Here is a 102,510-nt window from a genome sequence, read left to right on the forward strand (position 1 = left end):
GCCGGCCCGGCGGCGCGCCGGAAGGCGCCTCGGCGCCGCCGCGGCAAGCCGCGCAGCCGCCGGCCGCATCGCCGGCGGAGCCGGGCGCGGCGCGCGCGCCAGCGGCGGCGTCCGCGAGCGCGGGCGAGGCCGAGCGCGGGGCTGCCGCGCAGGCGCGGCCGGAGGCGCCGGCGGCGAGCGCGCCGGGCAAGGGCGGCGATCATTGGATCGCGCGCCTGTTCAAGGCGGTCGGCCTCGACAACGAGCACCAGCTGTCGCGGGCGATCGAGAAGGCCGAGCCGAAAGCGCCGCACGCCGCCGCGGGCATCGATCTCGCGTCGCTGCTGGCGGCGGACGATCCGGAGCGGGCCGGTGCGTCGCCGGCGGACGTCAAGAGCCATCCGGCAGCCGACAGCTTGAAGAGCGTGCTGCTGCAGCTGAGCGCCTCGGACGCCGTGCCGGAGCCGCTCCGCGAGCAGGCGCAGCAGGCGCTGCAGCACGTGACGGGACAGCAGCTGCTGCTGTCCCCGGACCGGACGGCGATGCTGACGCACGTCACGATGTTTTTGCCGGTCCGTCACGAGGGCGGCGAAGAGACGGCGGCCGTTCACGTGCAGGCGCGCAAAGGCAAGCGGGGCGAAATCGACGCGCAAAACTGCCGGCTGCTGTTCGATCTGAATATGCGGACGTTGGGTATGACGCTGGTCGACGTCCAAGTGTTCGACCGGCAGGTGTTTTTGCAGGTGCATAACGACAGGCCGTACGTAGGCCCGCTGCTGGAACGGTACCGCGAAGAAATCGAGGAAGGGCTCCGCGTCAACGGCTACCAGTTCGTGTCGCTCAAATGCGCGCCGTTCCCGGCACGTACCGATGCGGAAGGCGGGGCGGCCCACGAAGCGGGAGAAGGGGCGCTCCCGGCTCGACAAGCGTCGGCTTACCGCGTAAAGCCGTACAAAGGGGTGGACGTACGCATATGAGCGGCAAGTCCAACGGACCCGGCCCCAAGAAAGGCGACTCTCCGACCGTCAAAAAAGCGGTAGCCTTGCGCTACATGCCGGAGAGCTATGCGTCGCCGGTCGTCGTCGCCAAAGGAAAGGGCCATGTGGCGGAAACGATTATGCAAAAAGCGAAGGAAGCCGGCGTACCGATGCAGGAAGATCCGTCGCTTGTCGAAGTGCTGTCCAAGCTCGACCTGAATCAGGAAATTCCGCCGGAGCTGTACCAGCTCGTGGCGGAAATATTGAGCTTCGTCTACCGGACCGATTCGAGAGCGAGAGCGGGAAAGGACGGAGGCGGATGACGGACGGCAAACCTAACGGAGACCGGCGCCGTGCGCTCGGCTCGAAGGGAGAGACGATCGCCGCGGACCATTTGGCCGCGGAGGGATACCGGATCGTCGACCGGAACTGGCGGTGCCCGGCCGGCGAAATCGACCTCGTCGCCGAGAAGGACGGGGTGACCGTATTCGTCGAGGTACGCTCCAGAAGAGAGACCGGCACGTTCGGTACGCCGGAGGAATCGGTCGACGCCCGCAAGCAGCGGCGAATCCGGGAAGTCGCGCAAATGTATTTGTACCGCCATAAAGCGTTCGACCGCCGGACGCGATTCGACGTCGTGGCCGTCACGTTCGCGGCGGACGGGTCGTTCGGCAGGCTCAACCATATTCAACAAGCGTTTTGATCCGGGAGAAGTCCGGATCCCATCGAGCCCGGGCTTTTGCGGGCAGCACGGAACAGGCCGTCGGGGACATGCGCCCCAACGGCCTGTTCGGCGTGCGTTCGATCAGCTTTCGTGCGGAATCGAGCATTTGTTGCGGATGAAATGAATTTGGTTTTCCACCCGGTTCAACCGCTCCCGGTCGTCCGAAGACGCGTTCGCCAGCCCGCGGAGCTGTTCCGCCTCCTGCAGCAGCCGGTGCAAGTCGTCTCCCGCGTTCGCGCAGTTATAGTCGCTTTCCAATTGTTCCAGCATCGTCGTCCTCCGTCGTCCTGCAAAATAGTTTGGCGATTGCGTTCGTTATTGTGCGCAAGTACGCGGCGGAGTAAACGTCAAGGGGACGGCGGGGCGGGGCGGCGGAACAGCGCGGTCCACAGAAACGATACGCCGAACCGGTCCGCCGGCTGCTCGACCGGCTTCATCATGCGCATTTCGACGACCTCGAACCGGTTGAAAATCGCCCGAAGCTTCGCATCGTGAAAGCCGAGTCCGCCTCGCAGGCTGTTTTGCCGATAGACGTCCCAGTCCGAAAGCTCGGACGTATACCCGATTCCGCCGGCGAAGCAGGTTAAGCCGAAATGACCGCCGGGCTTGAGCACGCGATCGAGCAGGTCCAAGTACGTTTCCCTGCGATGCGGCGGGACGTGATGGAAGCAGCCGCTGTCGTAGACGATATCGTAGGCGTGGGGAGGGAAGTCGAGCTCGAACGCATTGCCGTGCCGAAAGCGGATGTCCGCCTTCCGCTCGGCGGCTCGATCCCGGGCCCAATCCAGTCCTTTTTGCGACAAGTCGACCGCGTCGACCTCGCATCCGGCTCCGGCCAAATATAAGGCGTTGCGGCCGGGGCCGCAGCCGAGATCGAGCGCCCGACCTGGCCGAAGGCGGCCTTCCTCGAAATGCCGCACCATGTTTTCGTCGGGGGCGTTGACGAAAAACGGGACGTCTTTTTCCCGGTCCTCGTAAAAACGGTCCCACCAGGGCGCTTCCTCGCGCAAAAAGCTGTCCAGCATTCGCAGCACATCTTCGCGCGAGACGATCGATTCCTTTTCTTCAAACGTCTCCTTTTCCATGCTTCCATCACCTCGACATTATAATGAAGAAAAAAATAATTTCTTCATTATAGTGTATTCGAAAAAGGGAGAGCGATTCCTGTACCGTCGGCCGATCAAAGTTGCGAATCGGGGGGATGCGAACGGCGCGGCGGCACCCGTCGCCCTCTCACCCAAACGCTTTCGAGAGCCCCGGGAACAGGTGCACTTCGAACGGGACGACTCCGGAAGTACAATCGGACGTCGACGCGCTGCTGCCGCCGAAACGACCGATTTCGGACGTCAAAACGGGGGCCGTTGTCCGATGCGGTCATCAACGTTATTTATCGGGATGCGCGTTCCGGTCCAAGCAGCGGTACTGCAGCGCCTCGGCGACATGCGGCGTCCCGATGCGGTCGCATTCGTCGAGGTCGGCGATCGTCCGGGCGATTTTCAGCACGCGGTCGTGGGCGCGAACGCTCAAGCCGAGCGCCTCGAACGAGCCCGCCAGCAGTTTCTCGCCTTCCGGCTGCAGCCGGCAATGCTCCCGAAGCATCCGGCCGGTCAGCTCGCCGTTGAAGCGGATGCCGCTGCCGGCGTACCGCTCGCTTTGCCGCCGCAGGGCGCGGGCTACCGTTTCCCTAAGCTCGGCGGACGATACGTTGACGCCCGTCCGCTTCATCGCATCGTACTCGATGCGCGGCACTTCGACGTGCATGTCGATCCGATCGAGCAGCGGGCCGGACATTTTCGACCGATACTGGCGCACCTTCACGGAGCTGCACGTACACGAAGCGTTTGAGGACGAGAACCCCCAATATCCGCACGGGCACGGATTCATCGTAGCCGCCAGCATGAAGTGGCTCGGGAACGTGAACACGGCTCTCGCTCTTCCGATCGTCACCCGCCGGTCTTCGATCGGCTGGCGGAGCACCTCGAGCACGCTGCGGGGAAATTCGGGCATCTCGTCGAGAAACAGTACGCCGCGATGGGCCAGGCTGACCTCACCCGGCTTCGGCACGCTTCCGGCCCCGACGAGACCGCCGGTGGAGATCGTATGGTGCGGGTTGCGGAACGGCCTTTCCCGGATCAACATCGCCCGGTTCCGGATTTGCCCGGCGGCGCTGTACACCTTCGTCACTTCAAGCGATTCTTCGTCCGACAAAGGCGGCAGTATCGAGGGGAGGCGGCGGACGAGCATCGTTTTGCCGGAGCCGGGCGGGCCGACGAATAGGAAGTTGTGCATGCCCGCGGCGGCGATCGTCAAAGCGCGCTTCGCCTGATGCTGGCCGCATACGTCGACAAAATCCTCAACCGTCGCGGCGACGCCGTCCGACAAAAACGGCGCATGTTGTAAACCGCATGAAATATTTATGTCATTAAATAAAGAGGCGCCGTTTTGCTCCAGCAGCCGCTTGACGTTGTCGATGCCGACGATGCGCATCCCTTCGATGAGCGACGCTTCTTCGACGTTTTCGGCGGGCAGGACGACGTCCGTCACGCCGGCCCGCTTCGCCGCATCGACCATCGACAATACGCCGTGAACCGGCCGCAGACTTCCGTCCAGCGACAATTCGCCGATCAGGAGGCACCGTCCGAGCTTCTCCGGCGAAAGCTGGCCGCTTGCGGTCAAGATGCCGACGGCGATCGCGAGATCGAACGAGGCGCCTTCCTTGCGAATATCGGCGGGGGCCAGATTGACCGTGATCCGTTCCATCGGAAAGACGGCTCCGCAGTTTTTGATCGCGGCGCGGACGCGCTCCGTCGATTCGCGCACGGACGAATCCGGCAGGCCGACGATTTGGAAGTAGGGGAGACCGTTGCTGATGTCGATTTCGACGTCGACGATCGTACCGTCGATCCCTTGCAGGCAAGCTCCGAAACATTGGATATACATAACCAAAAACACCTCTTCCTCGGATTGGATCGTGCCGCCTTCGGCGCGATTACGTATCGAATCGGCCGCGGCGGCGCTCGCGAGAAAACAGGTGCTTCCTTGATTTCCGTATTCGCTTGTCGTTCCTTATCATTGACATACTTCGATACGATCCGTCCGAAATCCTTCCGGACAATTTCGATTCATGAAAAAGGATCGGAATGGAGATAATGGAAACCGAGGTGACCAACGATGCAGGAAAAACCTTATTTTTGCCCGAATTGCCGTTCAAACCGGACGAAATTTCGGGTGCTGTTCACGACGAGCCAATCGTTCGTGAAGGAGCCGGTTACGGGATCGATTCACGATATGAACGAGCCGGTCATGATCGAGGAGAGCGAGCCGACGATCGGCTGTCTCGTCTGCGGCTTTACGGGCAACGAGATGCGGTTCGTCAAGCAGGCGGAGCGCGAGCCCCGTCCGATGACTCCGACGAATCCGGCCTACCGGTGACGCGCCGGCCGGGCGGTTCGTACGCGTTGCAATAGCGCAGCCTTTCCGACGCGAAGGATGCGCTATTTCCATGTTTAACCGGATCCGAAATGGGGCTCCGGCACCGATTCCGTCCTTACTTGTCCAAATCAAAAAAACAAGCAATGTTCACAAAAAATTTAGGAAACTGTCGAAAAAACGTGATACAATAAGTAAGGCATTTTTTGGGGTCAACCCCGGACGGGCTATGCGCGATCCGTTCGGGACGGGCGCAAGCCTTAGATCGTTTGTGAGACATTCAAGACAGTTTGATAGGAGGATTCGAGAATGAATATCCACGAGTATCAAGGGAAAGAAGTCCTGAGACAATACGGCGTCAGCGTCCCTCAGGGCAAAGTGGCGTTTTCCGTCGACGAAGCGGTCGAAGCGGCCAAATCGCTCGGTACGCCGGTCGTCGTCGTCAAAGCTCAAATCCACGCAGGCGGCCGCGGCAAAGCGGGCGGCGTCAAGGTTGCGAAAAATCTCGACGAAGTCCGTACATATGCGGAGCAAATTCTCGGGAAAGTGCTCGTGACGCATCAAACCGGACCGGAAGGCAAAGAAGTTAAGCGATTGCTCATCGAGCAAGGCTGCGATATCAAGAAAGAATATTACATCGGCGTCGTCGTCGACCGCGGCACGGGACGCGTCGTCATGATGGCTTCGGAGGAAGGCGGCACGGAAATCGAGGAAGTGGCCGCGCATACGCCGGAGAAAATTTTCAAAGAAGTGATCGACCCGGCGGTAGGGCTGCAGCCGTTCCAAGCGCGCAAGCTCGCTTACGCGATCAACATCCCGGGACCGCTCGTGAACAAAGCGGTTCAATTCATGACGGCTCTCTATACCGCGTTCGTGGATAAGGACTGCTCGATCGCCGAGATCAACCCGCTCGTCGTCACCGGCGACGGCAACGTCATGGCGCTTGACGCCAAATTGAACTTCGATTCCAACGCGCTGTTCCGCCATCCGGACATTTTGGAGCTTCGCGACCTGGACGAAGAAGACGAGAAGGAAATCCAAGCGTCCAAATTCGACTTGAGCTACATCGCGCTCGACGGCAACATCGGCTGTATGGTTAACGGTGCGGGTCTCGCGATGTCGACGATGGACATTATCAAATATTACGGCGGCGAGCCGGCCAACTTCCTTGATGTAGGCGGCGGCGCGACGACCGAGAAAGTAACGGAAGCGTTCAAAATCATTTTGTCCGACCCGAAAGTTAAAGGCATTTTCGTCAACATTTTCGGCGGCATCATGAAGTGCGACGTCATCGCCGACGGCGTCATCGAAGCGGCGAAGCAGCTCGGTCTCGACCGTCCGCTCGTCGTGCGCCTCGAAGGAACGAACGTAGAGCTCGGCAAGAAGAAGCTGAACGAGTCCGGCCTTAATATCGTGGCCGCCGATTCGATGGCCGACGGTGCGCAAAAAATCGTTTCGCTGGTGAAGTAATTTCGAGAGGAGATGAACTACGATGAGCATTTTGATCGATAAAAATACGAAAGTCATCACGCAAAATATGACCGGCAAAACCGGCATGTTCCATACGAAGGGCGGATTGGAGTACGGTACGCAAATGGTCGCGGGAGCGACGCCGGGCAAAGGCGGCACGAACGTCGACTTCTCGCTCGAGAACGGAACGACCGTCACGCTGCCGGTGTTTAACACCGTACTGGAAGCGAAACATGCGACCGGGGCGAACGCCTCCGTCATCTACGTTCCGCCTGCCGGAGCGGCCGACGCGATCATGGAAGCGGTCGACGCCGATCTCGATCTCGTCATTTGCATCACGGAAGGCATCCCGGTTCTCGATATGGTGAAGGTCAGCAAATATATGGAAGGCCGCAGAACGCGTCTGATCGGCCCGAACTGCCCGGGCGTCATTACGCCGGGACAATGCAAAATCGGCATCATGCCGGGCTATATCCACCTGCCGGGCCATGTCGGCGTCGTATCCCGCAGCGGCACGCTGACGTACGAAGCGGTTCATCAGCTGACGACCCGCGGCATCGGCCAATCGACGGCGGTCGGCATCGGCGGCGACCCGGTCAAAGGCTCCGAGTTCATCGACATTTTGAAGCTGTTTAACGAGGATCCGGATACGTACGCGGTCATCATGATCGGCGAAATCGGCGGAACGGCCGAAGAAGAAGCGGCCGAGTGGATCAAGGCGAACATGACGAAGCCGGTCGTCGGCTTCATCGGCGGCCAAACGGCGCCTCCGGGAAAACGGATGGGCCATGCCGGCGCCATCATCTCCGGCGGCAAAGGGACGGCGGCGGAGAAAGTCGCGACGCTCGAAGCTTGCGGCGTCAAAGTCGCCCCGACGCCTTCCGAGATGGGCTCCACGCTCGTCAAGGTGCTCGAGGAAAAAGGCTTGCTCGAGAAGTGCATCGTCAAGAAATAATCGGATAGTGGACGAAGGTAAGCAACCTTCCGCATCCCGGCAACGGGTACGGAAGGTTTTTTCTTTTTCGCTTCATTAACAGGTCTGGACTTCAACTTTTTTGAAAAAGGGAAAGGGGCGCTTTACTTGATCAACGATCGTCATGTATTATTTGGATTGCACGAGTTGGGAGGAATCGGCTGGAAAACGATTCGCCGTCTGGAATCGGCTTTGTCCGGGGCATGGTCCGAGCTGCTTGCGGCGGAGAAGGGAGACCTGCTCGCGTTCGGGCTGAAGCCGGCCATGGCGGACACGATTAAAGACAAGCTGACGCCGGAGCTGATTGCCCGGCGTCTGGAGGAGTACCGGCGCGGCCGCATCTCGTTCATGACCGCGCTCGATGCGGATTATCCGGCGCTGCTGCGTGAAATCGCCCAGCCGCCGTGGGTGCTTTATCTTCGCGGCGACCGCACGCTGCTGGAGCGGTCTTGCATCGCCGTCGTCGGCACCCGTTCGCCTACCGCGTACGGGAGGAAAGCGGCGTACGAGCTGGCGCGGGATTTGTCGGCTTGCGGCGTCTGCGTCGTCAGCGGGCTCGCCCGCGGCATCGACGCTTGCGCGCACCGGGGCGCCTTGACGGAATACGGATCGACGGCCGCCGTGCTCGGCTGCGGTCTCGATACGATTTACCCTTCTGAAAACGCTTCCTTGTATGCGGAAATTGCCGAAAAAGGGGTTTTGGTGACGGAATATCCGCTCGGCACCCGGCTGCACGCGGGACTTTTTCCCCAGCGGAACCGGATCATCGCCGGGCTTTGCTTGGGCACGCTCGTCGTGGAGGCGGCGGAGCGGAGCGGCTCGCTTATTACGGCCGATCAGGCGCTGGAGCAGTCGCGCGACGTCTTCGCCGTACCGGGACCGATCACGTCGGCGAAAAGCGCGGGCACTCTCGAGCTGATCCGACAAGGCGCCAAAATGGTCGCCAGCGCGGAACATATTTTGGAGGAGTATAACGGACTGGCGCAATTGGGTCATACTAGGAAGGAAGCCGCTTCCGGACCGGACCCGTCCTTGTCCGCGGACGAGCGGAAATTGCTCGGCTTGATGTCCGCCGCGCCGGTGACGACCGACGAGCTGGTGGAGCTTTCCGGATTTGAGTTTGGACATTTGCATTCAGTTCTGTTAAATTTAACTTTGAAAAAAAAGATTGTACCATTACCGGGATCGTCGTACGCGTCGCTGTAACAGCAAAGGCGCTTGCGACGTAAGTATACGTATAAGCGAAGTCAGACAGGAAGTTGGAGAGGGGAGGAAGGCGAGCCTATGGCGGATTCGTTGGTTATTGTGGAATCGCCCGCAAAAGCGAAGACGATCGGCAAATATTTGGGAAGCAAGTTTATCGTAAAAGCGTCCATGGGTCATATCCGGGACCTTCCCAAAAGCCAGATCGGCGTCGAGATCGAAAAACAGTTCGAACCGAAATATATTACGATCCGCGGCAAAGGGTCCGTGCTGAAAGAGCTGAAGGATGCGAGCCGCAAAGTGAAAAACATTTATCTCGCGGCCGACCCCGACCGCGAAGGCGAAGCGATCGCCTGGCACTTGGCGCATTATCTAGAGCTGAACGAAGGGGAGCCGTGCCGCGTCGTTTTCAACGAAATTACGAAGCAGGCGGTGAAAGACGCGTTCAAGCAGCCGAGGCCGATCGATATGGACCTCGTCAACGCGCAGCAGGCGCGCCGCATCTTGGACCGTCTCGTCGGCTACAAAATCAGCCCGCTGCTATGGAAAAAAGTGAAGAAGGGGCTGTCGGCCGGCCGCGTGCAATCGGTTGCCGTCAAGCTCATCATCGACCGGGAAAACGAGATCAAGGCGTTCATTCCGGAGGAATATTGGTCGATTACCGCAGCGCTGTCCGTTAACGGCACCGAGTTCGAGGCGAAGTTTTACGGCGCGGACGGCGAGAAGAAGGAGCTTAACCGCGAAGCGGACGTTCAGGACATTTTGAAGCGGATCGAGAAAGCGGAATTCGTCGTCGGCGAAGTGAAGGAGAAGGAGCGGCAGCGCAATCCGGCTCCGCCGTTCATTACGAGCTCGCTTCAACAGGAAGCGGCGCGCAAGCTGAACTTCCGCGCGGCCAAAACGATGCAGGTGGCGCAGCAGCTGTACGAGGGGATCGACCTCGGCAAGGAAGGAACGGTCGGCCTCATTACGTACATGCGTACCGACTCGACCCGCATATCGCCCGTCGCCCAGGAAGAGGCGAAAGCTTTTATCGAGACGACGTACGGGCCCGAGTATTACCCGGAAACGCCGCGCGTTTATTTGAAGAAAAACGCGAACGCCCAGGACGCACACGAAGCGATTCGTCCGACGTCGATCGCGAAGACGCCGGAAGAAGTGAAAAGCTTTTTGAGCCGCGACCAGTACCGGCTTTATAAACTCGTCTGGGAACGGTTCGTCGCGAGCCAGATGGCGTCCGCCGTCCTGGACACGATGACCGTCGACATTCACGCGGGAGACGTCATCTTCCGCGCCGTCGGCTCGAAGGTCAAGTTCGCCGGCTTCATGAAGGTGTACGTCGAAGGGAACGACGACGGCACGGCCTCCGACGGCGACGACAAATTTTTGCCGCCGCTCAAGGTCGGCGACAAGCTGGGGCGGAACGGGATCGAGCCGAAGCAGCATTTCACGCAGCCGCCCCCCCGCTATTCGGAAGCCCGGCTCGTCCGCGCGCTCGAGGAGATGGGGATCGGACGTCCGAGCACGTACGCCCCGACGCTGGAGACGGTGCAGAAGCGCGGCTACGTCGCGATGGAAGAGAAGAAATTCGTGCCGACCGAGCTCGGCGAGCTCGTCATTCAGCTGATGGCCGAGTTTTTCCCGGAAATTTTGAACGTCGAATTTACGGCGCACATGGAGGAAGAGCTCGACTTCGTCGAAGAAGGCAAGGTCGATTGGGTGAAGGTGCTGGACGAATTTTATTCGACGTTCGAGAAGCGGCTCGAAGTGGCCGAGGAAGAAATGAAGGAAGTCGAAATCCAGGACGAAGTGACCGACGTGCTGTGCGAGAAGTGCGGCCGGAATATGGTGATCAAGATGGGCCGGTTCGGCAAGTTTCTGGCATGCTCCGGGTTCCCGGACTGCCGCAACGCGAAGCCGATCGTCAAGGAGGTCGGCGTCACATGTCCGAAATGCAAGCAGGGCAACGTCGTCGAGCGTCGGAGCAAAAAAGGCCGCATCTTCTACGGCTGCGACCAATACCCGGGCTGCGACTACGTTTCCTGGGATAAGCCGTCCGACAAGCCCTGCCCGAATTGCAGCAACGTTCTCGTCGAGAAATATGCCAAGTCCGGCTCCCATTTGCATTGTACGGAGTGCGGTTATAAAGAAGACATGCAGCAGGCGGATGCCGACGGCGACGCCGACGATTGAAGCCCGCTCCGGGCGGCCGGGCGGCGGTTGGAACCGAGCGGCCGCCTAAGGTGCGGAACGCAAGAAGCTGGAGGTTGGACCATTGACTAACGCAAGCAAAGTGACCGTCATCGGCGCCGGCTTGGCCGGCAGCGAGGCGGCATGGCAAATCGCCAAGCAGGGCGTGCCGGTCGTGCTGTACGAAATGCGTCCGGTGCGCAAAACGCCCGCTCATATTACAGATCAATTCGCCGAGCTCGTCTGCAGCAACTCGCTTCGCGCCAACGGACTGACGAACGCCGTAGGCGTCTTAAAGGAAGAAATGCGCCGGATGGATTCGCTGATCATGCGCTGCGCGGACAAGCATGCCGTGCCGGCGGGCGGAGCGCTCGCCGTCGACCGGGACGGCTTCTCCGGCGAAGTGACGTCGTCGCTTCGCAACCATCCGCTCATCGAAGTGCGCAACGAGGAGCTGACCGAGCTGCCGGACGGCATTACGGTCGTCGCCACGGGGCCGCTTACGTCGCCCGCGCTCTCGGAGCTGCTCAAGCGGCTGACGGGTGAAGATTATTTGTATTTCTACGACGCGGCCGCGCCGATCGTGGAGAAAGATTCGATCGACATGAGCAAAGTGTATTTGGCTTCCCGGTACGACAAGGGGGAAGCCGCTTACTTGAATTGCCCGATGACCGAGGAGGAGTTCGACGTTTTTCACGAGGCGCTCGTGTCGGCGGAGACGGCACCGGTCAAGGAGTTCGAGAAAGAGATTTACTTCGAAGGCTGCATGCCGATCGAGGTGATGGCGAGACGCGGCCGCCAAACCGTCTTGTTCGGGCCGATGAAGCCGGTCGGCCTCGTCAATCCGCATACGGGCAAGCTGCCGTTCGCGGTCGTTCAGCTTCGCCAGGACAATGCGGCGGGCACGCTGTTCAATCTGGTCGGCTTCCAGACCCATCTGAAGTGGGGGGAGCAAAAGCGCGTATTCTCGCTCATACCCGGGCTGGAGAATGCCGAGTTCGTCCGTTACGGCGTTATGCATCGCAATACGTTCATCTGCTCGCCGAAGCTGCTGAAGCCGACTTACCAGTTCAAGCAGCGCGACGATTTGTTCTTCGCCGGCCAGATGACGGGTGTCGAAGGCTACGTCGAATCGGCCGCTTCCGGCCTGATCGCCGGTTTGAACGCCGGACGGATGGCGCTCGGCCAGCCTTGCGTCGTCCTTCCGCCGGAATCGACGCTCGGCAGTATGGCCCATTACATCACGTCGGCCGATCCGAATCATTTTCAGCCGATGAACGCCAATTTCGGCTTGCTCCCGCCGCTCGGACAAAAAATTCGCGACAAGAAGCGTAAAAACGAGCTGCTGGCCGAACGCGCGCTTGAAACAATTCAGAATTTTTCATATAATGTACACAATTTCGCTTGTCAATGATCGGCTTTTTATGGTACGATGAACATGTTTTGTAATAAGCATCATTCTTATATGAAACTTTATTTCAACAACAAGCAGCCGAATACAAGAAACAGCAGCAAATCCGCCGATTGATGCTGTTTCTTGCATTTTGCGGACACTTGACGTGCATAATGCGCGGACAAACGATATACATAGAACGATGGAGCGATTTCGGATTACGCAAGGAGGGATTGGACGATGGGCGATTTTCACGCTACGACGATATTCGCGATCCGGCACGAAGGCAAAGGGGCGATCGCCGGCGACGGGCAAGTGACGTTCGGCAACAGCATGGTCATGAAGTCGCAAGCGAAAAAAGTGCGGCGCCTGTATCGGGGCAAGGTGGTGGCCGGATTCGCCGGCTCCGTCGCCGATGCGGTGACGCTGTTCGAGAAGTTCGAGGCGAAGCTCGAGGAGCATCAGGGCAATTTGCTCCGCGCGGCCGTCGAGCTGGCGAAGGACTGGCGGTCCGACCGCGTGCTCCGGCGCCTCGAGGCGATGATGATCGTCATGGATGCGCAAAGCTTGCTGCTCATATCCGGCAACGGCGAAATTATCGAGCCGGACGACGGCATTCTCGCCATCGGCTCGGGAGGCAGCTTCGCGCTGGCGGCCGGACGCGCCCTGAAACGGTTCGCGCCGCAGCTGACGGCGAGCGAGATCGCGAAAGCGTCGCTCGAAACCGCGGCCGATATATGCGTATTCACGAACCGGAATATCATTGTGGAAGAAATATAACGCATGAAACCGGGAGGGACTTCCATGGACAACCGCGCTCTGACGCCCAGACAAATCGTCGCGGAGCTCGATAAATATATCGTCGGCCAGAAGCAGGCGAAAAAATCGGTCGCCATCGCGCTGCGCAATCGGTATCGCCGCAGCCAGCTTCCCGAATCGATCCGGGACGAGATCGTCCCGAAAAACATTTTGATGATCGGTCCGACCGGCGTCGGCAAAACGGAAATTGCGCGCCGGCTGGCGAAGCTCGTCAATGCGCCGTTCGTCAAGGTCGAAGCGACGAAATTTACGGAGGTCGGCTACGTCGGCCGCGACGTCGAATCGATGGTCCGCGATCTCGTCGAGACGTCCATCCGGATGGTCAAGTCGGAGAAGACGGAGAAGCTGAAAGACCGCGCCGAGCAGCTGGCGAACGAACGGATCGTCGCCCTGCTCGTCCCCTCGCCGGCGGCGGCCAAATCGCAACGCAACCCGCTCGAGATGCTGTTCGGCGGACAACAGCAGCCGCCCGCGGACAAGGAGGAAACCGATCAGGGCATTCTCCAGCGGCGCCAGGAAGCGAAAGAGAAGCTCGCCCGCGGCGAGCTGGAGGATCGGGTCATCGAGATCGAAATCGAGGATACGGCCCCTTCGATGCTCGACATGTTCGCCGGCCAAGGCAACGAGCAGATGGGGATGAACATGCAGGAGATGTTCGGCAGCTTGATGCCGAAGCGGACGAAGAAGCGCAAGCTGCCGGTCAAGGAAGCGCGGCAGGTGCTCATTCAGGAGGAAGCGCAAAAGCTGATCGATATGGACGAGGTCGTTCAAGAGTCGATCAAGCGGGCGGAGCAGTCGGGCATCATTTTCATCGACGAAATCGACAAAATCGCCAGCTCCGGACGTGGAGGAGGCCCCGACGTCTCCCGGGAGGGCGTGCAGCGGGACATCCTGCCGATCGTGGAAGGGTCGACGATCATGACGAAGTACGGGCCGGTCAAGACGGACTACGTCCTGTTCATCGCGGCCGGCGCGTTCCATATCGCCAAGCCGTCGGACCTCATTCCCGAGCTGCAGGGACGGTTCCCGATCCGCGTCGAGCTGACGAACCTGACCGAGGACGATTTCGTGCTCATCTTGAAAGAACCGCAAAATGCGCTGACGAAGCAGTATACGGCGCTGCTCGAAACGGAAGGGATCCGGGTCGACTTCTCGGACGCCTCGATCCGCGAGCTGGCGAAAATCGCCGCCGAGGTGAACCAGCATACCGACAATATCGGTGCGCGCAGGCTGCATACGATATTGGAGAAGCTGCTGGAGGATTTGTCGTTTGAAGCGCCGGACATTACGCTCGATCGTATCGAGATTACGCCGGAATACGTACGGGAGAAGGTGGCGGGCATCGCGCAAAATCGCGATCTGAGCCAATACATTTTGTAGGCGTCGATACTCCCCGGGAGGATGAATCATGAGTTTATTGAGCAAGACAAGAAGTTTGAACCGATTGCTGCAAAAAGCGGCCGGCAACGCCGTCAGCTTCATGGAAATGTCCGAGGTGCTGCGCGACCTGATCGCGGCGGACATTTTCGTCATCAGCCGCAAAGGCAAAATATTGGGGTACGCCACCGTCGGTCCGTTCCAAACGGATACGCTTCGCGAGATGATCGCGGAAAACCGGCGGCTGCCGGAGGAGTACAACAACATCTTGAAGCGGATCGAGGAGACGACGTCGAACGGCGAGCCCGACAGCCCGTATCACCGGTTTACGGAAAGCATTCACGCGTTTTTCGGTCAAGACCGGGTGACGATCATCCCGATCATCGGCGGTGGAGACCGGCTCGGCACGGTCGTATTGGCACGCGGCGGCAACGCCTTCATCGACGACGACCTGATCATGGCGGAATACGGCTCGACCATTATCGGCATGGAAATTTTGCGCGAGCACGCCGAGGAAATCGAGCTCGACGCCCGCAGCAAGGCGGTCGTGCAGGTGGCCGTCAACTCGTTGTCCTACAGCGAAATGGAGGCCGTCGACCATATTATCGACGAGCTGAAGGAGAAGGAAGGTCTTCTCGTCGCGAGCAAAATCGCGGATCGCGTAGGCATAACCCGGTCGGTGATCGTCAACGCGCTGCGCAAGCTGGAAAGCGCGGGCGTTATCGAGACGAGATCGCTCGGCATGAAAGGAACGTACATCAAAATATTGAACGACCAGCTCGTGCAAAGCGTGGCGAACGCCAGAGCGTAACGAGCGGCGGTATGACCGAAGCCCTGTCTTTGAAAAAGATAGGGCTTTTTACTTATTGTAAACTTTGTTGTATACATTCAAGATATAGATGGTTTGTATGCATAGGAAATAGATGCCATGTATACAACAGGAATAGACATTTGCCAATATATTTTTTTGGTGAATAAGTCGAAAAAAGAAGGAATACAGTCGGGTGTGAAGAATACATTACTTAACTTTTTACGCGAAAGTGGGTATTTGGAATGGCTTTTTGGGACACCCGAAGCCTTGGGCTAATGGAAAGGACGTTGGACGCCGCCACATTTCGACAAAAAGTGATCGCGAACAACGTCGCCAACGTAGACACGCCTTACTTCAAACGGTCGGACGTCCTGTTCGAGGAATTGTTGCAGAAGGAATTGACAAAAACGTCGATCCAAGGACGCAGGACCGATCCTCGTCATATCCCGATCGGGCGGTCGACGGCGCCGCTTGCGCCGGAAGTCGCGACAGACGTCAACACGATGATGAACAACAACTTGAACAACGTCGATATCGATTACGAAATGTCGCTGATGGCCAAAAACCAGCTCCGCTACAATGTATTGATCGGACAAGTCAGCCACGATTTGAAAAATTACCGCACAGCGTTGAACGGGGGAAGATGATAATTGAAACTGACCAACGGATTCGACATTAGCTCTTCCGCCCTAACGGCGCAACGGTTTCGGATGGACGTCATCTCCTCGAATATGGCGAATGCCGACACGACCCGCGGCAAGCTGGTCGACGGACGGTGGGTGCCTTACCAACGCAAAATCGTCTCGATGGAAGCGAAGGAGCCCGCGCCATTCTCCCAATACTTGCAAGCCTCGATGAACAGCGCGACCGGGCAAGGCGTTCGAGTTTCGCGCGTCTTCGAAGACGAGGCACCATTCAAGCAAGTATACAACCCTACCCACCCGGATGCCGACGAACGGGGCTACGTGCAGATGCCCAACGTCGACATCCTGAAAGAGATGGTCGACCTGATGTCGGCCACGCGTTCGTACGAAGCGAACGTTACCGCCTTGAACGCAACCAAATCGATGATTACGAAAGCATTGGAAATCGGCAAATGATGCTGCAGACATAATACGGGGGGTTCCGCCGCATGATCGAACAAATCGGATTTTTGCCCAAAAAACCGCTCGTTACGTTGGATTCGAATCCGAGCAAAGAGACCGGGGCCGCTCAAATCGCCAAAGACTTCGGTTCGTTTCTGAACGACGCGATGACCAATTTGAACAAGCAGCAAGCGGCAGTCGATACATTGAACGACAAGTTCGTTACCGGAGAAGTCGCCGATGCGCACCAGCTGACGATCGCGGCCGAAAAGCTGTCCTTGAGCCTGGAGATGACCGTACAGCTTCGCAACAAGGTCATCGAGGCTTACCAGGAAATCATGAGGACGCAAATTTAACCGTGATCGGTAGACGCAGCAGCAGATTCCCGGATGGGGTGACGAAGTGAACGAGACATTGGTCCAATATCGGGACAAGGCGACTCAATATTGGAAACAGCTGAGCAAAAATCAAAAATATATGGTACTCGGGACGATCGTGATCCTGGTGGCGGTCGTCATCCTGACCTCGATCAACTTATCGAAAACGGAGTATGCAACGGCGTTCACCAACTTGCAGCCGAACGACGCCGCCAACATAAAAAAATATTTGGACGATTCGAAAATTCCATATCAGCTCGGAGCGGACGGGAAAACGATCGCCGTACCGGCAAGCGAAGCCGCCTCGATCAAGCTGGAGGTCGAGTCCCAAGGGCTTAACAAGAGCGGGTCGCTCGGGTACGGAGCGTTCGAGGGAAGCAATACGTTCGGAATGTCGGACAACGAGTTCAACGTGAAGCTGATAAACGCCATGCAGGGCGAAATCCAGCAAATGTTCAACCAGATCAACGGCGTGGCCAGTTCCAAAGTCCTGATCACGGTGCCGAAGGAAAGCGCGTTTTTGTCGACGCAGCCGCAGGAATCGACGGCATCCGTCGTCCTGAACATCGAGAACGGATACCGGTTCGAGCAGCCGCAAATCGACACGATGTACAATCTGGTCGCGAAGACGATCCCGAAGCTGAAGTACGAGAACATTACGATCTCGAACCAGAACGGCGAGCTTCTGCCCTACTCGAAGACGAACGGGGCGATTGCGGGCACGTCGGGCCAAATTCAGCAGCAGTTCCAAATCAAAAATCAGTTCCAAAACGACTTGCAAAAAAATATAATGAGCTTATTGGGTAAAATGTACGCCCCGAACAAAGTCGTCGTCAGCGTTATTTCGACACTGAATTTCGACCAGAAGACGAGTAAGCAAAACCTCGTGACGCCGGTCAACACGGCAGACAACAAAGGGATCGAAATCAGCGTGCAGGAGAACAACAAATCGCAGTCGAGCAACGGAGCGACGAACGGCGGCGTACCGGGAACGGGCACGACGGACGTGCCGACCTACCAGGGCGGACAAAACGCCGGCGGACAATCGCAATCGGAAGAAACGAACAAGATCGTCAATTACGAAGTGAACCGGATTACGAACGACATTGTTTCGAGTCCTTTTGTCGTAAAAGATTTGTCGATAAGTGTCGGAATCGAGCCGCCCATTAAGGACGATCCGAATTCGCTGACCCAGGAAATGAAGGATAACATCCAAAAAACGCTCGTCAGCATCGTCTCCGCGTCGCTTGCCGACAGCGGCCAGACGCTGACCGAAGCGGATATCGCCCGAAAAGTGACGTTGTTCGCCCAGCCTTTCGCGGCATCGACGGCTGCGGAGCAGGCGGGCATCAATTATTGGATGTGGGGCGGGATCGGCGTAGCGGCCATGGCGCTCGCGGGCGTCGCCGGCTTCATGATCCGCCGTCGGAAGCAGAGGGAGCTCGAGCTTGTCGAGGAAGAGCTGCCGCCGCCGACCAAGATGGAACTGCCGACGATCGATATCGAAAACGTAACGAACGAAAGCCAAGTCCGCAAGCAATTGGAAGGACTGGCGAAGAAAAAACCGGAAGAATTCGTAAACTTGCTGCGCACCTGGCTAGTCGATGAATAGGAGGGGACCTCAGTGGCGAAAGCGGTGCAGCAAGGGTTGACGGGACGCCAAAAGGCGGCCATATTGCTCATCAGCCTGGGGCCGGAAGTGTCCGCCCAAATATTCAAACATTTGCGCGAGGAAGAAATCGAGCAGCTGACGCTTGAAATCGCTAACGTCCGAAAGGTGGACAACGCCGAGAAGGAGGCGATTTTGGCCGAGTTTCACCAAATATGCCTTGTTCAAGAATATATTTCGCAGGGCGGCATTCAGTACGCCAAAGAAATATTGGAAAAGGCGCTTGGCAGCTCCAAGGCGATGGACATCATCAACCGGCTGACGGCCACGCTTCAGGTGCGGCCGTTCGATTTCGCCCGCAAGGCGGACCCGGCGCAAATTTTGAACTTTATCCAAAACGAAAACTCGCAAACGATCGCACTTATTCTCTCATATTTACAGCCGGATCAAGCGTCGATCATCTTGTCCTCGCTGCCTCAGGATAAGCAGGCGGACGTGGCGAAGCGGATCGCGCAGATGGACAGCACGTCCCCGGAAGTCATCAATCAGGTGGAGCGGGTGCTGGAGCAGAAGCTGTCCTCCACCGTTACGCAGGATTACACGACGGCCGGCGGTATCGAAGCGATCGTTCAAATTTTGAACGGCGTCGACCGGGGGACGGAGCGGACGATTCTCGATTCGCTCGAAATTCAGGACCCGGAGCTCGCCGAGGAAATCAAAAAGCGGATGTTCGTCTTCGAAGATATCGTCAACATCGACAACCGTTCGATCCAGCGCATTATCCGCGATATCGAAAACGCCGATCTTCAGCTTGCGCTCAAGGTGGCGAGCGAAGAAGTGCGCGAAGTCATTTTCCGAAACATGTCCAAACGGATGGCGGAAACGTTTCGGGAGGAAATGGAATATATGGGACCCGTCCGGCTGCGCGACGTCGAAGAAGCGCAAACGCGCATCGTAGCGACGATCCGACGCCTGGAGGAGTCCGGCGAAATTATTATCGCTCGCGGCGGAGGAGACGATATCATTGTCTAACGTCATCAAAGCGACCCATTATATTCCAATTGACGATAAAAAGCTGATTCAGGTTGCACTTCCGGAGCATTTGCTCGATCCGGCCCCGATCGACGCCGGTTCCGAGTCCGGCGAACCGGCCGACGAATCGATCGGCGAGGTCGAGGCCGCCCTGGTGGAAGCGAAAGAACAAATCATTCGCGATGCGGAATCGTTCGCCGAAACGGTCGTCGCCCAAGCGTCCGAGGAAGCGGAGCGGATGCGCGCGCAAGCCCGGGACGACATCGAAGAATGGTGGCGGCAGCGCCGGGCCGAAGACGAGCGGCTGACGTCCGAGGCGCGCGAGCAAGGGAAGCAGGCCGGCTATGCGCAAGGGCTCGAGGAAGCGGAAGCGCACGTCAGGCGCCAATACGAGCAGATGCTCGCGGAAGCGCAGGCGATTATCGAATCGGCGGTCCAGATCAAGCACCGGATGATTCAAGAGTCCGAGCCGTTCCTGATCGAGCTTAGCTGCTCGATCGCGGAAAAAATTATTGCGAGGCAGCTGACGCTCGACCCGCAATGGTCGATCGAATTAATCAAAAAAGTGCTGCAGCGCCGCCGGGAGCAAGGCATCATTACGCTGTGCGTGTCGCCCGATCAATTCTCGTTCGTCCAGGACGCGAGGGAGGAGCTCATGCTCGCCGTCGATTCCCAGGCCGAGCTGCAGATCATACCCGACCCGACGGTGCGGGACCACGGCTGCGTCATCCGCTCTTCCTTCGGCAGCATCGATGCCCGCATCGACACGCAGCTGGACGAAATCAAGAAAGGGCTGCAGCAAGTAGCGCTCAGAAACGAAGGTGCTCCGGACGATGAATAACGGTCCGCAAGCGTTCAAGTATATCGAGCATTTGCGTCATATCGATCCGATCCGGGTGAACGGCAAGGTGACGCAGGTCATCGGACTGACCGTCGAATCGGAAGGACCCGACGCCAGCGTCGGGGACGTTTGCTATATATACCCGTTCAAGTCTTCGACGCCGCTCAAGGCGGAGGTCGTCGGCTTCCGGAACAACAAGGTTCTTTTGATGCCGCTCGGCGAGCTCCACTCGATCGGCCCGGGCTGCGACGTCGTCGGCACCGGCAAGCCGCTTACGGTCCAAGTCGGCCACGAGCTTCTCGGCAAAGTGCTCGACGGACTCGGGCAGCCGCTTGACGGTTCGTTCCTGCCTACGCGGATGGCTCACTACTCGACGAACAGCGCCGTCAACAATCCGCTCAAGCGACCCCGCGTGCACGAGCCGATCAGCGTCGGTGTCCGCTGCATCGACGGTTTGCTGACGCTGGGCAAAGGACAGCGTGTCGGCATCTTCGCCGGCTCCGGCGTCGGCAAAAGCACGCTGATGGGCATGATCGCGCGAAACACGTCGGCCGACGTGAACGTCATCGGCCTGATCGGGGAGCGTGGACGCGAGGTGCTCGATTTCATCGAGCGCGATCTCGGTCCCGAAGGTCTCGCCCGCTCCGTCGTCGTCGTGGCGACGTCGGATCAGCCCGCGCTTATCCGGATGAAAGGCGCGTTGATCGCGACGAGCATCGCCGAATATTTTCGCGACCGCGGCTTGAACGTCATGCTCATGATGGACTCCGTGACCCGGTATGCGATGGCGCTGCGCGAAGTCGGACTCGCCATCGGAGAGCCGCCGGCGACGCGCGGCTATACGCCTTCGGTGTTCGCGAACTTGCCGAAGCTGCTCGAGAGGGCGGGGACCGGGCCCAAAGGATCGATTACCGCCTTCTACACCGTGCTCGTCGACGGAGACGACATGAACGAGCCGATCGCCGATACGGTGCGGGGCATATTGGACGGCCATATCGTGCTTGATCGGAATCTCGCCCATAAAGGGCATTACCCGGCCATCAACGTATTGGCGAGCGTGAGCCGCTGCATGAAGGAAATCGTTCCCGAGGAGCAGACGGACGCGGCCAACCGATTGAAACGGCTGCTTTCCATTTACAAAGATTCGGAGGATCTGATCAATATCGGGGCGTACCAGCGAGGATCCAATCCAGAAATCGACACTTCGCTCGACTATATCCAAACGATTTGGGGCTATTTGCAGCAAAAGACGAGCGAGAAAGTCGGATATTCCGACGCGTACGATCAATTGATCCAACAATTCGGCGGGGGTTGAGCCATTTGCGTTTTCGGTATCCGTTGCAAAAGCTGGTCGATCTGAAGACAAACGAAAAGGAACAGGCCGAATGGATGCTCTCCGAAGCGGTGGGCGCGCTTCAGCGGGAGGAGCTGACGCTTGCGGAGCTGCTGGCCGAGCACCGTCGGGTCGCCGAAGAGCTCGAGAGCGCATCGGCCCGCAAGACGACGATCTCGCAAATCCAGATGCTGCAGCATTATTTGCAGCATATGGAGCAGCAAATCCGCGCGAAATCGAACGACGTCCACCGGGCGCAGTCGAACGTGGCGGATAAGCAACAAGCGCTGACCGAAAAAATGATGGAAGAGAAAGTGTGGACCAAAGCGAAGGAAAAGGCGCATCGGCAGTTCACCGCCTTCGTGCTGAAAAAAGAGCAGGAGGAAATGGACGAAATCGCACTGACCCGCCGCGCCCAGACGATTTGAACTGAAGCGACCGACCGGAAAGGAGGCTGGCGACATGGCGAATACGGACGTCGAAAAATCTTCGTACGGCGGTTTCGAGCGCTTTCTGTTTTTCGCGACCCCGATTATTTTTACGGTCGTCCTGCTTGGAGTATTGTTCGCCCTGTTCGATACGAGCATTATGAACGGCGTATTGAGGGCCGCGAATAACGTGCCGGTGCTGGAGAAGTTCGTGCCCGATCCGAAGACGAAAGATCGCGTGACGCTTTCTTCCACTGCCGCCGAACCTTCGTCTCAGGCCGAAGACGGCCAGGCCGCGCTCGAGCAGCTGAAGACGAAGCTGGCGCAAGCCGAGGCCGACCTGCAAGCCGCGTCGGGCCAAAGCCAGCAGAAGGATCAGACGATCAAAGACTTGAAAGCCCAAGTCGCGGCGCTCGAAGAAAAGCTGCAGACGAAGACGCGGACGGACGAGGAATACAAGGCGCAAATTCAGCAGCTCGCCTCCATCTATGCGAATATGATGCCAAGCAAATCGGCCCCCATTCTGGAAGCGATGACGCTTAAGGAGCGGGCGCTCGTCCTGAGCGAGATGAAGCCGGCGGACCGGGGCGAGATTTTGGAGAAAATGACGCCCGCCACGGCGGCGGAAACGTCGATCCAGCTGAAGGATGCCGTACCGGCCAAAGATTTGCAGCTGCAGGCGCTGCAGGAGCGTCTCGACATCAACAAGGAAGCGGAGAAGAAAGCGGATCCCGCGATGACGAAAAGCGATCTGGGTCAGACGTTTTCGCAAATGGTGCCGAAGAGCGCCGCGGCGATCTTGATCGAGATGAACGCGGCGAACCAACCGCGCGTGCTCGAAATTTTGAAGGCGATGGACAGCGCCGGCCGCGCCAAGGTGCTCGGGGCCGTCTCCGACGCGAACAAGCAAATCGCCGCAGCGCTCAGCGCGAAGCTGTCGGAGTCAAGCGTAAACACGGCGCCGTAAGCGCATGAGCACCACCCCAATTCGACAAACGCACGGAAAGGAGGTGAAAAAAATCATGAGCGCACCTATCCAAATACTTAACGTTCTGCCGTCCGGCGGATCCGCGCCGATTGGCGTGATCGCTAACCGAGGCGCCAGCGGATCGTCGCAAGACGCATTCGCGAATACGCTCGTTCAAGCGCTGATCGGACCAAACGGAACGATCGCGCCGGCGCAGTCGACCCTGCTTGCCGCGAGCTTGCTGGCAGGACTTGTCCCGACCGACTCCGCGGAAACGGAATCGAAGCCGGGGGACGTACTTACGCAATGGCTGGCTTCCCTGAAAGACGAGACCGACCTTCAAGGTCAGGAGGAGCTGTTGGACGGTCTTATGGCTCTGCTTGAGCTCGCGCAAGCGATCGTTACGCAATGGCAGCCGTCCGGCGCGAAGACGGACGATTCGCTTGAAGACGCGGCTTTGACGCCGACGGGCGCGAACGGTCCGCTGTCGAACAAGTATGCCGATCTGCTGCATACGCTTCGGCAATTGGCCGCACTTGCCCGGCAGCAGCCGAACGAATCGGAAGTGGGCCAAATCGTGCAAGCGTTTGAACGCATGATCGCGCCGATGTTGACGGATGAAAGCGCGAAACCGGCGGACGCCGCGACTGCCGCGCAACATCAAGCCCAGACGGGAAGCCAAGCGAACGCCGCTCAGCAGGCTGCATCCGCCGTAACGGCGCAGCATTCGTCCCGTTCAAAATCGGCTTCGAAGCAGTCGGAAGGCGAAGGAAACGTTCAATCCTCGTTCGCGACCGCCGTCGACATGATCGGCAACGAACGCAAAAGCCGACTCGAGGCGTTGGCCGCGAAGGCGGGCGTTCAACCGCAATTCGCGTTTGCCGCGACCGTCGAAACGACCGGCTCCGAGGAGAAAGCGGCCGAATCGGCACCCGCTGTCGATACGGGCAGCGGTAATGGAGCATCGGTCCAAACGAACCATCCGCTTCGCCATTTGACGCCGCACCACCAGACGACGCAGACCGAATCGCCTGTCGTACGCGCCGATCGATTCGCCGAAGATATGGCTCAAGCGATGAAAAGCTTGAAGGTGAACGCGTCGACCGGCATGTCCGAAGTGCGCATTACGCTGATGCCCGAGCATCTCGGTCAAGTCGACGTGAAGGTGTCGATGCACAACGGCCAAATCGTAGCGCATTTCATGGCGGATACGACGCACGGCAAAGAAATGCTGGAAAGCCAGTTGTCCCAGCTGAGAGCCGTTCTGAACGGCCAAGGCTTGCAGGTGGACCGCCTGGAAGTGTCGCAGAGCAGCCCGGCGTTTTCCGGATTGTTCCAGGATTCCCGGCAGCAGCAATCGTCCCAGCAGTTCGACCGCAAGAACAAATCGAAGTCGTCCGATTACGAGCAAGGTCCCGTCGATTTCGTAGCGGAGCTGGAAAGCTTGTCCGGGCGTCAGCCGACGAACGGAGACAGCTCGTTCGACGTAACGGCATAAGACGCGCGCGTCTTGCGCGATGGAGGAATCCGCATGCCTACAGTAGGCGCATCGATGGGAACGTACTATTACAAAGGCGCCATCGAGAAGCAAAAAACGGGGAGCAGCAACTTGGGACGAGACGAGTTTTTGAAAATTCTCGTCACCCAGCTGTCCAACCAAGATCCGACGCAGCCGCTGCAAGACAAAGAATTTATCGCCCAAATGGCGACGTTCACTTCGGTCGAGCAGCTGACGAACATGGCCGAGGAAATGAGAACGCTGCGGCAATCGATCGGGTTCAGCTCGTCGTTGATCGGCAAGACGATCAGCTGGACGCAGACGAATTCGACCGGCGAGAAGGAGACCCACTCCGGCGTCGTCGATTCGATCAAGATCAAGGACGGCAAGCAGTACGCCGTCGTCGGCGACAAGCAAGCGCCGCTCGATCAGATCGCGGAAATCAAAAACTAGAAGGTGTGAGTCATGGCTGATCGAATGACGGTCGGGCATTTGTATCCGAATGCGGTTCCGCCGGGTTCACCCGCGAAGCGCAGCGATCCGAACGTCCGGCAGCAGCCGGCCGGAACGCGCTCGTTTCAGGACGTGTTCCGCGACAGCCTCGTGCGCGTCAGTCACCATGCGGAAGTTCGTTTACAGCAGCGAGGCATCGAGCTGAAGCCGGAGCAAATGGCCAAAATTCAATCGGCGATCGAAAAGGCCGCCGCCAAAGGCTCCAAGGAGTCGCTCATTTTGATGGACAACATGGCGATGATCGTGAACGTGAAAAACAAAACGATCGTAACCGCCATGGACGGAGCTTCGATGAAAGACAACGTCTTTACGCAAATCGACAGCGCCGTCATTATATGACCCGGTACACACAGGCTGGCCCGACAGGGAGCCTGGGGCTGCGGACCGCTTGAAGCAGCCCGAACCGATTATGAACCATTTACGGCTCTTACGTTCTCGAGGAGGAACACGCATGTTAAGATCGCTTTATTCGGGCGTATCCGGGATGAGAGGCTTCCAGACGAAGCTGGACGTCATCGGCAACAACATCGCGAACGTCAATACGATCGGCTTCAAGGGCAGCCGCGCGATGTTCAAGGACATTTTGAGCCAGACGGTCGCGGGCGTCACCGCTCCGGCTGACGGAGGCGGCGGCATCAACGCGAAGCAGATCGGCCTCGGCGTGACGTTGGCCGCGATCGATACGCTTCATACGCCGGGCAGCGCCATGACGACGAACGTCGTGACGGACGTCCGGATCGACGGCGATGGCTTCTTCGCCGTTCGAAACGGCGAGGACGGCGGCATTTTCTTGACGCGCGACGGCAACTTCAAGGTCGATGCGGCGGGACAAATCGTAACGGCCGACGGCTACCGCGTCGTCGGAGTAGGCGGAGAGGTGCTTCCGCCGATCGATACGGCGGCGGTCACCGCGTTCTCGATCGATCAGAACGGCCAATTTATCGGCGTCAACGTGGACGGCACCTCGGCGCCGATCGACGGGATGCAAATCGCCGTCGTAAAAGTAACGAACCCGGCCGGCTTGGAGAAGGTCGGCGGGAACATGTACCGGACTACGCCGAACGCATCCGCCGAGGAGCTGAACCTCGATACGGTCGCGAACGACCCGGCGATCGGAACCGGCGCGATCATTTCCGGCCAGCTGGAAATGTCGAACGTCGACCTGACCGGCGAGTTTACCGAGATGATCGTCGCCCAGCGCGGCTTCCAGGCGAACTCAAAAATCATTACCACTTCCGACGAAGTGCTGCAGGAAATATTAAGCTTGAAACGATAAAAACCGAAGCGTCAGAGGGGGCGCCGCCCCCTTTGCCGCGGTAGGGATCGGATAGACGTTTCGGGAGGGAAAGCATGATACCTGTCACACGGTTGAATGGCAGCAAGTTGACCATTAACGCTCTGTTGATCGAGACGATCGAGGAAACTCCGGATACGCTCATAACGTTGACGACCGGAAAAAAGTTCATCGTGACCGAGAAGGTATCAGACGTGGTAAGCTTGGTGAAAGCCTACATGCAGAATGTCGGTTCGATCAGGGTAGCAGTGAAGAATAACGTTCCGGAGGGCTCTTAACGTCATGTTCAAGAACAAAATGTTGCAATGGTTAATCATGATCCTCATCGCCATTACCTTGATCGCGCTAGCCAGCTTCATTCTGTGGGATTATTTGGACAAAAAGTCCCAGCCGAGCGACCCGTCCGCACAAGCCGCGAACTCCGTCGAGAACGTGAAGCCGAAGAAGCTGACCGCGGAGCAAATCAAAGAGTATACGGTTGAAATCAAGGACATCACGACGAATTTGTCCGGCAAAAACTACATTAAAGTAAGCTTCGCCTTCTTGCTCGAAAACGCGAAGGCAAAGGAAGAGTTCGAAATGCTGACGACCCGCGTTAGAGCGGTCATTCTCCAAACGCTGGCGGACACGACGGCCGAGCAGGCCAGCGGCAGCAAAGGTCAAGATTTGATCAGCACGACACTTATCAATAAAATCAATCCCATTTTATCCAAAGGAAAATTGGTGCAGGTCGACATCACGGATTACAATATCGTGCACAATTAATCGTACGCTTCGGATAAGGGGGTGATGGAATTGGTAGACGTACTTTCGCAGAACGAGATCGACGCTCTTCTCGCCGCGCTGTCATCCGGCGAAATGGACGCGGAAGAGCTGAAAAAGGAAGAAACGCAAAAAAAGGTGCGGGCGTACGACTTCAAACGCGCCGTCCGCTTTTCGAAGGATCATATCCGGAGCTTGACCCGGATTCACGAAAACTTTGCCCGGTATTTGACCACATATTTCTCGGCGCAGCTGCGCACGTTCGTGCAAATCAACGTCGTTCAAGTGGAGCAATTGCCGTACGACGAATTTATTCGTTCCATTCCGAAAATGACGATTTTAAATATATTCGAGGCGGAGCCGCTCGAAGGCCGCATGGTGCTTGAGGTGCATCCGAACGTCGCGTTCGCGATGCTGGACCGGCTTCTGGGCGGTCCCGGCAGCTCGCCTGCCAAAATCAACGCGCTGACGGAGATCGAGACGATCGTCATGGAGCGCATTTTCAGCAGGGCGTTCGAAAGCTTGCAGGAAGCGTGGAAGACGGTCATCGACTTGTCGCCGAGGCTGGAAGCGTTGGAGACGAACCCGCAGTTCATGCAAATCGTGTCGCCCAACGAGACGATCGCGCTCATCTCGCTCACGACCAAAATCGGCGATACGACGGGGATGATCAACCTCTGTATTCCCCATGTCGTCATCGAGCCGATCATGCCGCGATTGTCCGTGCATCACCAATTTTTGGCTCAACGCAAAAGCAGGGCTCCGGAGGAAGTCGAAGCGCTCCAGGAACGGGTGCACAAGGCGAAGCTGCCGGTCATCGCGGAGCTGGGCGAGTCGGCCATCACCGTACGCGAATTTTTGAACCTCGCGGTGGGGGACGTCATTACGCTCAACAAGCCGGTGGATCAAGGTCTTCATATCAAGGTGGGCGAACGGCTCAAATTTATCGGAAGCCCGGGAACCGTGAGAGACAAACTCGCCGTACAAGTGACGGAGATCGTCAACGAAGGGGAAGAAGAACATGACGAGTAAAGATTATTTATCGCAGGAAGAAATCGACGCGCTTCTTCGGCAAACGAGCGAAGATTTCGGCGGCGGCGCGTCATCCGACGAACCTTCGGTTGACGACTACTTGAGCCCCATCGAGCAGGATGCGCTCGGAGAAATCGGGAACATCACGTTCGGCAGCGCCGCGACCGCCTTGTCGACGCTTCTCGGGAAAAAGGTCGACATTACGACACCGAAGGTATCCGTCGTCGCTCGAACGGAGCTGGAGCACGAGTTTCCGCATCCGCACGTCGCCATTCACGTCAACTATGTCGACGGCTTCGACGGCATCAACCTGCTCGTCATCAAGACGAAGGACGCTCAGGTGATCGCCGATTTGATGATGGGCGGGACGGGCAACGTCAGTGAAGAGATGGAGCTGACGGAAATCCATATCAGCGCCGTCCAGGAAGCGATGAACCAAATGATGGGTTCGTCCGCTACGTCCATGTCGACGATTTTCAACCGGTTCGTCAACATTTCGCCTCCCGGGATCAACATCTTGGATTTGCCGAACGGGGAAGGGAAAGATCAGCTTCCGCGGGAAGACGTGTTCGTCAAAATATCGTTCCGGCTCATCATCGGCGATTTGATCGATTCGACGCTCATGCAGCTGCTTCCGGTTTCGTTCGCCCGCGAGATGGTCTCGATCCTGATGGGCGGCACGGACATGCAAGCCGAGCCCGCGTTCTCGTCGCCATCGTCCGACGTAGCGGAGACGGCCTACGAGCAGCCGGCCGCAACGCCGCAGCCCGATCCGATGGCCGGATACGCGAATAACGCGCCGGTTCCACCGTCGATGCCGGCTTACGATCCGTATCAGCAGCAGGCGATGATGTATCAGCAGCCTCCGATGATGCCTCAGCAGCCGATGTATCAGCAGCCGATGGGGCAGCCGATATACCCGCAACAGCCGATGTACCAGCAACCTCCGATGCAGCCGCAGGCTCCGGCCAATTACGGCGGACTTCCGGGCCGCAACGTCAACGTCCAGCCCGCGCAGTTTTCCAACTTGTCGGGGGGCGCGATGCAGGCCGACGATACGAACCTTAATTTGCTGCTGGATATCCCCCTGAAGGTTACCGTAGAATTGGGGAGGACCAAGAAGCTGATCAAAGACATTTTGGAGTTTTCCCAAGGTTCGATCATCGAGCTCGACAAGCTGGCCGGCGAGCCCGTCGACATTTTGGTTAACAACAAGCTCATCGCCAAAGGCGAAGTGGTCGTCATCGACGAAAACTTCGGCGTTCGCGTAACCGATATAATCAGCCAAATGGATCGCATTCAAAAATTACAATAATTATTCATTCCTGGGAGGACTGGACTCAATGGCTAACAAAATTTTGATCGTGGACGACGCGGCATTCATGCGGATGATGATCAAGGACATCTTGAGCAAAAACGGATACGAAGTGGTCGGGGAAGCGCAGGACGGCTCCGTTGCCGTCGAGAAGTACAAGGAATTGAAGCCGGACCTCGTCACGATGGACATCACGATGCCGGAGATGGACGGAATCGCCGCTTTGAAGGAGATCAAAAAATTCGACCCCAATGCGAAGGTGATCATGTGCTCCGCGATGGGCCAGCAGGCGATGGTAATCGATGCGATCCAGGCGGGCGCGAAAGACTTCATCGTCAAGCCGTTCCAAGCCGACCGCGTTATCGAAGCGATCAAGAAGACGCTGGGGTGAACCGATACGAACAGGCGAGGGGACGATTGAAGTTGCTGCGCAAACTCGATAGGCTTGCTGCCGCTTTAGCCGTCCTGTCGCTGCCGGGAACGTGGGGAATCCCGGCTGTCGCGTTTGCGGAAGGCGATGCGGGTAACGGAGCAAACCTTTTTCCGGACGGCACGAACGGGGCCGCAATCCCCGGGGATTCGGGCGCCGTTTTTGCAACGATGGTCAAAGTCGTATTTTTCCTTATTCTTATTATCGGCATCTTTCTATTAATCATTAAGTTTTTATCGAAAAAAAAATGGCAATGGTCGCAAGGCCGTGCGGTCAAAACGTTGGGCGGCCTGCCGCTAGGCCCGAACAAATCGGTGCAAATCGTCGAAATCGGTCGTTCCATCTATGTGATCGGCGTAGGCGAGGACGTTCGGCTCATCCAAAAAATCGACGATCCCGAAGAAGTTGCGTACATCGCGGCGACGTTCGGTTCGGACGGTTCCGCGGCGGGACGGACGTTCCCGAAGGTGGGCGAATGGCTTGGCGGCTTTCTGAAACGCGAGAAGCAGACGCCGGACGAGGACGATCAAGTAGCCGCTTCGTTCCAGGAAGTGTTCCAGACGAAAATGAAGCATATGGCGGGCCGCAAACAGCTGATGGAACAAATGCTGCGTACGGGCGACGATGCGGACAAGAAGGTCGAGCCATGAAAAAACTAACTCTGCTGCTCGGCTCCGTGCTCCTGCTCCTGATCGTCTTGCACCCGGCGACGGCGTTCGCCGCCGATCCGATTCCCGGCATCAACATCGACATCGGGAGCTCGGAAGGGGCCGCCGGCTCCTCCAACACGGTCACGCTGATTTTGCTCATTACGATCCTTAGCCTCGCGCCCTCGATCATGATTTTGATGACGAGCTTCACGCGAATCGTCATCGTGCTCGGTTTCGTCCGGACGGCGCTCGGCACGCAGCAGATGCCGCCGAATCAGGTGCTGATCGGACTGGCGCTGTTCCTCACTCTGTTCGTCATGTCGCCGACGATATCGGCGATCAACGAGACGGCGCTGCAGCCTTATTTGAAGGGCGAGATCGCCCAGACCGAGGCGCTCCAAAAAGCGGCGCTGCCGCTGAAGAAGTTCATGGTCGCGCAGACGCGCGAAAAAGATTTGATGCTCTTCCTGAACTACTCGAAGGCGGACAAGCCGAAGGGCGTCGAGGATACGCCGCTCACCGCGCTGCTTCCCGCTTTCGCGATCAGCGAGATGAAATCCGCGTTCCAGATGGGATTCATGATCTTCATCCCGTTTCTCGTCATCGATATGATCGTGGCGAGCACGCTCATGTCGATGGGGATGATGATGCTGCCGCCGGTCATGATTTCGCTGCCGTTCAAAATTTTGCTGTTCGTCCTGGTGGACGGCTGGTATTTGGTCGTCAAGTCGCTGCTGCTCAGCTTTCACGCGCCGGTCTAGCGGCTGCCGGTACCGACAACGGAAAGGAGGGGAAGCGGTGAGTTCCGAATTCGTCATCCGCATAGCGGGAGAAGCGGTTTATACGGTATTGAAGGCGAGCGCGCCGATGCTGCTGCTGGCGCTCGTCGTCGGTTTAATCATCAGCGTGTTTCAGGCGGCGACGCAAATTCAGGAGCAAACTCTCGCTTTCGTTCCGAAAATCGTCGTCGTCCTGCTGTCCATCCTCGTCTTCGGTCCGTGGATCTTGCAAACGCTGATCGATTATACGTTCAATCTGCTAGACAATTTGTACAAGTTCATCGGGTAAGGACGAGAGCCGAATGGAAGCATGGATCCCTTACGTACCGAACTGGCTGCTCATCTTTTGCCGTATTACCGCCTTTTTGCTGGCCGCTCCCGTATTTTCCACGCGCGGCGTACCGCCGCAATGGAAAATCGGCTTGGCGGCGATGATCACGTTCCTGACGTTCGCCGCCGTCGGCCTGAACGCTCCGACCGAGATGGACGGCATGTACGTCGTATCGATCGTCCGAGAGGTCGTCGTCGGCCTGCTGCTCGGCTTCACGGCGTACTTGTTTTTTACCGCGGTTCAAATCGCCGGATCGTTCATCGATATCCAGATGGGGCTCGGCATCGCCAACGTGATCGACCCGATGACCGGCGCGTCCAGTCCGATCGTCGGCAATTTCAAATTTATCGTGGCCATATTGCTGTTCTTGTCGTTTAACGGACACCATTACTTAATCGACGGCATCATGAAGAGCTACCAATGGATGCCGCTCTCGAACGACCTTTTCGCGCGCATTCACGACGGGGCGGTACACGAATTTTTGCTGCGTTCGTTCTCCGGCGTATTCTCGCTGGCTTTGCAAATGTCCGCTCCGCTCGTCGTCGCCTTGTTTTTGACCGACGTCGGGCTCGGCATTTTATCGAAAACGGCGCCGCAGTTCAACATTTTCGTCGTGGGCGTGCCGATCAAGATCATTGCGGGCTTTTTGCTGCTCGTGCTCATTTTGCCCGGCTTCATTTATTTGTTTCAAGATTTGTTCGGCACGCTGTTCCGGTCGATGGACCAGCTTGTCAAGCTGATCGCGGACAAGCCGAACTGATTCCAGCTTCGATGGGGGAACGAATACACCGTGCAGCGATTCGCGCTACCGCTCGACCTACAGCTGTTCGCCGGAGAAAAAACGGAAAAGGCGACGCCGAAAAAGCGTCAGGAAGCACGTCAAAAAGGACAAGTCGCGAAAAGCATGGAGCTTCCGTCCGCGCTCATCCTGTTCGGCGTCCTGCTGCTGCTGTTCGGGTACGGGACGATGATGCGGGACAAAATCGAGGACATGTTCGTCGTTTCGTTCCACGACTACATGACGATGGAGATGACGCCGAACAACGTCTCGCTCGTCTTCGGCAAGCTCATTTTCGAAGGGCTTTTGCTGTTGGCGCCGATATTCGGCTTGGCGATGGTCATGGCCATTGTCGCCTCCTATTCGCAGATCGGATTTTTGCTAACGCTCGAGCCGTTGAAGATGTCGTTCAGCAAGCTCGATCCGATTAAAGGAATCGGCAACCTGTTCAAATTGCGCTCGTTCATCGAGCTGCTGAAATCGATTATGAAAATGACCGTTATCGGTCTTGTCGTGTTTTATACGATATGGAGCGAGAAGGAACAGTTTATCGAGATGGGACGATGGCCGGTCATCCATACGTTTTCGTATACGGCGCATCTCATCCTGATGCTCGGCGTCCAAATCGCCGCGATTTTGCTCGTTCTGGCTCTGTTCGACTATATGTACCAGCGGTACGAGCTCGAGAAAAATTTGCGGATGTCGAAGGACGAAATCAAGCAGGAGTACAAAAACACGGAAGGCGACCCGCTCATCAAAAGCAAAATTCGCGAAAAGCAGCGCCGGATGGCGATGCAGCGGATGATGCAGGACGTGCCGAAAGCGGACGTCGTCATTACGAACCCGACCCATTTCGCCGTCGCGATCCGCTACGATCCGAAGCAGGCGGAGGCGCCGATGGTCGTCGCCAAAGGGACGGATTACGTCGCGTTGAAAATAAGGCAGGTCGCCGAAGAGCACGGCGTCATTCGGATGGAAAACAAGCCGCTCGCACGGGCGCTGTATGCGCAAGTCGAAATCGGGCAGACGATTCCGGCCGACTTGTTCCAGGCGGTAGCCGAAGTGCTGGCCTATGTATATAAGCTCAAAGGCAAAACGAGCGCCAACGTCAAATAAGGGAGGAGGACGGTTCCATGAAGGCGAGAGATCTACTGATTTTATCCGGCATCATCGGGATCATTCTCATGATGGTCGTCCCCATCCCGCTCATGCTGCTCGACTTTTTGCTGATCGTCAACATCTCGCTCGCGCTCATGATCATCCTGATCGCGATGAATACGCAGGACGCGCTCGACTTCTCGATATTCCCGACGCTGCTGCTGATTACGACGCTGTTCCGGCTCGCCCTGAACGTCTCCACGACGCGCAACATTTTGAGCGAGGCGGAAGCGGGCAGCGTCGTCGAAACGTTCGGCTCGTTCGTCGCCGGCGGCAATCTGGTCGTCGGGTTCGTCGTCTTTCTCATTCTCGTCATCGTACAGTTCATCGTCATTACGAAAGGCTCGGAGCGGGTAGCCGAGGTCGGCGCGAGATTTACGCTCGACGCGATGCCCGGCAAGCAGATGGCGATCGACGCCGACTTGAACTCCGGTCTCATCAACGAGCAGGAAGCGAAGGAGCGCCGCCGGAAAATCGAGCGCGAGGCGGACTTTTACGGAGCGATGGACGGGGCGAGCAAGTTCGTCAAGGGCGATGCGATCGCGGGCATCGTCATCCTTCTCATCAACATGATCGGCGGATTGATTATCGGCGCGACGTATCACGACATGTCGCTGATGGAATCGCTGCAGACGTTTTCGATTTTGACGATCGGCGACGGTCTCGTCAGCCAAATTCCGGCGCTGCTCATCTCTTCCGCTTCGGGCATTATCGTGACGCGCGCCGCGTCGGAAGGCAACCTCGCCACCGACTTGACCGCTCAGCTGTTCAGCTATCCGAAGCTGCTGTACGTCGTGGCGGGGACGATTTTGTTCCTCGGCATTTTCACGCCGATTCATCTCGTGACGACGGTACCGATCGCCGGGCTGCTGGCGCTGGCCGCCTACCGGATGCAGCGCAACCTGAATCGCCAGGCGGAGGAAACGGAGCAGCTTGTCGAGGAGCAGCAGATCGAGGAGGTGCGCAGTCCGGAAAGCGTCGTCTCGCTGCTGTCGGTCGATCCGATCGAGTTCGAATTCGGCTACGGGCTTATTCCGCTCGCGGATACGAACCAGGGCGGCGACCTGCTCGACCGCATCATCATGATTCGACGGCAATGCGCCTTGGAGCTGGGTCTTGTCGTCCCGGTCATCCGAATTCGCGACAATATTCAACTAAAACCGAACGAATACGTCATCAAAATTAAAGGAAATACGGTGGCGCGCGGTGAATTGTTATTGAATCACTATTTGGCCATGAGTCCGGGCATCGAGGACGATTCGATTCTCGGCATCGAAACGACGGAGCCGGCGTTCGGCCTGCCGGCGCTCTGGATCGACGAGAACATGAAGGAACGCGCCGAGCTGTCCGGGTATACGGTCGTCGACCCGCCTTCGGTCGTCGCGACGCACTTGACGGAGGTCGTGAAGCGCCACGCGCACGAGCTGCTCGGAAGACAGGAGACGAAGATGCTTGTCGAAAACGTCAAGGAATCGTATCCGGCGCTCGTCGAAGACCTTGTGCCGAACGTGCTGAACGTGGGCGACATTCAGAAAGTGCTGGCGAAACTGCTGAAAGAAAAAATTTCGATCCGCGACCTCGTTACCATCTTCGAGACGTTGGCCGACTACGGCACGTACACGAAAGATCCGGACATCTTGACCGAATACGTGCGTCAAGCGCTGTCCCGACAAATTACGAACCAATACGCGAGCGGCGGCGATTCGCTCAAAGTGGTGACGATCGGCCCGTCGCTGGAGAAAAAAATCGCCGAAAGCGTGCAGCAAACCGAGCACGGCTCCTACCTGGCGCTCGACCCCGTGTCGTCGCAAGCGATTTTCCAAAAAGTGTCCGAGCAGTTGAACAAGCTGATCCAGCAAGGCCAGCAGCCGGTCATTCTCGCCTCTCCGACGATCCGGATGTATTTGCGGCAGCTGCTGGAGCGTACGATGCAGGATATTACCGTATTGTCATACAGCGAGCTTGAACCGCAAGCCGAAATTCAAAGCGTTGGGGTGGTGAACTTATGAGAGTGAAACGATACGTCGTCGATTCGATGCCGGACGCGCTGCAAAAAATTCGGACCGATCTCGGCAAGGACGCGGTCATTCTCAATACGAAGGAAATTCGCTCAGGCGGTTTCCTCGGTCTGTTCGGCAAGAAGAAGATCGAGGTGATCGCCGCGACCGATTCGGCTCAAGCCCAACAGCCGGCTCCCGCCGCCGTTTCCCCGGGCGCCCTGAAAGCGGCTCCGTCGGGCGGCTCCACGTTCGCCGCGTTCATGCAGGAGGCGGGGGCGCTCGCTTCGAGACCGGCGGCGGCTCCTATAGCACCGCAGCCTGCCGCGTCGACGCTATCGGCCGCGGTCGCGACGCTCGATGAGCCCGTCCTGCCTCCCGTCGCTCCGCCGGCTTCGCGCTCCCGCGCGAAGGAGGACGTCCTGCTCGACGAGATCAAGCAGATGAAGGAATTGATGGCCAAGCTGTCCGCCGGGGTGAAGCAGGAACCCGGTCTCCCGGAGCCGATTCGCAAGTTCGAGCGGCCGCTGCTGGAGCACGAGGTGCTGCCGGAGCTGGTCGAGCGGCTGCTTGGCAAAGCGGCCGAAGAGTTCGAAAGCGAAGGCTCGCCCCGGACGGACGAATACGCCTATCAGGCGGTCAAGAAACAGCTGAAGGACATTTTGTACACCCCGAAACAAAAAGGGCTGGCGAGCGATACGCGGATCGCCCATTTCGTCGGACCGACCGGCGTCGGCAAGACGACGACGATCGCCAAGCTGGCCGCCGAGCAGGTGCTCAAGCTGAATCGCAAAGTCGGCTTCATCACGTCCGACACGTATCGGATCGCGGCGGTGGAGCAGCTCAAGACGTACGCGACGATTTTGAACGTGCCGCTCGAGGTCGTGTTTTCGCCGCAGGAGCTGGCCCGCGCGTTTCAGCAGCTGCAAGATTGCGACGTCATCTTCATGGATACGGCAGGTCGCAATTTTCGCAATCAAATGTACGTGTCCGAACTGAACTCCCTTCTTCAGACGAAAGGCAAGAGCGAAACGTTTCTCGTGCTCGGCCTTACTTCCAAGTACAAGGATATGAAGGCGATCACCGACAATTTCGCCAAATTCAAGCTCGACAAAGTGCTGTTCACGAAAATGGACGAAACCCATTCGTACGGCTCGATCGTCAATCTGCTATACGATTTCCCGCTCCAGCTCTCCTATATTACGAACGGTCAAAACGTGCCTGACGACATCATCGAGACGAACGAAGACAAATTGATCGATCTACTTCTGGAGGAACGCGAGCAATGAGCGATCAAGCGCAGAGCCTTAGAAATCTCGTAAGGACGCAGTCGGATCGGACTACCCGCACGACGCAGATCGTCACCGTGACGAGCGGCAAGGGCGGCGTCGGCAAATCGAACTTCACGCTGAACTTCGCGCTGACGCTGCAAAAGCAAGGCTATAAGGTGCTCGTGTTCGACGCGGATATCGGCCTCGCCAACATCGACGTGCTGATGGGCATATCGCCGAAGTACAGCTTGTACCATTTGCTAAAACGGGAAAAGACGATATGGGAAATTATCCAGAAAGGCCATAACGAGCTGGAGTTTATCGCGGGCGGCTCCGGCTTCAACGATTTGATGAGACTGACCGAGGCGGAGGTCGACTATTTCGCCGATCAGGTGAACCAGCTGAACGGTCACGTCGACTATATCATCTTCGATACGGGTGCCGGGCTGTCGCAGGAAACGCTCAAGTTCATCGTCGCCGCGAACGAGACGATCGTCGTGACGACACCCGAGCCGACGGCGATTACGGACGCGTACGCGATCATCAAGATGGTCAACTCGCTCGGCCACGACGTCCGATTCCAGCTCGTCGTCAACCGCGTCACGGAAGCGCACGAGGGGAAACAGACGGCGGACAAAATCAGTCTCGTCGCCAAGCAATTTTTGCACATCAACATTCCGACGCTCGGCTTCGTCGAGGACGACGCCAGCGTCTCGAAGGCGGTCAAAAAGCAAGTTCCGTTTACGGTCGCGTTCCCGACGAGCGCCGCTTCGAGAAGCATCGAGCGTCTCGCGCAGCGGTTCGTATCGGGCCAGCCCGCTCCGGAGCCGCAAAACGGGGGAGTCAAAGGGTTTTTGAGCAAAATGATGAAGCTTCTGAAATGAGACAACCCGCGGTCCGAGGACATCAGGATGAGGTGATAGCATGGCCATACATAGGGTGTTGGTTGTCGACGATTCGGTCTTCATGCGTAAAATCATAACGGATATGATTCAAGAGGACGAACGGTTCGAGGTGGTCGATACGGCCAAAAACGGGCTGGAGGCGGTCGAGAAGGCGAAGCGGCTGAAGCCGGACGTCGTGACGCTCGACATCGAAATGCCCGAAATGAACGGCCTCGAAGCGCTCAAGCGGATCATGGAGGACCATCCGGTGCCGGTCGTCATGCTGAGCAGCTTGACGGAGGAAGGGGCGAAGGAGACGATCGCCGCCCTCGAGCTCGGCGCGGTCGATTTCGTCCGCAAGCCTTCCGGCTCGATATCGCTCGACTTGTTCAAAGTCAAGTCGCTGCTGATGGAGAAGCTGACCGTCGCGCTGCAGACGAAAGTATCCCGCCCGGCGGTCCAAACGCGGCCTTACGTGCCGCCGAAGCCGGTAATCAAGCCGCCCGCCGCGAGCGTCGCGAAGGAGTTGATCGCTACGACGCCGGCCGCGGCCCATTCGGGCAAAATCGAGCGACTCGTCGCCATCGGAACGTCGACGGGCGGACCGCGTGCGCTGCAGCAGGTCGTTTCGGAGCTGCCCGCCGATTTTCCCGCGCCGGTATTGATCGTTCAGCATATGCCGCCGAACTTCACCAAGTCGCTCGCGCAGCGGCTGGACGCCACGTCGCACGTAACGGTCGTGGAAGCCGAGGACGGAGACCGGCTGCGCAACGGCGTCGCCTATATCGCGCCGGGAGGCTGGCACATGATCGTGAAGCGGGACGAGGTCGGGTATAAGATCCGGCTGACGAAGGACGAGCCCCGGAGCGGTCACCGGCCGTCGGTCGACATGCTGTTCGACTCGCTCTTGCCGTTCCGCGACCTGAAGCGGCATATCGTCATCATGACGGGGATGGGGAGCGACGGAGCGAAGGGGATGCAGGCGCTTAGGCAAGCGGGCGCCGTATCCACGATCGCCGAATCGAGCGAAACCTGCGTCGTGTACGGCATGCCCCGCGCCGCCGCGGAATTGAACTGCGTCACGCATCAGCTTCCGCTGTATCAGATCGCCTCGAAGCTGACGGAGCTTGTCACGAAAGACATCAACCCGAAAATGTGAACAAGAGGGGGCACGGCGGATGGAAATGAATCAGTATTTAAGCATGTTCATCGACGAGTCGCGGGAGCATCTGCAGGCGTTGAACGACAACATGCTGAAGCTTGAAGCAAGCCCGGAGGACATCGGCATCGTGCAGACGATTTTCCGTTCGGCGCATACGCTGAAGGGAATGTCCGCTACGATGGGGTTCGAGGACTTGGCTTCGCTCACCCACGAGATGGAAAACGTGCTCGATCTCGTGCGCAACCACAAGCTGGCGATGAACCCGTTTATATTCGACGCCATCTTCAAAAGCCTCGATTCGCTCGAAGCGATGGTGGAGGACATCATCAACGGCGGTACCGGCAAAGCGGACGTAAGCGCGATCGTGGCGACGCTGAAATCGATCGTGTCGGGCGATTACGAAAAGGGCGGTGCGGCCGCGGGCCAGCCCGCGTCGTCTTCCGCCGGAGCGGCGGAGCTGGACGAGTTTCAATTTTCGATCTTGATGCAATCGCTCGAGAGCGGACATCAGGTTTACTATTTGAAAGTGTCGGTCCAAGACACGTGCGTGCTGAAGGCGGCGCGCGCCTACATGGTATTCGACGTGCTCGAGCAAAACGGCGAAGTCGTCCAATCGACCCCGTCGGTCGAAGACATCGAAAAAGAGAAGTTCGACAAATCGTTCACGGTCTATTATTTGTCCCAGCTGTCCGCCGAAGAGCTGGAAAAGCGCGCCGGAAGCATCAGCGAGATCGAGTACGTCGAGGTGGAGAAGCTGGATGCGGACAGCTTGAAGCGGAAAATGGAGCCGAAGCCGGCGGCGTCCGCCCAGGCGGCTGCAGCCAAAGCCGAAGCCGCTCCGGCCGCAGCGGCTCCCGCCAAAGCGGAGTCGGCCGCGCCGAAGCCGGCGGCGGGCGGCGCTCCGGTCGCCTCCCGGACGATCCGCGTCGATATCGAGCGTCTCGACGTGCTCATGAACTTGTTCAGCGAGCTGCTGATCGACCGGGTGAGGCTCGAGCAGCTGGCCAGCGAGGTGCGCCGCAACGATTTGACCGAAACGGTCGAGCATATGGCGCGCGTCAGCAGCGACCTGCAAAACATCGTGCTGAAGCTGCGGATGGTGCCGGTCGATACCGTATTCAACCGGTTCCCGCGGATGGTTCGCGATTTGGCGAAGTCGCTCGACAAAAAGGTCGACCTGATCGTGACCGGCGCCGAAACGGAGCTCGACCGGACGGTCATCGACGAGATCGGCGACCCGCTCGTCCACTTGCTGCGCAACTCCGTCGACCACGGCGTGGAGACGATACCGGACCGGATCGCGGCCGGCAAGCCGGAAACCGGTACGGTCCATCTGCGCGCCTTCCACAGCGGCAACCACGTGTTCATCGAAATCGAGGACGACGGCAAAGGGATCAACCGCGACAAGGTGCTCGGAACCGCGCTGAAAAAAGGCGTCGTCACGCAGGAGCAGGCGAAGACGCTGACGGACGAAGAGGTGTACATGCTGCTGTTCGCGTCGGGCTTCAGCACGGCCGAGGTCATTTCCGACATATCCGGCCGCGGCGTAGGGCTCGACGTCGTCAAGACGAAGATCGAATCGCTCGGCGGACGCGTTCAAGTCGAATCGAAGCTCGGAATCGGAACGAAGTTTTCGGTACAGCTGCCGCTGACGCTGTCGATCATTTCGGCGATGCTGGTGCGGCTCGGTGCGGAAAAGTACGCGATTCCGCTTTCTTCGATCGTGGAGACGTCGGTTATTCGCAAGGAAAGCGTTCGCTGGGTTCAAGGCAATCCGATGATGGATTTCCGCGGCGGGATCATTCCTTTGGTGTCGCTGAGCAAGCTGTTCGACGTGCCGGGTTATTCCGAGGCGGACGAGGACGAGACGGAAATCGTGGTCATCAAAAAAGGCGACAAGCTTGCGGCGATCATGATCGACGAGTTTATCGGCCAGCAGGAAATCGTGTTGAAATCGCTCGGCAAATATTTGACGAATTTGTTCGCGGTATCCGGCGCCACCATTTTGGGCGACGGCCAAGTGGCGCTGATCGTCGACACGAACGCTTTGATCAAATAAGAGGGGGTTACATATCATGGGAGAAGAGCTTAAAGTGATCGTGTTCTCGCTCGCCCACGAACAATACGGAGTCGAGGTGGAGAAGGTCCGGACGATCGAGCGGATGCAGCCGCTCACCCGGGTGCCGAAAACGCCGGCTTTCGTCAAAGGCGTCATCAACCTGCGCGGCGTTGTCGTGCCGGTCATCGATCTTCGCGGACGGTTCGGCTTGCCGGAAGCGGACTATACGGACAACTCGCGAATCATTATCGTCGCGGTGAAAGATATGGAAGTGGGCATGATCGTCGACATGGCGAACGACGTCGTCGATGTCGACAGCGACAACATCGAGCAGCCTCCGGAAATCGTCGGCGGCATCAAGGCGAAATATTTGCGCGGCTTGGCCAAGCTGCAGGACGATCGGCTGCTCGTCCTACTCAATCTGGAGGAAGTGCTCAACAAAAGCGAAATCGTCCAGCTCGAGCAGTTCGGGGAATAACGATGACCTCATCCAACTTCCACAACTTTGCGGACTTTCAACTAGACGTGCTGAAGGAAGTAGGCAACATCGGCGCGGGCAACGCCGCGACGGCGCTGTCCAAGCTGCTCGACAGGCCGGTCGACATGCAGGTGCCGCTCGTCAACATGCTCCCGTTCGAGGACATCATTGAAGTGCTCGGCGGCTCGGAGCAGATCGTCGTCGCCATCTACTTGCGGGTAACCGGCGAAGCGCCGGGCAACATGTTCTTCATCCTGACCCAACCGTCGGCCAAGCAGCTGCTGCAAAACTTGGCCGGCATCGTCGTCGAGGACGAGGAGCACTATTCCGAGATGGAGCTTTCGGCGTTGAGCGAGATCGGTAACATTTTGGCCGGGTCGTACTTGTCGTCGCTCGCCGACTTTACGAAGCTGAGCATGTCCCCGACCGTTCCGTCGCTGACGATCGACATGCTCGGCGCCGTCGTCAGCTACGGGCTGATCCAGTACGGTGAAATGGGCGATAAGGCGCTGTTCATCGATACGAAGTTTTTCGAAGGAAATGAAGCGGTGGAAGGCCATTTCTTCCTGGTCCCCGATCCCGAGTCGTTCGACAAAATCTTCAAGTCTTTGGGAGTGCCGCTCGAATGACCTCGGACAACCTGATCAAGGTGGGAATGGCAGATCTGAACGTGACATCGAGTCCGGGCATACTGAAAACGACCGGTCTCGGCTCGTGCGTCGGCGTCACGGTGTACGATCCGAGAACGAAAATCGCGGGAATGGCTCACGTCATGCTGCCGTCTTCCGATATCGCGAAGGAAGGCACGATTAACGTGGCCAAGTATGCCGACACGGCGATCCCCGAGATGGTGAAGCGGATGACGAAGCTCGGCGCATCCGGCTCGCGCCTGGTCGCCAAGCTGGCCGGCGGGGCCCAAATGTTCGCGTTCAACACGGCGAACGATACGATGCGGATCGGGCCTCGCAACGTCGAGTCCTGCAAGGAGCAATTGAAGCTTTTTTCGATACCGATAATTGCGGAGGATACGGGAGGAAATTTCGGAAGGACGATCGAGTTTTACGCGGACACCGGAATTTTGGTCTTGCGAACCGTACAACAAGGAGTCAAGGAACTGTAGCCATGATCGGAACCGTTCGATGGAATATCGTTTTGGGGGCGTCGGGTTTCATCTTGACGTTTCTCCTGTCAATCGGGAACAACTTCTTCTTGCGAACGCTGCTCAACAGCCTGTACAGCTTTCTGATCCTGTTCGCCGTCGCGTATGCGCTGCGGTGGATTCTCGGCACTCTCGTCGGCTTGAAGCCCGTCGCGCCCGAAACGGATGCGGCGCCGGCCGAAGCGCTCGGCCGAACGGTGGACGCGGTGACGCCCGAGAACGAGGATCAATTGAACGATTTGCTCAAGGAGCAGCTGAACCGGCCCGATCCGGACGCGACGTTCGCGCCGCTCGAGCCGAAGAAGCTCGCTTCGATTCCGGACGCGAGCGGAGAGGAATTGGCCCGGGCGGTGCGGCGACTGACAGAAGAGTAAGGAGAGCGAGCTGAATGATTCAACAAAAGCAATCCCCTTTGTCCAACATCGACATTTGGAAACAATGGAAAAGTGAAGGTTTGCTTTCGGCGAAACAAGCGCTGGTCGAGCATTATTTGCCGTTGGTCGATTACGTGGTCGGCCGCCTCCTCATCGGACTGCCCAAAAACGTTTCTAGGGACGATTTATCCAGTTATGGTATAATGGGGTTAATCGACGCGATCGAGAAGTTCGACTACGAACGCGGCTTGCAATTCGAAACGTACGCGTCCTGGCGCATTCGCGGCGCGATTATCGACGGTCTCAGGCAGGGCGATTGGGTGCCGCGGTCCGTTCGCGAGAAGGCCAAAAAAATCGAGGACGCCTACCAGAAGCTCGAGCAGCACTACTTGCGCTCCGTCACGGATGCGGAAATCAGCTCGTATTTGAACGTCAGCGAGAAAGAGTTCCAGCACATGCTTCAGGAAATTTCGATCACGACGGTATGCTCGTTCGACGATCCGATCAAGGAAGAGGAATCGGAGACGCGTTTGTCGCTGATGGTGGACGAAAAAGCGAGAAACCCGGAGTACAAGGTGAACGAATTTTTTCTGAAAGAATCGTTGGCCAAGGCGATCGACAAGCTGACGGAGAAGGAACGGACGGTCGTCTCCTTGTTTTATTACGAGGAGCTCTCCTTGAGCGAGATCGCGGAGGTCATGTCGTTATCGCCTTCCCGCATTTCCCAGCTGCACTCCAAAGCGATTTTGCGGCTTAGGGGATCGCTCGGCAGGTGGAAAAATCAATTGATGCAGCAATAGCGGCAAGTCAGGAAGGGGGAAATGCGTTGTCCACCGAATTGCCTTTGGAACACTACATCAGTGTCAGCCTGGCCGAGGACAAATTGACCGCCTCCATCCAAATCGTGACGCTTCCGGATTCTTTTCCTTATACGGTTAACGACATCATCGCGTTTCTTCATAAGAACCATGTACGTTACGGCATACAACGAGACGTCATTGCAGCGCTCATCCAAGATCCGAAGCCGTTTGTGCAAACGAAAACCGTAGTGGCAACCGGGGACCCTCCCGGACCCGGCATCGACGGAGAGATTCGGAACTTGTACGACGCGGATGCGGAACGGAAAAAACCGGCGGAGCTCGAGGACGGGACCGTCGACTACAAGGAAGTCACCCGTCTGACCAACGTCCGCAAAGGGCAGCTGATCGCCGAGCGGCTGCCGGCAAAGGAAGGGCCGCCCGGCCGGGACGTAACCGGCGAGACGATCCCCGGCCGCAGCGGCAAGGAAGCGCGATTCAAGCTGGGTAAAAACGTCGTTGCCGACGGGGAGCAGAAAGCGCTTTATGCCGCGATGGACGGCATGGTCGTCTACACGGAAAACGACAAGATCAACGTATTTCCCGTATTCGAGGTAAACGGCGACGTCGATTACAACGTCGGCAACATCGATTTTCTCGGTACGGTAGTCATCCGGGGCAACGTGCTGTCGGGGTTCAAGGTGAAGGCGGCCGGCGATATCCGCGTGACCGGCGGCGTCGAAGGGGCCGAAATCGAGGCGCTCGGCTCGATCGAAATCAGCGCCGGCATTCTCGGACATAATAAAGCCGTCATTCGGGCGGGAGTCAACCTGAAAAGCTCGTTCATCCAGGACGCCGTCATCGAAGCCGGACAAAACGTTGTCGTCTCCCAAAGCATCATGCATTCGCAGGTGCGAGCCGGACAAAACGTCCAATGCGCCGGCCCGAAAGGGCTGATCGTCGGCGGGACGATTCAGGCCGGGGAAAAAGTGATCGCCCGCACGATCGGCAACCCGATGTCGACGCCCACCTCCGTCGAAGTCGGCGTCCTTCCGGAGCTGCGCAACGAGCTCACGACGCTGCGCCAGCAGTTGAAGCAAAATCAAGACGGCCTCGACAAAACGGAGAAGGCGCTCACGCTGCTCGACCAGCTGGCCGCGGCGGGAACGCTGTCGTCCGACAAGCTGGCGATGCGCATCAAGCTGACGCATACGAAAAAGCAAGCCGTCGACGAACAAAACGGAATCAAGGAACGTATACTTGAAATCGAGAAGACGTTGGAGGATACCGACCGGGCGCGGGTGCAGGTCATCTCCATGGTGTACGGCGGGACGAAAATCGTCATCGGCCGTTATACCCGGTTCGTGAAAGACGCAACGTCGAGGGTGCAATTCATGTATTCCGCCGGCGACATCTCGATGCTCCCGAACGAATAAGCAAGCCGCCGACCGGAAGCGAATAAGCCGTGTACACACGGGGAACGGGGTGAGTGGCATGAGCTTGAGATCGGTCGAAATGCAAATCGCCATTCCGCGCACGAGCGAGGTCGGAAACGTCCAAAACCATTTGATGCAAAAGCCGGTTTACGATCAAGAGGCGTTGGCCGCGAAAGCGATCGAGCAAAAGGATCGGCAGCTCCGACAAACCGAAAAAGTCGACGACCCGTCGTCGGCGCTCATTCGTGATGACCAGCGCAGAGGCTCCAAAGGCAAACGCGAACGGGGTAGCCCGCAGACAGGGAAAGCGAAGCCGGGCGGGAAACCGGCGGCGGATCCGTCCGGGCATCCGTATAAAGGACAGCATATCGATTTCACTTTATAACCGGCAGGCCCGATCGGCCGGTTATTGCAACCATCATTCGATCCCGAGAAAAGGTGAGCTAGCTTGGACGCTTGGCTTTACATCGTTTTGCTGGGGCTTGTGCTCGTCGTCTACGCGAAGCTCGTTCCCAAGAAGGAGAGCGGGACGAAGCAGGCGCAGACGAGCGTTATCAAAGAAATCGAAGATACGATGGAGCAGTTTTCCGCCGAGCTGGAGGAAGAAAATCGGCAGCTGCTCGGACTCGTAGCGGAGATGAAAAAAGAGCACGACGTTCACGCGGCGAAGCTGCAAGGCCGAATCGAAGCGCTGGAACAGCAAAATCGCGCGGTCACGGAACAGCTCGGCCAACTCGTACGGGCGGAACAAAGCCGCAAGGAAGCGGCCGGACAAGCCGAAGGCTTGCTGGCGCGTTCGCAGTCGATTGCCGCGGCATCCGTCCGGACCGAAGCTCCCGTCGCCCACGAACCGATGCCTGCGGCCGAAGTCGTCGCCCCGCCGGAGAAAGAGCCGGAGAAGGCGTCGAGCAACATACGCGATCGGTATGCCGCCGTATTCCAGCTTTATGATCAAGGAAAATCGACCGAATATATCGCCAAAAAGCTGGAGATGAACAAAGGCGAAGTGATGCTCATCATTCAACTGGCGAAACAGGAGGACCAGGCTCGTGTTTAAAAATCGGACGTTTCTGTACGGGCTCGGTTTCGGCTTGATCGCGGGCGCCGTCCTGCTCCAGCTCATGTTTAAGGTGGACGAGCTGGAAAACCGACCGCTCGAGCAGACGCAGCCGGCTACGGTCGACCAGCTGCAGGCGCAGGCGGACAAGCTGAACTACAAGGTCGTCCCGAAAGATCAATCGGTCTATTCCGACAAGGACATCGAGGCGATCCGGCAAAAAGCGGCCGAGGAAGAGCGCGCCAAGCTGGCGAAGACGCAGCAGCCCGCCAACCCGGGCGCATCGCAACCCGCCGCGGCGAAGACGATCCGCTCGGTCTATATTTCGGACCGGATGGACGCGGCCGCCGTCGCCGATCTGTTCGTCAAAGCGCAAATCGTAACCGACGCCAATTCGTTGGTGGCCGCATTGAGAGACACGAAGTCGACGACGCGCATCCGCGCCGGCTCGTATTCGTTCGAGGACAACACCCCCATTGCGGATATTGTGGCCGCCATTACGATATCGACCAGTCCATGAAAACCGGATTTCGCACCGAGTGCGAGGCCCGGTTTATTTATTGGGATCGAAGCAGGAAATTTCCCCCTTCGATCGAAGTTCCTACTATCCAATGAATAGAGAGGAGTTTCACGATGGCGCGGTTTACGGTCGATTTCTTTTTTATGGGGGGCGGGACGCACCGGATCGAGGTGGAGGCGGATACGTTCGCGCAGGTGACGATGAGCATTACGCAAAATCGGGACGGTTGGTTCGGGAAGCAAGGGGACCTGATCCATTTGAAAAACGTCGAGCGGGTCCGGATCGCCGATGGCGGCGAGGGGGAAAGCAAGCCTAGAATGGCGAGATAGTAGGAACTTGTCGAACGATCGGGGATTCGGTTGCAAACGTAGTTTCGGATGTGGTATAGTAATTGACGGTGTGAAAACCACGCACGCCGTTTAATTCCTTTGACGGTGCTTATGGGATCATAAGTTTCAGAGGAAGATGCGAACGGCGGAGGAAACCCAAAACCATTTTAAAGGAGGTGCGTGAAGATGGCAGTAATCTCCATGAAGCAGCTTCTCGAAGCTGGGGTACACTTCGGTCACCAAACCCGTCGCTGGAACCCGAAAATGGATCGTTACATCTTCACCGAAAGAAACGGAATTTATATTATCGACCTGCAAAAGACGGTCAAAAAAGTCGAGGAAGCTTACAACTTCGTCAAATCGATCGCCGAAGACAACGGCACGATCCTTTTCGTAGGAACGAAGAAGCAAGCCCAAGACTCCGTCAAGGAAGAAGCCGAGCGCTGCGGCATGTTCTACATCAACCAACGTTGGTTGGGCGGCACGCTGACGAACTTCCAAACGATCCAAAAGCGGGTAAACCGCCTGCATGAGCTGGATCGCATGGAAAGCGACGGCACGTTCGACCTGCTTCCGAAAAAAGAAGTCATCCTGCTCCGCAAAGAAATGGAACGCCTCGAGAAGTTCTTGGGCGGCATCAAGCATATGAAGCAGCTTCCGAGCGCCCTGTTCATCATCGATCCGCGCAAAGAGCGCATCGCGGTTGCCGAAGCCCGCAAGCTGGGCATCCCGATCGTGGGCATCGTCGATACGAACTGCGATCCGGACGAAATCGACTACGTCATTCCGGGCAACGACGACGCGATCCGCGCCGTTAAGCTGTTGACGGGCAAAATCGCCGACGCGGTTATCGAAGCTCACCAAGGCGAGCAAACGACGGCATAACTTCAAATTTGACGGCAAAAGGGTGGTTTGAAGGTTATTTAACCTCTCGCCGCCCTTTTTTTAAAGAAGAAAACAACTTTGGGGCAACGTAGTAGTAAACGTCCGGTTCCGGGCTGACGGAGGGCGTTCCGACGTTTCGCCCCGGGATACATACAAGGGAGGTACTTTCGATGGCCGTATCGGCACAGGCAGTTAAAGAATTGCGCGAAAAAACCGGAGCAGGCATGCTCGATTGCAAAAAAGCGTTGGAAGAAGCGAACGGGGATTTGACGAAAGCGTCGGAAATTCTCCGCGAGAAAGGGTTGGCGGCTGCGGCCAAGAGAGGCGACCGCATCGCGACCGAAGGTATCGTCGAAGCTTACATTCACGCCGGCGGACGGATCGGCGTCCTCGTCGAAGTCAACTGCGAAACCGACTTCGTCGCGCAAAACGTATCGTTCAAAGAGTTCGTGCGCGATATCGCGATGCAAATCGCCGCGACGAACCCGCTCTACATCGGCCGCGAAGAAGTGCCGCAAGAGGCGCTTGACAAAGAGCGCGAAATTTTGAGAAACCAAGCGCTCAACGAAGGCAAGCCGGCTCACATCGTCGACAAAATGGTGGAAGGCCGCCTGAGCAAATATTACGAAGAAAACTGCCTCTTGGAGCAGGCTTTCATCAAAGATCCGGACAAAACGATCAGCGTTCTGCTGAACGAGAAAGTCGCCGCGATCGGCGAAAAAATTTCGATCCGCCGCTTCACCCGCTACGAGCTGGGCGAAGGCTTGGAGAAGAAGCAGGACAACTTCGTCGAGGAAGTTATGGCGCAAGTTAAACAATAAAGGACGTTGACGGACAACCAATACCCGGCTTCAGGTATTGGTTGTCCCATAACTGCCGATAGATCCGGAGGAACACGCGGTGTTCCTTCTTTTGTAACGCCAGCGAGCCATAGGAGGAGACCATGTTGGAACGACCGGAATACAAGCGAGTGGTGCTGAAATTAAGCGGGGAAGCGTTGGCGGGTCAGCAAGGGTACGGGATCGATTCCGCGATGATTTCGGAAATCGCCGCCCAAGTGAAGGACATTCACGACCTGAAGGTGGAAGTCGCGATCGTCGTCGGAGGCGGGAACATCTGGAGAGGCATCGCCGGAAGCGCCAAAGGGATCGATCGGGCGACGGCGGACTATATGGGGATGCTCGCTACGGTGATGAACTCGCTTGCGCTGCAGGACGCGCTCGAGCAAATCGACGTACCGACCCGCGTGCAAACGTCGATAACGATGCAGCAGGTTGCCGAGCCTTACATTCGCCGCCGCGCGATTCGCCATCTCGAAAAAGGCCGCGTCGTCATCTTCGCCGCCGGAACGGGCAACCCGTACTTCTCCACCGATACGACGGCCGCTCTGCGCGCCGCCGAGATCGAAGCGGAAGTCATCCTGATGGCCAAAAACAAAGTCGACGGCGTCTACAGCGCCGACCCGTTCAAAGATCCGAATGCGGAGAAATTCGAAACGCTCACGTATATGGAAATGCTGAACAAAAACTTGGGCGTCATGGATTCCACCGCATCGTCGCTTTGCATGGACAATAACATTCCGCTTCTCGTCTTCTCGATTACAGAACGCGGAAACATCAAACGCGCCATCTTAGGCGAGAAAATCGGTACGATCGTGAAAGGAAGTGCGAACTAATGCCGCAATCGATCAAGAAAAACGCGGAAGAGCGGATGGAGAAAGCGATCGGAGCGCTGCGCAAGGAATTGGCCGGACTCCGTGCGGGACGCGCCACGCCGGCGCTGCTCGACCGCGTGCAAGTCGAATATTACGGCTCGATGACGCCGGTCAACCAATTGGCGAACATCAATACGCCCGATTCCCGTACGCTGCTCATCCAGCCGTGGGACAAGTCGTCGATGGGAGCGATCGAGAAGGCGATTTTGAAGTCCGAGCTCGGCCTTACGCCTTCGAACGACGGCAGCACGATCCGTCTCAGCATCCCGCCGCTCACGGAAGAACGCCGCAGCGAGCTCGTCAAGCTGACGAAGAAGTACGGCGAGGAAGCGAAAGTGGCGATCCGCAACATTCGCCGCGACGCCAACGACGATATCAAAAAGCTCGAGAAAACGAGCATCTCCGAGGACGAATCCCGTCGTCATCAGGACGACATCCAGAAAGCGACGGACAAGTATATCGCCGAAATCGATAAAGTGTTGTCGGCTAAAGAAAAAGAAATTATGGAAGTGTGACGGCAAGTTTACGGCCCCCCGAATCGAAGGGGGATTTTTGTGTTCGCTTCGAACAGGGGTGGGGGATGAACCATGTTCCATCTTTTCAAACGGGGTCAAACCGGCGCGAAACCGGAAGACATCGTCGAGCTTGCGCCCGACAACATTCCGGAGCATATCGCGATCATCATGGACGGCAACGGGCGTTGGGCGCGCAAGCGCGGGCTGCCGCGCATCGCGGGGCACCACGCCGGGATGAAGGCGGTCAAGCGCGCCACGATCGCGGCGGACGAGATCGGAGTCAAGGTGCTCACCTTGTACGCGTTCTCCACGGAGAACTGGAAGCGGCCGCGCGAGGAGGTCGACTTTCTGATGAAACTGCCGCAAGAATTTCTCGCGCTGGAGCTCCAGGAGCTGATCGACAAAAACGTGCAGGTCCGGATGACCGGCTGGAAGGAAGGGCTGCCCGGCCATACGCTCGAAGCGGTCGAAACGGCGATCGAGCGGACGAAACGGAATACCGGTCTCATTCTCAATTTCGCCTTGAATTACGGAAGCCGTCACGAGATCGTGAACGCCGTGCGCGAAATCGCGGAGGACGTCCGGTCGGGCAAGCTCCGCGAGGAAGACATTTGCGAGTCGCTCATTTCCGGGCGGCTGTTGACGCAATCGCTGCCGGATCCCGATCTCATTATCCGGACGAGCGGAGAAATCCGTATCAGCAACTTTTTGCTCTGGCAGATGGCTTATTCCGAGCTGTGGTTTACCGACATCTATTGGCCGGAGTTTACCGAATCGCATCTGGTGCAGGCGGTCGGCGAATACCAGCGCCGGGCGCGTCGGTACGGCGGCCTGTAACACGCATTCGGACGGAGGAGTACGGTTGAAACAACGTATCGTAACCGGCGTCGTGGCCGGCGCCGCGTTTATATTTTTGCTTACGCTGGGCGGCTTCTATTTCGCCGCCTTGATTGTGCTGCTGACCGCGGTCGGCATGTTCGAATTCAACCGGATGAACGGCATGTCTTCCGCAAAGCTGACCGCCGTTCTCGGATATGCGTTCGCCTTGTACATCGCGTTTCCGTGGGGGGAAGTTCCCGGCTGGAGCGCGATGTCGTACGAAACGACGGTTTGGCTGGCGCTGTTCCTGCTGTTCGCCGCCACCGTCCTGTCCAAAAACAAAGTAACGCTCGATCACATTTCGCTTCACATGCTGGGCATCGTTTACATAGGCACCGGTTTTCATTACATGATCTCGACGCGGCTCGGCGACAACGGCTTGTTTTGGACGCTCATGCTGTTCGTCTGCATTTGGCTGTCCGATTCGGGCGCTTATTTTACCGGGCGGGCGATCGGAAAAACGCCGCTCTGGCCGACGATCAGTCCGAAGAAGACGGTTGAAGGCGCCCTGGGCGGCGTCGCGGCGGCGGTCGCGGCGGCGCTCTGCTTTTCGCTGTACGCGCCGGACTTGCTCGGCTGGGGCCGGGCGGTCGGTCTCGGCATCGTCATCGCGGTCGTAGGCCAGATGGGCGATTTGATCCAATCGGCGTACAAGCGCATTCGCGGCATCAAGGACAGCGGCTCGATCTTGCCGGGTCACGGCGGCGTGCTGGACCGCTGCGATAGCTGGCTCATCGTTTTTCCCTTCGTCCAGCTGCTGTCGCTTATCCCGCAATAACCGGACCGAACACGAACGGAAGGTGGATTCGCATGAAACGTATTTCGCTGCTCGGCAGCACCGGCTCCGTCGGTACGCAAACGCTCGACGTCGTCTCTCGTCATCCGGAATCGTTTCGCGTCGAGGCGCTGGCCGCCGGACGCAACGCCGAGCTTGTGATCGAGCAGGCGAACCGGTTTCGGCCGCGGCTCGTCTCCGTCGCTACGAAGGAGATTGCGGACCGCGTGGAGGCGCACTTGCCTGCCGGGACAAAGCTCGTTTACGGCGACGAAGGGTTGATCGAAGCGGCGACGCTGCCGGATGCGGATATCGTCGTCACGGCGATCGTAGGCAGTCAAGGACTGAAGCCGACGCTGGCGGCGATCGAGGCGGGCAAGCCGATCGGACTCGCCAACAAGGAGACGCTCGTCAGCGGCGGGCATCTCGTATCCGAGGCGGCGAAGCGGAAGGGCGTCCGGCTTCTCCCGGTCGACAGCGAGCATTCCGCCATCTTCCAATGCTTGAACGGCGAGCCGAGATCGGCCGTACGCCGCATCGTGCTGACCGCCTCCGGCGGGTCGTTCCGCGATCGAACGCGGGACGAGCTGGTCGGCGTAACGGTTCAGGAAGCGCTCGCCCATCCGAACTGGTCGATGGGGTCGAAGGTGACGATCGATTCGGCGACGATGGCGAATAAAGGACTGGAAGTGATCGAGGCGCATTGGTTGTTCGATGTGCCGTTCGAGCAAATCGAAGTGATCGTTCACCCGGAAAGCATCGTCCATTCGTTCGTCGAGTTCGAAGACCGTAGTATCGTCGCCCAGATGGGCGTGCCCGACATGCGCGTGCCGATCCAGTATGCGTTGACGTATCCGGAGCGGTTCGCTTCCCCGGCCGTTCCTTCGCTCGATTTGACCGAGTTGGGCAAGCTGCATTTCCGCAAAATGGACTACGACCGGTTCCGGATGCTCCGGATGGCGTTCGATTGCGGGAAAGCGGGGGGCACGATGCCGGCCGTTTACAATGCGGCGAACGAAGTGGCGGTCGCCCGTTTCCTGACCGGGGACATCGCATTTCTCGACATCGAGTCGATCGTCGAGACGGCGATCAACGGCCACCGGCCGATCGCCTATCCGACGCTCGAGGAGATCGGGGAAGCGGACGATTGGGCGCGCAGGACGGCGAACGGATACGGAAGATAAGGCGCGAGTGCGCCTTGAGCGCATGCGGCAAGACGGTTGGCGACGGCGGTTCTGATCCGGGCGGCAAGCTTGTATTATAGTAAAGAATAATGTTAATCTTAGTACAGGCTGCAACGAAGGAGCCGCACGAGTTCTCGGCTCCAAGTCTACGGGCTATCGCCGCGGGAGGAAGATGCTGTTGTCACCACAGGTCGTATTTCAAATCGTGCTCCTGTTTTTCGTGCTCGTAACGATTCACGAATGGGGACATTTTTATTTCGCGAAACGGGCCGGCATTCTCGTTCGCGAATTCGCCATCGGCTTCGGCCCGAAGCTGTTTTCGTTCATTCGCGGGGAAACCCGCTATACGCTCCGTTTGCTGCCGATCGGCGGCTTCGTCCGGATGGCCGGGGAAGACCCGGAAATCGTCCATATTCAGCCGGGACAAACGATCGCCGTATCGCTCGAGCAGGGACGGGTGAAGCGCATTTATTTGGACCAGCTCGACCAGCGGACGAACGTCATCCAGGGAACGGCGGAACGGATCGATCTGGAGCGCGAGCTGTCGGTTCAGCTCGACGTCGGCGGCGAGAAGCTGTCCTACGCCGTTCATCCGCAAGCGTTCATGATCGCGAAGGGCAAAGAGACGCAGATTGCGCCGTGGGATCGCCAGTTCGGCAGCAAGACGGTCGGCCAGCGGGCGCTGTCCATCTTCGCCGGACCGTTCATGAACTTCATTTTGGCGTTCGTGCTGTACGTGGTCGTCATGTTTTTGGCCGGCATGCCGACGAACGTCAAAATCGACCGGGTCGAGCCCGACTCGCCCGCCCTGAAGGCCGGCCTCCAAGCCGGCGACGTGATCACCCGGGTGAACGGGACGCCGATCGGCTCCGATCCAAGCGAGCTGACCGGGCTGATCCGCGAATCCGCGAACAAGAAAATGGAATGGACCGTTCTGCGAGGCGGCAAGGAGCAAATGCTCCATGTTACGCCCGAGATTAAGGAGCAGACGGCGCTCGTCGGCGTCCGGCTCACCTCGGACAAACGAAGCACCGGCGTGGGCGAAGCGCTGGAGGGCGGCTGGACGAACATGGTCCAGGCGACGAAGCTCATCTTGACCGGCTTCAAGACGCTCGTGCTCGGCCAGTTCACGCTCGACGACCTCGGCGGGCCGGTGCGCATCGTGGAAGTGACGAGCGAGCATGCGAGCGCGGGGCTTCCGCAGTATACGTTTTGGGCGGCGAGCATGAGCTTGTACCTCGGCATATTCAACCTGCTTCCGTTCCCGGCGCTCGACGGCAGCCGGCTCGTCTTTCTCGGCTTCGAGGCGGTGCGGGGCCGGCCGGTCGACCCGAACCGCGAGAGCATGGTTCATTTCGTCGGCTTCGCGATGCTGATGCTGCTCATGATCGCGGTTACGTACAACGACATTTTGCGCTTGATCAAAGGCTGACGACCCGGCAGGACACAAGCGACTTGTGTCCTGTCGCCGGTTTCGGGCCTTAACGAGAACGCTTACGATGCAGGCTTTGCTCCGCAAAGCCCAAGCTTATGCTTACGATGCAGGCTTTGCTCCGCAAAGCCCAAGCTTATGCTTACGATGCAGGCTTTGCTCCGCAAAGCCCAAGCTTATGCTTACGATGCAGGCTTTGTTTTACAAAGCCCTTAGGAGGCACCCCACTCATGTCCAAAGACAAACAATTCGTCAAAGAAATTACGCCGCAGCAGGAGGACTTCTCCCGCTGGTACATCGACGTGATCAGCAAGGCGGAGCTGATGAGCTACTCCCCGGTGCGCGGATGCGTCGTGCTCCGTCCGGACGGCTATGAAATTTGGGAGAACATTCAGCGCGAGCTGGACCGCAAGTTCAAGGAAACCGGCCACCGCAACGCATATTTTCCTCTGTTCATTCCCGAAAGCTTTTTCCAAAAGGAGAAGGAGCATGTGGAAGGGTTCAACCCCGAGCTGCCGTGGGTAACCGAAGCGGGCGGGGAGAAGCTCGAGGAGCGCCTCGCGATCCGTCCGACGTCGGAGACGATGATCGGGCACATGTATTCGAACTGGATCAACTCGTACCGCGATTTGCCGGTATTGATCAACCAATGGGCGAACGTCGTCCGGTGGGAAAAGCGGACGCTGCCGTTTTTGCGGACGACCGAGTTTTTATGGCAGGAAGGCCATACGGCGCACGAGGACGAAGCGGACGCGCGCAAGGAAACGATGCAGATGCTCGAGGTGTACCGCGACTTCGCCGAAAATTTCTTGGCGATTCCGGTCATTATGGGGCAGAAGACGCCTTCCGAGAAATTCGCCGGGGCGGTCGACACGTATTCGATCGAAGCGATGATGAAGGACGGCAAAGCGGTGCAGGCGGGGACGTCCCACTATTTGGGCACTAACTTTGCGCAGGCGTTTGATATAAAATATTTGGACAGGGACAATACGCAGCAATACGTACATACGACGTCCTGGGGCGTCAGCACCCGTCTCATCGGGGCGTTGATCATGGTGCACGGCGACGACCGCGGTCTCGTCCTTCCGCCGAAGGTGGCCCCGCTGCAGGCGGTCGTCATCCCGATCGGTCCGCCGAAGACGCGCGATCAAGTCGTTCCGCGCGCGGAACAAATGTTCTACGAGCTGAAAAAAGCCGGCATCCGCGTCAAGCTGGACGACAATCCGGATCAAAGCCCGGGCTGGAAGTTCAACGAGTACGAAATGCGCGGCGTCCCCGTCCGCATCGAATTCGGCCCGCGCGACATGGAGAACGGACAAGCGGTGCTCGTCTCCCGCGTAACCGGCGAGAAGCGTCCGGTCCGTCTCGACGCGATCGTCGACGAAGTGCGGAGGATGCTCGACGAAGTGCATCAGGCGATGTACGACAACGCGAAGGCGTTTATGGACAGCCACTTCAAGTCGATCGACACGATCGACGACATGAAATCGTTCCTCGACGCGCAGCGCGGCTTCGTCTTGGCCGGCTGGTGCGGATCGGACGCCTGCGAGCGTCAAGTAAAGGAAGAAACCGGCGCCACGAGCCGGAATATGCCGTTCGAGCCGGAGGAGCGCAAGACGGTTTGTCTCGTCTGCGGATCGAAGGCCGAGCATACGGTCGTTTACGGCAAGTCGTATTGAGTCGAAGCCGATATAAACCCCAAGAAGGGACCGAGTAAGCTGCCCGCTTATCCTTCGCTTTTTGGGGTTGTTTTTTGGCCGCGACTCTAGCAATCTATCGAATGCGCATATGAAAGAGGCAAGAGGGAGGGAACCGGATGAGCTCTGCCGCGGACAAAAGGAAACGGTTCGAGCTGCTTTTGGAGCAGGCGGCCGTTCCGGGGAACGTCGTCGAGGCGTATTTTGCGGACGGTCATATCGAACGGGTCGAATGCAGCCGGAGCAACCGCGAATGGACGTTCGTCATCGCCAAATCTTCGATCGTGCCGGTCGACATTTACCGGTCGTTTTGCCAAATGGTGCGGGACAAATTCGCGCACATCGCCGCCATTCGTTTCGTCGTGCAATACGCCGACTCGGTATCCGACGAGGAGCTGGTCGGCGCCTATTGGAGCTTGTTCATCGACTGGGTGCAGCGGGAGGCGGCGTCCGTCAACGGATGGATGAGCAAGGCGAAATACGAAGTCGCGGGCGGCGTCGTTACGCTGCTCATGCTCGACGCGATCGGGCTCGAGATGGCCCGCAAGCGGAGCGTCGACGGCTGGATCCAGAAATTTTTCGAGGAAAACTTCGGCCGGCGGTACAATGTGCGGATGGCGGTCAGCGAGACGAGCAGCGAGGAGTTCGAACGGTTCGCCCAGCGCGTCGTCGAGGAGGAGCGTCACGTCATTCAGGAGATCATGACGTCGACCGAGACGGAGCCGGAGCTGCCGGAGGTGGCCGACGGCGATTTGAAGCTCGCGATCGGCTATGAGATCAAGGACCCGCCCGTCCCGCTGAAGGACGTGCTGGAGGAAGAGAAGAAGGTGACCGTGCAAGGTCTCATCTTCGGTCTGGACAAGAAGGAGCTGCGCAACGGCAACACGCTCTTCGAATTCAAGCTGACCGACTTCTCCGACTCGCTCATGCTGAAGGTGTTCGCGCGCAACAAGGAAGATTTGAAGGTGCTGAACCTGCTCGCCGACGGCAAATGGATTCGCGCGCGGGGCAAAGTCGAGTACGACCGGTTCATGATGACGCCCGAGCTCGTCATGATCCCGAACGACTTGATCGAGGTCGTCGCCCCGCCGGAGCGCAAAGACGATGCCGAGGAGAAGCGGGTCGAGCTTCACCTGCATTCGACGCTCAGCACGATGGACGCCGTCACCCCGATCGACCAATATATCAAGACGGCGGCGAAATGGGGCCACAAGGCGATCGCCATTACGGATCACGGCAACGTTCAGGCGTTTCCGGAGGCGAACAAGGCGGCGAAAAAGCACGGCATCAAAATCATATACGGCATGGAAGCGAACGTCGTCGACGACGCGGTGCCGGTCGTCGTCAATCCGACCGACGTCCCGCTTACGGAAGCGACTTACGTCGTATTCGATATCGAGACGACGGGCTTCTCCGTCATCAACAATAAAATTATCGAAATCGCCGGCGTCAAAATGCAGGACGGCAAAGTGATCGACCAGTTCGAAACGTTCGTCAATCCGCACGAAAAAATTCCGTACCATATCAGTCAGCTGACGCACATTACCGACGATATGGTCGTCGGTGCGCCGGAGCTGGCGGACGTGCTGCCCAAGTTCGTCGAGTTTATCGGCGACGCCGTCCTCGTGGCGCACAACGCCCGGTTCGACATCGGCTTCATTCAGGAATCGTGCAAGCGCCACGGGCTGCCGGCGCTGCCGAATCCGGTGCTGGACACGCTGGAGCTGGCGCGGATTCAATATCCGACGCTCAAAAACCACCGGTTGAACACGTTGGCCGAAAAGTTCAAGGTCGGCCTCGACAACCATCACCGCGCGGTTGACGACTCGGCGGCGCTCGGACAGGTGCTTTACCATATGCTGAAGGATGCGGCCGAGCGGGGCAGGACGACGCTCGCGCAGCTGAACGACGACATGGGCAAAGACTTGTCCAAGGCGCGCCCGTTCCACTGCTGTCTGTATGCGCGCAATTTGACGGGCAAGAAAAACTTGTACAAGCTCGTCACGCTGTCGCATACCGAATATTTCAACCGGGTGCCGTGCATTCCGCGCAGCAAGCTGATCGAGCACCGCGAAGGGCTGCTCATCTCGTCCGGATGCGAAAAAGGCGAGTTTTACGATGCGGTGCTGAACAAGTCGATGGAGGAAGCGGAGCAGGTCGCCGATTTTTACGACGTGCTCGAGGTGCAGCCGATCGGGGTCAACATGCATCTCGTCGACAAATCGATCGTCGGCAGCCGCCTCGAGCTGGAGGAAGCGAACCGCCGCATCGTGCAAATCGCCGAAAAGCAGGGCAAATGGGTCGTGGCGACAGGCAACGTGCATTACTTGCACCCCCGGGAAAAAATTCACCGCGACATTACGATCCACGGCATTACCGGCTTCAGCCCGCTGAAGGAGATGAAGAAGCCGGACGTCCATTTCCGCACGACGCGCGAAATGCTGGACGAGTTCGCCCATCTCGGCCCGGACAAGGCGTACGAGGTCGTCGTCACGAATACGAACCTGTTTGCCGATCTGATCGAGCAATTCGACCTGTTCCCGAAGCAGCTGTTCACGCCGATTATCGAGGGGTCGGAAGAAGAAATCCGCACGAAATGCTACAATACCGCGAAGGAGCTGTACGGCGATCCGGTGCCTGAGGTCGTCGTGGCGCGGCTGGAGAAGGAGCTCGTGCCGATTATCAACTACGGGTTCTCGGCCAACTACCTCATCTCCGAGCGTCTCGTGAAAAAGTCGAACGCCGACGGCTACTTGGTCGGCTCGCGGGGCTCCGTCGGCTCGTCCGTCGTGGCGACGTTTCTCGGCATATCGGAGGTCAACCCGCTGCCGCCGCACTACATGTGCCGTTCGTGCAAGCACAGCGAATGGTTTCTCGACGGCAGCATCCCGAGCGGCTTCGACCTGCCGGACAAAGATTGTCCGAAGTGCGGCGCGAAGATGAAGGGCGAAGGCCAGGACATTCCGTTCGAAACGTTTCTCGGCTTCAAGGGCGACAAAGTTCCCGATATCGACTTGAACTTCTCCGGGGAGTACCAGCCCGAGGCGCATAACTATACGAAGGTGCTGTTCGGCGAAAAAAGCGTGTTCCGCGCCGGTACGATCGGTACGGTAGCGGAGAAGACGGCGTTCGGCTACGTGAAAAAATACGAGGAAGACAACGGGAAAAAGTGGCGCACGGCGGAAGTGCTCCGGCTCGCCCAAGGGTGCACCGGCGTCAAACGAAGCACCGGCCAGCATCCCGGCGGCATCGTCGTCGTCCCCGACTACATCGAGGTCGAGGACGTCACGCCCGTCCAATATCCGGCCGACGATACGAAGGCGGAATGGAAGACGACCCACTTCGACTACCACGCCTTCGAGGAGAACTTGCTCAAGCTCGATATTCTCGGACACGACGATCCGACGATGATGCGGATGCTTCAGGATTTGACCGGCGTCGATCCGACGACGATTCCGATGAACGATCCGAAGGTGATGAGCCTGTTCAACTCGACGGATGCGCTCGGCGTCACGCCGGAGCAGATCCGATCCCCGGTCGCCACGTACGGCGTTCCCGAGATGGGGACGAAATTCGTCCGGCAAATGCTTCAGGAGACGCAGCCGTCGTCGTTCGCCGACTTGCTGCAAATTTCCGGCTTGTCGCACGGTACGGGCGTCTGGCTCGGCAACGCGCAGGAGCTGATCAAGAACGGCACGTGCAACATCAAAACCGTTATCGGCTGCCGCGACGACATCATGCTGTACTTGATCTACAAAGCCGGTCTCGACGCCGGACTCGCGTTCAAAATTACGGAAAGCGTGCGGAAAGGACGCGGGCTGACCGACGAGTGGATCGAAGAGATGAAAAACCATAAAGTGCCGAAATGGTACATCGACTCGTGTCTCAAAATCGAGTACATGTTCCCGAAGGCGCACGCCGCCGCGTACGTCATCTCGGCCGTTCGTACGGCTTACTTCAAGCTGTATCACCCGATCGCGTTTTACGCGACGTACTTTTCGGTGCGGGCGTCCGAAGACTTCGACATCGAGCTGTGCTGTCAAGGCTATGACGCGATCAAGGCGAAGCTGATCGAAATCGAGGAGAAAGGGTTCCAGGCGTCGCCGAAAGAAAAGGCGATGGTGTCGGTGCTCGAGATGGCGATCGAAATGACGGCGCGCGGCTTCTCGTTCAAAGGGATCGACTTGTACCGTTCGGATGCGACCCGGTTCAAAATCGACGGCGATTCGCTGATCCCGCCGTTCTCGGCGATCCAGGGCGTCGGGGAAAACGCCGCGCGCAACATCGCGGCCGCCTGCGAGGAAGGCCAGTTCCTCTCGATCGAGGATTTCCAGACGAAGGCGAAGGCGTCGAAGACGATCGTCGAAATTTTGAACGGCATGGGCTGCTTCCGCGGCTTGCCCGAATCGAACCAATTGTCGTTGTTCTGATACGGATCATCGCTTTATACAGCATAAGACGGCTTCCCGACGGGAGCCGTCTTTTTCGACGCCGGGATATGCATGGGGCGCGCGTTCGACGGGAAAGCTGAGAAAAATGCCCAGCTTTCGCAATTCCGACTCGGAGGGATTCGGTTTGACCGTCGAACGTTTTGTCCTAACGGCGTTATGGGTGATAAGCTTATCCGTTTGTCCGGCCATCCCGAAGCGAAAAAGACGGGAGGCATGGATCGCGCTGTTGGCCTGCCAGGCGATGACCTGGGTCAGCACCATGCTGCACGTCTGGTTCGGCCTGCTCAAGTTTCCGGTAAGGGAATTTCCGAAAGCGACCGACCTGAACTTTACGACCGAATTTTTTTTCTACCCGTTCTTATGCGCTCTTTACGTCATTAGCGAGCCGAAAGGCTCGGGCTGGGTACGGTTCGGGCATTTGGCGGTATGGCTCACCGTCGTCTCCGTCATCGATCAGGCGATCGTTTCGTTCACCGACTTGATCCGGTATGAGCACTACGCCTGGTATTGGACATGGATCACGTTCGGCCTCTTGTTCGCGGTGACGAACGCCTACGTCCGGATGTTCTTTCGGCCGGCCGCCCTTCAATCGGAGAGGAGGAGTCCTCCGTGAGCGTCGACTGGTACATTTTGATCGGCGTCTGGGCGGCGGGAGCGGCCATGCTCGTGTTTTTCGTGCCGAAGGAACGGTCGCGCGTCGCGCAAGTCGCCTTTTTGATCAAGCAGCTGATTACGTGGGTGATCGGACTTGTCGTCGTCGAGATCGGCTTGCTCGAATACCCGACCCGCGAATTCGCCTCCATTAACCGGACGAGCTTTACGTTCGAATTTTTTGCCTACCCGGCGGTTTGCGCCTTATTCAACGCCAGATACCCGACGGGGAGCGGGTGGGTGAAGCAGCTGTCCTATTTTTCCGCCTACTGCTCCGTCATGACCGTGACGGAAGTTTTGATAGAAGCCAATACGAGATTGATCCGATACGACGAGTGGTCGTGGTATTGGACTTGGATTTCGCTGTTCTTGACGTTTATGGGCTCCCGGCTGTTCTGCGTCTGGTTTTTCCGATCGTACGCCGCACCCGGGAAACCTAGTGGGGGCAAGGAAAAGAACGCCGGAAACGGAGCTGAAGATGGTTGAAAGGAAACAACTGTTATGGTATAATCATTTTTGGCAATAATGAGGATGGATAGAACGTTGCGACTGGAGAGTGGGGAAACCCACTCTTTACGTTTTGCCGCACATTTCGGAAGCTACCCGGCATCGTAGCGAAGGAGGTCGACCATGGCTCAGCAGATCAAGACGGCCGTGGAGGAGATGCTTGCGCCCTTTTTGGAGCGGGAAGGGTTCGAGCTTGTGGATATCGAGTACGTGAAGGAGGGAAGCAATTGGTTCCTTCGCGTATTTGTAGATAAAGAAGGCGGAATCGACATCGACGATTGCGGCCGGATCAGCGAATATTTAAGCGAACGGCTGGACGAGAAAGATCCGATTCCGACCGCTTATTTTCTGGAGGTCTCCTCGCCCGGGGCGGAGCGCCCGCTCAAGAAGCCGCAGGACTTCGTCCGCGCGGTGGGCAAGAACGTCTTCGTGACGACGTACGAACCGATCGAAGGGGCGAAAGAATTCGAAGGCAAGCTGCTCGATTACAGCGAAGAACGACTCGTCGTTCAAGCTGGCAAAAAAACGACGGAAATTCCGGCCGGCAAAGTCGCCAGCGCGCGACTCGCGATTTTGTTTTAGCCGTTTTTGATCCTTGAAAGGAGGAATCCCCAAACCATGAATATGGAATTTATCGAAGCGTTGTCGGATATCGAGCGGGAAAAGGGAATTGCGAAAGAAGTGTTGATCGACGCGATCGAAGCCGCCCTCATTTCGAGCTACAAGCGCAACTTCAATACGGCTCAAAACGTGAGAGTGGATATTAACCGGCATACCGGACTCATTAAAGTGTACGCCCGCAAGACGGTCGTGGACGAAGTGCTCGATCCGCGCATGGAAATATCGCAGCACGCTTCGAGAGAGATCAACCCGAACTTCCAGCTCGGCGACATCGTGGAGATAGAAGTAACGCCGCGCGACTTCGGACGGATCGCGGCGCAGACGGCGAAGCAGGTCGTCACCCAGCGCATCCGCGAGGCGGAGCGCGGACTCATTTACGACGCGTTCATCGACCGCGAGGAAGATATCGTCACCGGCACGGTGCAGCGTCAAGATTTGCGGAACATCTACCTCGACCTCGGCAAGGTGGAGGCGGTGCTGCCGCTCGGCGAGCTGATGCCCGGCGAGAAGTTCAAGCATCAGGACCGGATCAAGGCGTACATCACGAAGGTGGAGAACACGACGAAAGGGCCGCAAATCATTTTGTCGCGCACACACCCGGGTCTGTTGAAACGGCTGTTCGAGCTCGAGGTGCCGGAAATTTACGACGGCGTCGTAGAAATTCGCTCCGTCGCCCGGGAAGCGGGCTTCCGTTCGAAAATCGCCGTTCATTCGCGCAATCCGGAAGTCGATCCGGTCGGTTCGTGCGTCGGTCCGAAAGGAACGCGGGTGCAGACGATCGTGAACGAGCTGCGCGGCGAGAAAATCGACATCGTGCGCTGGTCCGAAAGCGTCGAGGAATACGTCGCCAACGCGCTCAGCCCGTCCAAGGTGCTCGAGGTGAACGTGTTCGAGGCCGAGAAGATGGCCCGGGTCATCGTGCCGGATTACCAGCTGTCGCTCGCGATCGGCATCAAGGGACAAAACGCGCGGCTCGCGGCCAAGCTGACCGGCTGGAAAATCGATATCAAGAGCGAGTCGCAAGCGGAGCAGGAGTTCGGACGTCCGCGGACGTCGGGCGAGGAGATGCCCCAGGACTCGATCAGCATCGACTAGCCCTTAACAATACTGGTTTCGGGTGGGATCGTCGTGAAGGTTAGGAAAGTACCGCAGCGAAAATGCATCGTCTGTCAAAAGACGTTATCCAAACGGGAGATGCTGCGCATCGTCCGCACGCCGGAAGGCGAAGTCGAGCTCGACTTGACCGGCAAGAAGAACGGGCGCGGCGCTTATATATGCGGGGATGCGGAAGCGTTCAAAAAGGCGAGAAAGACGAAAGCGTTCGAGCGTGCGCTTAAAGTGAACTTGTCGCCCGAGCAATACGATCGGCTGGAGGAGCAATTCGCAGCCGTTCGAGACAAATTCCAATCGGTCAGCTGCGGAAAGCCCGATGAACCAGCAGCCGAATAAAGCGTTGTCGTACTTGGGACTCGCCATGCGGGCAGGCAAGCTCGCCTTCGGCGAGGAGGGCGTTCTCAAGGCGGTCCGCTCGGGACAGGCTCGACTGGTCGTGATCGCGGAAGACGCTTCGGACAATACGCTCAAGAAGTTTCAGGACAAATGCCGGCATTACAACGTCGCGCACGTGCAACGCTTCAGTCGTTACGAGCTCGGGGCCGCGATCGGGAAAGAAGCGCGGGTACTCGTCGCCGTTACGGATGAAGGATTGGCCCGGCTGATCAAGCCGTGCCTCGTACAACCTCCGGAGGTGAAACCTATTGACTAATCAACAGGATAAGGACAAAGATAAATTGCGGGTTTACGAATACGCGAAGTCGCTCAACATGAGCAGCAAGGAAATTATTACGATCTTAAAACGGCTGAACGTGCCCGTAAACAACCATATGAGCGTGATGGAGAACGATTCCGTGGACAAAGTGGAGAAATTTTTTCGAGATGTAAAAGCGAACGCGGCCGCGAAGCGGGCCGGTGACGGCGGCTCCACCGCGGCCGTATCGACCGCACAGGGCGGCAGACCGCAAGGGGACCGTCCGCAAGGCGGAGGCGGTCAAGGCAACCGTCAAGGCGGGGGCGACGGCGGACGCCGATTCGACAACAATAACCGTCAAGGCGGCTACCAGGGCCAAGGCGGGGGCGGCAGACCGCAGGGCGACCGTCCGCAAGGCGGAGGCGGTCAAGGCAACCGTCAAGGCGGAGGCGACGGGCAGCGCCGGTACGACAACAATCGTCCGGGCGGCGGCTATCAAGGCCAAGGCCAAGGCGGAGGCGGCAGACCACAGGGCGACCGTCCGCAAGGCGGCGGTCAAGGACGTCCGGGTGGCGACGGGCAGCGCCGGTACGACAACAATCGTCCGGGCGGCGGCTATCAAGGCCAAGGCCAAGGCGGAGGCGGCAGACCGCAGGGCGACCGTCCGCAAGGCGGCGGTCAAGGACGTCCGGGTGGCGACGGGCAGCGCCGGTACGACAACAATCGTCCGGGCGGCGGCTATCAAGGCCAAGGCGGAGGCGGCAGACCGCAAGGGGACCGTCCGCAAGGCGGCGGCCAAGGACGTCCGGGTGGCGACGGGCAACGCCGGTTCGACAACAACCGACCGGGCGGCGGCTTCCAGGGCCAAGGCGGCGGCAGACCGCAAGGAGCGGTTACACCGCCTCAGGTTTCGCGTCCGCCGGCTCCTCGTACCGACCGCGACCGCGGCTTCCAAGACCGGGAGCGCGCCAGCGCGGTGAAGAATACGGATCCGCGCTTCAACAAAGCCGAAGTGATCCGGACGACCGTCGAGGATTTGGACGATATCAACGTAGCGAAGACGGCCAAAAAGCCGAAGCCGGGTACGAACAACCGTTCCGGCGGCAACAACTTCCGCGGCGGCAAAGGCGGCAGAGGCCGTCATCAAGTGCAGGAAGTGCGCAAGGAGAAAATCGACAACACGCCGAAGAAGATTATCGTCCGCGGTACGATGACCGTAGGCGAGCTTTGCAAGGCGCTGCATAAAGACGCGTCCGAAGTCATCAAGAAGCTGCTGTTCCTGGGCGTCATGGCGACGATCAACCAGGAACTCGACCTCGATACGATCCAGCTCGTCGCGACCGAGTTCAAAGTCGAAGTCGAAATCAAGCTGCCGGTCGAGGAGGACAACTTCGAGACGATCGAGGAGAAGGACGATCCGGCCGATCTGCTCGAGCGTCCGCCGGTCGTCACGATCATGGGTCACGTCGACCATGGCAAGACGACGCTGCTCGACGCCATCCGCCAGACGAACGTGACCGAGGGCGAAGCGGGCGGCATTACGCAGCATATCGGCGCCTACCAGGTCGAGATCAACGGGAAGAAAATTACGTTCCTCGATACGCCGGGCCACGAGGCGTTCACGTCGATGCGCGCCCGCGGCGCCCAAGTGACCGACATCACGATCATCGTCGTGGCGGCCGACGACGGCGTCATGCCGCAGACGGTCGAGGCGATCAACCATGCGAAGGCGGCTGGCGTGCCGATCATCGTAGCGGTGAACAAGATCGATAAGCCGGACGCCAACCCGGACAAAATCAAGCAAGAGCTGACCGAGTACAACCTCGTACCGGAAGAGTGGGGCGGAGACACCATTTTCGCCAACATTTCGGCGAAACAGAAAAAAGGTCTTGAAGAGCTGCTCGAAATGATTTTGCTCGTGGCGGAAGTGCAGGAGTTCAAGGCGAACCCGAACAAACGCGCGAGAGGGACGGTCATCGAGGCCGAGCTGGACAAAGGGAAAGGGCCGGTCGCCCGAATCCTCATCCAGCACGGTACGCTCAAAATCGGCGACGCCTTCGTCGCGGGCGTCTGCTTCGGCCGCGTCCGGGCGATGGTCAACGACAAAGGCCGCCGTCTCAAGGAAGCGGGTCCGTCGACGCCGGTCGAAATTACCGGCTTGACCGAAGTGCCGCAGGCGGGCGATCCGTTCATGGCGTTCGAGGACGAGCGCAAGGCGAGAGCGATCGCCGAGCGCCGGATGACGACGCACCGACAGTCCACGATGGGCGCGAACACGCGCGTTACGCTGGACGACTTGTATAAACATATCAAAGATGGCGAGATTAAAGATCTGAACGTCATTATCAAAGGCGACGTTCAAGGCTCCGTCGAAGCGCTGAAAGGCTCGCTCGAGAAAATCGAGGTCGAGGGCGTTCGCGTCAAGATCATTCATAACGGCGTCGGTGCCGTTACCGAGTCCGACATCATTCTCGCATCGGCGTCGAATGCGATCATTGTCGCCTTCAACGTCCGGCCAGAGCCGGCCGCGATGACGACGGCGGAGCAGGAGAAGGTCGACATCCGGATGCACAGCATCATTTACAAAGTCATCGAGGAAATCGAGCAGGCGATGAAAGGGATGCTGGATCCGGTATTCAAGGAATCGGTCATCGGCCAGGCCGAAGTCCGCAACATTTTCAAAGTGAGCAAAATCGGCACGATCGCCGGCTGCATGGTAACGTCGGGCAAAATTACCCGTTCGGCGGAGCTGCGTCTGATTCGCGGCGGCATCGTCGTCTTCCAAGGCAAGGTCGATTCGCTAAAGCGGTTCAAGGACGACGTCCGCGAAGTCGCGCAAGGCTACGAATGCGGTATTTCCATCGAGAAATTTAACGATATTAAAGAAGGCGACGTTATCGAAGCGTTCGTGATGGAAACCGTAGAAAGGTGATGACGGATGGCAAAAGTGCGTGTCGGCCGCGTCGGCGAGCAAATTAAAAAAGAGCTGAGCCAAATTTTGCAATCGGAGCTGAAAGATCCCCGTGTCGGTTTCATTACCGTAACGGGGGTCGAGGTGACGAACGATTTGTCCCAGGCGAAAGTGTATTTGAGCGTCCTCGGGACGGATGAGCAAAAGGAGGAGTCGCTCAAGGCGATCGCCAAGGCGACCGGATTCGTCCGGACCGAGCTCGGCAAACGGATCCGCCTGCGCAAAACGCCGGAGCTTCTGTTCCAGTTCGATACTTCGATCGAGTACGGCAGCCGGATCGATCGGCTGCTGAACCAAATCAACGAAGGGAACGCGAACGTATGACGAATACCCTCCGCGCTCGTCCTTACCGGGAACAATTGGCGGCCGCTCGGGCGTTCATCGAGGCGAACGATCGTTTTCTGATCGTCGCCCATGTGAATCCCGACGGCGACGCCGCCAGCTCGACGGCGGCCATGGGCTGGATGCTCGAGAAGCTCGGCAAGCGGTATACGATGATCAACGAGGGCAAAATGCCGGACAAGTTCGGCTATTTGTGGGGGTTCGACCGGCTGCTGCGCAATGATACGCAGCGGCCGGAAGAACGCTTCGATTGCGTCATCAGCGTCGACTGCGCCGACGAATCGCGCATCGGCACCGTGAAGGAGCTGTTTGCGGACGGCGTGCGGCTGCTCAATATCGATCATCATCCGACGAACGATTATTTCGGCGACGTCCATCTCATTCGCGACGATGCGGCGGCTACGGTCGAAATTTTGTATGATTTGGCGTCGGAATGGAAGCTTGCGCTCGACATCGAGTTCGCTACCGCCATTTATACCGGACTGTTGACCGATACCGGGGGATTCCGCTATTCGAACACGACCCCGCGCGTCATGCAAATCGCGGCCGAGCTGCTCGCGTCCGGCGTGGAGGGACATCGGCTGGCGCAGCAGGTGCTGGAGCGGATTTCGTATTCGCATATAACCGTGCTGAAGCAAGCGCTTGCGACGCTGTCGTTTGCATTCGACCGCAAAGTAAGCTGGTTGACCGTTTCCTCGGCAGATATGCGGGCGACCGGAGCGACTTCGGACGATATGGACGGGCTCATTTTGTATCCCCGCAATATCGAAGGCGTCGAGGTCGGGCTTCTGTTCAAGCAGACGGAGGACGGGGCGGTTAAAGTCAGCTTTCGCTCCAACGGAACGGTCGATGTGGCGGCGATCGCCAAGTCGTTCGGCGGCGGCGGTCACGTTCGCGCATCGGGGTGTACGATCAAGGGCGATTTGTCCGACGTCGTCGATCAAGTCGTCAAGGAAGTAGGGCAATCATTACGATGATCTATGAAGGCGTATTGCCGGTGAACAAGCCGGCCGGCTTCACCTCGCACGACGTGGTGGCGAAAATGCGTCGCATTCTCAAGATGAAGCGGATCGGCCATACGGGGACGCTGGACCCGCAGGTAACCGGCGTTCTTCCGCTTTGCTTGGGGCGCGCCACCCGCTTCGTCGAGTACATACAAGAGCTGCCGAAGGAATACGAGGCGGAACTGACGATCGGCTATGCGACCGATACCGAGGATTGGACCGGCGAGACGGTGCAATCGCTCGAGCCGGGCTCCGTCCGGCTGGAGGAGGATCGGGTACGCGTCGCGCTCGCTTCGTTCGTGGGCACGATCGATCAGGTGCCGCCGATGTATTCCGCCGTCAAGGTCGGCGGCAAAAAGCTGTACGAGCTCGCCCGCGAAGGCAAGGAAATCGAGCGGAAGTCGCGTAAGGTCGACATTTACGAGCTGGAGCCGCTCAAGCTCGAGCTCGAGCTCGACGCCGGCTATCCGAAAATTCGTTTTCGCGTTCTGTGCTCCAAAGGAACGTATATCCGGACGCTGTGCGTCGACATCGGCAAGGCGCTCGGCTATCCGGCCGTCATGACCGACCTCGTGCGCAGCTCCACCGGATCGATTGCGCTCGACCGATGCTTGCGGATCGAGCAAATCGAGGAGCTGCACCGGCTTGGCAGGCTGCATGAGGCGATTTTGCCTGCGGATCGGCTCGTCACCCATATCCCGTCCGTCGAAATAACCGGCCGGGACGCCTTGCACGCGATGCAGGGCAAGACGATCCGCGCCGAAAGCGGTCTTCCGGCGGATGGCGGGTTGGTCCGGGTATACGACGATCAAGGAACGTTTATCGGCTTATTCCGGGCGGACTCCCGGAGCGGTACGCTGCGTCCGGAAAAAGTGTTTGCGCAAGCCGAACCGCGGCCGGACGCTTAAAGGTGCAGGTGATTCCTACATGAAATCCATATCGATCCATTATCCGCTCGAATTGCCGGTTCCGGGCGCTCCGGACGGCGGACAGGTGATCGCCATCGGCGATTTCGACGGCCTTCATCTCGGTCACCGGGAGGTGGTCCGGCGGGCGGTCGAATCGGCCGCCAAGCTGGGGCTTCCCGCCGCGATCATGACGTTCCATCCGCATCCGCGCGAGGTGCTGGGCCAGGACGTCTACGTCCGGCACATTACGCCGCTGCGGGAGAAGCTGGCGCTGTTCGCAGAGCTCGGCGTCGACGTCACGTACGTCGTACGGTTCGATCCCCCGTTTTCCCGGATCAGTCCGGCCCAGTTCGTGGACGAGGTGCTCATGCCGCTTCGCGTCAACACCGTCGTCGTCGGCTTTGACTTTACGTTCGGCTATCGGGGGGAAGGCAACCCGGACGTCTTGTGCGAATTGGCGAGCGGCCGTTTCGCCGTCGAAGTGGTGCGTCCGTTCCATCTGGACGGCGTCAAGGTGAGCAGCACACTCATTCGCGATCATTTGGAGCGCGGAGGCGCCGAGAAGGTCGCGGAGCTGCTCGGCCGACCGTACCGGGTGTCGGGACGGGTCGTTCACGGAAAAGCGCGCGGCCGGCTGATCGGGTTTCCGACGGCGAATATCGAGCTGGACGAGCCGTACGTCGTCCCGGCGAACGGCGTCTACGCCGTCCGGCTGTACCGGGACGGCCGAGGCCATGCCGGCGTCATGAATATCGGCACGAAGCCGACGTTCGAGAACGATCCGAGCAACCGGACGCTGGAGGCGCACCTGTTCGATTTTTCCGATTCGATTTACGGGGAGACGGTCCAGGTGGAGCTGATCTCGTATATTCGGCCGGAACGCAAATTCGAATCGGTAGACGAGCTGATCGCCCAAATCGGGCGAGACGCCGAGACGGCGAGACGGCTGCTGCTGCCGCAAGCGGAAAACTTCCGTTCGTAAGACGCGGAGTTTACACGGCGTCTGCCGTTGTGGTATACTTAGCTTCGTTGCTCGAACGCGAACGTGCGCGGCAACGGCATGAACCTTGGCTCGGTGGTGCGATCTCACCGTCGACTTTCTGGGCTAACGGCGATTATGAACAAGAATAGGGAGGTGAACAGGATGGCATTGACGCAAGAACGCAAAAACCAACTGATCCAGGATTACAAGAAACATGAATCCGATACGGGATCTCCGGAAGTGCAAGTCGCTATCCTTACGGAAAACATCGTGAACTTGACCAACCACCTGCGTACGCACAAGAAAGATCATCACTCGCGTCGCGGTTTGTTGAAAATGGTCGGTCAACGCCGCAAGCTGCTGGCTTACTTGAAGAACAAAGACGTCAGCCGCTACAGCGCATTGATCGAGCGTCTCGGACTCCGCCGATAATGTGTTTCGGACAAAAACAACCTGCCGGCCTTGCCGCGCGGTTGTTTTTTTCTTGGAAAGAAGGAAATACTAGTCCCTATGCAGAATAGGATACTCGCTACCAAAACTTACATACGAGCAGGAGGGAGTACATGGTAAAGCAGGTAAGCATGGATCTTGGAGGCCGTCCGCTGACGCTGGAAACGGGCCGGTTGGCCAAGCAGGCGAACGGAGCCGTCCTGGTCCGTTACGGCGAGACCGCCGTGCTTTGTACGGTAACCGCTTCAAGCGAGCCGAAAGACCTCGATTTTTTCCCGTTGACGGTCAACTATGAGGAAAGGCTGTACGCCGTAGGGAAAATTCCGGGAGGATTCATCAAGCGGGAAGGCCGGCCGAGCGAGAAGGCGATCTTGGCGGGACGTTTGACCGACCGTACGATTCGTCCGTTGTTCGCCGAAGGGTTCCGCAACGACGTCCAAATCGTGGCGATGGTGATGAGCGTCGATCAGGATTGCTCGCCGGAAATCGCGGCGATGATCGGAACGTCCGCCGCCTTGACCGTATCCGACGTGCCGTTCAACGGTCCGATCGGGGGCGTCATCGTCGGCCGTATCGACGGCCAATTCATCATCAACCCGAACGACGAGCAGGAGAAGGCAAGCGACATGTACGTCGTCGTCGCCGGTACGAAGGACGCCATCATGATGGTGGAGGCGGAAGCGAACGAAGTGCCGGAGCAGGACATCCTTGAAGCGATCATGTTCGGCCACGAGGAGATCAAAAAAATCGTAGCCGTTCAGGAGCAGTTCGCGGCCGACGCCGGCAAGCCGAAGATGGAAGTGAAGCTGCACGCCGTGGACGCGCAGGTGAATGCGGATGTGCGCGCTTACGCGAGCGACCGGCTGGTGGAAGCGATCAAAATTCCGGAGAAGCACGCCCGCCAGGACGCGATCGACGCGATCAACGCCGAGACGGTGGACCATTTCTCGCAAGCGTACGCCGAATCGCCGGAGAAGCTGAAGGACGTCAAGGAAGTGCTGTACGATATCGTGAAAGAAGAAGTGCGTCGTCTCATTACGCACGATAAAGTGCGGCCGGACGGACGCGGGCTGGACGAAATTCGTCCGATCGAGTGCGATACGGCGCTTCTGCCTCGCACGCACGGCTCCGGCTTGTTCACCCGCGGTCAGACGCAGGCGCTTAGCGTTTGTACGCTCGGAGCGCTCGGCGACGTGCAAATTTTGGACGGCTTGGACTTGGAAGAATCGAAACGGTTCATGCACCATTACAACTTCCCGCCGTTCAGCGTAGGGGAAGCGAGACCGCTTCGCGCACCGGGCCGCCGCGAAATCGGACACGGCGCATTGGGCGAGCGCGCGCTTGCCAAAGTGCTTCCGCCGGAATCCGAATTCCCGTATACGATTCGTCTCGTATCCGAGGTGCTCGAATCGAACGGCTCGACGTCGCAGGCGAGCATTTGCGCCAGCACCTTGGCGATGATGGACGCGGGCGTGCCGATCAAGGCTCCGGTAGCGGGCGTCGCGATGGGCTTGATCAAGGACGGCGATCATTTCTCGATTTTGACCGACATTCAAGGGATGGAAGACCATCTCGGCGATATGGACTTCAAGGTGGCCGGAACGGCTGCGGGCGTCACCGCAATCCAGATGGACATCAAGATCGACGGGATCGATCGGGCGATTTTGGACCAAGCGCTTGCGCAAGCGAAGGAAGGCCGGATGTTCATTTTGGGCAAAATGCTCGAAGCGATCAAGGAGCCGAGAAAGAGCTTGTCTCCGTACGCGCCGAAAATCGTCATCATGCACATCAATCCGGACAAAATCCGCGAGGTTATCGGTGCAGGCGGCAAAATCATCAACAAGATCATCGAGGAGACGGGCGTCAAAATCGATATCGAGCAGGACGGAACCGTATTTATCGCTTCTTCGAATGCCGAAATGAACGAGAAGGCGAAGTCGATCATCGAAGGCATCGTCCGCGAAGTCGTCGTCGGCGAAACGTATCTCGGCACCGTCAGACGGATCGAGAAGTTCGGCGCATTCGTCGAAATTTTGCCGGGCAAAGACGGACTCGTCCACATTTCGCAGCTGTCGACCGAACGGGTTGCCAAAGTCGAGGACGTCGTGAAGATCGGCGATCAAATTACCGTTAAGGTAACCGAGATCGACAACCAAGGCCGCGTCAATTTGTCGCGCAAGGCGACGTTGACTCCTCCTCCGCAAGTTCCCGCCCAAAGCTAAAACGCAACGAACCAATCGCATAGCGTTAAACAAAGAGCCAGAGCCAGTCTGTCTCTTTTTTTATTTTCCGGTTCATCCCCGAAGTTTGCTCCGGCCACATGAGGATGGGACATATCTCCGGGTTGTCCGTCATAGGATGGTACAAACTGTGACGGATCGGGGTATGGACCATGAACAGAAAAAAATGGCTCCTCTTGGGCGGGGCTTTCGGCTTCGTCGCTTGGGGCTTGTATCATTCCGACGATATGGACGCGTTCGTCCGATCGCTCGATCGCCAATCGGGGACCGCTTATCGGTATATGCAGCCGGGGGACGGCTTCGACGCGAGCTCGAGGGCGGCTTCTTCGCCGCTCAGCGGGGAGCGGCTGCTGTTCGCGATCAAGGAAGAGGCCGAGAAGCGGAGGGTGGCGCCGATCGACGCCAAGCTGGATCGCGTATGGAAGGCGATACCGGGCTACAACGGCCTCGAGGTGGATGTCGAGAAAACATGGAAGCTGGCCCAGCAGCGAAGTGCCGGGAGCGACATCCCGTTTGTCTACACGGAAGTGTCTCCGGCGGTACGATTGGAAGATTTGGGCGCCCATCCGATCTACAAAGGAAACCCGAACAAGCCGATGGTCGCGCTCATGATCAATGTGGCTTGGGGCAACGAGTTTATCGGTCCGATGCTGGACGTGCTGGATAAAGAAAACGTGCGCGCGACGTTTTTCTTCGACGGCTCCTGGCTGAGCAAAAACATTGAAACGGCCGCCGTCATTCGGGACAAGGGTCACGAAATGTCCAACCACGCTTATTCGCATAAAGACATGAGCAAGCTCGGCCGGGAGGACACGATTCGGGAAATTACGAAAACGCAGCAGCTGCTGAAGGAGAAGCTGGGCGTCGACAACGTCCTGTTCGCGCCGCCATCCGGAGATTTTAGCGATTTGACGGTCAAGGTCGCACATGAGCTGAAGCTGAAAACGATCCTATGGACGTTGGATACGGTCGATTGGATGAAGCCGTCCTCCGATTCGATCGTCAAAAAAATATCGTCCCGCGTCGAACCGGGCACGATGATCTTGATGCATCCGACGGCTTCCTCGTCGGGGGCGCTCGAAGGCATGATCCGCGCGATCAAGCGGAAGGGGCTCGTGCTCGGGACCGTATCCGAATTAATATCCCCGAATCGGGTTCCGAAGGTTGAGCCGGACTCCAATATTTGATAATATCATGAGAGTACGTGAGACTCTCATGATATGGCAACAATATCTACCGCTAAAACGCGGTCGGACTTCCCGGAATTACTTCGATTTCGGATATTGTTACAATATCAGTAAGAACGAAAGTGCTTACTGATATTGCGTCCGTTCCAACCATTAAAGGGCGGTCCGGCTTCGCCGCCGGAGCGGGAAGTGGCCGAATATCATCGTTTCCAATCTAAGGGGGAGCCCCATCTTGATCAAACAAACGCTCAGCAACGGATTGCGAGTCGTCATGGAACAAATCCCGACGTACCGCTCCGTTTCTTTCGGAATATGGGTGAAGACCGGTTCCCGGTACGAAAGCGCCGCGAACAACGGCATTTCGCACTTCATCGAGCATATGCTCTTCAAAGGAACGGAACGGCATACGGCCAAGGATATCGCCGAAATTTTCGACGGCATCGGCGGTAACGTGAATGCGTTCACCGCAAAGGAATATACGTGCTATTACGCGAAGGTGCTCGACCAGCATTTGCCGATCGCGGTCGACGTCCTCTCCGACATGTTCTTCAACTCGAAGCTCGACCAGGAGGAGCTCGATAAAGAACGCAACGTCATTCTCGAGGAAATCTCGATGTACGACGATACGCCGGACGATCTCGTGCATGACCTGATCGCGAAGGCGGCGTATAACGACCATGCGCTCGGCTACTCGATTCTCGGCACCGAGACCAACTTGCGCGCCATGCAGCCGGATACGCTGCGCGCTTACATGGCCGACCATTATACGGTCCCGAATACGGTCATCGGGATGGCCGGCAATATCGACGACAGCGTGATGGAGCTGGTGGAACGTCATTTCGGCTCGTTCGCCAACGCCGGCGCCGCACCTGAATTGACCGCCCCGCAATTCGCCGGGGAAGCGCTGTTCCATTCGAAAAAAACGGAGCAAAACCATATTTGCTTGGCACTGCCGGGCTGTTCGCTGCACGACCCGATGCTGTACCCGATGATATTGCTGAACAACATGATCGGCGGGGGAATGAGCTCGTATTTGTTCCAGGAAATTCGCGAGAAGCGGGGGCTTGCCTACTCCGTATACTCGTATCATACCGCCCATATCGACAGCGGCATGTTTACGATCTACATGGGGACCGCTCCGAAGCAGACGCAGGACGTGCTCGACGTAACGATGGAAGTGCTGCAAAGCGTAACCGAACGCGGGCTGTCCGAGGAGGAGCTGCATAAAGGCAAGGAACAGCTGAAAGGGAGCTTCATTCTGAGTCTGGAAAGCACGAGCAGCCGGATGAACCGGCTCGGCAAAAACGAGCTGATGCTCGGCAAGCATTACACGCTCGACGAAATATTGAACCGGATCGACTCGGTGTCCCAAGAAGACATCCGGACGCTCATCCGCTCGCTGTTCGCCCAACCGTTCGCCACGGCGATGGTCGGCAAGTCGGACAAAGCGATGCAATCGTTCAGGAGGGATTCCCTTGTCGTTCCAAGTTAAAGTGAAGCGGATGCCCGGCTGCGAAGACGTGCAGCTCCCGCAAAAAATGTCCGAACTCGCCAGCGGCTTCGATTTATATGCCGCGGTGACCGAGCCCGTCACGCTGCAGCCCGGGGAACGAACGCTCATCCCGACCGGCATCGCGATCGCCATGCCGCCGGAGCTCGAAGCGCAAATCCGACCGCGCAGCGGCCTCGCGTTCAAGCACGGCATTACGTGCCTGAATACGCCGGGAACGATCGACGCCGATTACCGCGGAGAGATCAAGGTGCTGTTGATCAACTTGGGGCAGGCGCCTTTCACGTTCGAACGGAACGAGAGGATCGCGCAGATGGTGTTCCAAATCGTTCCGCAGGTGGCACTCGAGCCGGTCGACGAGCTTGATGATACGGTCCGCGGAGCGGGTGGCTTCGGCCATTCCGGTACGAAGTGATGCCCTTATGGGCTAAGACCAAGAATCGCTTTTCCTGAACCAGGAAAGGCGATTTTTTTGTATGTTTATCGATCGGCAAACCGTTTCTTCCATATAGATAGCGACACTACCCTTTCGCCGGAGGTTGATACGATGCTGCATTTGGAACGGCTGGAAGCCGTATTTTTGCCCGTAACCGACTTGGAACGATCCGTAAGCTGGTACCGGGAACATTTCGGAGTTCTTCCCGTTTACGGGAAGACGGTTGAGGGAGCCGAGGCGGTTTATTTGACTTTTTCCGAGACGGTGAAAGATCGGAGCGGTTCCGACGGATTTTTCATGGTACGGAAAACGGTGACGAACCGCTATTCGCATATTCCGTTCAACTTTCATTCGAATCGGATGGAAAGGCGCCATTTCGAAATGGAGAAAGCGGGAGTGACCGTGACGGCGCTCGTTCGGGACCACGACATGTTATGCTTCGACTTTTACGATCCCGACGGCAACCGGATCGGACTGTGCCAGGAAGGGAACGCAGGAGACTCGAGTCCTGTACTAACAATGGGAGGGACCTTTTTGGCGGTTTCGGATTTGGACCGATCGGTCGCCTGGTACGCGGAAAAGCTCGGCTTATCTTTCGATTTTTTTACCGCGACGGGAGTGGCGGGATACGTCGGACCGACGAAAGACTACATTCCCGGCTTGACGATCCGGTATGCCGGGGTGAAGGGGGGATTGGCGGCAGGCGGCTGGAGCCGACTCGCTCTCGTTGAAACGCCGGGGTTCGAGCCGCTGCGCCACGTTCCCTGCCTCCTCAAATCGTCCGATGCGGAATCGGATTATGCGGAGTTGAGCGATAGCGGGGTAGTTTTATCCGAGCTGCGGGCGCAACATGGCGTGTATCGATTCGATGTTGTCGACCCCGACGGCAACCGGATCGGCATTATTCAATAAGCGAGGGAACGCTCCGCGAGGGGCGTTTTTTAATTGGACCCGAGTCCGAGTCGCTTCGCGGCCGATCGGCGAACTGGGCTGTAACCCATTCCGGGCGGACGGCATAAGATGTCGTATACTTAACGGGCTGCCATCGCCTATGCGCGATGCAGCGCCCAAGCGTCACGAAAGGGGTGTAAATATGCTGACCGGCATTCAAGTCACCTTGATCGGCGGAGACGCGCGTCAATTGGAAGTGATCCAGAAATTTTCGGAGCTGGACGCCGCCGTTACGCTGATCGGGTTCGACAATTTGCAAAACTTGTTCAGCGGCGTGACGAAAGCGTCGCTTTCCCCGACGACGTTGGAGAAGACGGACGCCGTCATTTTACCGGTCGTCGGGACGGATGAGAACGGGGTCGTCGATTCGATTTTCTCCACGTCGGAAATGGTGCTGAGCGACGAACACGTCTCCGCGCTTCCGAAACATGCGAAGGTGTATACCGGAATGGCCCGAACCTACTTGAAGGAGCTTTGCGCCAAGCACGACATTCAGCTTGTCGAGCTGCTCGACCGGGACGACGTGGCCATTTACAATTCGATCCCGACCGCGGAAGGCGCCGTCATGATGGCGATCCAGAACACCGATATTACGATTCACGGCTCTCAATGCATGGTGCTCGGGTTCGGCCGGACCGGACTGACGATGGCGCGGACGTTGAAGGGACTCGGCGCCAACGTGAAGGTGGGAATCCGCAAGCAGGAGCATTTCGCAAGAGCGTGGGAGATGGGTTTTTCCCCGTTTTACTTGAGCGAACTGGCACAGCAGGTGTCCAATATCGACTTGCTTTTTAATACGATTCCGACTATGATAGTCACAGCGCAAATTATTGCCAACATCCCGCACCGGGCCGTCATTATCGACCTCGCGTCGAAGCCGGGCGGCACCGATTTCCGCTTCGCGGAAAAGCGGGGCGTGAAGGCGATGCTCGCGCCCGGACTTCCCGGAATCGTCGCACCGAAAACAGCTGGACGCATCATAGCGAACACCGTCACGCAGCTGATCATGGAAGACGTTACAACCGGGAGGAATGCGCGATGAATTGGACAGGGAAGACGGTCGGATTCGCTTTGACCGGATCGCATTGCACGTTTGAGGAGACGATGCCGCATATCCAACGTTTCGTGGACGCCGGAGCCCGGGTTATCCCGATCGCCTCGCAGACGCTCATGACGACGGATACCCGCTTCGGCACGTCGGCCGGTTGGCAGAAGCAGTTGAAAGATATAACCGGGAATGATATTATTTCTTCAATTGTAGACGCCGAGCCGCTCGGACCGTCGAAGCTGCTCGACGTCATGCTCATCGCCCCGTGCACGGGCAATACGACGAGCCGGCTGGCGAACGCGATGACGGACAGCGCCGTTCTGATGGCGGCCAAAGCGCAAATGCGCAACCAGCGCCCGCTCGTACTGGCCATTTCGACGAACGACGGACTCGGGCTGAACGCGGCCAACATCGCCAAGCTGCTCGTCGCCAAAAACATTTATTTCGTTCCGTTCGGGCAAGACAACCCGACGCAAAAGCCGAACTCGCTCGTGGCTCGCATGGACCTGATTATGGACACGTGTGCGGCGGCGCTCGAAGGCAAGCAGCTGCAGCCGCTGCTGATCGAACGATTTCAGGATATTGTCTCTTAACATAATCCATCATTCAAACTTTAAGGGAGAGAATCAAGCCATGTCGAACCAAAAACGTTTCAATGTCGCCGTAGTCGGTGCAACCGGTGCCGTAGGTGAGCAAATCATCCGGCTGCTGGATGAGCGGAATTTCCCGATCAACGAACTGAAGCTGCTGTCGTCCGCGCGCTCCGCCGGAACGAAGGTCAAGTTCAAGGATCGCGAAGTGACGATCGAGGAGGCGACACCGGACAGTTTTAAAGGGATCGACATCGCTTTGTTCAGCGCGGGCGGAGACGTAAGCAAGAAGCTCGTTCCCCATGCCATCGAGCACGGAGCGGTATGCATCGACAACACGAGCGCGTTCCGGATGGACCCCGAGACGCCGCTCGTCGTTCCGGAAGTGAACATCGACAAGATCAGCGAGCACAAAGGCGTCATCGCGAACCCGAACTGCTCGACGATCCAAATGGTAGCCGCCCTGAAGCCGCTCTATGACCGGTACGGCATTTCCCGGATCATCGTCTCGACGTATCAGGCGGTGTCCGGCGCCGGAGCGAAGGCGATCAACGAAATGCTTCGCCAGTCGAAGGAAGTGCTGGAAGGGCGCGACCCGAATCCGGACATTTTGCCGGTCGGCTCGATGCCGGTCAAGCATCAAATCGCTTTCAACGCCATTCCGCAAATCGACAAGTTTACGGAAAACGGCTTTACTTACGAAGAAATGAAAATGATCAACGAAACGAAAAAAATAATGGGCGACGATTCGATCGAAGTAACGGCGACCTGCGTTCGGATTCCGGTCGTATACGGACATTCCGAGTCGGTCTATGTCGAACTGAAGAGCGATTTCGACCTCGAAGACGTCAAATCGCTGATCGCGAACGCCCCGGGAATCGTTCTTCAAGACAACCCGGCGGAGCAGCAGTACCCGCTGGCGACGGAAGCGGCAGGCAAGCTGGATACGTACGTCGGCCGTCTGCGCCGCGACTTGTCCAACCCGCGCGCGCTCAACATGTGGATCGTATCCGACAATTTGTTGAAAGGCGCCGCTTGGAACGCGGTCCAAATCGCCGAATATATCGCCATCGAGCAAAACTGACGTTTCATACCCGCAATATCGGCAGCGATCGTCGATCCGTCCTCAGGACGGGTCGATTCGTTGCGGCTTGGAGGGGAGCCCATGCGCATCTTGGTGCAAAAGTTCGGCGGAACTTCCCTCTCCGACGCCCAAGCCAGAACCCACGCCATTCGTCATATCAAACAAGCGTTAGCCGATTCGTACCAATTGGTCGTAGTCGTATCCGCAATGGGCCGCAAAGGGGAGCCTTACGCCACCGATTCTTTATTGGAGCTGATTCGGCACAACGGCAACTGTTTACCCGCAAGGGAAAAAGACTTGCTGCTGCATTGCGGCGAAATCATTTCCGCCGCGGTCCTGTGCAGCCTGCTCGAGGCGGAGAACGTGCCGGCCGTCGTCTTGACCGGAGCGCAAGCCGGCATCCGGACGAACGATCGGTTCGGCGACGCCCGCATCGAATCGATTCAACCTTCCCGCATCGTGCAGGCGTTGTCCGAGGGGAAGGTTGCGGTCGTTCCGGGCTTTCAAGGCGAGACGGCCCACGGCGACATTACGACGCTCGGTCGCGGAGGCAGCGACACGACCGCCACGGCGCTCGGAGCCGCGCTGCGGGCCGAATGCGTCGACATTTTTACCGACGTCAACGGGATCTTCACCGCCGATCCGCGCATCGTATCCGAGGCGAAGCCGATCGAGCGGGTGACCTATGCGGAAATTTGCAATATGGCCTACCAGGGCGCCAAAGTGATTCACCCCCGTGCGGTCGAAGTCGCCATGGAAGCGGGCGTGCCGATTCGAGTCCGATCGACGTTTTCCGACGACGAAGGAACGCTCGTTACACGAGGGGACGAACCGGAAGGGGCCGACCGCAGGCTGAAGGATCGCTTCGTCACCGGCATCGCGCATGTGGCGCCGGTTACCCAGATCAAGGTCGCGGCTCAGGAAGGCCAATACGACTTGTCGTTGAACGTCTTCAAGACGATGGCCCAGCATCAGATCAGCGTCGACTTTATTAATGTCAACGTATCCGGCGTCACGTATACGGTATTCGCCCATGAATCGGAGCGGGCGATCCGCGTGCTGAACCGGCTCGGCTATGAACCCGAAACGACGGAGGGATGCGCCAAAGTGTCCGTGATCGGCGGGGGAATGAACGGAGTGCCGGGCATTATGGCGCATATCGTCGAAGCGCTGACGAAAAACGACATTCCGATTTTGCAGTCCGCCGATTCCAACGCCACGATCTGGGTGCTCGTGAAAGAGTCCGACATGGCGAAGGCGATCCAGGCGCTGCACCAGACGTTTCAATTGGATAAACCGTAACGGACTCGACGCACCGGACTTGTCCTTGACCCGTACCAACGGATTACGGAACCGTTATAAGGAGGAATTCAAGTGGATTTCGGAAGAGTCATTACCGCGATGGTGACCCCGTTCGACGCGGAGCTGCGCGTCGACTGGGATCAGGCGAGAAAGCTGATCGATTACTTGATCGAGGAGCAGCAGTCCGACAGTCTCGTCGTCTGCGGCACGACGGGCGAATCCCCGACGTTGACCGAGGACGAGAAGCTCGCGATGTTCAAGCTCGCCGTGGAGCAGGCGAAAGGGCGGTGCCGCATTATCGCCGGCACGGGCAGCTACGATACGGCGCATACGATTCATTTGACGAAAGCGGCGGAAAGCGCGGGTGTCGACGGCATCCTGCTGGTAGCGCCGTATTATAACCGTCCTTCGCAGGAAGGATTGTACGCGCATTTCAAGGCGGCGGCGGAATCGACGAGCTTGCCGGTCATGCTGTACAACATCCCGTCCCGTACGGGTATTACCGTATCGGCTTCGACGACGCTCAAGCTGGCCCAGCTCCCGAACGTGGTCGCCACGAAGGAAGCCCATTCCGACTTCGATTTGATTTCCGAACTGACGGCGAACGCGCCCGAAGGATTTCGCGTCTACAGCGGAGACGACATTTTGACGCTTCCGATGCTGTCCGTCGGAGCATACGGGATCGTCAGCGTGGCGAGTCACGTCATCGGCAAAGAGATGCAGCAGCTGGTTCGGGCTTATACGAGCGGCAATGTGGCGGAAGCGGCATCCTGGCACGCGAAGCTTCGTCCGATCTTCAACGGCTTGTTCAACTGCCCGCACCGGGTGCCGAATCCGGTACCGGTGAAATACGCGCTCGGCTTGCACGGGATGCCCGTCGGCGGAGTGCGGCTGCCGCTCGTCCCGGCGACGGAAGAGGAAGGGCGTTTCATCGAAGCGCTGTTCCGCCGATAATCGCATAACGACACGAAATCGACCGATGCCGACCGGCATCGGTTTTTCGTTTTGGGGCACGCTAGAACTACTCGACTTGTATTCACCTACACGCTTCATGTATAATAAATGGCAAGTGACTGGTTCGGGTTATCTTTGGTTCGGGATATATAAGGATCGTCGTCAATAAAACCTGGGAGGTATAGTCTTGTCTAAAAAAAATATAGATAAAGTATCCATTTTCGCTCTGGGCGGCGTGGGCGAAATCGGGAAAAATATGTATGTCGTGCAGTACGCTAACGATATTGTCGTCATCGATTCCGGCTTGAAGTTTCCGGAGGAAGACATGCTCGGCATCGATATCGTCATCCCCGACATTTCATATTTGACGGAGAACCGCGATAAAGTCAGAGGAATCTTGATTACGCACGGCCATGAGGACCACATCGGCGGATTGCCTTACGTCCTCAAACATTTGAACGTTCCCGTGTACGGAACGAAGCTGACGCTCGGTCTGATCGAGGGCAAGCTGAAGGAAGCGAACCTGCTCGGCGAGACGAAGCGCATTTTGATCAACTCCGAATCGGAGGTTCAACTCGGTACGATCAAAGCGACTTTCTTCAAAACGAATCACAGCATTCCCGATTCGGTTGGAGTTTGTCTCGAGACGCCGGAAGGTCTCGTCGTCCATACGGGCGACTTCAAGTTCGACCAGACGCCCGTTAACGAGCAGTACGCGGATTTGCATAAGATGGCGGAGATCGGCAGACGCGGCGTGCTCGCCCTGCTTTCCGACAGTACGAACGCCGAGCGTCCGGGGTATACCGGCTCGGAACGCACCGTCGGCATCGCGCTCGAGGACGTGTTCCGCAAAGCGAAGCAGCGCGTCGTCGTAGCTACGTTCGCTTCGAACGTGCACCGCATCCAGCAAGTCATTGACGCGGCCGAGGCGACTCGCCGGAAAATGACCGTTATCGGCAGAAGCATGGTCAACGTCGTCAATGTGGCAAGCGAGCTCGGTTACTTGCGCATACCGGACGGCATGCTGATCGAACCCGAAGAAGTGAACAAGCTCGCGGCCGACCGCGTCGTTATTTTGTCGACGGGGAGCCAAGGCGAGCCGATGTCCGCCCTTACGCGCATGGCGCGCGCCAACCACCGCAAGGTGGACATTTTGCCGGGGGACACGGTCGTCATCGCGGCGACACCGATTCCGGGCAACGAACGGTATGTAGGACGTACGGTGGACGAACTGTTCCGCATCGGCGCGAACGTCATCTACGGTCCGGGCTCGGTATCCGGCGTCCACGTGTCGGGTCACGGCAGTCAGGAAGAGCTGAAGCTGATGCTCAACCTGATGAAGCCCAAATATTTCATCCCGATTCACGGCGAATACCGGATGCTTCGCCAGCACGCGCTGCTGGCCGAGTCGGTCGGCATGGACCGCGAAGATATTTTCATCGTCGACATCGGCGATACGGTTGAAATTCAGGGCGGCGTCGCTCGCAGAGGACCGCGCGTGTCTTGCGGCAACGTGCTGATCGACGGACTCGGCGTCGGAGACGTGGGCAATATCGTGCTCCGCGATCGGAAGCTGCTTTCGCAGGACGGCATACTCGTCGTCGTCGTGACGCTGAGCAAGCAGGACGGTGCGATCATGTCCGGACCGGATATCATTTCGCGCGGCTTCGTCTACGTTCGCGAATCCGAAGGGCTTCTCGAAGAGGCGAACCGGATCGTCAGCAACACGCTTAACCGGTTGATGGTCGAAAACGTCAACGAATGGGCTTCGCTCAAAACGCACGTAAAAGACGCACTCGGACGATTTTTATATGAACAAACCCGAAGAAGACCGATGATTTTGCCGATCATTATGGAAGTGTAACGCACGGCAATGATCTAGTCACTGAACCCAACGATACCCGAAACACGAATCGTAAGAGTCTCCGGCCAAGCCGGGGGCTTCTTTTTTTATCGAAATCGTTGGACGATTTTTCCGCCGGATAAAATTTCGGGTCCAATCGATACTATGAAAGATGACAGGAGGAGGGTCTGCCTATGCCTTGGAATCCGATAAACGAACAAGAGCAGCCGGACATCGCCGAGGAGAAGAAGCGTAACGCCACGGTCGAGACGATCCAACAGCTCGGACAAACGACGACGCCGGCTGCAGAATCGAACATTTATTGCATGACGATTATAGGTCAGGTGGAGGGGCACATGGTGCTGCCGCCGCAAAACAAGACGACGAAGTACGAGCATCTGATTCCGCAGCTCGTCGCGGCGGAGCAAAACCCGAAAATCGAAGGCATTCTGATCATTTTGAACACGGTCGGGGGAGATGTGGAGGCCGGCCTCGCGATCGCGGAAATGATTACGTCCATGTCCAAGCCTACGGTTACGCTCGTGCTCGGAGGCGGGCACAGCATCGGCGTGCCGATCGCCGTGTCGTCGGACTATTCGCTGATCGCCGAGACGGCTACGATGACGATTCATCCGATCCGGTTGAACGGGCTCGTCATCGGCGTGCCGCAAACATTCGAATATTTGGACAAAATGCAGGAGCGCGTCATCCGTTTCATTACGAGCCATTCCCGCGTCACCGAACAGAAGCTGAAGGAGCTCATGTTCAAAACGGGGGAGCTGACCCGCGACATCGGCACGACCGTCATCGGGGCGGACGCCGTCAAGCACGGCTTGATCGATGCCGTCGGCGGCGTGGGGGAGGCGCTCCGGCAGCTCAATATGAGAATCGATCAGTACCGGAGCGTGAACGGCAAAGGCGGGATGGTACAATGATTCTGTATACGCAGGTGCCGCTGGAGTCCGTGCTCGACGGGCTGGAGGAGATGTGCGACAACTGTATCGAGGTAACGGTCGGCGGCGTCCTGATGCAAGTTGAGCCGATCTCGCCGTACCAAGGAAAAGTCGTGCGGCTGCTCAGTCCGGATCCGATGCATTATTTGAATCCCGCGTTCGCGCCGGGGCAGATGATCGCGTTCCGGCCGGTGTGAACGACCGACATTCGAATATCGAACGACAAAGAAGCGGAGAGCCCGCTTCTTTTTTTGCGCCGAAAAAACCGAACGTGCGTTTTTATCCGAGCCGCTTTTGGGAAAGTATGCTATAATAAATACCTCGGAGGTGTGAACCTTGGCCAAAAGACGAAAAAAAAGCGGATCGCTCTCGTCTCAACTGAAATATGAGCTGTACGGCATCCTCATTCTCATCTTCGCCGTCATCGCCTTGTCCCACGAAGGCTCCGTCGCCCGTTCGCTCATGTACTTGTTCCGGTTTTTCCTCGGCGTATTCGACTGGGTCATACCCGTTATTTTCATATACATAGGGCTGTACGTCATGATCCGGAGAGGATGGCCGCGAGGCTGGACCGCGCGCCGGTCGGGCTTTTTGCTCGTCGTGCTCGGCTTTCTCATCATGAATCATATTACGATGTTCCAGCTGCTCGACCCGAACGGCGAATGGACGTCGGCGAGCTGGATCATCGGCCAGACGTGGTCGAGCCTGCTCGACGGACTGAGCCCTCAGAACAAGGCGGTATTATCAAACCAGGTCGGCGGCGGCATGATCGGTGCGGTGCTGTATGCCTGCTTGTTTTTCCTGTTCGACAACCTGGGAGCCAGACTGATCGAATATTCGCTGTTCGCCATCGGCTTTGTCCTGATAACGGGCATTTCGTACGTGGATATGGGCAGCAAAGTGAAGCGGCTGTTCCGCGGGGGCGGAGGACGTCTGCGCGACACGTTATCGGACATGTTCCAATTGATGAAAAGTCCGCAGAAGCCGAAGCCGGTTCGGACGCGCAAGGCGACGCAGCCTCAAATTCCGATCGACGACGACTTCGAGGACGAGCTGGCCGGCCCGGTTGTCATGCGCGAGAAAAAGAAGCCGGTGTTTTTCCAGATGCTGCAAAAGAAGCAGGCCGCTTCGGCCGCACCCGCCGGTGACGACGACGCCGAGGCGGAGGAGATCGTCTATTCGTCGCCGGGCAAGGACGCGGCGCCGTCCGCCAACTCGCGCTCGTTCGACGATGACGACGACGATCGCGATACGGATTCCGCGATCCCGCTCATCCGCGACTTCCAGGAGAACGTCGTCGAGCAGGAGCAGCCGGACGAGCCCCCGGCACCGCCTGCGCAGGCGCTTCCGCAGCCTCAGCCGAGCTTCCAGGCCCCGGCGAATCAGATGAAGATCAAGCTGCCGGTGGACGGCGACGGGGACGTGGAAGTGACGTTCGCGCAGGAGCGCGAGCGTCCGCCGGCGAAGCCGTACGTGCTGCCGTCGTTCTCGCTGCTCAACAAGCCGGGCAATTCCGGCAAAGGCGGAGACGCCGTCGACTACAAGACGATCGCGCGCAAGCTGGAGACGACGCTTGAAAGCTTCGGCGTACGGACGAAGGTGCTGGAAGTGGTGCGCGGGCCTTCGGTAACCCGGTACGAAATTCAGCCGGACGTCGGCGTGAAGGTCAGCCGGGTCGTCAGCTTGACCGACGATATCGCGCTGGCGCTCGCCGCCAAAGATATCCGGATGGAGGCGCCGATTCCGGGGAAATCGGCGATCGGCATCGAGGTGCCGAATAGCGAGGTCGCCGTCGTCACGATGCGCGAAGTGATGGAAAGCCCGGTATTCCAGGAATCGAGCTCGAAGCTGTCGATCGCGTTCGGACGCGACATTTCCGGGCAGGCGATCGTCGGCAACCTGGCGAAGATGCCCCACTTGCTCGTGGCCGGAGCGACCGGCTCGGGGAAATCGGTCTGCATCAACGGCATCATCACGAGCATCTTGTACAAGGCGAAGCCGGACGAAGTGAAGTTTCTCATGATCGACCCGAAGATGGTCGAGCTCAATATGTATAACGGCATTCCGCACCTGCTCGCCCCGGTTGTCACCGATCCGAGACGGGCGTCGCTGGCACTCAAAAAAATCGTAGGCGAGATGGAGAAGCGGTACGAGCTGTTTTCCAAATTTTCGACCCGCAATATCGAAGGCTACAACAGCATGATCGCGGAGAAGCAGGACGGAGAGCCGCTGCCGTACATCGTCGTCATTTTGGACGAGCTGGCGGACTTGATGATGGTCGCGGCGAACGACGTCGAGGATTCGATCTGCCGACTCGCCCAGAAGGCGCGTGCGGCGGGCATCCATCTCATTATCGCCACGCAGCGTCCGTCGGTCGACGTCATTACCGGCTTGATCAAAGCGAACATTCCTTCGCGGATCGCATTCGGCGTCTCGTCTCAGGTCGATTCCCGCACGATTCTCGATATGGTCGGGGCCGAGAAGCTGCTCGGACGCGGAGACATGCTGTTCATGCCGGTCGGCGCCTCCAAGCCGATTCGCGTGCAGGGCGCGTTTTTGTCGGACCAGGAGGTCGAGGCGGTCGTCAACTTCTGCAAGACGCAGGAGGAGGCCGTTTATCAAGAGGAGCTCGTTCCCGAAGTCGAGGAGCAGTCCGAGGAAGAGGACGCCTTCGAGGACGAGCTGTACGATCAAGCCGTTCAAATCGTGCTCGAGGCGAAGCAGGCTTCCGTATCGCTGCTGCAGCGGCGCATGCGCGTCGGCTATACCCGCGCGGCACGGCTGATCGACTCGATGGAGGCGAAGGGTATCGTCGGGCCTTACGAGGGCAGCAAGCCTCGCGAGGTACTCGTCTCCTTGGAGCAGTACCAGCATAGCCGCATACCGTCATGACCACAGGCGTCCCGCTTCCGGCGGGGCGCTTTTTCGTTTTTTTATACGTTTCGCGACGCTTCCTTCCTTTGAATAAGACGCCATTCCGTTTGTCATAATAAGGCGAGATATTGGAGCAAACTAACGGAAAAGGGAAGGTTGACGAACGACATGAACAAACGACTGTTGGTCATCACGATATGCACCGTTCTGTTTTTGCTGGCCGGTATGCAAATCAAGCGTACGTACTATAGCGAGCAAACGTTCGGGGAAGCCGAGCTTCGATACGGCGCCAAGGGCGGAGACGTCTACGAGCTTCAGGGCCGCTTGAAATATCTCGGCTTTTATCACGGCGACGTGGACGGCGATTTCGGCTTCGCCACGCTGCAGGCGCTGAAAAATTTCCAATACCAATTCGGCATGAAAGTCGACGGCATCGTCGGCGGCAAAACGAAGGTGAAGCTGTGGGAGGCGACCAAGGAATGGTCGCCGGACCGGACGCCCCGCAAAGGAGCGGAAGCGGCGCCCCCGGCGCCCACTCCCGGAACGGGCAACACGCCGGGCGCCACGGCGACGGGCCCGACACAGCTGCTGCCGAGCACGAACAGTCTCGGACTGTCGGAGCAAGATTTGAACTTGATGGCGAACGCCGTATACGGCGAATCCCGGGGCGAGCCCTACGTCGGGCAAATCGCGGTGGCCGCCGTTATCCTGAATCGGGTCAAGTCGGCGAGCTTTCCGAATACGGTATCGGGCGTCATCTTCCAGCCGGGCGCCTTCACGGCCGTCGCCGACGGCCAAATCTGGCTGACGCCGAACGAGGTCGCCCGCAAGGCGGTACAGGACGCGTTGAACGGCTACGATCCGACCGGCGGCTGCATTTACTATTTCAACCCGGAGACGGCCACGTCGAAATGGATATGGTCCCGTCCGCAGGTGAAGCAAATCGGCAAACATATTTTTTGCAAATAACGGAGAGGGAGAAGAAGTAACCGGCAGGTTGCTTCTTCTGTTTCTGGAAGAATATAATGGAAATGAGGTCGATACAATGGCAGTAGTGACTCGACAATCACCAATCGAAGAAGGGAGCCGATTGCCGTTGAACCAATCCGCTTTCGAAAGAGATACGGTAGGCCGCGTAAGGCTTCACGTCCTGCCGACGGATCAGTTTAAAACGTACGCGATATCCGTCTATATCGGCCATCCGCTGTCCGAATCCGACGTAACGCCCGTCGCACTGACTCCCTTCGTCCTGCGCCGGGGAACGGCCAAGCTTCCGGAGACGAAGCAGTTCCGCGAACGTCAGGACGACTTGTACGGAGCCGGCTTCGGCTTCGATATTTACAAGCGGGGCGATTATCAGATCGTACAGTTCCGCATGGACATGATTCATGACGACTTCGTCGCGGGGGAAGGCGCCTCGATGCTGGAGCAGGCGCTGCAATTCGTCGGCGAGGCGATTACCGACCCGGTCCGCGAAGAGGGAGCGTTCCGGGCCAAATACGTCGAAGCCGAGAAGGAGACGCTGCGCAAACGGATCGAGGCGATCGTGAACGATAAAATTCGTTACGCGGCCGAGCGCTGCATCGAGGAAATGTGCAAGGACGAGCCGTACCGGCTTCATCCGCTCGGCAAAGTGGACGATTTGGCGGGCATTACGCCGCAATCGCTGTACGCGACTTACGAGCAATGGCTTGCGAGCTCGCCGATCGACGTGTACGTCGTCGGCAATACGTCGCTGGCGCAGGTGAAGCCGCTGATCGAGTCGGCGTTCCGATGGAGCCGGACAGGCACCGCGTCATACGACCGGAAGCCGGCGCACCGGGAAGTTGCCGACGTCAACACGGTCGTCGAGCGTCTAGACGTCACGCAGGGCAAGCTGAACATGGGGCTGCGCACGTATGTAACCTACGCCGACGACGATTATCCGGCGATGCTGATGTATAACGGCATTTTAGGCGGCTATCCGCACTCGAAGCTCTTTTTGAACGTCCGCGAAAAAGAAAGCTTGGCGTATTACGCCTCGTCCCGTCTAGACGGTCACAAAGGCATCCTGACGATTCAATCGGGCATCGAATTCGCCAATTACGAAAAGGCGCTCGCAATTATCAAGGAACAGATCGGGCAAATGGCCGAAGGAGCCATTACCGAGCTGGAAATGTCGCAGACGAAAGCGATGATCCGCAACCAGCTGCGCGAGAGCCAAGACTCCGCGTTCGAGACGATATCGCTCGATTTCAACAACCAGCTGTCCGGCGTCGTCCGTTCGGCGGCCGATCTGATCGAGCAGGTTGAACGCATCGGCGTCGAGGACATTCGCCGGGTCGCCGGCCGCGTCAAGCTCGATACCGTCTACTTTTTGCGGGACCGGAAGGGGGAATGACGATGACGATGCAGACGATACCGTTTACGCGACTGAAAGAAACGCTGTATTACGAGCAAATGCCGAACGGCCTCGACGTTTACGTCCTGCCGAAAACCGGGTTCCATAAAACGTACGCCACGTTCTCGACGAAATACGGCTCGATCGACAATCATTTCCAGGTCGAAGGGCAGCGGGAAGTGACCGTACCGGACGGCATCGCTCATTTCCTGGAGCATAAAATGTTCGAGGAGCCGACGGGCGACATTTTCGCCACGTTCGCGTCCCAAGGCGCATCGGCCAACGCTTTTACGAGCTTCGACCGAACCGTCTATTTGTTTTCCGCCACGGGACAGATCGACGAAAATTTGACGACGCTCATCAACTTCGTTCAAAACCCTTATTTTACGGATCAAAACGTCGAGAAAGAAAAAGGAATCATCGGTCAAGAAATCAACATGTACCGCGATAACGCGGACTGGCGCGTTTATTTCGGATTGATCGAGGCGCTGTACCGGAAGCATCCTGTCCGGATCGACATCGCCGGGACGATCGACTCGATCGCGCAAATTACGAAGGATACGCTGTACGAGTGCTACCGGACGTTCTACCATCCGAGCAACATGAGCCTGTTCGTCGTCGGCGGCGTCGACCCGGAGCGGGTGCTGAAGCTCGTCCGCGAGAATCAGGCGGCCAAAACGTTTGCGCCCCAAGGCGAAATCAAGCGTTATTTCGAGCAGGAGCCCGAACGGGTGCATGACCCGAAGAAAGTGATCGAGCTGCCGGTATCGCTGCCGAAATGCATGTTCGGCTTCAAGGAAGCCGTCACCGCGTCGGAGGGGAACGAATTGCTGAAGCGCGAGCTGACGACGAAGCTGGCGTTCGACGCGCTGCTCGGCCCGAGCTCCCGGCTGTACCAGGACATGTACGACGAAGGGCTCATCTCGGACCAGTTCGGTCACGAGTACAACAGCAACACGAATTACGCGTTCTCCGTCATCGGCGGCGATACGAAAAATCCCGACGAGCTCGTGGAGCGGGTCAAGGCCGGTCTGGAGCGGGCGAAAGCCGAAGGGATCGACGAAGTGTCGTTCGAGCGGAGCAAGCGGAAAAAGATCGGCGGCTTTTTGCGCATGATGAACTCGCCGGAAGCGATGGCGCACGAATTTACGAAGTACGAGTTCAAAGGCACGAGCCTGTTCGAGGTTCTGGACGTCTACGAATCGATCACGCTGGCCGACGCCAACCGGAGATTGAGCGAGCATGTCGATTTCGACCGGTTCGCCGTCTCGATCGTAAGGAGCCCCGCTCCGTGATCAAGCCGTTTTCCGAGACGACCGTGCTCGTCACCGGCGGGAGCCGGGGAATCGGGGCCGCCATCGCCCAACGGTTCGCTTCCGTCGGGATGCAGGTCGTCATTCATTATTTGAGCTCGCACGAATCCGCGAACGAGACGGCGCGAGCGTGTCTGGCCTACGGCGCCAACGTCTTGACCGTCACCGCCGACATCCGTTCCAAGGAGCAGCTGCTGCGGATGCGCGAGAAGATGGAGAAGCACGGCATGATGCCGGACATCGTCGTGAACAACGCCGGCGTCGCCCATTACGGGATGCTGCAGGACGTGACGGAGGAAGAATGGACGAACGTGATGGACGTGAACCTGAAAGGGATGTTTCTGTGCACCCAGACGTTCATGGATCATATGGTTCGGCAAAAATACGGCCGCATCATCAACGTCTCGTCCGTATGGGGGATATCGGGCGCCTCATGCGAGGTCGTCTACTCGACCGCCAAAGGCGGGGTGAACGCCTTCACGAAAGCGCTGGCCAAGGAGCTGGCGCCTTCGGGCGTCACCGTCAACGCCGTCGCGCCGGGCGTCGTCGAAACGTCCATGAACGCGAACTTGAACGTAGCGGAGAAGGAAGCGCTGCAAAACGACATTCCCGCCGGCAGGTTCGCCCATCCCGACGAAATCGCCTCGCTCGTCTACTTCATCGCGCTGCCGGAGTCCGGCTACATCACGGGCCAGATCATCAGTCCCAACGGGGGCTGGCTGACATAGCCGGTTCGCGCGCCCGGCGCCCGATGCATAACGGTCAGCCATTCGGCACATCCTACAAACTGTTGTTACCCTTAACACCGACTAGGAGGAACCGATCATGGCAACCGTATTGAAAAGTTTCGAGCGTTGGAAGCAATTTTTGTCCGAACGGGTGGACCAAGCTCACAAAGCCGGCATGACCGATGAGACGATCTCCAAGCTGGCCGTCCAAGTCGGCGAATTTTTGTCCGATAAGGTCGATCCGGAAAATAAGGAAGAGCGCGTTCTGAAAGAGCTGTGGGACGCGGCTGACGAGCAGGAACGAAAAACGATCGCCCGTCTGATGATCAAGCTGGTCAGCGACCAATAAGGAAGACGAAAGCGATTATGCCCTAAGCCTCCTCTTGCGGGAGGCTTTTTGCACGAACCGAGCAACTTTTTCCACGAAGCAAGGAGGATAATGGCGAATATTGTAGAATAACTACTCGTTGGGCACAGGCAGTCATTCGGAAAGGTGTTGGACGTTTATATGGAAACGAAACAATGGTATATGGAATATAGAATACATAAAAACCGCCCGGGCTTGCTCGGCGATATCGCCTCCCTGATGGGGATGCTCGAAATCAACATCTTGACGATCAACGGCGTCGAAGACCGGACCCGCGGCATGCTGCTGCAGACGAACGACGACGAAAAAATCGAATTGATGGGTAAGATGCTGAAAAAAGTGGATAATATTACTGTAACCGCTCTTCGCGCGCCGAAGCTGGTCGACATCTTGGCCGTTCGGCACGGACGGTACATCGAGCGCGATTCCGACGACCGCAAGACGTTCCGGTTCACCCGGGACGAGCTCGGCCTGCTCGTCGATTTTCTCGGCGAGCTGTGCAAGCGGGACGGCAATCAAGTGATCGGTTTGCGCGGTATGCCGAGGGTCGGGAAAACCGAATCGATCATCGCCGGAAGCGTATGCGCGAAGAAACGGTGGACGTTCGTCTCCTCGACGCTGCTTCGCCAGACGGTGCGCAGCCAAATGTCGGACGACGAGATGAACCCGAACAACGTCTTCATCATCGACGGCATCGTATCGACGATGCGCTCCAACGAGAAGCACCATATGCTGCTTCGGGAAATTATGGCGATGCCGTCCACGAAAGTGATCGAGCATCCGGATATTTTCATTCGGGAATCGGAATATACATACGATACGTTCAACGTCATCGTCGAGCTGCGGAACACGCCCGACGAGGAAATTTCGTACGAAACGTTTACGAATTTCGAAAGCGACGGTTTTTAATACCCGTCGTCCAAATGTAACTATGCGCCGAACGCGGGGGTGATCGTACAGTGTCGGATTTGGGGCAGCTGCTGAAGAAAGCGCGTCTGGAGAAAGGGTTGTCGCTCGATCAGCTCGAGGAGCTGACGAAAATACGCAAGCGGTATCTCGAAGCGATCGAAGAGGGCGATTATAAAGTGCTGCCGGGCAACTTTTACGTACGCGCCTTCATCAAAAGCTACGCGGAAACCGTTGGGCTCGACCCGAACGAGGTGCTCGACCTTTACGGGAAAGCCATTCCGACGCCCACGGCGGAGACGGTGGTCGAGCCGATCCGGCGGAAGCGGAACGACGGGCGCAATACGGAGAAGCTCAGCAAGTGGGCGTCCAACATTTTGATGCTGTCGTTCATCCTGCTCATCTTGGGCATTCTTTACTATTTTATCGGAAACTCGTATACGGGCGACGAGAACAACCAAGTGAATCCGAACGATAAAATTACCGACAAGATGCCGGATCAGTCGAGCATTACCAACATGCAGACCGCCGGTGGCGGCGCTTCCGGCACCGGGGCCGATCCGGCGAAGACGCAGCAACAGCAGCAGGAGCCGGCGAAGCCGCCTCAGACGCCCGTCGTCACGCTCGCCCGCACCGAGAAGAACATCGATTACTATACGGCGACGAACGCCGACAAGCTGACCGTCCAGCTGAAGATCGTCGGCGAGGAGTGCTGGCTGCAGATCAACAAAGTCGTTCCGGCGACGGCCGAGCGGAAGCAGGAGCGCCAGGTGATCGAGGAGAAGCTGTACAAGAAGGGGGATACCCGCGAATGGGTGTCCGACGAAAGCGTCTATTTGAACGTAGGGTTTCCGCCCGCTGCGGAGCTTCTCGTCAACGGCGTACCGATCCCGCTCGGCGACGCGAAGGCGTCCAAAAAAGTGCAGATCGACCTTCAACGCACGCTGTAACCGAATAATCCGTCCTTTTGTTGGATACGCTACGCTTACGCAACGATACGAATCGTACAAAGCGAGGTTATCCGAATGGGGACGAGCTGGACCGTAACCGTGTTGGGCGTCATCGTTAGCCTCATCGGCTGGTATTTGACCCCGAACGCCTGGGGCTACGGCATATTGGGCTTCGGGCTGGCGCACATCGTGCTCGGCGTGCTGGATATGTTCCGGACGACGGAGCGGAGCCGGTAACGACAATGCTTCGAGACAAGTGTACCGGAAAAGGCATCCGCAATCGGCGGGTGTCTTTTTTTCGGGCGGACGGATTGATATAATAGAGGAAACGATTGGAAAGGCGGTCATCCCATTCATGAGCTCGGACAACTCGTTTGACATCGTATCGGCGATCGATATGCAGGAGCTGAACAACGCGATTACGCAAGCGGAGAAGGAGATCGGCAACCGATTCGATTTCAAAGGCTCGAAGAGCAGCATCGCGCTCGATAAAAACGATCTGGTCGTCGTTTCGGACGACGAATACAAGCTGAACGCCGTTCTCGACATTTTGCATTCGAAGATGGTGAAGCGGGGCATCTCGCTCAAAAACTTGCAATACGGCAAAATCGAGCCGGCCGCCGGATCGACGGTGCGTCAACGGATCGGGCTGAAGCAAGGCATCGATCAGGACGTCGCCAAGAAGATCAATATTTTGATCCGCGATTCGAAGCTGAAGATCAAGAGCCAAATCCAAGGCGATCAAATCCGCGTATCGGGGAAAAGCAAGGACGATTTGCAGCAGGCGATCCAGCTGCTCCGGCAGGCGGACATACCGCTCGACCTGCAGTTCGTCAACTTTAGGTAATGCGTCGCAAACGCTCGGAAAGCCTGCCGAATGGCACGGCTTTTTTTCGTGCGACGGTGCGGAAGCCGGCTGCAAGCGGCGGCGCAACTTTTGACACCTCGAATCCGATTATATTATACTTGTGGGGATAAAGACAGGACAGGACCGATTTGGGGGAAAGCTTCATGACGGAAAAAGTGAAAGTCGTAACGCTTGGCTGCGAGAAAAACTTGGTCGATTCGGAGATTATGTCGGGCTTGATTCACGAACGCGGATATTCGCTCGTGGACGACAAAGAAGAAGCGACCGTTATTATCGTCAATACGTGCGGGTTTATCGACGCGGCGAAGGAAGAGTCCGTCAATACGATACTGGACTTGGCCGATCTGAAGGAAACGGCCAGTCTGAAGGCGCTGATCGTATCCGGCTGCCTGACGCAGCGGTACAAAAAAGAGCTGATGAACGAAATGCCGGAAATCGACGGGATCGTCGGCACCGGCGACTTCGATAAAATCAACGACATTATCGACCAGGCGCTGGCCGGCCGCAAGCCGATCCTCGTCGGCAATCCGGCTTTCAATTACGAGAAGGCGCTTCCGCGCCGAATGACGACTCCGCGCTATACGGCGTACGTGAAAATCGCGGAAGGCTGCGACAATGCGTGCACGTTTTGCAGCATCCCGATCATGCGGGGCAAATTCCGCAGCCGCTCGATCGAATCGATCGTCGCCGAGGCGAGCCAGCTGGCGGCGCAGGGCGTTCGCGAAATTAGCCTGATCGCGCAAGATTCGACGAACTACGGAACCGATTTGTACGAGGGGTTCAAGCTGCCCGAGCTGCTGAACCGGGTGAGCGAGGTGCCGGGCATCGAATGGGTGCGGCTCCACTACGCCTATCCCGGCTTTTTTACGGACGAGCTGATCGAGACGATCGCGACGAATCCGAAAGTGTGCAAATATATCGACATGCCGCTTCAGCATAGCGAGGACGCCATCCTGAAGCGGATGCGCCGTCCGGGCCGCCAGCGCGACGCTCGCGAGCTGATCGCGAAAATCCGCGCCCGCATTCCCGGCGTCGCGCTCCGTACGTCGCTCATCGTCGGCTTTCCGGGCGAGACGGAGCAAGATTTCGCCAACCTGTGCGAGTTCGTCAAGGAGATGCGGTTCGACCGGCTCGGCGTCTTTACGTATTCGAAGGAAGAGGATACGCCGGCGTCGCGTCTGCCGGATCAAGTGCCTGACGACGTCAAAGAGTTCCGGGCGACGACGCTGATGGAAATTCAGCGGGAAATTTCCCGGGACGCGAACGGCAAACGGATCGGCGAAGAGCTGGACGTGCTGATCGAGCGGTACGACGGACGCAACGACGTCTACGTCGGCCGTACCCAATACGACGCTCCGGACGTCGACGGCGAAGTGTTCGTGACCAAATGCTCGGCAGGCATCGGCGAGCTTCAAAAGGTACGCATTACGCACTCGTTCGAATTCGACCTGTCCGGGGAGGGAATTGCATGAACCTGGCGAACCGCATTACGCTGGCGAGAATATTCCTCGTTCCCGTCATCATGTTTTTTCTGCTCGTCAATCTCGATCTGCCTCCGATCCGGATCGAGCAGTTCAGCATTACGTACAACCAGATCGTCGCGGCGCTTATTTTCATCGTCGCGGCGAGCACCGACAGCTTGGACGGCTACATAGCGCGAAAGCATAAGCTGATCACGAACTTGGGCAAGCTGCTCGATCCGTTGGCGGACAAGCTGCTCGTAACGGCGGTACTCGTGTCGCTCGTCGATATGGGCAAGCTGGACGCTTGGATCGCCATCGTCATTATCAGCCGCGAGTTCGCGGTTACGGGACTGCGCTCGATTTGCGCGGCGGAGGGCATCGTGCTTGCGGCGAGCAAGCTCGGAAAATGGAAGACGGCGGCGCAAATAACGGCCATTATCGCCTTGCTCATCAACAACTTCCCGTTTACGTTTCTCAATGTGCCGTTCGATCTGATCGCAAGCTGGATCGCCGCCATCATAACGATTTATTCGGGCATCGATTATTTCGCGAAAAACTGGCACGTCATCCAGTTCGACAATTGACGCCGAACGTGTCCGCACGGAAGCGTCGGGAGGGGTTACCGGGATGAAAGCGGAAATCATAGCGGTCGGGACGGAGCTTCTGCTCGGCCAAATCGTCAACACGAACGCCCAATATATCGCGCAAGGCTGCGCGGGTATTGGGCTTGACGTTTATTACCAGACGGTTGTCGGCGACAATCGCCAGCGGCTGCGCGAAACGTTCGCCTTGGCGGCTTCGAGAGCGGACTTCGTTATTGTCACCGGGGGATTGGGGCCGACGCAGGACGATTTGACGAAGGACGCGCTTGCCGAGCTGCTCGGCTTGCCGATCTCGATTCACGGACCGTCGATGGAGCGAATCGAAGACGTATTCCGCGCCCGCGGTCTTCATATGGTGGAAAGCAATTCGCGACAGGCGAACGTAATCGAAGGATGCGATCCGTTCCCCAACGACAACGGACTCGCGGTAGGCGTAGGCTTGACGCACAAGGGAACGCATTACGTGCTGCTGCCCGGCCCGCCGAAAGAAATGAAACCGATGTTCGACCGGTACGCCGTGCCGTGGATTCGCGCGGTCATGGGCGAGGAAGCGGTCCCGCTTCATTCGAAGATGCTCAAATTCGCGGGAATCGGCGAATCGAATCTCGAGCATCGATTGATCGACTTGATCGACGGTCAGCAAGACCCGACGATCGCCCCATACGCCAAGGAGGGCGAAGTGAGCATTCGCCTGACGACGCGCGCTTCGTCGCCGGCGGAGGCGGAACGGAAGCTTGCGGAGACGGAACGGGTCATACGCGACCGGGTCGGCGAACATTTGTACGCGGTCGAGGATGTGCCGATCGAACGCGTCATCGTGGAGCTGCTTTCGCGAAGCGGCAAGAAGGCGGCGTTGGCCGAAAGCTGCACGGGCGGTTTGGCGAGCGAGCTGCTGACGGCGGTGCCGGGGAGCTCGGCGGCGCTTGTCGGAGCGATCGTCTGTTATACGAACGCGGCGAAGCGGGATCTGCTCGGCGTTCCGGAAAGCTTGCTCGAAGGAGAGGGGGCTCCCGGCGCGATCAGCGCGGAAACGGCGGCCGCTTTGGCCGAGCGGGTGATGGAGCGGACGGGGGCGGATTACGCGCTGTCCATTACCGGCGTCGCGGGGCCGGCCCAGTCCGAAGGCAAGCCGGTCGGCCTCGTCTATATCGGCATCGCCGAGCGCGGGAAGCCCGCGGAGACGGAGAAGCTTCAGCTGTCCGGCAACCGGGGGTCGATTCGGCTGAAGGCAGCGAAGCAGTCGTTTTATCGGCTTTGGCAGCGGCTCCGAGCGGAAGCCGAATCGTAAAGTTTTTAGTTGCCGGAAGCGCGAGAATGCCCTATACTGGCAGTAATGGAACGGAAGCACCGTAACAGAGGCCGTGAGCCTTGTTGCGGTTTTTCTTTTTTTCGTCGGCCTTCGCGTTCGTATCTTCGAAAAAAAATGCGAATGTATGTTCGAAAAAATACTTGGCAAACGGTCGAAAAGAAGGTATCATAACAATAGAAACGTAAAAAGGAAGTGAGTATGTTGTCAGATCGCCGCGCTGCGTTGGAAAATGCCCTGCGCCAAATCGAGAAGCAATTTGGCAAAGGATCGATCATGAAACTCGGTGAGTCCACCCACATGCAGGTGGAAACGGTCCCAAGCGGATCGCTTGCCCTCGATCTCGCACTCGGAGTAGGCGGGTTCCCGCGGGGAAGAATCATTGAGGTGTACGGGCCCGAATCGTCCGGTAAGACGACGGTAGCGCTTCACGCGATTGCCGAAGTGCAGCGAATCGGCGGACAAGCCGCCTTTATCGATGCCGAGCACGCGCTGGACCCGCTCTATGCGAGCAAGCTGGGTATCAATATCGACGAACTGCTGCTGTCGCAGCCGGACACCGGGGAGCAGGCGCTCGAAATCGCCGAGGCGCTCGTTCGCAGCGGTGCGGTCGACATCATTGTCATAGACTCCGTTGCCGCTCTCGTTCCGAAAGCGGAAATCGAAGGCGAGATGGGCGACTCCCACGTCGGCCTTCAAGCTCGTCTTATGTCTCAGGCGCTGCGCAAGCTGTCCGGCGCCATCAACAAGTCGAAGGTAATCGCGATTTTCATCAACCAGCTTCGCGAGAAAGTCGGCGTCATGTTCGGCAACCCCGAGACGACCCCGGGCGGACGCGCGCTCAAGTTTTACTCATCCGTCCGTCTCGAGGTGCGCCGCGTGGAGACGATCAAGCAAGGCAACGATATGGTCGGCAACCGGACCCGGATCAAGGTCGTCAAGAACAAGGTCGCTCCTCCGTTCAAGCAAGCCGAGCTGGACATCATGTACGGCGAAGGCATTTCGCGCGAAGGCAGCATTATCGACATCGGTACGGAAATCGACATCATCAATAAGAGCGGCGCTTGGTATTCGTACGAGGGCGAGCGTCTCGGCCAAGGACGCGAAAATGCGAAGCAATTTTTGAAAGATAATCCTCAGATCGCCGCCGTCATCGAGAAAAAAATTCGCGAAGCGAGCAATATGGCGGCAGGCGCCGTTCATCTGGCTTCGGCCGAAGAAGACGAAGACGAAGACGAATTGGCCGCATTCGAATAAGCCATCATACGATTCCGGTAACCGGACGCGCACCTTTGCAGATGAAGGTGCGTTTTCGGTTATTGGGCTGCTGCGGAGGTGATCTTCATTCACGAATCCGAATCCGTCATTTCCGCCGTCGAACGGCATTCGAAAAAAAACGGACTATATTTGATTTTTATCGACGGGGCTTACGCCTTTACCGTACATGAAGACGTGCTCATCAAGCACCGGCTATTGAAAGGCGAACGGGTGGACCCCGACAGGCTACGCGCCGCGCTTGAGGACGAGGAGCTGCAGAAGGCGTGGTCGGACGCGCTCCGGCAGGTCGGCCGGCGGCCGCGTTCGGAGAAGGAAGTGCGACAATATTTGAAACGGCGTACGTACGAGCCGCCGATCGTCGATCGCGTCGTGACGAGATTGAAGGAGCACAAGTATCTTGACGACGCCGATTTTGCCGCGCAATGGACGGAGCAGCGCATTTACTCGCAGAAGAAAGGCCGCCGCTGGGTGAAGCAGGAGCTGCAGCAGAAGGGCGTGGCGCCGGCGACGATCCAGGAGGCGCTCGATCAAGTGCCGGTCGACGAAGAAGAGCGGCTCGCCTTCGAGCTCGGGCAAAAGAAGTGGAAGCTGACGTCGGGCGGCATCTTGGACAAAAAGCGGAAAACGGCCGCTTTCTTGATGCGGCGAGGGTACTCGTCCGCGATCGTAAGCAAGGCGGTTCGGCGCATCGCCGAGCTGGCTCCCGATGAACGGCGGGGCGAAGACGAAGATCCGGACATGTGGGATTGGCCGGACGCATAGCCATAATACGGGACGAAGCTGCACGTCGGCTTCGTTAGTCCCGAAGAACGGAGGAGTGGCGGAATGGGGAACACGATCCGATGGGGAATAATCGGGTGCGGCAACGTAACCGAGGTGAAAAGCGGCCCGGGCTTCCAAAAGGCCGACCGGTCGGAGCTCGTCGCAGTCATGCGTCGCAACGGGGAGCTGGCTGCGGATTACGCCCGGCGCCATCAAGTTCCGAAATGGTACGACGATGCGGAAGCGCTGATCCGCGATCCGGACGTCGATGCGGTCTATATCGCGACGCCGCCGTCGTCGCACAAAGCGTATGCGCTCGCGGCGGCCGCGGCCGGCAAGCCGGTCTATGTAGAGAAGCCGATGGCGCTTAACGCGAGTGAGTGCACGGAGATGGTCGAGGCGTGCCGAGAAGCCGGCGTGCCGCTGTTCGTCGCGTACTATCGTCGCGCGCTCCCGCGTTTTTTGAAGGTGAAGCAGCTGCTGGATATGGGCGCAATCGGCGACGTCCGTTTCGTCACGACCGTACATACGAAGCGATTGACCGAGGATCCCGACCGTCTGCCATGGCGGGTCGTGCCGGAGCTGTCGGGCGGAGGACACTTCTTTGACTTGGCCAGCCACACGCTCGATCTGCTCGACTTTTTGCTCGGTCCGATTCGGGAAGCGGCGGGTCGGGCGGGCAACCAAGGCGGCGTTTATCCGGCGGAAGATATCGTAAGCGGCAGCTACGTATTCGAGTCCGGCGTCCAAGGAACGGGACTTTGGTGCTTCACCGCGTACCACGCGGGCGAGGTGAACGAAATCGTCGGCTCCCGCGGCAAGCTGACGTTTTCCACGTTCGGAAGCGAGCCGATCCGGCTGACCACCGCCGACGGCATTGGCGACTATGCGCTCGAGCAGCCTCCGCATATTCAGCAGCCGCTTATTCAGACGATCGTCGACGAGCTGTTAGGGGCCGGCAAATGCCCGAGTACCGGCGTATCGGCGATGCGTACGGCGAGGGTTATGGACGAATTGGTTAAAGTCAGGATATGAATGGAGCAAGAAAGCCGGGGGAACCCGGCTTTTTGCGTATGGCCGCCGGTTGCCCGCCGAATAATCGCTTCGGTTAAAGGTCAGATTAAGGAAGTGCGGGCGGAAATGAATTGTTTCGCCCCAGCGTCTCTTGGGGGAGACAGTATTCGCTGGAGGAGTCTTATGTTCAGACGCAACGGGACGTTTCTCGGCGCCTTTTTGCTCGGTATCGGGACGATCGGCATGCTGGACGGAATCGTGTTTCATCAGCTGCTGCAATGGCACAGCGTTTACATGTACACGGACCGATTCCATCAAATCAGGAGCGACGGCTGGTTCCACGGCTTCGTCACCATCGTCATCGTGGCGGGAGCCGTCGTCTTATGGCGCAGCGAGCCGGCCGATGCCGATCATCGACCGGCCGTTTTCGCAGCGGGCATGCTGATCGGAGCAGGCTTATTCAACTTGGTCGAAGGGCTCGTCAATCATCACGGGTTAGGTATTCACCACGTTCGTCCTGGTCCTCACCAGACGGTTTTCGATTACGCTTACGATTTGTTCGCCGTTTGTTTGCTTTTGTCGGGCATGCGGCTTCTTTATGCAAAGCCGAGAGTGAAAACGCGATAAGGAATTTGCAAGGCGACAGGGGAATATTTCCGGTTGAAAGATGGAATGCAATCGTGATATATTGTCATTCCGGCCGTCGATAAGACGCCGGCGATCGAAGGCGAGCGAAGCTGGTAAAACTTTCGCTTGCATCGGGAGAGCGAATCATGGTATATTGGTTTTCCGGCCATCGAGAGATG

Annotated in this window: 104 protein-coding genes and 1 pseudogene; 102 read left to right on the top strand and 3 right to left on the bottom strand. The window is 58.0% G+C overall.

The window, feature by feature from the left end:
* From DLM86_RS32265 to DLM86_RS29335, 3 genes and pseudogenes are all read left to right on the top strand, one after another.
* Nucleotides 1–956, top strand: a pseudogene (locus DLM86_RS32265) (hypothetical protein); the annotation flags it as partial.
* The gene (locus DLM86_RS29330; RefSeq protein WP_110843610.1) at nt 953–1,279 is read left to right on the top strand and encodes an EscU/YscU/HrcU family type III secretion system export apparatus switch protein; all 327 of its coding nucleotides are present in this window, start codon (nt 953–955) and stop codon (nt 1,277–1,279) included. The pseudogene DLM86_RS32265 and the gene DLM86_RS29330, both read left to right, overlap by 4 nt.
* Nucleotides 1,276–1,659 (top strand): YraN family protein, encoded by a 384-nt coding sequence (locus DLM86_RS29335; RefSeq protein WP_110843611.1) that lies wholly within the window; start codon nt 1,276–1,278, stop codon nt 1,657–1,659. Before DLM86_RS29330 ends, DLM86_RS29335 begins: the two co-directional genes overlap by 4 nt.
* Before the next feature lie 102 nt (nt 1,660–1,761).
* Here the strand turns inward: DLM86_RS29335 and DLM86_RS29340 are convergent, their stop codons facing one another.
* The 3 genes from DLM86_RS29340 to DLM86_RS29350 all read right to left on the bottom strand — a co-directional run bounded on the left by DLM86_RS29340 (nt 1,762) and on the right by DLM86_RS29350 (nt 4,620).
* Nucleotides 1,762–1,950 (bottom strand): DUF2524 domain-containing protein, encoded by a 189-nt coding sequence (locus DLM86_RS29340; RefSeq protein ID WP_110843612.1) that lies wholly within the window; start codon nt 1,948–1,950, stop codon nt 1,762–1,764.
* Between the two features lie 77 nt (nt 1,951–2,027).
* Nucleotides 2,028–2,765, bottom strand: a complete 738-nt coding sequence (locus DLM86_RS29345; protein WP_110843613.1) for a class I SAM-dependent methyltransferase — start codon at nt 2,763–2,765, stop codon at nt 2,028–2,030.
* Between the two features lie 298 nt (nt 2,766–3,063).
* Nucleotides 3,064–4,620: a YifB family Mg chelatase-like AAA ATPase gene (locus DLM86_RS29350; RefSeq protein ID WP_110843614.1), complete on the bottom strand. Its 1,557-nt coding sequence runs from the start codon at nt 4,618–4,620 to the stop codon at nt 3,064–3,066.
* A gap of 231 nt (nt 4,621–4,851) precedes the next feature.
* Here DLM86_RS29350 and DLM86_RS29355 point away from each other — a divergent pair, with 231 nt between their 5' ends.
* From DLM86_RS29355 to DLM86_RS29840, 99 genes are all read left to right on the top strand, one after another.
* Nucleotides 4,852–5,112, top strand: a complete 261-nt coding sequence (locus DLM86_RS29355; protein ID WP_110843615.1) for a hypothetical protein — start codon at nt 4,852–4,854, stop codon at nt 5,110–5,112.
* 306 nt (nt 5,113–5,418) lie between these two features.
* Nucleotides 5,419–6,579 carry an ADP-forming succinate--CoA ligase subunit beta gene (sucC, locus tag DLM86_RS29360; RefSeq protein WP_110843616.1) on the top strand — a complete coding sequence of 387 codons (1,161 nt, stop codon included), beginning with the start codon at nt 5,419–5,421 and terminating at the stop codon, nt 6,577–6,579.
* Nucleotides 6,580–6,601: 22 nt separating this feature from the next.
* A complete protein-coding gene (gene sucD, locus DLM86_RS29365) occupies nt 6,602–7,534 on the top strand; it encodes a succinate--CoA ligase subunit alpha (protein ID WP_110843617.1) in 933 nt (310 codons plus the stop codon).
* Nucleotides 7,535–7,660: 126 nt separating this feature from the next.
* Nucleotides 7,661–8,758: a DNA-processing protein DprA gene (dprA, locus tag DLM86_RS29370; RefSeq protein WP_342773126.1), complete on the top strand. Its 1,098-nt coding sequence runs from the start codon at nt 7,661–7,663 to the stop codon at nt 8,756–8,758.
* Between the two features lie 78 nt (nt 8,759–8,836).
* Nucleotides 8,837–10,948, top strand: coding sequence for a type I DNA topoisomerase (topA, locus tag DLM86_RS29375; RefSeq protein WP_110843618.1), 2,112 nt, complete (start codon nt 8,837–8,839; stop codon nt 10,946–10,948).
* Between the two features lie 82 nt (nt 10,949–11,030).
* Nucleotides 11,031–12,359 (top strand): FADH(2)-oxidizing methylenetetrahydrofolate--tRNA-(uracil(54)-C(5))-methyltransferase TrmFO, encoded by a 1,329-nt coding sequence (gene trmFO, locus DLM86_RS29380; RefSeq protein ID WP_110843619.1) that lies wholly within the window; start codon nt 11,031–11,033, stop codon nt 12,357–12,359.
* Between the two features lie 219 nt (nt 12,360–12,578).
* Nucleotides 12,579–13,118 carry an ATP-dependent protease subunit HslV gene (gene hslV / locus DLM86_RS29385; RefSeq protein WP_110843620.1) on the top strand — a complete coding sequence of 180 codons (540 nt, stop codon included), beginning with the start codon at nt 12,579–12,581 and terminating at the stop codon, nt 13,116–13,118.
* A gap of 24 nt (nt 13,119–13,142) precedes the next feature.
* Nucleotides 13,143–14,537, top strand: coding sequence for an ATP-dependent protease ATPase subunit HslU (gene hslU, locus DLM86_RS29390; protein WP_110843621.1), 1,395 nt, complete (start codon nt 13,143–13,145; stop codon nt 14,535–14,537).
* Between the two features lie 28 nt (nt 14,538–14,565).
* A complete protein-coding gene (gene codY / locus DLM86_RS29395; RefSeq protein ID WP_110843622.1) occupies nt 14,566–15,345 on the top strand; it encodes a GTP-sensing pleiotropic transcriptional regulator CodY in 780 nt (259 codons plus the stop codon).
* Nucleotides 15,346–15,587: 242 nt separating this feature from the next.
* Nucleotides 15,588–15,992, top strand: a complete 405-nt coding sequence (gene flgB / locus DLM86_RS29400; RefSeq protein ID WP_110843623.1) for a flagellar basal body rod protein FlgB — start codon at nt 15,588–15,590, stop codon at nt 15,990–15,992.
* A gap of 3 nt (nt 15,993–15,995) precedes the next feature.
* Entirely contained in the window at nt 15,996–16,445 is a 450-nt protein-coding gene (flgC, locus tag DLM86_RS29405) for a flagellar basal body rod protein FlgC (RefSeq protein WP_110843624.1), read from the top strand.
* Between the two features lie 32 nt (nt 16,446–16,477).
* Nucleotides 16,478–16,786 (top strand): flagellar hook-basal body complex protein FliE, encoded by a 309-nt coding sequence (fliE, locus tag DLM86_RS29410; protein ID WP_110843625.1) that lies wholly within the window; start codon nt 16,478–16,480, stop codon nt 16,784–16,786.
* Nucleotides 16,787–16,832: 46 nt separating this feature from the next.
* Nucleotides 16,833–18,419: a flagellar basal-body MS-ring/collar protein FliF gene (gene fliF / locus DLM86_RS29415; protein ID WP_110843626.1), complete on the top strand. Its 1,587-nt coding sequence runs from the start codon at nt 16,833–16,835 to the stop codon at nt 18,417–18,419.
* A gap of 12 nt (nt 18,420–18,431) precedes the next feature.
* The gene (gene fliG / locus DLM86_RS29420) at nt 18,432–19,448 is read left to right on the top strand and encodes a flagellar motor switch protein FliG (RefSeq protein ID WP_110843627.1); all 1,017 of its coding nucleotides are present in this window, start codon (nt 18,432–18,434) and stop codon (nt 19,446–19,448) included.
* A complete protein-coding gene (gene fliH / locus DLM86_RS29425; protein ID WP_110843628.1) occupies nt 19,441–20,289 on the top strand; it encodes a flagellar assembly protein FliH in 849 nt (282 codons plus the stop codon). The genes fliG and fliH overlap by 8 nt, the downstream gene beginning before the upstream one ends.
* The gene (gene fliI, locus DLM86_RS29430) at nt 20,282–21,604 is read left to right on the top strand and encodes a flagellar protein export ATPase FliI (RefSeq protein ID WP_110843629.1); all 1,323 of its coding nucleotides are present in this window, start codon (nt 20,282–20,284) and stop codon (nt 21,602–21,604) included. Before fliH ends, fliI begins: the two co-directional genes overlap by 8 nt.
* 5 nt (nt 21,605–21,609) lie before the next feature.
* On the top strand, nt 21,610–22,050 hold the full coding sequence (gene fliJ / locus DLM86_RS29435) for a flagellar export protein FliJ (protein ID WP_110843630.1): 441 nt from the start codon (nt 21,610–21,612) through the stop codon (nt 22,048–22,050).
* A gap of 34 nt (nt 22,051–22,084) precedes the next feature.
* On the top strand, nt 22,085–23,017 hold the full coding sequence (locus DLM86_RS29440; protein WP_110843631.1) for a MotE family protein: 933 nt from the start codon (nt 22,085–22,087) through the stop codon (nt 23,015–23,017).
* 55 nt (nt 23,018–23,072) lie between these two features.
* Complete coding sequence (locus tag DLM86_RS29445; protein ID WP_158289717.1) at nt 23,073–24,515, top strand: flagellar hook-length control protein FliK; 1,443 nt, start codon at nt 23,073–23,075, stop codon at nt 24,513–24,515.
* A gap of 33 nt (nt 24,516–24,548) precedes the next feature.
* On the top strand, nt 24,549–24,968 hold the full coding sequence (locus tag DLM86_RS29450) for a flagellar hook capping FlgD N-terminal domain-containing protein (protein WP_110843633.1): 420 nt from the start codon (nt 24,549–24,551) through the stop codon (nt 24,966–24,968).
* A gap of 12 nt (nt 24,969–24,980) precedes the next feature.
* On the top strand, nt 24,981–25,367 hold the full coding sequence (locus tag DLM86_RS29455) for a TIGR02530 family flagellar biosynthesis protein (RefSeq protein ID WP_110843634.1): 387 nt from the start codon (nt 24,981–24,983) through the stop codon (nt 25,365–25,367).
* A 112-nt stretch (nt 25,368–25,479) separates the two neighbouring features.
* Nucleotides 25,480–26,304, top strand: coding sequence for a flagellar hook-basal body complex protein (locus DLM86_RS29460; protein WP_110843635.1), 825 nt, complete (start codon nt 25,480–25,482; stop codon nt 26,302–26,304).
* A gap of 74 nt (nt 26,305–26,378) precedes the next feature.
* On the top strand, nt 26,379–26,600 hold the full coding sequence (locus DLM86_RS29465) for a flagellar FlbD family protein (protein ID WP_110843636.1): 222 nt from the start codon (nt 26,379–26,381) through the stop codon (nt 26,598–26,600).
* A gap of 4 nt (nt 26,601–26,604) precedes the next feature.
* Nucleotides 26,605–27,087 (top strand): flagellar basal body-associated FliL family protein, encoded by a 483-nt coding sequence (locus tag DLM86_RS29470; RefSeq protein ID WP_245955006.1) that lies wholly within the window; start codon nt 26,605–26,607, stop codon nt 27,085–27,087.
* 30 nt (nt 27,088–27,117) lie between these two features.
* Nucleotides 27,118–28,116, top strand: coding sequence for a flagellar motor switch protein FliM (fliM, locus tag DLM86_RS29475; RefSeq protein ID WP_110843706.1), 999 nt, complete (start codon nt 27,118–27,120; stop codon nt 28,114–28,116).
* Entirely contained in the window at nt 28,106–29,431 is a 1,326-nt protein-coding gene (gene fliY / locus DLM86_RS29480) for a flagellar motor switch phosphatase FliY (protein WP_110843637.1), read from the top strand. The genes fliM and fliY overlap by 11 nt, the downstream gene beginning before the upstream one ends.
* A 28-nt stretch (nt 29,432–29,459) precedes the next feature.
* Nucleotides 29,460–29,822: a response regulator gene (locus DLM86_RS29485; RefSeq protein WP_110843638.1), complete on the top strand. Its 363-nt coding sequence runs from the start codon at nt 29,460–29,462 to the stop codon at nt 29,820–29,822.
* Nucleotides 29,819–30,511, top strand: coding sequence for a flagellar biosynthetic protein FliO (locus DLM86_RS29490; protein ID WP_146250327.1), 693 nt, complete (start codon nt 29,819–29,821; stop codon nt 30,509–30,511). The genes DLM86_RS29485 and DLM86_RS29490 overlap by 4 nt, the downstream gene beginning before the upstream one ends.
* The gene (gene fliP / locus DLM86_RS29495; RefSeq protein WP_110843640.1) at nt 30,508–31,272 is read left to right on the top strand and encodes a flagellar type III secretion system pore protein FliP; all 765 of its coding nucleotides are present in this window, start codon (nt 30,508–30,510) and stop codon (nt 31,270–31,272) included. The genes DLM86_RS29490 and fliP overlap by 4 nt, the downstream gene beginning before the upstream one ends.
* Before the next feature lie 37 nt (nt 31,273–31,309).
* Nucleotides 31,310–31,579, top strand: a complete 270-nt coding sequence (gene fliQ, locus DLM86_RS29500; RefSeq protein WP_110843641.1) for a flagellar biosynthesis protein FliQ — start codon at nt 31,310–31,312, stop codon at nt 31,577–31,579.
* A gap of 13 nt (nt 31,580–31,592) precedes the next feature.
* Nucleotides 31,593–32,381, top strand: coding sequence for a flagellar biosynthetic protein FliR (gene fliR, locus DLM86_RS29505; RefSeq protein ID WP_110843642.1), 789 nt, complete (start codon nt 31,593–31,595; stop codon nt 32,379–32,381).
* Between the two features lie 30 nt (nt 32,382–32,411).
* Entirely contained in the window at nt 32,412–33,515 is a 1,104-nt protein-coding gene (gene flhB / locus DLM86_RS29510) for a flagellar biosynthesis protein FlhB (protein WP_110843643.1), read from the top strand.
* Between the two features lie 17 nt (nt 33,516–33,532).
* Complete coding sequence (gene flhA / locus DLM86_RS29515) at nt 33,533–35,566, top strand: flagellar biosynthesis protein FlhA (RefSeq protein ID WP_110843644.1); 2,034 nt, start codon at nt 33,533–33,535, stop codon at nt 35,564–35,566.
* Entirely contained in the window at nt 35,563–36,843 is a 1,281-nt protein-coding gene (gene flhF / locus DLM86_RS29520) for a flagellar biosynthesis GTPase FlhF (protein ID WP_110843645.1), read from the top strand. The genes flhA and flhF overlap by 4 nt, the downstream gene beginning before the upstream one ends.
* Nucleotides 36,840–37,709 (top strand): MinD/ParA family protein, encoded by an 870-nt coding sequence (locus DLM86_RS29525; RefSeq protein ID WP_110843646.1) that lies wholly within the window; start codon nt 36,840–36,842, stop codon nt 37,707–37,709. The genes flhF and DLM86_RS29525 overlap by 4 nt, the downstream gene beginning before the upstream one ends.
* A 40-nt stretch (nt 37,710–37,749) precedes the next feature.
* Nucleotides 37,750–38,868, top strand: coding sequence for a protein-glutamate methylesterase/protein-glutamine glutaminase (locus DLM86_RS29530; protein ID WP_110843647.1), 1,119 nt, complete (start codon nt 37,750–37,752; stop codon nt 38,866–38,868).
* Nucleotides 38,869–38,887: 19 nt separating this feature from the next.
* Nucleotides 38,888–40,930 (top strand): chemotaxis protein CheA, encoded by a 2,043-nt coding sequence (locus tag DLM86_RS29535; protein WP_110843648.1) that lies wholly within the window; start codon nt 38,888–38,890, stop codon nt 40,928–40,930.
* Between the two features lie 16 nt (nt 40,931–40,946).
* The gene (locus DLM86_RS29540) at nt 40,947–41,408 is read left to right on the top strand and encodes a chemotaxis protein CheW (RefSeq protein WP_110843649.1); all 462 of its coding nucleotides are present in this window, start codon (nt 40,947–40,949) and stop codon (nt 41,406–41,408) included.
* Between the two features lie 2 nt (nt 41,409–41,410).
* The gene (locus tag DLM86_RS29545) at nt 41,411–42,037 is read left to right on the top strand and encodes a chemotaxis protein CheC (protein WP_110843650.1); all 627 of its coding nucleotides are present in this window, start codon (nt 41,411–41,413) and stop codon (nt 42,035–42,037) included.
* Nucleotides 42,034–42,528 carry a chemotaxis protein CheD gene (locus DLM86_RS29550; protein WP_110843651.1) on the top strand — a complete coding sequence of 165 codons (495 nt, stop codon included), beginning with the start codon at nt 42,034–42,036 and terminating at the stop codon, nt 42,526–42,528. Before DLM86_RS29545 ends, DLM86_RS29550 begins: the two co-directional genes overlap by 4 nt.
* A gap of 2 nt (nt 42,529–42,530) precedes the next feature.
* Nucleotides 42,531–42,941 carry a hypothetical protein gene (locus tag DLM86_RS29555; RefSeq protein ID WP_110843652.1) on the top strand — a complete coding sequence of 137 codons (411 nt, stop codon included), beginning with the start codon at nt 42,531–42,533 and terminating at the stop codon, nt 42,939–42,941.
* A 14-nt stretch (nt 42,942–42,955) separates the two neighbouring features.
* Nucleotides 42,956–43,741, top strand: a complete 786-nt coding sequence (locus DLM86_RS29560; RefSeq protein ID WP_110843653.1) for a FliA/WhiG family RNA polymerase sigma factor — start codon at nt 42,956–42,958, stop codon at nt 43,739–43,741.
* Nucleotides 43,742–43,767: 26 nt separating this feature from the next.
* Nucleotides 43,768–45,174 carry a flagellar assembly protein A gene (locus DLM86_RS29565; RefSeq protein ID WP_110843654.1) on the top strand — a complete coding sequence of 469 codons (1,407 nt, stop codon included), beginning with the start codon at nt 43,768–43,770 and terminating at the stop codon, nt 45,172–45,174.
* Between the two features lie 58 nt (nt 45,175–45,232).
* Nucleotides 45,233–45,559, top strand: coding sequence for a hypothetical protein (locus tag DLM86_RS29570; RefSeq protein WP_110843655.1), 327 nt, complete (start codon nt 45,233–45,235; stop codon nt 45,557–45,559).
* 63 nt (nt 45,560–45,622) lie between these two features.
* Nucleotides 45,623–46,231 carry a DUF6115 domain-containing protein gene (locus tag DLM86_RS29575; protein WP_110843656.1) on the top strand — a complete coding sequence of 203 codons (609 nt, stop codon included), beginning with the start codon at nt 45,623–45,625 and terminating at the stop codon, nt 46,229–46,231.
* On the top strand, nt 46,224–46,751 hold the full coding sequence (locus DLM86_RS29580) for a hypothetical protein (RefSeq protein WP_110843657.1): 528 nt from the start codon (nt 46,224–46,226) through the stop codon (nt 46,749–46,751). The genes DLM86_RS29575 and DLM86_RS29580 overlap by 8 nt, the downstream gene beginning before the upstream one ends.
* Before the next feature lie 113 nt (nt 46,752–46,864).
* On the top strand, nt 46,865–47,080 hold the full coding sequence (locus DLM86_RS29585; protein WP_110843658.1) for a hypothetical protein: 216 nt from the start codon (nt 46,865–46,867) through the stop codon (nt 47,078–47,080).
* 186 nt (nt 47,081–47,266) lie between these two features.
* Nucleotides 47,267–47,965, top strand: coding sequence for a 30S ribosomal protein S2 (gene rpsB, locus DLM86_RS29590; RefSeq protein WP_110843659.1), 699 nt, complete (start codon nt 47,267–47,269; stop codon nt 47,963–47,965).
* Nucleotides 47,966–48,135: 170 nt separating this feature from the next.
* Nucleotides 48,136–48,786: a translation elongation factor Ts gene (gene tsf / locus DLM86_RS29595; protein WP_110843660.1), complete on the top strand. Its 651-nt coding sequence runs from the start codon at nt 48,136–48,138 to the stop codon at nt 48,784–48,786.
* Between the two features lie 125 nt (nt 48,787–48,911).
* Nucleotides 48,912–49,640 carry a UMP kinase gene (gene pyrH / locus DLM86_RS29600; protein WP_110843707.1) on the top strand — a complete coding sequence of 243 codons (729 nt, stop codon included), beginning with the start codon at nt 48,912–48,914 and terminating at the stop codon, nt 49,638–49,640.
* On the top strand, nt 49,640–50,194 hold the full coding sequence (gene frr / locus DLM86_RS29605; RefSeq protein ID WP_110843661.1) for a ribosome recycling factor: 555 nt from the start codon (nt 49,640–49,642) through the stop codon (nt 50,192–50,194). Before pyrH ends, frr begins: the two co-directional genes overlap by 1 nt.
* A 72-nt stretch (nt 50,195–50,266) precedes the next feature.
* On the top strand, nt 50,267–51,031 hold the full coding sequence (locus tag DLM86_RS29610) for an undecaprenyl pyrophosphate synthase (protein ID WP_110843662.1): 765 nt from the start codon (nt 50,267–50,269) through the stop codon (nt 51,029–51,031).
* A 25-nt stretch (nt 51,032–51,056) separates the two neighbouring features.
* A complete protein-coding gene (locus tag DLM86_RS29615; RefSeq protein WP_110843663.1) occupies nt 51,057–51,851 on the top strand; it encodes a phosphatidate cytidylyltransferase in 795 nt (264 codons plus the stop codon).
* A gap of 32 nt (nt 51,852–51,883) precedes the next feature.
* Entirely contained in the window at nt 51,884–53,032 is a 1,149-nt protein-coding gene (locus tag DLM86_RS29620; protein WP_110843664.1) for a 1-deoxy-D-xylulose-5-phosphate reductoisomerase, read from the top strand.
* Nucleotides 53,033–53,207: 175 nt separating this feature from the next.
* A complete protein-coding gene (gene rseP / locus DLM86_RS29625) occupies nt 53,208–54,464 on the top strand; it encodes an RIP metalloprotease RseP (RefSeq protein ID WP_110843708.1) in 1,257 nt (418 codons plus the stop codon).
* A 230-nt stretch (nt 54,465–54,694) separates the two neighbouring features.
* Nucleotides 54,695–56,143 (top strand): proline--tRNA ligase, encoded by a 1,449-nt coding sequence (proS, locus tag DLM86_RS29630; RefSeq protein WP_110843665.1) that lies wholly within the window; start codon nt 54,695–54,697, stop codon nt 56,141–56,143.
* Between the two features lie 137 nt (nt 56,144–56,280).
* Nucleotides 56,281–60,591, top strand: coding sequence for a PolC-type DNA polymerase III (locus DLM86_RS29635; RefSeq protein ID WP_110843666.1), 4,311 nt, complete (start codon nt 56,281–56,283; stop codon nt 60,589–60,591).
* Between the two features lie 145 nt (nt 60,592–60,736).
* A complete protein-coding gene (locus DLM86_RS29640) occupies nt 60,737–61,225 on the top strand; it encodes a CBO0543 family protein (protein WP_146250328.1) in 489 nt (162 codons plus the stop codon).
* Nucleotides 61,222–61,749 (top strand): CBO0543 family protein, encoded by a 528-nt coding sequence (locus DLM86_RS29645; protein ID WP_110843668.1) that lies wholly within the window; start codon nt 61,222–61,224, stop codon nt 61,747–61,749. The genes DLM86_RS29640 and DLM86_RS29645 overlap by 4 nt, the downstream gene beginning before the upstream one ends.
* A gap of 144 nt (nt 61,750–61,893) precedes the next feature.
* Nucleotides 61,894–62,352 carry a ribosome maturation factor RimP gene (rimP, locus tag DLM86_RS29650; protein WP_110843669.1) on the top strand — a complete coding sequence of 153 codons (459 nt, stop codon included), beginning with the start codon at nt 61,894–61,896 and terminating at the stop codon, nt 62,350–62,352.
* A 36-nt stretch (nt 62,353–62,388) separates the two neighbouring features.
* Nucleotides 62,389–63,486: a transcription termination factor NusA gene (gene nusA, locus DLM86_RS29655; RefSeq protein ID WP_110843670.1), complete on the top strand. Its 1,098-nt coding sequence runs from the start codon at nt 62,389–62,391 to the stop codon at nt 63,484–63,486.
* 33 nt (nt 63,487–63,519) lie between these two features.
* Complete coding sequence (rnpM, locus tag DLM86_RS29660) at nt 63,520–63,840, top strand: RNase P modulator RnpM (RefSeq protein WP_110843671.1); 321 nt, start codon at nt 63,520–63,522, stop codon at nt 63,838–63,840.
* Nucleotides 63,821–64,156 (top strand): L7Ae/L30e/S12e/Gadd45 family ribosomal protein, encoded by a 336-nt coding sequence (locus tag DLM86_RS29665; RefSeq protein ID WP_110843672.1) that lies wholly within the window; start codon nt 63,821–63,823, stop codon nt 64,154–64,156. The genes rnpM and DLM86_RS29665 overlap by 20 nt, the downstream gene beginning before the upstream one ends.
* Nucleotides 64,149–67,070: a translation initiation factor IF-2 gene (gene infB / locus DLM86_RS29670; protein ID WP_110843673.1), complete on the top strand. Its 2,922-nt coding sequence runs from the start codon at nt 64,149–64,151 to the stop codon at nt 67,068–67,070. The genes DLM86_RS29665 and infB overlap by 8 nt, the downstream gene beginning before the upstream one ends.
* 6 nt (nt 67,071–67,076) lie before the next feature.
* Nucleotides 67,077–67,433 carry a 30S ribosome-binding factor RbfA gene (gene rbfA, locus DLM86_RS29675; protein ID WP_110843674.1) on the top strand — a complete coding sequence of 119 codons (357 nt, stop codon included), beginning with the start codon at nt 67,077–67,079 and terminating at the stop codon, nt 67,431–67,433.
* Nucleotides 67,430–68,428: a DHH family phosphoesterase gene (locus DLM86_RS29680; RefSeq protein ID WP_110843675.1), complete on the top strand. Its 999-nt coding sequence runs from the start codon at nt 67,430–67,432 to the stop codon at nt 68,426–68,428. Before rbfA ends, DLM86_RS29680 begins: the two co-directional genes overlap by 4 nt.
* Nucleotides 68,425–69,363 carry a tRNA pseudouridine(55) synthase TruB gene (gene truB, locus DLM86_RS29685; protein ID WP_110843676.1) on the top strand — a complete coding sequence of 313 codons (939 nt, stop codon included), beginning with the start codon at nt 68,425–68,427 and terminating at the stop codon, nt 69,361–69,363. Before DLM86_RS29680 ends, truB begins: the two co-directional genes overlap by 4 nt.
* Nucleotides 69,364–69,382: 19 nt before the next feature.
* Nucleotides 69,383–70,345, top strand: a complete 963-nt coding sequence (locus DLM86_RS29690; protein WP_110843677.1) for a bifunctional riboflavin kinase/FAD synthetase — start codon at nt 69,383–69,385, stop codon at nt 70,343–70,345.
* A gap of 162 nt (nt 70,346–70,507) precedes the next feature.
* Nucleotides 70,508–70,777, top strand: coding sequence for a 30S ribosomal protein S15 (gene rpsO, locus DLM86_RS29695; protein WP_110843678.1), 270 nt, complete (start codon nt 70,508–70,510; stop codon nt 70,775–70,777).
* 131 nt (nt 70,778–70,908) lie between these two features.
* On the top strand, nt 70,909–73,017 hold the full coding sequence (gene pnp / locus DLM86_RS29700; protein ID WP_110843679.1) for a polyribonucleotide nucleotidyltransferase: 2,109 nt from the start codon (nt 70,909–70,911) through the stop codon (nt 73,015–73,017).
* 170 nt (nt 73,018–73,187) lie between these two features.
* A complete protein-coding gene (locus DLM86_RS29705) occupies nt 73,188–74,222 on the top strand; it encodes a polysaccharide deacetylase family protein (RefSeq protein WP_110843680.1) in 1,035 nt (344 codons plus the stop codon).
* A 271-nt stretch (nt 74,223–74,493) separates the two neighbouring features.
* Complete coding sequence (locus DLM86_RS29710) at nt 74,494–75,714, top strand: M16 family metallopeptidase (protein ID WP_211326604.1); 1,221 nt, start codon at nt 74,494–74,496, stop codon at nt 75,712–75,714.
* 10 nt (nt 75,715–75,724) lie between these two features.
* A complete protein-coding gene (gene dut, locus DLM86_RS29715; protein WP_245955016.1) occupies nt 75,725–76,147 on the top strand; it encodes a dUTP diphosphatase in 423 nt (140 codons plus the stop codon).
* Between the two features lie 132 nt (nt 76,148–76,279).
* Nucleotides 76,280–77,080 carry a VOC family protein gene (locus DLM86_RS29720; protein ID WP_110843683.1) on the top strand — a complete coding sequence of 267 codons (801 nt, stop codon included), beginning with the start codon at nt 76,280–76,282 and terminating at the stop codon, nt 77,078–77,080.
* A 181-nt stretch (nt 77,081–77,261) separates the two neighbouring features.
* Complete coding sequence (gene dpsA, locus DLM86_RS29725) at nt 77,262–78,161, top strand: dipicolinate synthase subunit DpsA (protein WP_110843684.1); 900 nt, start codon at nt 77,262–77,264, stop codon at nt 78,159–78,161.
* Entirely contained in the window at nt 78,158–78,760 is a 603-nt protein-coding gene (locus tag DLM86_RS29730) for a dipicolinate synthase subunit B (RefSeq protein WP_110843685.1), read from the top strand. The genes dpsA and DLM86_RS29730 overlap by 4 nt, the downstream gene beginning before the upstream one ends.
* Before the next feature lie 40 nt (nt 78,761–78,800).
* The gene (locus tag DLM86_RS29735) at nt 78,801–79,841 is read left to right on the top strand and encodes an aspartate-semialdehyde dehydrogenase (RefSeq protein ID WP_110843686.1); all 1,041 of its coding nucleotides are present in this window, start codon (nt 78,801–78,803) and stop codon (nt 79,839–79,841) included.
* An 81-nt stretch (nt 79,842–79,922) separates the two neighbouring features.
* A complete protein-coding gene (gene dapG, locus DLM86_RS29740; RefSeq protein ID WP_110843687.1) occupies nt 79,923–81,143 on the top strand; it encodes an aspartate kinase in 1,221 nt (406 codons plus the stop codon).
* Nucleotides 81,144–81,215: 72 nt separating this feature from the next.
* Entirely contained in the window at nt 81,216–82,097 is an 882-nt protein-coding gene (gene dapA / locus DLM86_RS29745; RefSeq protein ID WP_110843688.1) for a 4-hydroxy-tetrahydrodipicolinate synthase, read from the top strand.
* A gap of 187 nt (nt 82,098–82,284) precedes the next feature.
* A complete protein-coding gene (locus DLM86_RS29750; protein ID WP_110843689.1) occupies nt 82,285–83,961 on the top strand; it encodes a ribonuclease J in 1,677 nt (558 codons plus the stop codon).
* 173 nt (nt 83,962–84,134) lie between these two features.
* Nucleotides 84,135–84,875, top strand: coding sequence for a ClpP family protease (locus tag DLM86_RS29755; protein WP_110843690.1), 741 nt, complete (start codon nt 84,135–84,137; stop codon nt 84,873–84,875).
* The gene (locus DLM86_RS29760; protein WP_110843691.1) at nt 84,872–85,090 is read left to right on the top strand and encodes a YlzJ-like family protein; all 219 of its coding nucleotides are present in this window, start codon (nt 84,872–84,874) and stop codon (nt 85,088–85,090) included. Before DLM86_RS29755 ends, DLM86_RS29760 begins: the two co-directional genes overlap by 4 nt.
* A gap of 139 nt (nt 85,091–85,229) precedes the next feature.
* A complete protein-coding gene (locus tag DLM86_RS29765; protein ID WP_110843692.1) occupies nt 85,230–87,785 on the top strand; it encodes an FtsK/SpoIIIE family DNA translocase in 2,556 nt (851 codons plus the stop codon).
* Between the two features lie 150 nt (nt 87,786–87,935).
* Nucleotides 87,936–88,736: a spore cortex-lytic enzyme gene (sleB, locus tag DLM86_RS29770; protein ID WP_110843709.1), complete on the top strand. Its 801-nt coding sequence runs from the start codon at nt 87,936–87,938 to the stop codon at nt 88,734–88,736.
* Nucleotides 88,737–88,863: 127 nt separating this feature from the next.
* Nucleotides 88,864–90,147, top strand: a complete 1,284-nt coding sequence (yfmF, locus tag DLM86_RS29775) for an EF-P 5-aminopentanol modification-associated protein YfmF (RefSeq protein WP_110843693.1) — start codon at nt 88,864–88,866, stop codon at nt 90,145–90,147.
* A gap of 8 nt (nt 90,148–90,155) precedes the next feature.
* A complete protein-coding gene (gene yfmH / locus DLM86_RS32890) occupies nt 90,156–91,442 on the top strand; it encodes an EF-P 5-aminopentanol modification-associated protein YfmH (RefSeq protein WP_245955018.1) in 1,287 nt (428 codons plus the stop codon).
* On the top strand, nt 91,442–92,188 hold the full coding sequence (gene ymfI / locus DLM86_RS32895; RefSeq protein ID WP_245955019.1) for an elongation factor P 5-aminopentanone reductase: 747 nt from the start codon (nt 91,442–91,444) through the stop codon (nt 92,186–92,188). Before yfmH ends, ymfI begins: the two co-directional genes overlap by 1 nt.
* Nucleotides 92,189–92,285: 97 nt before the next feature.
* Nucleotides 92,286–92,537, top strand: coding sequence for a DUF3243 domain-containing protein (locus DLM86_RS29790; protein ID WP_110843695.1), 252 nt, complete (start codon nt 92,286–92,288; stop codon nt 92,535–92,537).
* A gap of 159 nt (nt 92,538–92,696) precedes the next feature.
* Nucleotides 92,697–93,464 (top strand): DUF3388 domain-containing protein, encoded by a 768-nt coding sequence (locus tag DLM86_RS29795; protein WP_110843696.1) that lies wholly within the window; start codon nt 92,697–92,699, stop codon nt 93,462–93,464.
* Between the two features lie 50 nt (nt 93,465–93,514).
* A complete protein-coding gene (locus DLM86_RS29800; protein ID WP_110843697.1) occupies nt 93,515–94,411 on the top strand; it encodes a helix-turn-helix domain-containing protein in 897 nt (298 codons plus the stop codon).
* Between the two features lie 75 nt (nt 94,412–94,486).
* Entirely contained in the window at nt 94,487–94,648 is a 162-nt protein-coding gene (locus DLM86_RS32440; protein ID WP_170143739.1) for a hypothetical protein, read from the top strand.
* Nucleotides 94,649–94,766: 118 nt separating this feature from the next.
* Entirely contained in the window at nt 94,767–95,258 is a 492-nt protein-coding gene (locus DLM86_RS29805; protein WP_110843698.1) for a YajQ family cyclic di-GMP-binding protein, read from the top strand.
* Nucleotides 95,259–95,422: 164 nt separating this feature from the next.
* Nucleotides 95,423–96,751 (top strand): 30S ribosomal protein S12 methylthiotransferase RimO, encoded by a 1,329-nt coding sequence (rimO, locus tag DLM86_RS29810; protein WP_110843699.1) that lies wholly within the window; start codon nt 95,423–95,425, stop codon nt 96,749–96,751.
* On the top strand, nt 96,748–97,326 hold the full coding sequence (gene pgsA, locus DLM86_RS29815) for a CDP-diacylglycerol--glycerol-3-phosphate 3-phosphatidyltransferase (protein ID WP_110843700.1): 579 nt from the start codon (nt 96,748–96,750) through the stop codon (nt 97,324–97,326). Before rimO ends, pgsA begins: the two co-directional genes overlap by 4 nt.
* 43 nt (nt 97,327–97,369) lie before the next feature.
* Nucleotides 97,370–98,632, top strand: a complete 1,263-nt coding sequence (locus DLM86_RS29820) for a competence/damage-inducible protein A (protein ID WP_110843701.1) — start codon at nt 97,370–97,372, stop codon at nt 98,630–98,632.
* 222 nt (nt 98,633–98,854) lie between these two features.
* Nucleotides 98,855–99,907: a recombinase RecA gene (gene recA / locus DLM86_RS29825; protein ID WP_110843711.1), complete on the top strand. Its 1,053-nt coding sequence runs from the start codon at nt 98,855–98,857 to the stop codon at nt 99,905–99,907.
* Between the two features lie 78 nt (nt 99,908–99,985).
* Nucleotides 99,986–100,690 carry a regulatory protein RecX gene (locus tag DLM86_RS29830; protein WP_245955012.1) on the top strand — a complete coding sequence of 235 codons (705 nt, stop codon included), beginning with the start codon at nt 99,986–99,988 and terminating at the stop codon, nt 100,688–100,690.
* Nucleotides 100,691–100,753: 63 nt separating this feature from the next.
* Nucleotides 100,754–101,725, top strand: coding sequence for a Gfo/Idh/MocA family protein (locus DLM86_RS29835; RefSeq protein ID WP_110843702.1), 972 nt, complete (start codon nt 100,754–100,756; stop codon nt 101,723–101,725).
* A gap of 162 nt (nt 101,726–101,887) precedes the next feature.
* Nucleotides 101,888–102,331, top strand: a complete 444-nt coding sequence (locus DLM86_RS29840; protein ID WP_110843703.1) for a DUF2243 domain-containing protein — start codon at nt 101,888–101,890, stop codon at nt 102,329–102,331.
* Nucleotides 102,332–102,510 lie beyond the last annotated feature (179 nt).

This window comes from Paenibacillus flagellatus, assembly GCF_003217775.1.
Classification (GTDB): Bacteria; Bacillota; Bacilli; order Paenibacillales; family NBRC-103111; genus Paenibacillus_AB; species Paenibacillus_AB flagellatus.

Excerpts from the sequence above, each read along its gene's own strand:
- DLM86_RS29330 (WP_110843610.1), top strand. The coding sequence starts at position 953 with ATGAGCGGCAAGTCCAACGGACCCGGCCCCAAGAAAGGCGACTCTCCG.
- DLM86_RS29335 (WP_110843611.1), top strand. The coding sequence starts at position 1,276 with ATGACGGACGGCAAACCTAACGGAGACCGGCGCCGTGCGCTCGGCTCG.
- DLM86_RS29340 (WP_110843612.1), bottom strand. The coding sequence starts at position 1,950 with ATGCTGGAACAATTGGAAAGCGACTATAACTGCGCGAACGCGGGAGAC.
- DLM86_RS29345 (WP_110843613.1), bottom strand. The coding sequence starts at position 2,765 with ATGGAAAAGGAGACGTTTGAAGAAAAGGAATCGATCGTCTCGCGCGAA.
- DLM86_RS29350 (WP_110843614.1), bottom strand. The coding sequence starts at position 4,620 with ATGTATATCCAATGTTTCGGAGCTTGCCTGCAAGGGATCGACGGTACG.
- DLM86_RS29355 (WP_110843615.1), top strand. The coding sequence starts at position 4,852 with ATGCAGGAAAAACCTTATTTTTGCCCGAATTGCCGTTCAAACCGGACG.
- sucC (WP_110843616.1), top strand. The coding sequence starts at position 5,419 with ATGAATATCCACGAGTATCAAGGGAAAGAAGTCCTGAGACAATACGGC.
- sucD (WP_110843617.1), top strand. The coding sequence starts at position 6,602 with ATGAGCATTTTGATCGATAAAAATACGAAAGTCATCACGCAAAATATG.
- topA (WP_110843618.1), top strand. The coding sequence starts at position 8,837 with ATGGCGGATTCGTTGGTTATTGTGGAATCGCCCGCAAAAGCGAAGACG.
- hslV (WP_110843620.1), top strand. The coding sequence starts at position 12,579 with ATGGGCGATTTTCACGCTACGACGATATTCGCGATCCGGCACGAAGGC.
- hslU (WP_110843621.1), top strand. The coding sequence starts at position 13,143 with ATGGACAACCGCGCTCTGACGCCCAGACAAATCGTCGCGGAGCTCGAT.
- codY (WP_110843622.1), top strand. The coding sequence starts at position 14,566 with ATGAGTTTATTGAGCAAGACAAGAAGTTTGAACCGATTGCTGCAAAAA.
- flgB (WP_110843623.1), top strand. The coding sequence starts at position 15,588 with ATGGCTTTTTGGGACACCCGAAGCCTTGGGCTAATGGAAAGGACGTTG.
- fliE (WP_110843625.1), top strand. The coding sequence starts at position 16,478 with ATGATCGAACAAATCGGATTTTTGCCCAAAAAACCGCTCGTTACGTTG.
- fliI (WP_110843629.1), top strand. The coding sequence starts at position 20,282 with ATGAATAACGGTCCGCAAGCGTTCAAGTATATCGAGCATTTGCGTCAT.
- DLM86_RS29440 (WP_110843631.1), top strand. The coding sequence starts at position 22,085 with ATGGCGAATACGGACGTCGAAAAATCTTCGTACGGCGGTTTCGAGCGC.
- DLM86_RS29445 (WP_158289717.1), top strand. The coding sequence starts at position 23,073 with ATGAGCGCACCTATCCAAATACTTAACGTTCTGCCGTCCGGCGGATCC.
- DLM86_RS29450 (WP_110843633.1), top strand. The coding sequence starts at position 24,549 with ATGCCTACAGTAGGCGCATCGATGGGAACGTACTATTACAAAGGCGCC.
- DLM86_RS29455 (WP_110843634.1), top strand. The coding sequence starts at position 24,981 with ATGGCTGATCGAATGACGGTCGGGCATTTGTATCCGAATGCGGTTCCG.
- DLM86_RS29460 (WP_110843635.1), top strand. The coding sequence starts at position 25,480 with ATGTTAAGATCGCTTTATTCGGGCGTATCCGGGATGAGAGGCTTCCAG.
- DLM86_RS29465 (WP_110843636.1), top strand. The coding sequence starts at position 26,379 with ATGATACCTGTCACACGGTTGAATGGCAGCAAGTTGACCATTAACGCT.
- DLM86_RS29470 (WP_245955006.1), top strand. The coding sequence starts at position 26,605 with ATGTTCAAGAACAAAATGTTGCAATGGTTAATCATGATCCTCATCGCC.
- fliY (WP_110843637.1), top strand. The coding sequence starts at position 28,106 with ATGACGAGTAAAGATTATTTATCGCAGGAAGAAATCGACGCGCTTCTT.
- DLM86_RS29485 (WP_110843638.1), top strand. The coding sequence starts at position 29,460 with ATGGCTAACAAAATTTTGATCGTGGACGACGCGGCATTCATGCGGATG.
- fliP (WP_110843640.1), top strand. The coding sequence starts at position 30,508 with ATGAAAAAACTAACTCTGCTGCTCGGCTCCGTGCTCCTGCTCCTGATC.
- fliR (WP_110843642.1), top strand. The coding sequence starts at position 31,593 with ATGGAAGCATGGATCCCTTACGTACCGAACTGGCTGCTCATCTTTTGC.
- flhA (WP_110843644.1), top strand. The coding sequence starts at position 33,533 with ATGAAGGCGAGAGATCTACTGATTTTATCCGGCATCATCGGGATCATT.
- flhF (WP_110843645.1), top strand. The coding sequence starts at position 35,563 with ATGAGAGTGAAACGATACGTCGTCGATTCGATGCCGGACGCGCTGCAA.
- DLM86_RS29525 (WP_110843646.1), top strand. The coding sequence starts at position 36,840 with ATGAGCGATCAAGCGCAGAGCCTTAGAAATCTCGTAAGGACGCAGTCG.
- DLM86_RS29530 (WP_110843647.1), top strand. The coding sequence starts at position 37,750 with ATGGCCATACATAGGGTGTTGGTTGTCGACGATTCGGTCTTCATGCGT.
- DLM86_RS29535 (WP_110843648.1), top strand. The coding sequence starts at position 38,888 with ATGGAAATGAATCAGTATTTAAGCATGTTCATCGACGAGTCGCGGGAG.
- DLM86_RS29540 (WP_110843649.1), top strand. The coding sequence starts at position 40,947 with ATGGGAGAAGAGCTTAAAGTGATCGTGTTCTCGCTCGCCCACGAACAA.
- DLM86_RS29545 (WP_110843650.1), top strand. The coding sequence starts at position 41,411 with ATGACCTCATCCAACTTCCACAACTTTGCGGACTTTCAACTAGACGTG.
- DLM86_RS29550 (WP_110843651.1), top strand. The coding sequence starts at position 42,034 with ATGACCTCGGACAACCTGATCAAGGTGGGAATGGCAGATCTGAACGTG.
- DLM86_RS29555 (WP_110843652.1), top strand. The coding sequence starts at position 42,531 with ATGATCGGAACCGTTCGATGGAATATCGTTTTGGGGGCGTCGGGTTTC.
- DLM86_RS29560 (WP_110843653.1), top strand. The coding sequence starts at position 42,956 with ATGATTCAACAAAAGCAATCCCCTTTGTCCAACATCGACATTTGGAAA.
- DLM86_RS29570 (WP_110843655.1), top strand. The coding sequence starts at position 45,233 with ATGAGCTTGAGATCGGTCGAAATGCAAATCGCCATTCCGCGCACGAGC.
- DLM86_RS29585 (WP_110843658.1), top strand. The coding sequence starts at position 46,865 with ATGGCGCGGTTTACGGTCGATTTCTTTTTTATGGGGGGCGGGACGCAC.
- rpsB (WP_110843659.1), top strand. The coding sequence starts at position 47,267 with ATGGCAGTAATCTCCATGAAGCAGCTTCTCGAAGCTGGGGTACACTTC.
- tsf (WP_110843660.1), top strand. The coding sequence starts at position 48,136 with ATGGCCGTATCGGCACAGGCAGTTAAAGAATTGCGCGAAAAAACCGGA.
- frr (WP_110843661.1), top strand. The coding sequence starts at position 49,640 with ATGCCGCAATCGATCAAGAAAAACGCGGAAGAGCGGATGGAGAAAGCG.
- DLM86_RS29610 (WP_110843662.1), top strand. The coding sequence starts at position 50,267 with ATGTTCCATCTTTTCAAACGGGGTCAAACCGGCGCGAAACCGGAAGAC.
- DLM86_RS29620 (WP_110843664.1), top strand. The coding sequence starts at position 51,884 with ATGAAACGTATTTCGCTGCTCGGCAGCACCGGCTCCGTCGGTACGCAA.
- proS (WP_110843665.1), top strand. The coding sequence starts at position 54,695 with ATGTCCAAAGACAAACAATTCGTCAAAGAAATTACGCCGCAGCAGGAG.
- DLM86_RS29635 (WP_110843666.1), top strand. The coding sequence starts at position 56,281 with ATGAGCTCTGCCGCGGACAAAAGGAAACGGTTCGAGCTGCTTTTGGAG.
- rimP (WP_110843669.1), top strand. The coding sequence starts at position 61,894 with ATGGCTCAGCAGATCAAGACGGCCGTGGAGGAGATGCTTGCGCCCTTT.
- nusA (WP_110843670.1), top strand. The coding sequence starts at position 62,389 with ATGAATATGGAATTTATCGAAGCGTTGTCGGATATCGAGCGGGAAAAG.
- DLM86_RS29665 (WP_110843672.1), top strand. The coding sequence starts at position 63,821 with ATGAACCAGCAGCCGAATAAAGCGTTGTCGTACTTGGGACTCGCCATG.
- rbfA (WP_110843674.1), top strand. The coding sequence starts at position 67,077 with ATGGCAAAAGTGCGTGTCGGCCGCGTCGGCGAGCAAATTAAAAAAGAG.
- DLM86_RS29680 (WP_110843675.1), top strand. The coding sequence starts at position 67,430 with ATGACGAATACCCTCCGCGCTCGTCCTTACCGGGAACAATTGGCGGCC.
- truB (WP_110843676.1), top strand. The coding sequence starts at position 68,425 with ATGATCTATGAAGGCGTATTGCCGGTGAACAAGCCGGCCGGCTTCACC.
- DLM86_RS29690 (WP_110843677.1), top strand. The coding sequence starts at position 69,383 with ATGAAATCCATATCGATCCATTATCCGCTCGAATTGCCGGTTCCGGGC.
- rpsO (WP_110843678.1), top strand. The coding sequence starts at position 70,508 with ATGGCATTGACGCAAGAACGCAAAAACCAACTGATCCAGGATTACAAG.
- pnp (WP_110843679.1), top strand. The coding sequence starts at position 70,909 with ATGGTAAAGCAGGTAAGCATGGATCTTGGAGGCCGTCCGCTGACGCTG.
- DLM86_RS29705 (WP_110843680.1), top strand. The coding sequence starts at position 73,188 with ATGAACAGAAAAAAATGGCTCCTCTTGGGCGGGGCTTTCGGCTTCGTC.
- DLM86_RS29710 (WP_211326604.1), top strand. The coding sequence starts at position 74,494 with ATGGAACAAATCCCGACGTACCGCTCCGTTTCTTTCGGAATATGGGTG.
- dut (WP_245955016.1), top strand. The coding sequence starts at position 75,725 with ATGCCCGGCTGCGAAGACGTGCAGCTCCCGCAAAAAATGTCCGAACTC.
- DLM86_RS29720 (WP_110843683.1), top strand. The coding sequence starts at position 76,280 with ATGCTGCATTTGGAACGGCTGGAAGCCGTATTTTTGCCCGTAACCGAC.
- dpsA (WP_110843684.1), top strand. The coding sequence starts at position 77,262 with ATGCTGACCGGCATTCAAGTCACCTTGATCGGCGGAGACGCGCGTCAA.
- DLM86_RS29730 (WP_110843685.1), top strand. The coding sequence starts at position 78,158 with ATGAATTGGACAGGGAAGACGGTCGGATTCGCTTTGACCGGATCGCAT.
- DLM86_RS29735 (WP_110843686.1), top strand. The coding sequence starts at position 78,801 with ATGTCGAACCAAAAACGTTTCAATGTCGCCGTAGTCGGTGCAACCGGT.
- dapG (WP_110843687.1), top strand. The coding sequence starts at position 79,923 with ATGCGCATCTTGGTGCAAAAGTTCGGCGGAACTTCCCTCTCCGACGCC.
- DLM86_RS29755 (WP_110843690.1), top strand. The coding sequence starts at position 84,135 with ATGCCTTGGAATCCGATAAACGAACAAGAGCAGCCGGACATCGCCGAG.
- DLM86_RS29760 (WP_110843691.1), top strand. The coding sequence starts at position 84,872 with ATGATTCTGTATACGCAGGTGCCGCTGGAGTCCGTGCTCGACGGGCTG.
- sleB (WP_110843709.1), top strand. The coding sequence starts at position 87,936 with ATGAACAAACGACTGTTGGTCATCACGATATGCACCGTTCTGTTTTTG.
- yfmH (WP_245955018.1), top strand. The coding sequence starts at position 90,156 with ATGCAGACGATACCGTTTACGCGACTGAAAGAAACGCTGTATTACGAG.
- DLM86_RS29790 (WP_110843695.1), top strand. The coding sequence starts at position 92,286 with ATGGCAACCGTATTGAAAAGTTTCGAGCGTTGGAAGCAATTTTTGTCC.
- DLM86_RS29795 (WP_110843696.1), top strand. The coding sequence starts at position 92,697 with ATGGAAACGAAACAATGGTATATGGAATATAGAATACATAAAAACCGC.
- DLM86_RS32440 (WP_170143739.1), top strand. The coding sequence starts at position 94,487 with ATGGGGACGAGCTGGACCGTAACCGTGTTGGGCGTCATCGTTAGCCTC.
- DLM86_RS29805 (WP_110843698.1), top strand. The coding sequence starts at position 94,767 with ATGAGCTCGGACAACTCGTTTGACATCGTATCGGCGATCGATATGCAG.
- rimO (WP_110843699.1), top strand. The coding sequence starts at position 95,423 with ATGACGGAAAAAGTGAAAGTCGTAACGCTTGGCTGCGAGAAAAACTTG.
- pgsA (WP_110843700.1), top strand. The coding sequence starts at position 96,748 with ATGAACCTGGCGAACCGCATTACGCTGGCGAGAATATTCCTCGTTCCC.
- DLM86_RS29820 (WP_110843701.1), top strand. The coding sequence starts at position 97,370 with ATGAAAGCGGAAATCATAGCGGTCGGGACGGAGCTTCTGCTCGGCCAA.
- DLM86_RS29835 (WP_110843702.1), top strand. The coding sequence starts at position 100,754 with ATGGGGAACACGATCCGATGGGGAATAATCGGGTGCGGCAACGTAACC.
- DLM86_RS29840 (WP_110843703.1), top strand. The coding sequence starts at position 101,888 with ATGTTCAGACGCAACGGGACGTTTCTCGGCGCCTTTTTGCTCGGTATC.